Source organism: Pseudomonas sp. IT-P2, from assembly GCF_949767575.1.
Lineage (GTDB): Bacteria > Pseudomonadota > Gammaproteobacteria > Pseudomonadales > Pseudomonadaceae > Aquipseudomonas > Aquipseudomonas pharyngis.
In genome coordinates this window covers 1-110,354 of the sequence record NZ_CATKQA010000008.1, presented here as the reverse complement: position 1 = coordinate 110,354, position 110,354 = coordinate 1, and the positions used below count along the sequence as shown (strand labels likewise).

General features: G+C 61.0%; 98 protein-coding genes and 2 pseudogenes. 40 read left to right on the top strand and 60 right to left on the bottom strand.

Annotation, left to right across the window (positions count from 1 at the left end; all coding sequences use genetic code 11):
• Nucleotides 1–9 precede the first annotated feature (9 nt).
• The 4 genes from ACM6JM_RS05930 to ACM6JM_RS05915 form a co-directional block, all read right to left on the bottom strand.
• Nucleotides 10–1,023: an alpha/beta hydrolase gene (locus ACM6JM_RS05930; RefSeq protein ID WP_085647565.1), complete on the bottom strand. Its 1,014-nt coding sequence runs from the start codon at nt 1,021–1,023 to the stop codon at nt 10–12.
• Between the two features lie 33 nt (nt 1,024–1,056).
• Entirely contained in the window at nt 1,057–1,476 is a 420-nt protein-coding gene (locus ACM6JM_RS05925; RefSeq protein ID WP_034155242.1) for an organic hydroperoxide resistance protein, read from the bottom strand.
• A gap of 271 nt (nt 1,477–1,747) precedes the next feature.
• On the bottom strand, nt 1,748–2,212 hold the full coding sequence (locus ACM6JM_RS05920; protein WP_074687986.1) for a MarR family winged helix-turn-helix transcriptional regulator: 465 nt from the start codon (nt 2,210–2,212) through the stop codon (nt 1,748–1,750).
• An 83-nt stretch (nt 2,213–2,295) separates the two neighbouring features.
• Nucleotides 2,296–3,252, bottom strand: coding sequence for a LysR family transcriptional regulator (locus ACM6JM_RS05915; protein WP_039770458.1), 957 nt, complete (start codon nt 3,250–3,252; stop codon nt 2,296–2,298).
• A gap of 112 nt (nt 3,253–3,364) precedes the next feature.
• Here ACM6JM_RS05915 and ACM6JM_RS05910 point away from each other — a divergent pair, with 112 nt between their 5' ends.
• Nucleotides 3,365–4,114 (top strand): sulfite exporter TauE/SafE family protein, encoded by a 750-nt coding sequence (locus ACM6JM_RS05910; RefSeq protein WP_414881451.1) that lies wholly within the window; start codon nt 3,365–3,367, stop codon nt 4,112–4,114.
• Here the strand turns inward: ACM6JM_RS05910 and ACM6JM_RS05905 are convergent.
• Entirely contained in the window at nt 4,104–4,958 is an 855-nt protein-coding gene (locus ACM6JM_RS05905) for a LysR substrate-binding domain-containing protein (RefSeq protein WP_170844876.1), read from the bottom strand. The genes ACM6JM_RS05910 and ACM6JM_RS05905 overlap by 11 nt on opposite strands.
• Before the next feature lie 97 nt (nt 4,959–5,055).
• On the opposite strand from ACM6JM_RS05905, the gene ACM6JM_RS05900 reads away from it, so the two are divergent.
• Together ACM6JM_RS05900 and ACM6JM_RS05895 are read left to right on the top strand one after the other, a co-directional pair.
• Entirely contained in the window at nt 5,056–5,271 is a 216-nt protein-coding gene (locus ACM6JM_RS05900) for a DUF1127 domain-containing protein (RefSeq protein ID WP_414881450.1), read from the top strand.
• Between the two features lie 64 nt (nt 5,272–5,335).
• On the top strand, nt 5,336–6,556 hold the full coding sequence (locus tag ACM6JM_RS05895) for a winged helix-turn-helix domain-containing protein (protein WP_103386348.1): 1,221 nt from the start codon (nt 5,336–5,338) through the stop codon (nt 6,554–6,556).
• Between the two features lie 17 nt (nt 6,557–6,573).
• Here the strand turns inward: ACM6JM_RS05895 and ACM6JM_RS05890 are convergent, their stop codons facing one another.
• Nucleotides 6,574–7,920 carry a class II 3-deoxy-7-phosphoheptulonate synthase gene (locus tag ACM6JM_RS05890; RefSeq protein WP_414881449.1) on the bottom strand — a complete coding sequence of 449 codons (1,347 nt, stop codon included), beginning with the start codon at nt 7,918–7,920 and terminating at the stop codon, nt 6,574–6,576.
• A 150-nt stretch (nt 7,921–8,070) separates the two neighbouring features.
• Between ACM6JM_RS05890 and ACM6JM_RS05885 the strand changes: the two genes are divergently transcribed.
• Nucleotides 8,071–8,826, top strand: coding sequence for a spermidine synthase (locus ACM6JM_RS05885; RefSeq protein WP_039770449.1), 756 nt, complete (start codon nt 8,071–8,073; stop codon nt 8,824–8,826).
• Between the two features lie 3 nt (nt 8,827–8,829).
• On the opposite strand, the gene ACM6JM_RS05880 is transcribed toward ACM6JM_RS05885, so the two are convergent.
• Complete coding sequence (locus ACM6JM_RS05880; RefSeq protein WP_074687978.1) at nt 8,830–9,621, bottom strand: crotonase/enoyl-CoA hydratase family protein; 792 nt, start codon at nt 9,619–9,621, stop codon at nt 8,830–8,832.
• A gap of 422 nt (nt 9,622–10,043) precedes the next feature.
• Between ACM6JM_RS05880 and ACM6JM_RS05875 the strand changes: the two genes are divergently transcribed.
• A complete protein-coding gene (locus ACM6JM_RS05875; protein ID WP_007955707.1) occupies nt 10,044–11,717 on the top strand; it encodes a DEAD/DEAH box helicase in 1,674 nt (557 codons plus the stop codon).
• A gap of 77 nt (nt 11,718–11,794) precedes the next feature.
• On the opposite strand, the gene ACM6JM_RS05870 is transcribed toward ACM6JM_RS05875, so the two are convergent.
• Nucleotides 11,795–12,562 (bottom strand): DODA-type extradiol aromatic ring-opening family dioxygenase, encoded by a 768-nt coding sequence (locus ACM6JM_RS05870; RefSeq protein WP_074687976.1) that lies wholly within the window; start codon nt 12,560–12,562, stop codon nt 11,795–11,797.
• Nucleotides 12,563–12,664: 102 nt separating this feature from the next.
• Between ACM6JM_RS05870 and ACM6JM_RS05865 the strand changes: the two genes are divergently transcribed.
• Nucleotides 12,665–13,321, top strand: a complete 657-nt coding sequence (locus tag ACM6JM_RS05865; RefSeq protein WP_103386346.1) for a thiopurine S-methyltransferase — start codon at nt 12,665–12,667, stop codon at nt 13,319–13,321.
• 56 nt (nt 13,322–13,377) lie between these two features.
• Here the strand turns inward: ACM6JM_RS05865 and htpX are convergent, their stop codons facing one another.
• Both htpX and ACM6JM_RS05855 read right to left on the bottom strand, forming a co-directional pair.
• Nucleotides 13,378–14,265: a protease HtpX gene (htpX, locus tag ACM6JM_RS05860; protein ID WP_074687972.1), complete on the bottom strand. Its 888-nt coding sequence runs from the start codon at nt 14,263–14,265 to the stop codon at nt 13,378–13,380.
• 303 nt (nt 14,266–14,568) lie between these two features.
• Nucleotides 14,569–15,780, bottom strand: coding sequence for a pyridoxal phosphate-dependent aminotransferase (locus ACM6JM_RS05855; RefSeq protein ID WP_007955711.1), 1,212 nt, complete (start codon nt 15,778–15,780; stop codon nt 14,569–14,571).
• A 225-nt stretch (nt 15,781–16,005) separates the two neighbouring features.
• On the opposite strand from ACM6JM_RS05855, the gene msrB reads away from it, so the two are divergent.
• The 3 genes from msrB to ACM6JM_RS05840 all read left to right on the top strand — a co-directional run bounded on the left by msrB (nt 16,006) and on the right by ACM6JM_RS05840 (nt 17,447).
• A complete protein-coding gene (msrB, locus tag ACM6JM_RS05850) occupies nt 16,006–16,401 on the top strand; it encodes a peptide-methionine (R)-S-oxide reductase MsrB (protein ID WP_039770441.1) in 396 nt (131 codons plus the stop codon).
• Between the two features lie 102 nt (nt 16,402–16,503).
• Nucleotides 16,504–16,989 carry a glutathione peroxidase gene (locus ACM6JM_RS05845; RefSeq protein ID WP_414881448.1) on the top strand — a complete coding sequence of 162 codons (486 nt, stop codon included), beginning with the start codon at nt 16,504–16,506 and terminating at the stop codon, nt 16,987–16,989.
• Nucleotides 16,986–17,447: a MarR family winged helix-turn-helix transcriptional regulator gene (locus ACM6JM_RS05840; protein WP_039770440.1), complete on the top strand. Its 462-nt coding sequence runs from the start codon at nt 16,986–16,988 to the stop codon at nt 17,445–17,447. Before ACM6JM_RS05845 ends, ACM6JM_RS05840 begins: the two co-directional genes overlap by 4 nt.
• Here the strand turns inward: ACM6JM_RS05840 and ACM6JM_RS05835 are convergent.
• Complete coding sequence (locus ACM6JM_RS05835) at nt 17,431–19,752, bottom strand: response regulator (RefSeq protein ID WP_163976055.1); 2,322 nt, start codon at nt 19,750–19,752, stop codon at nt 17,431–17,433. The genes ACM6JM_RS05840 and ACM6JM_RS05835 overlap by 17 nt on opposite strands.
• Nucleotides 19,753–19,918: 166 nt before the next feature.
• Here ACM6JM_RS05835 and ACM6JM_RS05830 point away from each other — a divergent pair, with 166 nt between their 5' ends.
• Nucleotides 19,919–20,809: an ATP-binding protein gene (locus tag ACM6JM_RS05830; RefSeq protein WP_414881447.1), complete on the top strand. Its 891-nt coding sequence runs from the start codon at nt 19,919–19,921 to the stop codon at nt 20,807–20,809.
• Nucleotides 20,806–21,288 carry a GAF domain-containing protein gene (locus ACM6JM_RS05825; RefSeq protein ID WP_039770434.1) on the top strand — a complete coding sequence of 161 codons (483 nt, stop codon included), beginning with the start codon at nt 20,806–20,808 and terminating at the stop codon, nt 21,286–21,288. The genes ACM6JM_RS05830 and ACM6JM_RS05825 overlap by 4 nt, the downstream gene beginning before the upstream one ends.
• Here ACM6JM_RS05825 and ACM6JM_RS05820 read toward each other — a convergent pair whose 3' ends face one another.
• From ACM6JM_RS05820 to ACM6JM_RS05785, 8 genes are all read right to left on the bottom strand, one after another.
• Nucleotides 21,289–24,231: an HD domain-containing phosphohydrolase gene (locus tag ACM6JM_RS05820; RefSeq protein ID WP_414881446.1), complete on the bottom strand. Its 2,943-nt coding sequence runs from the start codon at nt 24,229–24,231 to the stop codon at nt 21,289–21,291.
• A 49-nt stretch (nt 24,232–24,280) separates the two neighbouring features.
• A complete protein-coding gene (locus ACM6JM_RS05815; protein WP_414881445.1) occupies nt 24,281–27,925 on the bottom strand; it encodes a transporter substrate-binding domain-containing protein in 3,645 nt (1,214 codons plus the stop codon).
• Between the two features lie 8 nt (nt 27,926–27,933).
• A complete protein-coding gene (locus ACM6JM_RS05810; RefSeq protein ID WP_039770429.1) occupies nt 27,934–28,560 on the bottom strand; it encodes a response regulator transcription factor in 627 nt (208 codons plus the stop codon).
• Between the two features lie 359 nt (nt 28,561–28,919).
• Nucleotides 28,920–30,248 carry a deoxyguanosinetriphosphate triphosphohydrolase gene (locus ACM6JM_RS05805; RefSeq protein WP_039770427.1) on the bottom strand — a complete coding sequence of 443 codons (1,329 nt, stop codon included), beginning with the start codon at nt 30,246–30,248 and terminating at the stop codon, nt 28,920–28,922.
• A gap of 68 nt (nt 30,249–30,316) precedes the next feature.
• A complete protein-coding gene (locus ACM6JM_RS05800) occupies nt 30,317–31,480 on the bottom strand; it encodes an EAL domain-containing protein (protein WP_039770425.1) in 1,164 nt (387 codons plus the stop codon).
• Nucleotides 31,481–31,603: 123 nt separating this feature from the next.
• Nucleotides 31,604–31,942, bottom strand: a complete 339-nt coding sequence (locus ACM6JM_RS05795) for a hypothetical protein (RefSeq protein ID WP_039770424.1) — start codon at nt 31,940–31,942, stop codon at nt 31,604–31,606.
• Nucleotides 31,939–32,325 carry a phage holin family protein gene (locus ACM6JM_RS05790; RefSeq protein ID WP_011335280.1) on the bottom strand — a complete coding sequence of 129 codons (387 nt, stop codon included), beginning with the start codon at nt 32,323–32,325 and terminating at the stop codon, nt 31,939–31,941. Before ACM6JM_RS05790 ends, ACM6JM_RS05795 begins: the two co-directional genes overlap by 4 nt.
• 2 nt (nt 32,326–32,327) lie before the next feature.
• Nucleotides 32,328–32,642, bottom strand: coding sequence for a DUF883 family protein (locus tag ACM6JM_RS05785; protein WP_007955729.1), 315 nt, complete (start codon nt 32,640–32,642; stop codon nt 32,328–32,330).
• 318 nt (nt 32,643–32,960) lie between these two features.
• Between ACM6JM_RS05785 and ACM6JM_RS05780 the strand changes: the two genes are divergently transcribed.
• The gene (locus tag ACM6JM_RS05780; protein WP_103386342.1) at nt 32,961–34,169 is read left to right on the top strand and encodes an ammonium transporter; all 1,209 of its coding nucleotides are present in this window, start codon (nt 32,961–32,963) and stop codon (nt 34,167–34,169) included.
• On the opposite strand, the gene ACM6JM_RS05775 is transcribed toward ACM6JM_RS05780, so the two are convergent.
• Nucleotides 34,166–35,878 (bottom strand): cation:proton antiporter, encoded by a 1,713-nt coding sequence (locus ACM6JM_RS05775; protein ID WP_039770422.1) that lies wholly within the window; start codon nt 35,876–35,878, stop codon nt 34,166–34,168. The genes ACM6JM_RS05780 and ACM6JM_RS05775 overlap by 4 nt on opposite strands.
• A gap of 190 nt (nt 35,879–36,068) precedes the next feature.
• Here ACM6JM_RS05775 and ACM6JM_RS05770 point away from each other — a divergent pair, with 190 nt between their 5' ends.
• From ACM6JM_RS05770 to ACM6JM_RS05760, 3 genes are all read left to right on the top strand, one after another.
• Complete coding sequence (locus ACM6JM_RS05770; protein WP_007955734.1) at nt 36,069–36,305, top strand: glutaredoxin family protein; 237 nt, start codon at nt 36,069–36,071, stop codon at nt 36,303–36,305.
• A 164-nt stretch (nt 36,306–36,469) separates the two neighbouring features.
• On the top strand, nt 36,470–36,787 hold the full coding sequence (locus ACM6JM_RS05765; RefSeq protein WP_039770421.1) for a transcriptional regulator: 318 nt from the start codon (nt 36,470–36,472) through the stop codon (nt 36,785–36,787).
• 69 nt (nt 36,788–36,856) lie between these two features.
• The gene (locus tag ACM6JM_RS05760; RefSeq protein WP_074687961.1) at nt 36,857–37,750 is read left to right on the top strand and encodes a pseudouridine synthase; all 894 of its coding nucleotides are present in this window, start codon (nt 36,857–36,859) and stop codon (nt 37,748–37,750) included.
• A gap of 81 nt (nt 37,751–37,831) precedes the next feature.
• On the opposite strand, the gene ACM6JM_RS05755 is transcribed toward ACM6JM_RS05760, so the two are convergent.
• Together ACM6JM_RS05755 and mobA are read right to left on the bottom strand one after the other, a co-directional pair.
• Nucleotides 37,832–38,053, bottom strand: a complete 222-nt coding sequence (locus ACM6JM_RS05755; RefSeq protein WP_039770418.1) for a YgdI/YgdR family lipoprotein — start codon at nt 38,051–38,053, stop codon at nt 37,832–37,834.
• Between the two features lie 78 nt (nt 38,054–38,131).
• Entirely contained in the window at nt 38,132–38,734 is a 603-nt protein-coding gene (gene mobA, locus ACM6JM_RS05750; RefSeq protein ID WP_414881444.1) for a molybdenum cofactor guanylyltransferase MobA, read from the bottom strand.
• An 81-nt stretch (nt 38,735–38,815) separates the two neighbouring features.
• On the opposite strand from mobA, the gene moaB reads away from it, so the two are divergent.
• Both moaB and glp read left to right on the top strand, forming a co-directional pair.
• A complete protein-coding gene (moaB, locus tag ACM6JM_RS05745; protein WP_064598275.1) occupies nt 38,816–39,355 on the top strand; it encodes a molybdenum cofactor biosynthesis protein B in 540 nt (179 codons plus the stop codon).
• Entirely contained in the window at nt 39,339–40,565 is a 1,227-nt protein-coding gene (gene glp / locus ACM6JM_RS05740; protein WP_414881443.1) for a gephyrin-like molybdotransferase Glp, read from the top strand. The genes moaB and glp overlap by 17 nt, the downstream gene beginning before the upstream one ends.
• Nucleotides 40,566–40,621: 56 nt before the next feature.
• Here the strand turns inward: glp and ACM6JM_RS05735 are convergent, their stop codons facing one another.
• Nucleotides 40,622–40,930, bottom strand: a complete 309-nt coding sequence (locus tag ACM6JM_RS05735) for a hypothetical protein (protein WP_170844867.1) — start codon at nt 40,928–40,930, stop codon at nt 40,622–40,624.
• Between the two features lie 314 nt (nt 40,931–41,244).
• On the opposite strand from ACM6JM_RS05735, the gene yegS reads away from it, so the two are divergent.
• A complete protein-coding gene (gene yegS / locus ACM6JM_RS05730) occupies nt 41,245–42,162 on the top strand; it encodes a lipid kinase YegS (RefSeq protein ID WP_414881442.1) in 918 nt (305 codons plus the stop codon).
• On the opposite strand, the gene ACM6JM_RS05725 is transcribed toward yegS, so the two are convergent.
• The 3 genes from ACM6JM_RS05725 to ACM6JM_RS05715 all read right to left on the bottom strand — a co-directional run bounded on the left by ACM6JM_RS05725 (nt 42,146) and on the right by ACM6JM_RS05715 (nt 44,647).
• On the bottom strand, nt 42,146–42,805 hold the full coding sequence (locus ACM6JM_RS05725; RefSeq protein ID WP_039770409.1) for a response regulator transcription factor: 660 nt from the start codon (nt 42,803–42,805) through the stop codon (nt 42,146–42,148). The two genes, yegS and ACM6JM_RS05725, sit on opposite strands and share 17 nt — an antisense overlap.
• Nucleotides 42,802–43,695, bottom strand: a complete 894-nt coding sequence (locus ACM6JM_RS05720; protein WP_039770407.1) for a sensor histidine kinase — start codon at nt 43,693–43,695, stop codon at nt 42,802–42,804. The genes ACM6JM_RS05725 and ACM6JM_RS05720 overlap by 4 nt, the downstream gene beginning before the upstream one ends.
• Before the next feature lie 481 nt (nt 43,696–44,176).
• On the bottom strand, nt 44,177–44,647 hold the full coding sequence (locus ACM6JM_RS05715) for a hypothetical protein (protein ID WP_414881441.1): 471 nt from the start codon (nt 44,645–44,647) through the stop codon (nt 44,177–44,179).
• Nucleotides 44,648–45,100: 453 nt separating this feature from the next.
• Here ACM6JM_RS05715 and ACM6JM_RS05710 point away from each other — a divergent pair, with 453 nt between their 5' ends.
• Nucleotides 45,101–46,036, top strand: a complete 936-nt coding sequence (locus tag ACM6JM_RS05710) for a chemotaxis protein CheV (RefSeq protein ID WP_003226705.1) — start codon at nt 45,101–45,103, stop codon at nt 46,034–46,036.
• Between the two features lie 90 nt (nt 46,037–46,126).
• Nucleotides 46,127–46,933, top strand: a complete 807-nt coding sequence (locus ACM6JM_RS05705; protein ID WP_074687955.1) for an MOSC domain-containing protein — start codon at nt 46,127–46,129, stop codon at nt 46,931–46,933.
• A 71-nt stretch (nt 46,934–47,004) separates the two neighbouring features.
• Here ACM6JM_RS05705 and ACM6JM_RS05700 read toward each other — a convergent pair whose 3' ends face one another.
• The 9 genes and pseudogenes from ACM6JM_RS05700 to ACM6JM_RS05660 form a co-directional block, all read right to left on the bottom strand.
• Nucleotides 47,005–47,289, bottom strand: a complete 285-nt coding sequence (locus ACM6JM_RS05700) for a pyrimidine/purine nucleoside phosphorylase (RefSeq protein ID WP_007940055.1) — start codon at nt 47,287–47,289, stop codon at nt 47,005–47,007.
• A gap of 81 nt (nt 47,290–47,370) precedes the next feature.
• Nucleotides 47,371–47,913, bottom strand: coding sequence for an exonuclease domain-containing protein (locus ACM6JM_RS05695; protein WP_039770400.1), 543 nt, complete (start codon nt 47,911–47,913; stop codon nt 47,371–47,373).
• Nucleotides 47,914–47,982: 69 nt separating this feature from the next.
• Nucleotides 47,983–48,333 (bottom strand): annotated as a pseudogene (locus ACM6JM_RS05690) (acetyl-CoA carboxylase biotin carboxyl carrier protein subunit); the annotation flags it as partial.
• A gap of 128 nt (nt 48,334–48,461) precedes the next feature.
• Nucleotides 48,462–49,944, bottom strand: a pseudogene (locus ACM6JM_RS05685) (acetyl/propionyl/methylcrotonyl-CoA carboxylase subunit alpha); the annotation flags it as partial.
• Between the two features lie 79 nt (nt 49,945–50,023).
• Nucleotides 50,024–50,821: an enoyl-CoA hydratase/isomerase family protein gene (locus tag ACM6JM_RS05680; protein ID WP_414881440.1), complete on the bottom strand. Its 798-nt coding sequence runs from the start codon at nt 50,819–50,821 to the stop codon at nt 50,024–50,026.
• Nucleotides 50,818–51,975: a citronellyl-CoA dehydrogenase gene (atuD, locus tag ACM6JM_RS05675; protein ID WP_007908685.1), complete on the bottom strand. Its 1,158-nt coding sequence runs from the start codon at nt 51,973–51,975 to the stop codon at nt 50,818–50,820. Before atuD ends, ACM6JM_RS05680 begins: the two co-directional genes overlap by 4 nt.
• 29 nt (nt 51,976–52,004) lie before the next feature.
• Nucleotides 52,005–53,621, bottom strand: a complete 1,617-nt coding sequence (gene atuC, locus ACM6JM_RS05670; protein ID WP_414881439.1) for a geranyl-CoA carboxylase subunit beta — start codon at nt 53,619–53,621, stop codon at nt 52,005–52,007.
• A 3-nt stretch (nt 53,622–53,624) separates the two neighbouring features.
• Complete coding sequence (locus ACM6JM_RS05665; protein WP_414881438.1) at nt 53,625–54,494, bottom strand: SDR family oxidoreductase; 870 nt, start codon at nt 54,492–54,494, stop codon at nt 53,625–53,627.
• Nucleotides 54,495–54,506: 12 nt separating this feature from the next.
• Nucleotides 54,507–56,297: an acyclic terpene utilization AtuA family protein gene (locus ACM6JM_RS05660; RefSeq protein ID WP_414881437.1), complete on the bottom strand. Its 1,791-nt coding sequence runs from the start codon at nt 56,295–56,297 to the stop codon at nt 54,507–54,509.
• Between the two features lie 194 nt (nt 56,298–56,491).
• Here ACM6JM_RS05660 and ACM6JM_RS05655 point away from each other — a divergent pair, with 194 nt between their 5' ends.
• From ACM6JM_RS05655 to ACM6JM_RS05645, 3 genes are all read left to right on the top strand, one after another.
• The gene (locus ACM6JM_RS05655) at nt 56,492–57,115 is read left to right on the top strand and encodes a TetR/AcrR family transcriptional regulator (protein WP_039770393.1); all 624 of its coding nucleotides are present in this window, start codon (nt 56,492–56,494) and stop codon (nt 57,113–57,115) included.
• A gap of 91 nt (nt 57,116–57,206) precedes the next feature.
• Nucleotides 57,207–58,004 (top strand): substrate-binding periplasmic protein, encoded by a 798-nt coding sequence (locus tag ACM6JM_RS05650; protein WP_085647588.1) that lies wholly within the window; start codon nt 57,207–57,209, stop codon nt 58,002–58,004.
• An 87-nt stretch (nt 58,005–58,091) separates the two neighbouring features.
• Nucleotides 58,092–59,105: a GNAT family N-acetyltransferase gene (locus tag ACM6JM_RS05645; protein ID WP_414881436.1), complete on the top strand. Its 1,014-nt coding sequence runs from the start codon at nt 58,092–58,094 to the stop codon at nt 59,103–59,105.
• Nucleotides 59,106–59,177: 72 nt separating this feature from the next.
• Here the strand turns inward: ACM6JM_RS05645 and ACM6JM_RS05640 are convergent, their stop codons facing one another.
• Complete coding sequence (locus tag ACM6JM_RS05640; RefSeq protein WP_011335256.1) at nt 59,178–59,732, bottom strand: RNA polymerase factor sigma-70; 555 nt, start codon at nt 59,730–59,732, stop codon at nt 59,178–59,180.
• Between the two features lie 379 nt (nt 59,733–60,111).
• Here ACM6JM_RS05640 and ACM6JM_RS05635 point away from each other — a divergent pair, with 379 nt between their 5' ends.
• The 3 genes from ACM6JM_RS05635 (at nt 60,112) to ACM6JM_RS05625 (ending at nt 75,154) form a co-directional block, all read left to right on the top strand.
• Nucleotides 60,112–73,113, top strand: coding sequence for a non-ribosomal peptide synthetase (locus ACM6JM_RS05635; RefSeq protein ID WP_414881435.1), 13,002 nt, complete (start codon nt 60,112–60,114; stop codon nt 73,111–73,113).
• Between the two features lie 146 nt (nt 73,114–73,259).
• On the top strand, nt 73,260–74,084 hold the full coding sequence (locus ACM6JM_RS05630) for an alpha/beta fold hydrolase (protein ID WP_414881434.1): 825 nt from the start codon (nt 73,260–73,262) through the stop codon (nt 74,082–74,084).
• Nucleotides 74,085–74,116: 32 nt separating this feature from the next.
• The gene (locus tag ACM6JM_RS05625) at nt 74,117–75,154 is read left to right on the top strand and encodes a hypothetical protein (protein ID WP_414881433.1); all 1,038 of its coding nucleotides are present in this window, start codon (nt 74,117–74,119) and stop codon (nt 75,152–75,154) included.
• 34 nt (nt 75,155–75,188) lie between these two features.
• Here the strand turns inward: ACM6JM_RS05625 and dsbG are convergent, their stop codons facing one another.
• The 3 genes from dsbG to dsbD are packed head-to-tail and all read right to left on the bottom strand — an operon-like array spanning nt 75,189 to nt 78,537.
• Nucleotides 75,189–75,959: a thiol:disulfide interchange protein DsbG gene (gene dsbG, locus ACM6JM_RS05620; protein WP_414881432.1), complete on the bottom strand. Its 771-nt coding sequence runs from the start codon at nt 75,957–75,959 to the stop codon at nt 75,189–75,191.
• Nucleotides 75,935–76,807, bottom strand: coding sequence for a TlpA disulfide reductase family protein (locus tag ACM6JM_RS05615; protein ID WP_074687932.1), 873 nt, complete (start codon nt 76,805–76,807; stop codon nt 75,935–75,937). Before ACM6JM_RS05615 ends, dsbG begins: the two co-directional genes overlap by 25 nt.
• Nucleotides 76,807–78,537 (bottom strand): protein-disulfide reductase DsbD, encoded by a 1,731-nt coding sequence (dsbD, locus tag ACM6JM_RS05610; RefSeq protein ID WP_414881431.1) that lies wholly within the window; start codon nt 78,535–78,537, stop codon nt 76,807–76,809. The genes ACM6JM_RS05615 and dsbD overlap by 1 nt, the downstream gene beginning before the upstream one ends.
• A gap of 153 nt (nt 78,538–78,690) precedes the next feature.
• Here dsbD and ACM6JM_RS05605 point away from each other — a divergent pair, with 153 nt between their 5' ends.
• The 5 genes from ACM6JM_RS05605 to ACM6JM_RS05585 all read left to right on the top strand — a co-directional run bounded on the left by ACM6JM_RS05605 (nt 78,691) and on the right by ACM6JM_RS05585 (nt 83,148).
• Nucleotides 78,691–79,371 carry a response regulator gene (locus ACM6JM_RS05605; protein WP_011335250.1) on the top strand — a complete coding sequence of 227 codons (681 nt, stop codon included), beginning with the start codon at nt 78,691–78,693 and terminating at the stop codon, nt 79,369–79,371.
• On the top strand, nt 79,371–80,693 hold the full coding sequence (locus ACM6JM_RS05600; RefSeq protein ID WP_039770380.1) for an ATP-binding protein: 1,323 nt from the start codon (nt 79,371–79,373) through the stop codon (nt 80,691–80,693). Before ACM6JM_RS05605 ends, ACM6JM_RS05600 begins: the two co-directional genes overlap by 1 nt.
• A 107-nt stretch (nt 80,694–80,800) precedes the next feature.
• Nucleotides 80,801–81,286 (top strand): GNAT family N-acetyltransferase, encoded by a 486-nt coding sequence (locus ACM6JM_RS05595; RefSeq protein WP_414881430.1) that lies wholly within the window; start codon nt 80,801–80,803, stop codon nt 81,284–81,286.
• Nucleotides 81,287–81,428: 142 nt separating this feature from the next.
• The gene (locus ACM6JM_RS05590; protein WP_414881429.1) at nt 81,429–82,841 is read left to right on the top strand and encodes an aspartate aminotransferase family protein; all 1,413 of its coding nucleotides are present in this window, start codon (nt 81,429–81,431) and stop codon (nt 82,839–82,841) included.
• 82 nt (nt 82,842–82,923) lie between these two features.
• Nucleotides 82,924–83,148, top strand: a complete 225-nt coding sequence (locus ACM6JM_RS05585; protein ID WP_007917715.1) for an MbtH family protein — start codon at nt 82,924–82,926, stop codon at nt 83,146–83,148.
• Nucleotides 83,149–83,354: 206 nt separating this feature from the next.
• On the opposite strand, the gene ACM6JM_RS05580 is transcribed toward ACM6JM_RS05585, so the two are convergent.
• The 12 genes from ACM6JM_RS05580 to ACM6JM_RS05525 form a co-directional block, all read right to left on the bottom strand.
• Nucleotides 83,355–84,254 carry a metal ABC transporter substrate-binding protein gene (locus ACM6JM_RS05580; RefSeq protein WP_163976016.1) on the bottom strand — a complete coding sequence of 300 codons (900 nt, stop codon included), beginning with the start codon at nt 84,252–84,254 and terminating at the stop codon, nt 83,355–83,357.
• Entirely contained in the window at nt 84,255–85,154 is a 900-nt protein-coding gene (locus tag ACM6JM_RS05575) for a metal ABC transporter permease (protein WP_003226663.1), read from the bottom strand.
• Nucleotides 85,154–85,897 (bottom strand): metal ABC transporter ATP-binding protein, encoded by a 744-nt coding sequence (locus tag ACM6JM_RS05570; RefSeq protein ID WP_074687922.1) that lies wholly within the window; start codon nt 85,895–85,897, stop codon nt 85,154–85,156. Before ACM6JM_RS05570 ends, ACM6JM_RS05575 begins: the two co-directional genes overlap by 1 nt.
• Nucleotides 85,894–86,823, bottom strand: coding sequence for a metal ABC transporter substrate-binding protein (locus ACM6JM_RS05565; protein WP_039770367.1), 930 nt, complete (start codon nt 86,821–86,823; stop codon nt 85,894–85,896). The genes ACM6JM_RS05570 and ACM6JM_RS05565 overlap by 4 nt, the downstream gene beginning before the upstream one ends.
• Nucleotides 86,824–86,857: 34 nt before the next feature.
• Complete coding sequence (locus ACM6JM_RS05560) at nt 86,858–87,433, bottom strand: DUF6162 family protein (protein WP_039770365.1); 576 nt, start codon at nt 87,431–87,433, stop codon at nt 86,858–86,860.
• Nucleotides 87,430–87,771, bottom strand: a complete 342-nt coding sequence (locus tag ACM6JM_RS05555; protein ID WP_039770363.1) for a hypothetical protein — start codon at nt 87,769–87,771, stop codon at nt 87,430–87,432. The genes ACM6JM_RS05560 and ACM6JM_RS05555 overlap by 4 nt, the downstream gene beginning before the upstream one ends.
• On the bottom strand, nt 87,768–88,307 hold the full coding sequence (locus tag ACM6JM_RS05550; RefSeq protein ID WP_085744923.1) for a thiamine pyrophosphate-binding protein: 540 nt from the start codon (nt 88,305–88,307) through the stop codon (nt 87,768–87,770). The genes ACM6JM_RS05555 and ACM6JM_RS05550 overlap by 4 nt, the downstream gene beginning before the upstream one ends.
• Nucleotides 88,304–89,506, bottom strand: a complete 1,203-nt coding sequence (locus tag ACM6JM_RS05545) for a PepSY-associated TM helix domain-containing protein (RefSeq protein WP_039770359.1) — start codon at nt 89,504–89,506, stop codon at nt 88,304–88,306. The genes ACM6JM_RS05550 and ACM6JM_RS05545 overlap by 4 nt, the downstream gene beginning before the upstream one ends.
• 252 nt (nt 89,507–89,758) lie before the next feature.
• Nucleotides 89,759–90,634 carry an alpha/beta fold hydrolase gene (locus ACM6JM_RS05540; RefSeq protein ID WP_414881428.1) on the bottom strand — a complete coding sequence of 292 codons (876 nt, stop codon included), beginning with the start codon at nt 90,632–90,634 and terminating at the stop codon, nt 89,759–89,761.
• 113 nt (nt 90,635–90,747) lie between these two features.
• Nucleotides 90,748–91,977, bottom strand: coding sequence for a hypothetical protein (locus ACM6JM_RS05535; RefSeq protein ID WP_414881427.1), 1,230 nt, complete (start codon nt 91,975–91,977; stop codon nt 90,748–90,750).
• Nucleotides 91,978–91,992: 15 nt separating this feature from the next.
• Nucleotides 91,993–93,510, bottom strand: coding sequence for a trypsin-like serine peptidase (locus ACM6JM_RS05530; protein WP_152618111.1), 1,518 nt, complete (start codon nt 93,508–93,510; stop codon nt 91,993–91,995).
• A gap of 187 nt (nt 93,511–93,697) precedes the next feature.
• Complete coding sequence (locus tag ACM6JM_RS05525) at nt 93,698–94,156, bottom strand: VOC family protein (protein ID WP_414881426.1); 459 nt, start codon at nt 94,154–94,156, stop codon at nt 93,698–93,700.
• 283 nt (nt 94,157–94,439) lie between these two features.
• Between ACM6JM_RS05525 and ACM6JM_RS05520 the strand changes: the two genes are divergently transcribed.
• The 3 genes from ACM6JM_RS05520 (at nt 94,440) to ACM6JM_RS05510 (ending at nt 97,166) form a co-directional block, all read left to right on the top strand.
• Nucleotides 94,440–95,654, top strand: coding sequence for an SfnB family sulfur acquisition oxidoreductase (locus tag ACM6JM_RS05520; RefSeq protein ID WP_414881425.1), 1,215 nt, complete (start codon nt 94,440–94,442; stop codon nt 95,652–95,654).
• 2 nt (nt 95,655–95,656) lie between these two features.
• On the top strand, nt 95,657–96,322 hold the full coding sequence (locus ACM6JM_RS05515) for a methionine ABC transporter permease (RefSeq protein ID WP_007955819.1): 666 nt from the start codon (nt 95,657–95,659) through the stop codon (nt 96,320–96,322).
• A 73-nt stretch (nt 96,323–96,395) separates the two neighbouring features.
• Nucleotides 96,396–97,166: a MetQ/NlpA family ABC transporter substrate-binding protein gene (locus tag ACM6JM_RS05510; protein WP_064598203.1), complete on the top strand. Its 771-nt coding sequence runs from the start codon at nt 96,396–96,398 to the stop codon at nt 97,164–97,166.
• Nucleotides 97,167–97,196: 30 nt separating this feature from the next.
• On the opposite strand, the gene soxR is transcribed toward ACM6JM_RS05510, so the two are convergent.
• Nucleotides 97,197–97,655, bottom strand: coding sequence for a redox-sensitive transcriptional activator SoxR (gene soxR, locus ACM6JM_RS05505; protein WP_039770345.1), 459 nt, complete (start codon nt 97,653–97,655; stop codon nt 97,197–97,199).
• Between the two features lie 90 nt (nt 97,656–97,745).
• Between soxR and ACM6JM_RS05500 the strand changes: the two genes are divergently transcribed.
• Complete coding sequence (locus ACM6JM_RS05500; RefSeq protein ID WP_011335234.1) at nt 97,746–98,111, top strand: antibiotic biosynthesis monooxygenase; 366 nt, start codon at nt 97,746–97,748, stop codon at nt 98,109–98,111.
• Here ACM6JM_RS05500 and ACM6JM_RS05495 read toward each other — a convergent pair.
• The 4 genes from ACM6JM_RS05495 to msuE are packed head-to-tail and all read right to left on the bottom strand — an operon-like array spanning nt 98,108 to nt 102,153.
• Nucleotides 98,108–99,211 carry a sigma-54 interaction domain-containing protein gene (locus ACM6JM_RS05495; protein WP_039770342.1) on the bottom strand — a complete coding sequence of 368 codons (1,104 nt, stop codon included), beginning with the start codon at nt 99,209–99,211 and terminating at the stop codon, nt 98,108–98,110. The two genes, ACM6JM_RS05500 and ACM6JM_RS05495, sit on opposite strands and share 4 nt — an antisense overlap.
• 24 nt (nt 99,212–99,235) lie before the next feature.
• Complete coding sequence (locus ACM6JM_RS05490) at nt 99,236–100,423, bottom strand: acyl-CoA dehydrogenase family protein (protein WP_414881424.1); 1,188 nt, start codon at nt 100,421–100,423, stop codon at nt 99,236–99,238.
• A 10-nt stretch (nt 100,424–100,433) separates the two neighbouring features.
• Complete coding sequence (gene ssuD / locus ACM6JM_RS05485) at nt 100,434–101,579, bottom strand: FMNH2-dependent alkanesulfonate monooxygenase (RefSeq protein ID WP_414881423.1); 1,146 nt, start codon at nt 101,577–101,579, stop codon at nt 100,434–100,436.
• 10 nt (nt 101,580–101,589) lie between these two features.
• Nucleotides 101,590–102,153, bottom strand: coding sequence for an FMN reductase (gene msuE, locus ACM6JM_RS05480; protein ID WP_039770717.1), 564 nt, complete (start codon nt 102,151–102,153; stop codon nt 101,590–101,592).
• 389 nt (nt 102,154–102,542) lie between these two features.
• Between msuE and ACM6JM_RS05475 the strand changes: the two genes are divergently transcribed.
• The 4 genes from ACM6JM_RS05475 (at nt 102,543) to ACM6JM_RS05460 (ending at nt 106,765) form a co-directional block, all read left to right on the top strand.
• Entirely contained in the window at nt 102,543–102,812 is a 270-nt protein-coding gene (locus ACM6JM_RS05475) for a hypothetical protein (protein ID WP_103386315.1), read from the top strand.
• Nucleotides 102,813–102,913: 101 nt separating this feature from the next.
• Nucleotides 102,914–103,528: a LysE family translocator gene (locus tag ACM6JM_RS05470; RefSeq protein ID WP_039770336.1), complete on the top strand. Its 615-nt coding sequence runs from the start codon at nt 102,914–102,916 to the stop codon at nt 103,526–103,528.
• A 206-nt stretch (nt 103,529–103,734) separates the two neighbouring features.
• Nucleotides 103,735–104,901 carry an aminotransferase class V-fold PLP-dependent enzyme gene (locus ACM6JM_RS05465; RefSeq protein ID WP_074687904.1) on the top strand — a complete coding sequence of 389 codons (1,167 nt, stop codon included), beginning with the start codon at nt 103,735–103,737 and terminating at the stop codon, nt 104,899–104,901.
• Nucleotides 104,902–104,956: 55 nt separating this feature from the next.
• Complete coding sequence (locus tag ACM6JM_RS05460) at nt 104,957–106,765, top strand: aminopeptidase P family protein (RefSeq protein WP_414881422.1); 1,809 nt, start codon at nt 104,957–104,959, stop codon at nt 106,763–106,765.
• An 89-nt stretch (nt 106,766–106,854) separates the two neighbouring features.
• Here ACM6JM_RS05460 and ACM6JM_RS05455 read toward each other — a convergent pair whose 3' ends face one another.
• Together ACM6JM_RS05455 and ACM6JM_RS05450 are read right to left on the bottom strand one after the other, a co-directional pair.
• Nucleotides 106,855–107,445, bottom strand: coding sequence for a 2-hydroxychromene-2-carboxylate isomerase (locus ACM6JM_RS05455; RefSeq protein WP_414881421.1), 591 nt, complete (start codon nt 107,443–107,445; stop codon nt 106,855–106,857).
• Between the two features lie 33 nt (nt 107,446–107,478).
• Entirely contained in the window at nt 107,479–108,207 is a 729-nt protein-coding gene (locus tag ACM6JM_RS05450; protein WP_064598189.1) for an SDR family oxidoreductase, read from the bottom strand.
• 90 nt (nt 108,208–108,297) lie between these two features.
• On the opposite strand from ACM6JM_RS05450, the gene ACM6JM_RS05445 reads away from it, so the two are divergent.
• A complete protein-coding gene (locus tag ACM6JM_RS05445) occupies nt 108,298–108,867 on the top strand; it encodes a TetR/AcrR family transcriptional regulator (RefSeq protein WP_039770327.1) in 570 nt (189 codons plus the stop codon).
• Nucleotides 108,868–108,877: 10 nt separating this feature from the next.
• On the opposite strand, the gene ACM6JM_RS05440 is transcribed toward ACM6JM_RS05445, so the two are convergent.
• Both ACM6JM_RS05440 and rhtA read right to left on the bottom strand, forming a co-directional pair.
• Nucleotides 108,878–109,159 carry a hypothetical protein gene (locus tag ACM6JM_RS05440; protein ID WP_007955851.1) on the bottom strand — a complete coding sequence of 94 codons (282 nt, stop codon included), beginning with the start codon at nt 109,157–109,159 and terminating at the stop codon, nt 108,878–108,880.
• A 168-nt stretch (nt 109,160–109,327) separates the two neighbouring features.
• On the bottom strand, nt 109,328–110,215 hold the full coding sequence (rhtA, locus tag ACM6JM_RS05435) for a threonine/homoserine exporter RhtA (protein ID WP_039770325.1): 888 nt from the start codon (nt 110,213–110,215) through the stop codon (nt 109,328–109,330).
• Between the last annotated feature and the right edge of the window lie 139 nt (nt 110,216–110,354).

Sequence of the window (110,354 nt, the reverse complement as noted above, 5' to 3'; positions counted from 1 at the left end):
TGATGAAAATTACTTCTTCAGGTGCTGCTTCAGTTCTTCCGAGGCCTGCAGCATCGCCGAGCGCACCGCCGGCACCTGGCTGACCACGTTGAGCAAACCGTAGTCGTGGATCATGCCGTTGTAGCGCACCGAGGTCACCGGCACGCCGGCTTCGTCGAGTTTGCGGGCGTAGGCTTCACCCTCGTCACGCAGCACATCGGCCCCCGCAGTCTGGACCAGCGCAGGCGGCAGACCTTTCAACTGCGCAGTGGTGGCCCGCAACGGTGAGGCGTAGATCTCGTTTCGCTGGTTGGCGTCAGTGGTGTAGTTGTCCCAGAACCACTTCATCATGTTGCGAGTGAGGAAGTGCCCCTCGGCGTACTGGTTATACGAACCGGTATCGAAATTGGCATCGGTCACCGGCCACAGCAGCACCTGGAATTTGATCGCTGGCGTGCCTTTGTCTTTGGCCATCAGGGCCACGACTGCCGCCATGTTGCCGCCGACGCTGTTGCCCGCCACCGCCAGACGCTTGCCGTCGACGTTGATTTCTTTGCCGTGTTCGGCCACCCATTTGGTAGCGGCATAAGCCTGGTTGATCGCCACCGGGTAATGCGCTTCCGGCGAAGGGGTGTAGTTGACGAACACCGCCGCCGCCCCCGAGCCGACCACCAGATCCCGCACCAGACGTTCGTGGGTCGGGAAATCTCCCAGCACCCAGCCGCCGCCGTGGAAGAACATGAACACCGGCAGCTCGCCCTTGACCCCGGCCGGCCGGACGATGGTCAGGCTCAACGGTTGGCCATCGACCTGGATGGTTTTCTCGCTGACGTCCGCTTTGGGCAGCGTCAGTTTGACCCCGGACTGCGCGCCCGTCAGCACGGCGCGGGCATCCTTGGGCGTCATTTGCTCCATCGGTTTGCCGGTGCCGGCATTCAGCACATCAAGGAACGCCTGGGTGTTGTGTTCAACCTCCCCGGCGAATGCGCTGTGGATGGACAGGGCGAGAAGAGTACCGGTCAAGACTTTGCTGAAAGTGTTCATGTTCATTTCCTGTACGGGCCTGAGTGTCAGTGATTACACGGTGACGTGCAGACGCACATCGACGTTGCCGCGAGTGGCGTTGGAGTACGGGCAGACCTGGTGAGCCGCGTCGACCAGGCTTTGTGCGTCAGCCTGTTCCAGGCCCGGCAGACTGATGTGCAGGTCGATGTCCAGACCGAAACCGCCAGGGATCTGGCCGATGCCGACGTGAGCGGTGATCGAGGCGTCGTCCGGGATTTTGCGTTTGGTCTGACTGGCGACGAATTTCAGGGCGCCGATAAAGCAGGCCGAGTAGCCGGCGGCGAACAGTTGCTCAGGGTTGGTGGCTGCGCCGCCAGCACCGCCGAGTTCTTTCGGAGTGGCGAGTTTGACGTCGAGGATGTTGTCGCTGGAAATCGCACGACCGTCACGGCCGCCAGTGGAGGTTGCGATTGCGGTGTAGAGAGTTTGCATGGTGTGAGCCTCAGTAAGTGTGGTTTGTTGCGCTAATTGTTTGCGCGCTAACTAGGTGCGAAGTAAATGTACTGCGCGAATATTTAGTGCGCAAGATAAATTTTTGAAGAAAGCACGAATTAGCGCTTGGATTGGGAAGTGACGTGATCTCAAGCTTTTGATATTTAAGGATTTTTTGAATGTAAAACGAGATGAAAAATTTTTCGGTGATAAGCGGGGAAGGGGCGATACGCCTGCAGGCGCAAGGCTGCGCCCACAGGAAAGGACGATCTTAAGCGAGGCTGTCCTGCAAATGACCACGCAAGGCCTGCAACTCGGCTTGCAGGTTTTGCAGGCGCTCCAGCGTGAAGCCACTGGCCCCCAGGATGCATTGTGGAACGGTCCGGGCCCTGTCTTTCAAGGCGCGTCCCTGGGCAGTCAGTTCAACGATCACCACACGCTCATCCTCACGACTGCGGGTCCGGCTGAGCAAACCTTCACCTTCCAGCCGCTTGAGCAGTGGGGTCAGCGAGCCCGGATCGGTCAGCAGGCGCGTGCTGATTTCTCCGACGGTCAAACCATCCTTCTCCCACAGCACCATCATCGCCAGGTATTGCGGATACGTCAGGCCAAGCGCTTGCAACAGCGGCTTGTAGACCTTGGTCATCATCAGCGAAGTGGAATGCAGGGCGAAGCAGGCCTGATTGTCGAGCAGCAGGTCTTCGCAGTGATCGGAGGTGTTGCGGTCGGTGGTCATGTCAGTGCCTTGAACGGTGATGCAGGTGAATCTAGCGCTCGAATCTTTAATGCGCCAGACAATTGTGCCCGGTGGCGAACCGATCAATGCCGGCCCAGTTCTCGTTGCAGTGCCAGATCCCACGGCGGCACGGGGCTGAACCGGGTTTTGAGGTATTCCAGCAGCAGGCGGCTGCGGGAGCTGGCCTGTTGCTCCAGTCGCAGCGCATAGATGCCGGTGCTCTCCGGTTTTGGCAGGCCGTTTTCACAGAACAGCGGCAGCAACTCGCCGCGCAACAGGTATTCGCTGGCCAGCCAGGTCGGTAAATGCGCGATCCCGAGTCCCGCCAGCGCGCCGCACACCAGCGCCTCGGCGTTGTTGGCGCTCATGCGCACCCGCGCCGGGCGGTGCAGTTGCATCTGCCCGTTCTGTTCGAAGCGCCAGGCGAAGGGCGGGGCGAGGCCGTCCCAATCGAGGCCGTCATGCTCGCTCAATTGCGCGGGTTCGCTCGGCACACCGCGGCGCTTGAGATAGTCGGGGCTCGCGCAGGCGATGCGGACCATGCTCGCCAACGGTGTGGCCACCAACCGGGTGTCAGCCATTTGCCCGGCGCGCAACACCAGATCGACCTTGCCCAGGTTTGAACCGTCCATGTCGACGAAGCTGTCGATCAGATGCAGTTGCACATCCAGCCCCGGGTACAGCACCAGAAAATCGGCAATCACCGGCGCCAGATGCCGACGCCCGAACGCTGCTGGCGCATCCACCCGAATCAGTCCCTCCGGCGCGCTGCTCAGGGACACCGCTTCAGCCCGGGCAAGTTGCAACTCCGCCACAATCCGCCGCGCCCGTTCGGCAAACGCCAGACCTGCCGGCGTGGCGCGCACCGCGTGAGTGCTGCGGATGAACAACTGGCTGCCGACCGCGCTTTCCAGACTGTCGATACGCCGGGCAACGGCGGAGGGCGTCAGCGGATGCCGGCGCGAAGCCGCAGAAAAGCTGCCGCTCTCGAGTACATCGAGAAACAGCCCCAGTTGTTCGGTCAATTGATTGGGATTCATGAATCAGCTCATTGCCTATGCGGATTTAGCACAGCCATTGTGCGTTGCTGTGCGTTTCCGTGCCAGCGCCGACTGCGTAGGATGAGTCGCCTGACGTATGAGGAATTCTGCTGTGATCGAGTTTTCGCTGTACCTGTTGTTTGGCGCCGCCCTTGGCACCTTGGGTGGGATCTTCGGTATTGGTGGCGGGCTGATCGCCATTCCCTTGCTCGGTGTCTGGTTCGGGCTCGATCAGCAGATCGCCCAAGGCACGGCGCTGGTGATGGTGGTGCCGAACGTGATGCTGGCGCTGTGGCGTTATCATCAGCGCAATCGCATTGAGCTCCGGCATGCATTGCCGTTGGCGGTGATGGGATTCTGTTTCGCGTGGATCGGCTCGATCTGGGCCGTGGGCATCGACGCGCAGACCATGCGCATCGGGTTTGTCGCGTTCCTTGTGGCTTTGTCGGCCTACAACCTGGTGCGCATGTTTGGCGCGCGCCCGGCGGCGACTTCCGAGATGCGCTATTCATGGCCGTGGCTGGGCGTGCTCGGCGCGGCGTCGGGCACCATGGGCGGCTTGTTCGGTGTCGGTGGGGCGGTGGTGGCGACGCCGGTGCTGACCAGCCTGTTCGGCACTACTCAAGTGGTCGCTCAGGGGCTTTCGCTGGCGCTGGCATTGCCGAGCACCGGCGTCACGCTGGTGACGTACGCGGTGCACCACGAAGTGGACTGGATGATCGGCCTGCCGCTGGCCATCGGCGGTCTGGCCAGCATCAGCTGGGGCGTGAAAGTGGCCCACGCGATGCCGGAAAAACTCCTGCGCGGGCTGTTCTGCGGGTTCCTGGTGCTGTGTGCGGTGATGCTCGCCTTTAAAGTTTGAAGCCTTCGACGATGTGCTCGGCCAGGCATTCGGTGATCGGCGAGGGATTGTTGAGGTTGCGGATCAGCATGATGCTGGCCTCGGGCAGCAGCGGCAGATTTTCGGCATCTCCAAGAATCCGCATGTCGGGGGTAATCAGGCTTTCCAGCTGCGCGGTGATCGCCAGACCCGCGCTCACCACTGCCATCAGCGCCGACAGGCTGGTGCTGTTGTAGGCGATCCGGTATTCGCGGCCCATCGCGTCCAGCGCATTGCAGGCCCACAGGCGGCAGAAGCAATCACTGTTGAACATCGCCAGTGGTAGCGGCGTCTGCTCGTGGGCGCTGAAATTCTGCGCCTCGGCCCACACGAAGCGCTCCTTGCGCAGCAACTGGCCGATCTCGTTGCCCGGCTCGCGGGTGACGATCGACAGATCGAGGTCCGTGCGTTGCAGCAATTGTTTGGTTGACTCGCAGTGCACTTCGATCTGGATCAGCGGATAGAACTGCGCAAAACGCGACAGAATCCCCGGCAGAAAGCGCATAACGTAATCGTCCGGCGTGCCGATCCTGACCGTGCCGACCATGTGTGGTTCGCGCAGGGTGTTGAACACTTCGCTGTGCAATTTCAGGATGCGCCGCGCATAGCCAAGCAACACCTGGCCTTCAGCGGTCAGGCGCACCTGACGCCCGTCGCGCTCGAACAACTGGCGCTGCAACACGTCCTCTTCCAGACGCTTCATCTGCATGCTCACGGCCGATTGGGTGCGGTTGACCATTTCGCCGGCGCGGGTAAAACCGCCCTGATCGGCAATCGCGACAAAGGTGCGCAGGACATCGGTATCGATACTGGGGTACGCCGACAATTGATGAATCTCCGTGATGCATGCCATCAGAAACATTCGTTGGATTGATCGTAGCTCTGGCGGGAGACTTGAGCCATCCCAAAAAGGAGGCAACACGATGAAAGGTCAAAGAGAGTACGCAGGCGAAGAAAGATTTTCCGGCCATATCGTTTCCGATCTGTTGCACAAGTTTAGCCGGTGGTACGAATTGCACCGTGAGCGCGAGCTGCTCGCCAGCCTGAGCGACGAAGCGCTCAAGGACATCGGGGTCAGCCGTGCCGATGTCGAACACGAGTCGGTGCGGCCGTTCTGGGACGATCCGATGCATAAATGATGAGGCCATCGCTACACAAACCCTCTTGCAGTGAGGTAGGTTGCGAGCAGACATGGAGGTACACATGCCCGCGACACTGTCCTTTTCCCTTAAACAGGCTCGACGTCTGGCACTGGCTGCCCAAGGGTTTCACGGGCGCCAGCCGCCGGCTGTCAAGGCCATGCACCTCAACCGGCTGATCGAACGCCTCGGTCTGTTGCAGATCGACTCCGTCAACGCCGTGGTGCGCTCGCACTACCTGCCGCTGTTTTCCCGTCTTGGTTCCTACTCTGCTGACTTGCTCGACCAGGCTGCCTGGAGTTCGGGGCGACGTCGTTCGCTGTTCGAATACTGGGGCCATGAAGCGTCGCTGCTGCCGTTGTCGATGTACCCGTTGATGGGCTGGCGCATGCAGCGGGCCAGGCGCGGTGAGGACATCTATCAGCAATTGGCGCGGTTCGGTCGCGAGCAACAGGACACCATTCGCCGGGTGCTGGCGTCGGTCGAAGAGCAGGGCGCATTGGGCGCCGGCAGTCTGTCGACCCGCGAGGAAAAGGCCGGGCCGTGGTGGGACTGGAGCGCGGAAAAGCACGCACTGGAATGGCTGTTTGCCGCTGGCGAAGTCACCGTCGCCGGACGCCGTGGTTTCGAGCGATTGTATGACTTGCCGGAACGGGTGATTCCGGCTTCCGTGCTGCAACAGCCATTGCCCGATGAGGCTGAGTCGCAGCGCGGTTTGCTGCTGCATGCAGCGCAGGCGCTCGGTGTCGGCACGGAAAAAGACCTGCGTGATTACTTCCGACTGAATCCTTCCGATGCCCGCCCGCGTCTGGCTGAACTGGTCGAGGACGGGCAGCTGCTGACTTGCGAAGTCGCCGGATGGCGGCAGATCGCTTATTGCCTGCCCGAGCCGAAAATCCCTCGAAAAGTCGAAGCCAGCGCGCTGCTGTCACCTTTCGATTCACTGATCTGGGAGCGCAGCCGGACCGAGCGGCTGTTCGATTTTCGCTATCGGCTGGAGATCTACACGCCGCAGGACAAACGTGTCTACGGCTATTACGTGCTGCCGTTCCTGCACAACGAACGGATCGCTGCGCGAGTTGACCTGCGCGCCGAACGGGCGGCGGGGCGGTTGGCTGTGCATGCGGTGCACGAGGAAGAAACGGGGCTGGACGAGGCGGGGATGCTGGCGCTGGCGCTGAACCTGCGGCGCATGGCGGACTGGTTGGGGCTCGCGCGGGTGCAGCTCAATTGTCAGCGGGAAAGTGCCGGGCGGTTGCGGATGGCGCTGGCTCAAATTGACTGAGCCAGCGCCCTCGCGATTTAGCGTTTGACCTGTTTCAGCGTTTCTGCGATCAAGAACGCCAGTTCCAGCGACTGATCGGCATTCATCCGCGGATCGCAGTGGGTGTGATAGCGATCCGACAAACCATCTTCAGTGATCGGCCGCGCGCCACCGATGCACTCGGTGACGTTCTGCCCGGTCATCTCGATGTGGATGCCGCCGGCGTAGCTGCCTTCCGCTTCATGAACCTGGAAGAACTGCTTCACCTCACCAAGAATCTGCGCGAAGTCGCGAGTCTTGTAACCGCTGCTGGCCTTGATGGTGTTGCCGTGCATCGGGTCGGAGCTCCACAGCACCTGCTTGCCTTCACGCTGCACCGCACGGATCAGCGCCGGCAGGTGATCGCCGACCTTGTTCGCGCCCATCCGCGCGATCAGGTTCAGACGGCCCGGGTCGTTGTCCGGGTTGAGCACGTCGATCAGGCGGATCAGGTCGTCGGGGTTCATGCTCGGGCCGACTTTCACTCCGATCGGATTGTTCACCCCGCGCAGGAATTCGACGTGGGCGCCGTCGAGCTGACGGGTGCGGTCGCCGATCCACAGCATATGCGCCGAGCAATCGTAGTAATCGTTGGTCAGGCTGTCGCGGCGTACGAAGGCTTCTTCGTAGTTCAGCAGCAGCGCTTCGTGGGCGGTGAAGAAACTGGTCTCGCGCAGTTGCGGCGAGCTGTCCATGCCGCAGGCGCGCATGAAGGCCAGGGTTTCATCGATGCGGTCGGCGAGGTGGCTGTACTTCTCCGCCAGCGCCGAGTTGGCGATGAAATCGAGGTTCCACTTGTGCACCTGATGCAGGTCGGCAAAACCGCCCTGGGCGAAGGCGCGCAGCAGGTTGAGGGTGGCGGTGGACTGGTGATAGGACTGCAGCAGACGCTCCGGGTCCGGTACGCGGCTGGCGGCGTCGAAACCGATGCCGTTGACGATGTCGCCCCGGTAGGCCGGCAGGGTTACGCCGTTGATGGTCTCGTCGTTGGCCGAGCGCGGCTTGGCGAACTGGCCGGCCATGCGCCCGACCTTGACCACCGGGCAACCGGCGGCGAAGGTCATGACGATTGCCATTTGCAGCAGCACTTTGAAGGTGTCGCGAATCTTCGCGGCGGAGAACTCGGCGAAGCTTTCGGCGCAGTCGCCGCCCTGCAGCAGGAACGCCCGGCCCTGGGTGACTTCGGCAAACTGACGGCGCAGCTCGCGCGCCTCGCCGGCAAACACCAGTGGCGGGTAGCTGGCCAGCGTCTGCTCGACCTGGCGCAGATGCGCGGCGTCGGGGTATTGGGGTTGTTGCTGGATCGGCAGGGCGCGCCAGCTGTCAGGGCTCCAGGGTTGGCTCATCACGGTCTCTAAGGTTCTACGCACGGACGGCCATGTTAGCAGCAATTAGTGCGTGACCTGCTCCCGCCGCTTCGCCGACAATCGCCGCTTTGCCACGGCACCGCAGCGGTGCCATCGCGTCACCGCGCCCGGTGACCACCAGGAGACGAAATGACTGAGGAGCGCGTCGAGCTGTTGCTCGCCGAGGTACAGGATGAGTTCGGCGTGATTCGCGTGCTGGAAGTGGCCGACTACCGCTTTCTGGAGTTCGGCGATGCGATCGAGCAAAGCTGTGTGTTTACCGCCGACCCGAGCTGGCTGGAGTACGACTACACCCGGGCGATGCTGATCGGCGCGTTGTGCCATGAGCAGCCGGAGAGCGCGCTGTTCCTCGGCCTGGGCGCGGGCACGCTGACCCAGGCCTGCCTCAAGTTCCTGCCGCTGGAAGACGTCGAAGCCATCGAGCTGCGCCCGGACGTGCCGCGTCTGGCCATCGAATACCTCGGGCTGGATGACGATCCACGGCTGTACATCCGCGTCGGCGATGCCCTCGAACTGCTGCCGACCGCTGAACCGGCGGATCTGATCTTCGTCGACCTGTACACCGATGTCGGCCCCGGCGCCGGGCACCTTGCGTGGAATTTCCTCGGGGACTGTCAGAAACGTCTGAATCCCGGTGGCTGGCTGGTGATCAACCAATGGGCCACCGACGACGGCAAACCGTTGGGCGCGGCGCTGTTGCGCGGGCTCTATCACCGGCATTACTGGGAGCTGCCGGTGAAGGAGGGCAATGTGATTCTGATCGTGCCGGCAGATCTCGATCAGGCGCTGGACATGCAGGCGCTGACGGCACGAGCTGAAGCGCTGGCGCCGAAGCTGGGCTACTCGTTGCAGTCGTTGATCAACTGCATCCGTCCGGCAACCTGATCTTCAAAGGCCTTTGAAAATCCCCGGTCTGCGCTCCACCAGCGAGCGCACACCTTCCTTGGCATCTTCGGTGGCCAGCAACTTCTTTACCAGCGGCGGCAAGCTCTTAGCCGCCGCAGTTTCGCCTTCATAGCGTGCCTGACGCGCCGACATCAGCGTCGCCTGCACGCCCAGCGGCGCCTGCCGGGCAATCCGTTCGGCCAGTTCGATGGCGCGCGGCAGCAGATCCTCGCTGGCCATGACCTCTTGCACCAGACCCAGGCGCAACGCATCGTGGGCATCGAATTCGTCGCCGGTCAGCAGCCAGCGCATCGCGTTGCCCCAACCGGCGATCTGATGAAAGCGTAACGTCGCGCCGCCGAACGGAAAGATCCCGCGCTGCACTTCCATCTGCGCGAAGCGGGTGTTGCTCGCGCACAGGTTGATGTCGGCGGCGAGCATCAGCTCGATGCCGATGGTCAGGCAATAACCCTGCGCGGCAACAATCACCGGTTTGCTGACCCGTGGCCCGACGAACACGCCCCATGGATCGCAGCCGCCGGGCGGCACTTGCCAGCCTTGAGCGAGAGCGGAACTGGCATTCACCAGATCGAGCCCGGCGGTGAAATGCTCGCCATGCCCGAACACCACCGCCACCCGTGCGTCGCTGTCGGCCTCGAATTCGCCGTAGGCCAGGGCCAGGTCGTTGAGCAGGTCGAGGTCGAAGGCATTGCGCTTGGCGACGCGGTCCAGACCGATCAAATGCACGTGGCCGTGACGCGCACGGCTCACGCGGCCGGGGCAGGGCTGATTCATGGGTGTTTCCTCGCAGGGGAAGAAAGGGTGCAGCGACCAGATGCCGCACATCGGTGAATCGTTTAAGCGCCATCGCCCGCAGGGCCGGGGTGTTTGAAAAATAGACCTTTGCCCGATTATCCGCAAAACCCCATTACACAGCGGTGACAACTGTATTTCTCCGATAAAAAAAGCTCCCTTTTTGGGCAAATTCCGGTATAGTGCGCGCCGGCCTTTAACCGGGCCGCGTTTAGGTAGCGCAATTCCCCGAAGTCAGCTTCGGCTGCACGTCCGCACTGCGGGCTCTTCCTTGACGATTCTTTTTCATTCATTCGTTTTCGCAAATCCCCGCCGACAAAGCTGCCAGGGCGACTCTTGAGTCTCAACACGGCATGTGCAGCTTTGGAGCATGGGTCTTTGCGGATGCACTTAGAGGCAGACCCATGACCCAGGAAATCGGCGGCTTCGCCGCTCTTGAACTTCATCCCAATATTGTCGCTGCAGTAGTCGCTACCGGCTATGAAGAGCCTTCGGCCATTCAGCAGCAGTCGATCCCGATCATCCTCGCCGGTCACGATATGATTGGTCAGGCGCAAACCGGTACCGGTAAAACCGCTGCCTTTGCCCTGCCTATCCTGCACCGCATCGATCCGTCCAAGCGCGAGCCGCAAGCTCTGATCCTGGCCCCAACTCGTGAGTTGGCGCTACAAGTTGCAACCGCTTTCGAAACCTACGCCAAGCAAATGCCGGGCGTAACTGTTGTGGCTGTCTACGGCGGCGCGCCGATGGGCCCACAATTGAAAGCAATCCGTAATGGCGCACAGATCGTTGTCGCCACTCCGGGCCGTCTGTGCGACCACCTGCGTCGCGACGAAAAAGTACTGCAGACCGTGAACCACCTGGTTCTCGACGAAGCAGACGAAATGCTCAAACTGGGCTTCATGGACGACCTCGAAGTCATCTTCAAGGCCATGCCGGAAACCCGTCAGACCGTATTGTTCTCGGCGACCCTGCCGCAATCGATCCGTGCCATCGCCGAGCGTCACCTGCGCGATCCAAAGCACGTGAAGATCCAGAGCAAGACCCAGACCGTTACCGCGATCGAACAGGCTCACCTGTTGGTTCACGCTGACCAGAAGACCTCTGCCGTTCTCAGCTTGCTGGAAGTGGAAGATTTCGACGCTCTGATCATGTTCGTGCGCACCAAGCAAGCGACCCTGGATCTGGCCAGCGCCCTCGACGCCAAAGGCTACAAAGCCGCCGCGTTGAACGGCGACATCGCCCAGAACCAGCGTGAGCGCGTGATCGACTCGCTGAAAGATGGCCGTCTGGACATCGTTGTAGCGACCGACGTTGCCGCCCGTGGTCTGGACGTTCCGCGCATCACCCACGTGTTCAACGTGGACATGCCGTACGATCCGGAATCCTACGTGCACCGTATCGGCCGTACCGGCCGCGCCGGTCGCGAAGGCCGCGCGCTGCTGCTGGTGACGCCACGTGAGCGCCGCATGCTGCAGGTAATCGAGCGTGTAACCGGTCAGAAAGTTGCCGAAGTGCGTCTGCCGGACGCCCAGGCCGTTCTTGATGCCCGCATCAAGAAGCTGACCAACAGCCTGTCGCCGCTGGTGGCTGACGCCGAATCGACTCACGGTGATCTGCTGGATCGCCTGACCGCCGACATCGGTTGCACCCCACGCGCCCTGGCTGCCGCTCTGCTGCGCAAGGCCACCAATGGTCAGGCGCTGAACCTGGCAGCGATCGAGAAGGAACGTCCACTGGTGCCGAACAGCGCACCGCGTGGCGACCGTCCTGAGCGTTCCGGTGATCGTCCGGACCGTGGTGATCGTGAGCGTCGTGCTCCGATGCCATTGGGCGAAGGCCGTGCCCGTTGCCGTACCGCGCTGGGCGCGCGTGACGGTATCGCGGCGAAAAACCTGCTGGGCGCCATCCTCAACGAAGGTGGTCTGGCACGTGAAGCCATCGGTCGCATTCAGGTGCGTGACAGCTTCAGCCTCGTCGAGCTGCCGGAAGATGGTCTGGACAAACTCCTGACCAAGCTGAAGGACACTCGCGTTGCCGGTAAGCAGTTGAAGCTGCGTCGCTACCGCGAAGATTGATCCGCCTCTGGGCTGATTGATCGAACATAAAAAATCCCCGACTGGTTCGGGGATTTTTTATGCCTGCGATTTGGGCATCAGCCGAAGCGGTAGATGTCCATGCCCAGTGCGCCCATGGTGAAACCTTGATGGGCAATGCTGAAATCACCGCCGGCACCTCGGGCGAAGTACAGCGGCAACAGGTGCTCGTCGCTTGGATGGTTGCGTACTGCGTTCGGTGCCTGCTGACGGTAATCGTGCAGGGCGGCTTCGTCGTTGGCGGCCAGCTTGTCGACTATCCAGTCACGGAAGTCCCGCGCCCACGGTTCGACGCTCTCCGGGCCGGCGTGCCAGTCCAGTTCTCGCAGGTTGTGGGTGATGCTGCCGGAGCCGATCAACAGAATGCCCTGTTCGCGCAGCCTGGCCAGCGCCTGGCCGACGCGGTTCTGTAGCGCCGGACCGCCACGACTCGGTAGGGAAACCTGCACCACCGGGATGTCAGCCTGCGGGTACATCAGCGACAGCGGCACCCACACACCGTGATCGAACGGTCGTTGTGGATCGAGGCGTGCCGGCAGGTCGTTGGCGGTCAGCAGATCGGCAACCCTACGGGCGAGTTGCGGATCGCCCGGGGCCGGATACTGCACTTCAAACAGCGCGCGGGGGAAACCGCCGAAGTCGTGCCAGGTTTCCGGTTGCGGATGGCCGCTGACCAGCAGCTCATGGCTTTCCCAGTGGGCGGATACGATGACGATGGCTTTCGGGCGTGGCAGTTCGGCCGCCAACCGCGCCAGGGCCGGGCCGCTGGCGCCGGGCTCAAGTGCCAGCATGGGCGAGCCATGGGAGATAAACAGGCTGGGAAACATGGAAAGGTTCCTGAGCGTTAAGATGGTTCATCTTCAGTCAGTTCATTGATCTAATTCCAATATAAGTTTTAACGCCTTTTGATCGAATTCTTTGGAGGATGCATGCAGTCGGAGTTTTGGCACAAAAAGTGGGAATCGAACCAGATCGGCTTTCACCAGCCGGAGGTGAACCCGTATTTGCAGCGGCACTGGCCCGATCTGGCCATCCCGGCGCAGGCGCGTGTGCTGGTGCCGTTGTGTGGGAAAAGCCTGGATCTGCTGTGGCTTGCCGGGCGTGGGCATCGGGTGCTCGGCGTCGAGCTGTCGGAGAAGGCCGTGGAAGACTTCTTCCGTGAGCAGCAATTGCAGCCGCAGATCAGTGAAGAGGGCAGCTTCAAGGTTTATCGGGCCGGCGCGATCGAGTTGTGGTGCGGGGATTTCTTCGCCTTGTCTGCGAACGATGTGGCCGATTGTACGGCGTTGTATGACCGTGCGGCGCTGATCGCCTTGCCGGCGCCAATGCGTGAGCGCTATGCGGCGCATTTGTTGAGCATCCTGCCGACGGGGCTGCGTGGTTTGCTGATCACGCTGGATTACGATCAGGCTCGGATGTCCGGGCCGCCGTTTGCGGTGACAGATGCCGAGGTGCAGCAGCTGCTCGGTGGCGACTGGGCGGTGCAGGCGCTGGAAGAACAGGACGTACTGAGCGAAAGCGGGAAGTTCCTGCAGGCGGGTGTGACACGGCTGGAAGAGCGGGTGTACCGCCTGACTCCTCAGTAACAGAACAACAAAAAAGGCCCGCATCGCTGCGGGCCTTTCTGTTGGAGCGGGGCTGATCAGCCGCGACGACGCAGGGCGTCGATACGATCTTCCAGCGGCGGGTGGCTCATGAACATGCGAGCAAACCCCTGTTTGATACCGCCGTTGATGCCGAAGGCATTCAGGGTGTCAGGCATGTGCACCGGCAGGCCCTGTTCGGCGCGCAAGCGTTGCAAGGCGTTGATCATCGCCCCCGTACCGGCCAGGCGGGCGCCGGCATCATCGGCACGGAACTCGCGTTTGCGCGAGAACCACATCACGATTGCGCTGGCCAGAATGCCCAATACCAGTTCGGCGAAAATGGTCGCGATGTAATAGGCCATGCCCTGGCCTTCTTCGTTCTTGAAAATCACCTTGTCGACGAAGTTGCCGATGATCCGCGCGAAGAACATCACGAAGGTGTTCACCACGCCCTGTATCAGCGCCAGGGTGACCATGTCGCCGTTGGCCACGTGGCCGATCTCGTGGGCCAGCACGGCCCGCACTTCATCTTCCTTGAAACGCTCGAGCAAGCCCTGGCTGACCGCGACCAGTGCGTCGTTCTTGTTCCAGCCGGTGGCGAAGGCGTTCGCTTCATAGGCCGGGAAAATACCGACTTCGGGCATCTTGATCCCGGCTTCCCGGGACAGTTGCTCGACGGTTTGCAGCAGCCACTGCTCGTGACGAGTACGTGGCTGGGTGATGATCTGGGTGCTGGTGCTCATTTTCGCCATCCACTTGGAGATGAACAGCGAGAACAGGGAACCGGCAAAACCAAAGACTGCACAGAAAACCAGCAGCTGACTGAGGTTGAGATCAACCCCGTTGGCCGCCATGAACCCGTTGAAGCCGAAAAGGCTCAGGGTGATGCTGGCTATCAGCACGACCGCCAGGTTAGTGGCCAAAAACAGCAGGATGCGCATCATGGTTGTAGAAGTCTCCTCAAGCTAAAGATGTAGCGTACTGCGGGGTATATAAGGTGCGGCACCTGGCGATTCAACCGAGTGACTATTTCAAACTGTGTCCTACACCGGATTCGTCGGACATGGGATATTTCCCACTGCCGAATCCGCTATGGATGACAGGCACGCGGCACCCGGTCTCATTGCGTCAGGCACGCATGATTCGTATGACTCGCAAGTGTAGAAGGTGCTGGAGGAGGGGAGCAGCAGAAGTGTTGCTGAATCAGACAGTGCGCAACGTTCGGGCCGTTGCGCACTGAGCGCCGGTTACTGGCGGTACGACTTGAGGAAGTTGCCAATGCGACCGATGGCCATGTCCAGGTCATCGACCCGCGGCAGCGTGACCACGCGGAAGTGGTCAGGCCACGGCCAGTTGAACGCCGTGCCTTGCACCACCAGCAGCTTCTCGGAGAGCAGCAGGTCGAGCACGAATTTCTCGTCGTTGTGGATCGGACAGACTTTCGGGTCGATCTTCGGGAACGCGTACAGCGCACCCATCGGCTTCACGCAGCTCACGCCGGGAATGTCGTTGAGCAGTTCCCAGGTACGGTTGCGTTGTTCCAGCAACCGGCCTTGCGGCAGAACCAGATCGTTGATGCTCTGATAGCCGCCCAGGGCGGTCTGGATCGCGTGCTGACTCGGCACGTTGGCACACAGGCGCATGTTGGCCAGCATGTCGATGCCTTCGATGTAGCTGTGGGCGTTGTGTTTCGGCCCGGAAATGGCGATCCAGCCGGAACGGAAACCCGCCACGCGATACGACTTGGACAGACCGTTGAAAGTCAGGCACAGCAGATCCGGGGCCAGGGATGCGGTGCAGATGTGCACGGCGTCGTCGTAGAGGATCTTGTCGTAGATCTCGTCGGAGAACACCACCAGATTGTGCTGACGGGCCAGTTCCAGCATGCCCAGCAGTACTTCCTTCGAATACACCGCGCCGGTCGGGTTGTTCGGGTTGATGATCACCATCGCCTTGGTGTTCGGGGTGATCTTGGCCTTGATGTCGGCCAGGTCCGGGAACCAGTCGGCACCCTCGTCGCACAGGTAATGCACCGCGTTACCGCCGGCCAGGCTCACGGCAGCGGTCCACAGCGGGTAGTCCGGCGCCGGCACCAGCACTTCGTCGCCGTTGTTGAGCAGCGCCTGCAGCGACATCACGATCAGCTCGGACACGCCGTTGCCCAGGTAGATGTCTTCGATGCCGACACCTTCGACCTGCTTCTGCTGGTAGTACTGCATCACCGCCTTGCGCGCGCTGAACAGGCCTTTGGAATCGCTGTAGCCCTGGGCGGTCGGCAGGTTGCGGATCACATCCTGGAGAATTTCGTCCGGCGCTTCGAAACCAAAGGGCGCCGGGTTGCCGATGTTCAGCTTGAGGATGCGATGGCCTTCCTCTTCCAGTCGTTTGGCGTGCTTGAGCACCGGGCCGCGAATGTCGTAGCAGACGTTGGCGAGCTTGTTCGATTTGCTGAACTGCATGGCGATGTGATCCCGAAAATGAACGATCCAGGCGGCGGGTGGACAACCGTGCTGGGAATCCTGCGTCTTCACACAGGCAAGTGTCTCGAGCGGCGGTTTCCAACAATCCGTTTGAATGCGCAGGAACCCGCTGCCAGACTGGCGTGTGACGAGGCGCAATCATACGTGCCGCCCGATCCGTGGAAAAGGTACAGATCGGGCTTTTTCAGCCGCTGAGGTGTGATGATGGAAAAGATTGAAAAGACCCTGGAAGAATGGCGGGCGATGCTCGACCCCGAGCAATACAACGTGTGTCGTCTCAGTGCCACCGAGCGACCGTTCTCCGGTAAATACAACGCCACCAAGACTGACGGTGTCTATCACTGCGTCTGCTGCAACGAGCCGTTGTTTGATTCCAGGACCAAATTCGATTCCGGTTGCGGCTGGCCAAGCTTCTACGCGCCGATCGGCGACAGCGCCATGACCGAAATCCGTGACACCAGCCACGGCATGATCCGCACCGAAGTGAAATGCGCCAAATGCGATGCGCACCTGGGCCACGTCTTCCCTGACGGCCCGCCGCCGACCGGCTTGCGTTATTGCATCAACTCGGTGTGCCTGGACCTGGTGCCGCGCGAGTAACCGATATGGGCGATCCACGGGTCGCCTTTCGAACAATTAAATTGCACACAATTCAATTGCTCGCTATTTTTGCCGTCTATCCATTTCTCAAGAGTGCGCAACATGAGCGATAACCTGCTGAATATTCCGTGCACCACCATCAAGGGCGAGCAAAAGACCCTCGCCGATTTCGCCGGCAAGGCGGTGCTGGTGGTCAATACCGCCAGCAAATGCAGTTTCACGCCGCAGTACAAAGGCCTTGAGGAGCTGTGGCAGACCTACAAGGATCAGGGCCTGGTGGTGCTGGGCTTCCCGTGCAACCAGTTCGGCAAGCAGGAGCCGGGCAACGAGGGCGCCATCAGTGAGTTCTGCGAACTGAACTACGGCGTCAGCTTCCCGCTGTTCAAGAAGATCGAAGTCAACGGGACCGGTGCGCACCCGCTGTTTGTGCAATTGAAGAAACGCGCGCCGGGCGTGCTGGGCTCCCAGGGCATCAAGTGGAATTTCACCAAGTTCCTGATCGGCAAGGACGGCCAGTTGGTCAAGCGCTTCGCCCCGGCCACCAAGCCGCAGGATCTGAGCCGCGAGATCGAAGCGTTGCTCAAATGAACAGCCTGTCCGCCGATTCGCTGAAGCTCGACAGTCAGCTGTGCTTCAAGTTGTATGCCGCGTCGCGGGCGGTGATCCGTGGCTACAAGCCGATGCTCGATCAGCTCGGCCTGACTTACCCGCAATATCTGGCGATGCTGGTGCTGTGGGAATGGCAGCAAGTCGCACCGGAGCAACCAACGGTCAAGGCGCTGGGTGAGCGGCTGGCGCTGGACTCCGGGACGCTGACGCCGCTGCTCAAGCGTCTGGAGCAACTTGAGCTGGTCCAGCGTCAGCGCTCGGCCCGGGACGAGCGTGAGGTCCATCTGAGCCTCACGCTGCAAGGGCAGGCGCTGCGTGAACAGGTCGGGCCTTTGAAGGAGCGGCTGTTGTGCGACAGCGGGGTGGACCTTGACCGGCTCAACGAGCTGCGTGAGGGACTCGATCACCTGCTGGGCCAGATCAAAGCGTTGTCGTAGTCGGTATCCACTGATCCAGCAGCGCCGCCAGTTCTTCACGGCGAAACGGCTTGGCCAGATAATCGCTCATGCCCGCCGCCCGGCAACGCTCGCGCTCTTCGGCCATCGCGTTTGCGGTCAGGGCGACAATCGGCAAGTGCGGCCAGCGACCGCTCTGACGAATCTGGCGGCTGGCTTCATAGCCGTCCATCACCGGCATGTTGCAGTCCATCAGCACCAGATCGAACTCGTCGTGTTCCAGCTGATCCAGCGCTTCTACACCATGGGCTGCGACCACGACATCACAGCCGAGCTTGCCCAGCATGCCTTTGGCCACCAGTTGATTGACCGGGTTGTCCTCCACCAGCAGCACCCGACCGCGCCGCTGAGACGAGACGCTCTCAAGGCGAGCGCGGTCGTTGGTGGTGAGGTCCGGCAACAGCGTTCGGCGCAGATTCTGATACAGCGCGTTGCGGGCCAGCGGTCGCGCCTGCTGCTGCAGCGGGGCGAGGGCGGCGGCTTCTTCACCCGGCAGAAAGCTGCCATAAGCGGTCACCAGCAGAATCGGTGCCGTCATCGCCGGGCGCAGGCCGAACAGGCATTCGGGGCAATCGGTGATGATGACGTCGGGGGAGAGGCCGAGCAGCGGGTCGTCCAGGGTTCGCTGCTCGTAGGTCAGCCCCCAGACCGGCAGCAGGCTTTCCAGCAGTTCCGCCAGGCCGCTGACCGCGTTGGTGATCGCGAGCACTTTGCCGTGCAACGCTGGTGGAATCACCGCACGGGTGTGGCAGGGCAGCGGCAGTTCGGCGCAGAACTGACTGCCGAAACCCACTTCGGAGCTGATGGTCAGGCGCCCCTGCATGGCTTCGCACAGGTTGTAGGTCAGCGCCAGCCCGAGCCCGGTGCCGCCGTATTGGCGGGTGATGCCGGCGCCCGCCTGGGTAAACGGCTGGAAAATCTTCACCTGCGCTTCCTGAGCGATGCCGATACCGGTGTCGCAGACTTCGATGCGTACTCCTTCCTTCGAGGTGGACAATCGCACATCGACGCGGCCGAAGCGGGTGAATTTCAGCGCATTGGACAGAAGATTGCTGACGATCTGCCTGACCCGGGTAGGATCGCCGAGCACCAGCGCCGGGAAGTAAGGATCGATCAGGCAGGTCAGCTCGACACTCGGTGCGGCGTTCTGTGACAGCAGGTTGGCGGTGTCTTCGATCAGTGAGCCGAGATCGAAGGGAATGTGTTCCAGCTCAAGTTGCCCTGCATCGAATTTGGACAGGTCGAGAATGTCGTTGAGCAATTCCACCAAAACCTTGCCCGAGTCGTGGGCGATGGACAGTTGCTGCTGCTGTTCGGCGTTGAGCGGGCCATCGAGCGAGAGAGCGATCATCCCCAGCAGGCCGTTGAGCGGAGTACGGATCTCGTGGCTCATGTTGGCGAGAAATGCCGAGCGTGCTTCGGCCATGTCCAGCGCCGTGCTGCGAGCCACTTCCAGCTCCTGGTTGGACTGGCTGAGTCGTGCATTGATCGCCTTGAGCTCTGCGGTACGCGCCGACACGATGTCTTCGAGTTGCGCGAGGTAGTCAGTGAGGCGGTTTTCCGCATTGCGTCGCTGCTGGATTTCCGTGGCGATGTTCTCGAACTGCTGGTTGGCGACCTTGACCAGCACGCCGATCTCGTCATTGGCATGCCCGGCTGGACATTCCAGGGTGGTCGGCTCGGCGCTGCGCGGGTCGCGACCGCTGAGTTCGCGGATTACCCGTACCAGCGGTTTGGTCAGCATCACGTAGAACAGCGCGAGCAGAATTCCGGTGAGAATCAGGCTGCGGGCGAAGCCGTTGAGCAACGTGACCTCGGCACGGCGCAGGAAGCGGCTGCCGAACGCGTAGGTGTCGACTTCCAGTTTCAGGGTGCCGAGAGATTCGTTGGGCAAGTGATCGAGATAGAGGCGGTCTTCAAACTGACGTTTGGCGCCGAACAGGAAGTCGCTGATCATCCGGTAGCCGCTTTGCAGCTCCGGCCGTTTGACGTTGGCCAGCACCGTCTGATTGTTGTCGGTCAGTTGCGCCGAGATGATCGCTGGCGAGCGCAGCAGGCCCAGGGTCAGTTCTTGCGCCAGTTCGGCGTCGATGTTGTAGGCGATGCGCGAGGCCGGGTTATGGCTGATTTCCAGCAACGACAGGATTTCACGGTTGATGGACGCGTCTTCACTGGCATAATCGATGCCGATTTGCAGCAGGCTGAGCAGCGTGCCCAGAATGAACCCGACCAGCACGGTAAGCCGGGCCTGTTTGTACGACAGCCGGTGGGTGAATTTGATATCCATGGGGTGTTGAACCACTTCCGTTTCCCTTCGCTGCTCAAGCATAGTCGATCATGCACGGATTCCGGGGTTCCCGAAGCGCCTTGTAACAAGGCCCGGGACAGGTTTCGAACGCTGTCTGTCGTCGCTGCACCGCCATCATTACTGTGAACGAGCCCGAGGAGAAGACGTGGATTCCCGATTGAATGCTTTTCTTGAGCGCGCCGAGTCGGTTCTGGCGCGGATCGAACCACTGCTGCCGGCGCCACGCCCGATCATCGATTGGGGCACCTGCCTTGCCGCTCGCTGGCAACGTGACGGTCGCAGCGGTTATCTGCTGCCGCTGGAAGTCAGCCTCGACATGCGCCTGTCGGACCTGATCGGCGTCGACCGGCAGCTGGAGCAACTGGGCCGCAACACTCAGCAATTTCTCGACGGCATGCCGGCCAACCATGCGCTGCTGTGGGGTTCGCGCGGTACCGGTAAATCGTCGCTGGTGCGCGCGTTGCTGGCTGAACACGCCAAGGCCGGTTTGCGTCTGATCGAAATCGAGCGTGATCACCTGGCGGACCTGCCACGGGTGGTGGAGCAGATCGCCAAGCTGCCGCAACGTTTTGTGCTGTTCTGCGATGACCTGTCGTTCGAGTCCGGCGAAGGCGACTACCGCGTGCTGAAAAGTGTGCTGGACGGCTCGCTCGAACAGGCGCCGGACAACGTGTTGTTGTACGCCACCTCCAACCGCCGCCATCTGGTGCCGGAGAAGGAAAGCGACAACGAAAACTGGAAGCGCGTCGATGGCGAACTGCATCCGAGCGAAGCGGTGGAAGACAAGATCGCGCTGTCGGATCGCTTCGGCCTGTGGCTGTCGTTCTATCCGTTTACCCAGGAACATTTCCTCAACGTCGTCGAGCACTGGATCGGCCAGTTGGCCGCCAAGGCCGGCCTGAGCTGGGAACGCGACGAACAACTGGACATCCTCGCCGTGCGCTGGGCAACCGGCCGCGGCAACCGCAACGGACGTTGCGCGTACCAATTCGCCCGTTATTGGGTGGGACTGAAATTGTTGGAGCACAAGGCATGATTGATTTGCAGCAGAGCGGCCAGGGTCTCGAAGGCTATGGCATGTTGGCCGCGCAACTGGAGTCGCTGCTGGCGGACGAGCGCGATTTCATCGCCAACGCCGCGCAGTTTTCGGCGTTCCTGTTCAACCAGCTCGATGACCTGAACTGGGCCGGTTTCTACCTCAATCGCAACGAAGAGCTGGTGCTCGGCCCGTTCCAGGGCCAGATCGCCTGCGTGCGTATTCCGTTCGGTCGGGGCGTTTGCGGCGCGGCGGCTGCCAGCCTGCAGACGCAGCGGGTCGAAGACGTTCATGCGTTCCCCGGCCATATCGCCTGCGACAGCGCGTCGAACAGCGAACTGGTGGTCCCGTTGGTCAAGGACGGTCGCCTGATCGGTGTGCTCGACCTCGACAGCCCGAAGCTCGCGCGTTTTGGTACGGACGATCAGGCCGGTATCGAACAACTGGCGGCGATCTTCCTGCGTCTGACCGATTGCTGATCACGTCGTCAGGCCTGCCTTGAACAGCACGGCCGCCGGGTCCACGGCATCGATCTGCCGTGGATCGAGAAAACGCGTGGCGTATTGCAGATACACGCCATCGCGAATGAACAGCTCGAACAGCTCGGCATCGACGTGCGCGTCGCGGCACATGGTGGCCATGATCCCCAGTGCTTCGCTCAGGGACTTGGCCTTTTTGTAAGGGCGATCGGCGGCGGTCAGCGCTTCGAAGATGTCGGCAATCGCCATCATGCGCGCCGGCAGGCTCATGTCTTCGCGCTTCAGGCGCTTGGGATAACCGGTGCCGTCCATTTTTTCGTGATGCCCGCCGGCGATTTCCGCGACGCTGTTCAGATGCCCGGGGAAGGGCAGGCGACTGAGCATCAGGATCGTCTGCACCATGTGGTGGTTGATGATGTAGCGTTCTTCGCGGGTCAGCGTGCCCCGGGGGATGCAGAGGTTGTACAGCTCGCCGCGATTGTATTTGTAGGGCGGCACGTCGAGTTTGAACCCCCACGGATTATCTTCCGGGATCAGCTCGCTTTCGGCGCGCTCCAGCAGATGTTCGGGCTTGTCCGCCAGCAGCGGTTCGGTGACCGGCAGGGTCGGTGCCGGGGTGCGTGCCTGACGCCGGTTCTCCTCCCATGACAGGCCCAATCGATCATCCAGCGTGCGCGTCCAGGTGCGTTGCGCGATGTCTTGCAGACGTTGCAGGTCACCCTCGAGCATGGTTTCACTGCCCAGATTGCAGCGGGCGACGAACGCAAAATCATCATCCAGTGCCGTCAGGGTGGCCTCGCGCAGACCGGCCAGTTGCTGTTCTTCACCACCCAACGCCAGGGCTTGCCAATAGTTGATCCAGGCGTCGCGCTTGAGCACTTCGAAGCGGGTGCGGATTTCGTGAAGGCGATCGTTCAGGGTCTCCAGCTTGGTGGCTTTGTCGACCACGTATTCCGGGGTCGTGACCTTGCCGCAGTCGTGCAGCCATGCAGCGATGTGCAAGGCTTCCCATTCGTCTTCGCTCGGCTGGTAATCGCTGAAGGCCGGAGCCTGACTGGCTGCAGCGGCACGGGCGAGCATCAGGGTCAGTTCCGGCACGCGCTGGCAATGCCCGCCGGTATAAGGACTCTTGGCATCAATGGCGCCGGCCAGCAGTTGAATGAACGCATCCAGCAGTTGTTTCTGTCTGGCTTGCAGGCGTTGACTCTCGATACTCACCGCGGCCGCCCCGGACACCGCTTGCAGAAAGGCGATGCGATCTGGCCGGAGTTTTTCCAGGTCACTCGGCGTGCCGCCATCGTCGATCAGCAGCACCAGCAGGCCGACGGTTTCGTTGTGCCGGTTATGCAGACGGATTCCAACCAAATGCACCCTCGGTGAACCCATGGCCAGCAGCACTTTCTGCAGGTCGGTGGCCTGTTCGAAACCCAGGTTGCTCACGACCGTGTCGGCGTTGGCCAGTTGCCGGAACCATTCGGGGCTTTGCGAGGCATCAAGACTGCGGCTTTGCAGATCGAATGCCGCCAACGGTTGAGACGAGTCTGCGACCACCAGGCCGTAGGGCTCCATGCGATTGCCATCGTTCTCACGCAGATAAATCAGCCCCGCCTGGGCCTGGGCGATCTGCACTGTCTCGAACAGTACCCGTTCCAGCAGCGGGTCGAAGCGGGTTTCGGCGGTCAGGCTGTCAGTGATGCGAAAGAAGCTGGCCAGGGTGTCTTTCATGCGAGCCATCGACAGGCTCAACTGGTCAATCTCCAGCACCAGCGATCGGCGGGTCACCGGGAAGTTGAAGTCGAAGCTGCGAATTGCATCGGCTTCCTTGACCAAGGCATGCAAGGGCGTCACCAGAACCCGCGAGATCAGCCAGCCCAACGGCAGACATAGCAGCAAGGTAGCCAGCGTGATGAGCGCTCCTTGCCAGCGCAGGCGATAGGCGTCGACCAGCAGTTCGTCTTCGGGCACCAGTAAAGCCATCTGCAAACCTTTCGGCCCGCCTTCCTGCAGCTGGCTGCGGGCGACGATCCATTGTCGGCCATCCACTTCGAGCCGATTGCCCTGGTGCCCGGACAACAAGGTGTGCAAGGCGGGGCTCAAATCGGCGGCCTTGGCCAGGCGCGCCGTGCGGTCATCGACGATCAGCCGGCGGCTGTCGGGGTAAGCCACGGCGTTGCCGTCGGCGTCGAACAGGACGATTTCCGTGGCCGGTGTCACCACGTGTTTGATCAGGGTCGCGGAGAGTGCATCAAGGGTCAGGTCGGCGCCGATCACGGCGTCTTCACCGCTGCGTCGGGCCAGCGTCGTGCCAACGTTGTGGGTGGAGAAAAAGACGTAGGGTTCGGTGGTGATCTGTTCGGCCTGCTGCCGTGCGTTGATGTACCACGCCCGGCTGCGAGGATCATAAGGTTCGTCGGGGTGGTCCTGTCGGCCGACCGGGGACAGTGCCTGGTCGAAGAACAGTGATTGTGAATGTGTCTGACCGCTGGCGTCATGTTCGATGCTCCAGACTTGAAACGCTGCTGCGTCCGGTGCCTTTAGCAGGGTTTTCAGCGCTGGCGTGCGCAAGGGGCGGACCATGAAAAAGTCGCCGTTTTCATAACCCAGGTAGAGCGAGGCCAGATCCGGATTGTCCATCAGGGACTGACTGAACGGCTTGAGCAGCGGCATGCGCGATTCAAGGCTGGGAGATCCGGCGGCGGGGGTCTCTGCCAGCAGGCTCAGCAGGTGCCGGATCGGTGCATAAGTGGCCTGCAGGTCGAGACGTACATCCTGTTCGATCCGGCTGAACAGCTTTTCACTACTCGACAGAATGATGTGTGTGGTCTGGTGGTAGTTGAACAAACCCAGCACCACTCCGGTGAGCAACAGCAGAAAGGTGAACATGACGCTGATGTGCACATGCAGCGGAAACCGGCGTTGTTCCGGGCGCAGTGGGCTGGGCATTGCAGACTCTCCGTGTAGGTTAAGCACACTGCTCAGCCTCCAAGCATAGTTAAGCCCCGGCCATTTTGCTTTTGGCGATCCGAGCCAGTTGCTGTTCCAGTGCCTGCTCCAATTCCAGGATGGCGAGGTGGCTGGCCTGGCAATGACGCTCGATTTCTTCCCACGGCAGTACTTGCAGGCAGGCCTGCTCAAGCGCATCACAGCAGTTGATCAGGCGCGAGGCCTGGGCAATGCGTGCGGCGCCTTTGATCTTGTGTGCGATGACGGCCAGCGCGGAGGGATCCCGGGTGAGGCACAGGGCCTGCAACTCCTCCCGATCAAGGCGACTGCTGTTGAGCAGTTCTGCCAGCAATCGGTGGGTTTGAGAGGGGTTGTCACCGGTCAGCAGCGTCAGCCCCTGCAGGTTGAAAGCCGGAGCGGCGAACACCGGCTGAATGCTCTTGATCCATTGGCTCAGGCTGTTGAGGCTCAGGGGCTTGAACAGACATTCGTTCATGCCTGCCTGCTTGCAGCGCAGGATCTCTTCGGGCTGGGCATTGGCGGTGAACCCCAGCACCGTGCAAGCCGGGCGGCTGGTAAGCTTTTCGTGCTGACGAATCGCCCGGGTCAGCTCATAACCGTTCATGACGGGCATGTTGCAATCGGCGATGACCAGATCGAACTCCCCGCTTTTCCATTCATCCAGTCCGCGCAGGCCATCTTCCGCGATACAGAATCGATGGCCGAGGTATTCCAGCTGCTGGCACATCAGCAGTCGATTGGCCGGATGGTCATCGACCACCAGAACCGTTAACGGGATGAGGGATGGCTGAATCTGTGATTCATCTTCAGCTCTCGCCACTTGTGCAGGCAGAATGGTCACCGGTAGCGATACCCGAACCTGGGTTCCAATTCCGGGCAGGCTGCTCAATCGCAGTTTTCCACCCATCATTTCGCACAGGTTGCGGCTGATGACCAGCCCGAGCCCTGCGCCGCTGACGGCCCGTTGCCCATCGTTACCGGCCTGGGCAAAAGGTTCGAACAACCGCAACTGATCCTGCGTCGTGATCCCGATGCCGCTGTCCTGTACGGTCAGCTGCACCATCGAACCTTCGGGGTCATCCGTGGGAAGAACATCCAGCGTGATTCTGACCTGCCCCGCGTCGGTGAACTTGATGGCATTGCTGATCAGATTCGACAGCACCTGTTTGAAGCGCAGAGGGTCGAGTTGCACATCGACATTCAGCTCAGGGGGGGAGACGGACACAGTCAGTGAAAGCTGTTTTTGTCGGGCGAGCCCTTCGAAGATTCTGACCACCGAACCCACGGTGTCGATCAGGTTGATTCGCTCGGGTTTCAGACTCAGTCGCCCGGATTCAATGCGCGCAATGTCCAGTATGTCGCCGATCAGGCCCAGCAAGTCCCTGGCCGAATGGTAGGCTGTTTCGATGCCGGAGCGATCCGGGTGTGCCTGATCCATGCGCTTGAGTGTCAACTCGAGCATGCCGATCACTGCGTTCATCGGCGTGCGGATCTCATGACTCATCGTTGCCAGAAACGTACTCTTGGCCCGGTTGGCATCGTCTGCCCGTTCCTTGGCTGCGCGAAGTTCATCGAGCAGTTCGCGGCGCTCACTGATGTCGATCCAGCCGCCGATGATTCCCCGGACGTCGCCACTGGAGTCTCGGTAGGGCAGAATCCAGTGATAGATCGTCAGTCGTCGGTTGCCGATATGCAACGGTCGGTCAAGCACAAGCGGTTTGCCTTCGGCCACTACCCGCTGATAGTCGGCCTGATACGCCTGTGCCTCGAAAGCGTTGTTCAGCGCACCCTGCATGACATCTTTGCCGATGACGTCTTCGCGCCGGGCATTGAACGCCTGCAGATAACTGTCATTGCAGCTTTGCAGCAGGCCCTGTCGGTCACGCACGTAGATTGGGTGGGGCGTCCCGTTGACCAGTGAACTCATGAATTCCAGTTGGTCGTTCAAGGCCCGTTCCGCCGATTTACGCTGTTTGATCTGGCGGCGCATGTAGGCATTCCAGAGCAGCGACAGCAGCAACAGCAGGCAGGCGCCGCCGATCAGCTGATAAAAGAAACGCCGGTACTGATGCCAGGTGCCTTGCGAAATGTTTGAGTAGCCCCGCCAGCGACCATTGATAATGCCCAGTTCTTCGGGTGTGATGCTCATCAGCGTCTTGTTGATGATCGAGTTCAGTTCTGTGTTGTCCCGGGCTGTCGCCAGAGAAAAAGCCGCCTGACGTGTGCCGATGGTGGTGGTGATCTGCAGGGGATGTTCGAAGGTTCGTGATGCAATGAAGTAGTTTGCGATGACCAGCGAGTTCACTGCGCCTTCGACCTGACCTTCATCGAGCAGCGCCACAGCACTGTAAGTATCCGGCGTCTCGATCAGCTGAATGCGGGGAAACTCGGTGCGCAGGTACTCGATCATCGGATTGCCTTGAGCGATCGCCAGACGCTTGCGTTTCAGTTGCCCCAAGTGCGTAGGGCTGTCGGCGGCCTTTCGGGTCAGCAACACGTATGAATTTTCCAGATAGGGACGGCTGAATTGCAGGGTTTCCTCACGCTGGGCGGTCGGCAGCAAAGCTGCGATCAGGTCAGCCTGGTGGTGTTCGACCTGCTTGATCATTTCGGCATCGCTGCGGCTGCGGCGGATTTCGAAGCGCAGTCCGGTGCGCAAACGAATGAGTTCAAGCAAGTCGGCGCTGATGCCGCGAAAATTGCCGTCACTGTCAAAGAATGTCAGGGGCGCGAAAGCCTCGTTGACCAGTACGCTCACCACCGGATGATTTTTCAGCCACTGCTCTTCGCGTCTGGTCAATTGCAGCTTCTGGTCGGTCAAAAGTGTGTCGCTGCCCACGCTCCAGCGTTTGGCGATATTTTCGCGCTCGCTGCCCGGTACGGCCTTGAGCGCCGTATTGATGATAGCGAGCAGCTGTGGATTGTTGCGATGTACGGCGAAGCTGAAGCCGTGGGCCTCATGCTTGCCGAAACTGGCCATGCGAATATTGTTCAGGTAACCCTTGTTGATCATGTAATGGGTGGAAATGGTGTCGCCGAGAAACACGTCCGCCTGATCGAACGCTACGGCGTTGATTGCGTTCTGGTAGGACGGATAAGAGGTGATGAGGGCTTTGGGATACATCGCCTTGACATCATCCAGCGGGAGGTAGTGATACAGCATGCTCAGCCGCAGTCCTGCCAGGCCTTCGGTCAACGTGCGGGTTTCGCCCTCGCGTGTGACGAGGACCGGTTGATCGATGGCGTAAGGCCTGGACAGTACTATATTGGCGTTTTCTGCTTCGAATCCGTTGGCAGTACCGAGCATGTCGATGTGGCCGTCCATCAATGCCTTGATGGCGGCCTCCCGCGAGGCGAAACGTTTGACCCTGATCGGCAGACCGGTTGCCTGACCAATCAGTGAAGCGTAATCCGCCGTGAAGCCTTCGTAGTCTTGTCCGCTGGGCGTCATGTCGAACGGAGGGTAATCCGGAGCTGAAGTCCCCAGAACCAACTCATTGCGAGCGTGCAGCCACGCCACTTGCGATGGATCGAACAAGGCCTGCACCGTTGGTTCGACCGAACGACCGAGCAGGGTGAGGTCTTTCGAGGTGGGTGATGCGGCTGTTGCAGAGATGCAGAAACCCAGACATGCACTCAATGCAATCAGGAGACTCACTAAACGGCTGGACATGTTGGCTCTCACACGAGTGCGTTACGTTTGGCCATTTCGATAAGTTCTACGAGAGACTTGGCCTTCAGTTTTTGCATCAGTCGTTTCTTGTAAGTGCTGACTGTCTTGTTGCTGAGAAACATGCCTTTGGCAATTTCCTTGTTTGTACGGCCTTGGGCGAAAAGTTGCAAAACCATGAGTTCCCTATCATTGACTGATTTGAAAAGTTCCAGTTCTGCATAGCGCACGTCGTCATGACGAACAGGGTTCAAGGCCTGGCTGGGGAAGTAGTTGTAACCGGAAAGAACAGCTTTGATCGCACTGACCAGTTCACTCAGGTCTTCCTGCTTGCACACGTAACCCGATGCACCTGACTGCATACAGCGAATACCGAACAGAGTCGGGCATTGCGCAGTCAGTACCAGCGTCTTGAATGGCGAGCTCATGGCATTGAAGCGGGCCAGGACTTCCAGGCCATCGAGCTTGGGAATGCTGATGTCGAGAATGATCAGGTCGGGCATGCATTCGCGAATCATCTGCATGGCATCGACACCGTTATCGGTTTCTCCGACGACTTTATAACCTTCATGCTCGAGCAGCATTCGAACGGCGAGGCGGATGACCGGGTGATCGTCGACAATAAAAACGGAGTTCATAATCAAATCCCATACGAGCGCAAATAAAGGGCGAACCTTAGCTCAATCGAATGAACAGCCGCATGAACCCTCAGGGCGTTAGCGGCAATCTAGGATAAGTCCTACAAATAAAGAGGAATCAGACTACGGGTTAACTAGGTTTGGCGTAGGTAAGCGCGTGAGATGTTCAATGGCGGGAATTTATAAAGTTTATGGCGGCCAGAGAAAGTTTACCGGCTAAAGGCTTTCAATGAGTGTCATTAGTTGACTTCTGGTTATCTTTGTCCCTTGCAACTGAATACACCTGCAGAGGGAAAATGATCGGCATATGCGTCTGCGTTGCCCGACCGCCCTATTGCGGATCGGCCGGGCAGCAGGCGTCAATGGCTGGAGCGTCCGGTCATTTCCAACGCCATGTCACTGGCGTAGCTGTCGGTCATGCCGGCGATGAAGTCGATCATGCGCAGGAACGACGCGTGCAAGGGGCCGTGCGGATCCGGTGCGTTGTTGCCCAGCAGATCGAGAATCCGGCGGCTCTTGAACGACGGCGTGCGGCCGTTGTGCTGTTCCAGGGCCGCACCACAGAAGGCGTTGAGCAGAATCTCCAGGGTCGTGTAGGCGCCGATCTCGTGCAGGGTCTTGCGCTTGTCCTGGAAGATTTTCTTGCGGGCGATGTCCTTGGCGTTCAACACGCAACGCTTGGCCGGGCCGTGCATGTGTTCCACCAGATCCCCCGACAGCGTACCGGCCAGCAGTGCGTCCTGTTGTTCGACGAAGGCCCGGGCGGCGGCGTTGGTCAGGTGTTCGATGGCCTTGCCGCGCAGGATCGCCAGTTTGCGCCGGCGCGAATCCTGCGGGCCGAGCTGGCGATAGGTTTCCGGCAGGTCATCACCGACCAGACCGAGCAGCAGCGACTCGACTTCGGCGTAATCGAGCAGCTCCATTTCCAGGCCATCCTCCAGATCGATCAAGGCGTAGCAGATGTCGTCCGCCGCCTCCATCAGATACACCAGAGGATGGCGCGCCCAACGTTGCTCTTCCAGTTGCGGCAGACCCAGCTTGTGGGCGATCTGCTCCAGCAACGGCAGCTCGCTCTGGTAGCAGCCGAACTTATGCTTCTTGTAACCGAGGGAGTCGGCGTGACGGGCTGTCCAAGGGTATTTCAGATAGGTCCCGAGTGTGGCGTAGGTCAGCCGGGTACCGCCGTCGAACTGGTGATACTCCAGTTGCGTGAGTACCCGGAAGCCTTGGGCGTTGCCTTCGAAATTCAGGAAGTCGCCGCGTTCGGCATCGCTCATCGCATCCAGCCAGCCGCGGCCCGCAGCCTGCTGAAACCAGTGACGGATCGCATCTTCGCCGGAGTGGCCGAACGGCGGGTTGCCGATGTCGTGTGCCAGACAGGCCGATTGAACCACCATGCCCAGATCGCTCGGATCGCACCATTCAGGCAAGGCGCGACGCAGGGTTTCGCCGACGCGCATGCCCAGCGAGCGGCCGACGCAACTGACTTCCAGCGAGTGGGTCAGGCGCGTGTGAATGTGGTCGTTGCTCGACACCGGATGCACCTGGGTCTTGCGCCCCAGACGGCGGAAGGCGCCGGAGAAGATGATGCGGTCATGGTCTTTATGGAACGGGCTGCGGCCAAGTTCCTGCGAGCTGTGCAACGGTTTGCCGAGACGTTCGCGGTTGAGCAGGGTATGCCAATCCAAGGCTGATTCTCTCCGTCTGGTGACTGATTCCCTAGCTTCCCGGTTCAGGCTGGCATCTGCAAGCGCAACTACAGCCCCGCCGCATCGATGTCGATCAGCAGCAGGCGCTCGCCGTTATCAAAAAACTGTCCGGCGGTCAGGCAATACTGGTTGCTGGTAGCGTCGCGATAGGTGTTGGAAAGGGTCAGGCGCCGTTCCTCCCAGCCTTCGGCCAGCAGGTGATAGAAGTAGGGGCGCCACGACCAGTTGTGACCCAGATAGCGATTGTCGGCGACCCAGCCGCTGGGGCGCCACTCCAGGTTTGGCGTCAGTTGGGTGCCGTGGCGGTCACATTGATAAAAACGCAGCAGCCAGGGAAAGGCGTCGAGCTGTGGCAGTGCACTGAGTGGGGCGCGGGCCTGGGCCCAGGTTTGGAGGATGGTCATGAGTTCACTGAGCTGCTGGCGCATGAACATCAGCTTGCTGCGCTCGGCCAGCTTCTGACGCACGTAAGACTGGCGCAGCTCGGCAAAGCGCTCCACGAAGTCATTCGTACCAAAAAGCGCCTCCTGCGCCCGGGCAAACAAAAAGCCCTGCACGTAACGCGATCCGCACTCCAGCGCGAAATTCAGTTGCGCCGCAGTTTCCACGCCTTCGGCAATGATCCAGCAGCCGGTTTTTTCGGCCATTTGCGCGAGGGCCTTGACCACGTCACTGCTCGGCCCGCCCAGTGCGGCGGCCTGGAACAGACGCATGTCGAGTTTGAGAATGTCCGGTTGCAGCGCCAGCACGCGATCGAGTTGCGAATAACCGGCGCCGAAATCGTCGATGGCGATCCGGGCGCCGGCATCGCGGTAGCGCGCCACGACTTCGGTCAGGCGCTGGCTGTTACCGCCCAGTTCAGTGATCTCGAAAACAATCCGTTGCGGGTCGATACCGTGCCGCGCGAGTTGCTTCAGGCTGGGCAGTGCTTGGTCGGCACGCAAGCGGCTGATCCAGCGCGGTGACATGTTCAGGCTGAGAAACCAGTCCGGCGGCGCCTCGTGCAGTCGACTCAGCGCGTTGTCGCGGATCTGCCGGTCCATGCGGCGCAGCGCGATGGCCGGGGTGCGCGGGTCGGCGAACAGCGGTCCGACCGACGCCAGTTGGCCATCGGCCTGGCGCAGACGGCCCAGTGCCTCGACCCCGGCAATGCGTCCGGTGGCGGTATCGATGAAAGGTTGAAAGCAGGCGAGCGGTTGCCCGTCGATCACGGGGCCTCCTTGTCGTTCTTGTTCTGGTCGAATTCTGCCGGCCGGACAGGCAAGCGGGATTGAACCTCCGGATAAGAGATTCAATCCCGCCGGTATTGCAAGAATGCAGCCAGATGCGAAGGTTCAGCGCTTGCTCGAGCTCTGCATGACCAGCTTGATCAGCGGAGCGAGGCTGGTGCCCAGGCGGATCAGTCGGGTCAAACCGCCTACGCCACCGCTCTTTGCCCCTTTACCGGTGATGAAGCCCAGCAGTGTCACGGCCGCCACGCCCCACAACGGCGCGTGCTTGATGCCGAAACCACCCTGAAGGTTTTGCGTCATGCCACGCATGCGTTGCAGTGGTTGCAGGACCTGGCCGGTTTCATGGCGGATTTCCTGACGGTGCATTTCCATGCGCAGGCGGATCAGTGCCTTGCGCATTTCCCTGCGTGAGCTGTTGTGCGGAAGTTCAGGCAGGTTCATGGCAACAGGCGCTCCCGATCATTGGCCAGTTCTTCCAGCGTGCCGTGGAAAGGCGAGGATTCATCGAAGATCGCGGCTTTGAGACGCAGCGCGCAAAAGATTGCCGCCAAGGTGTAGAACACGCACAGACCAATAATTGCGGCCAAGCGATACGTGTCCCAGAACACGATCAGGACAAGCGTCGACAGGCCGACCAGCAACAGCAGCGCAAACACCAGTGCCAGGCCGGCGAACAGCAACAGGCTGACGGTGCGTGCTTTCTGTTCCTGCAGTTCGATGCCGAACAATTCGACGTGGCTGTGCAGCAGACCGAGAACAGCAGCACCCAGACGACGCGTGGAGGAGGCGGTGCCCGAGTTCGGGCCGGATTCACCGATCGACATGATCAGCGCCGCGTGGCCAGCAGGCCAATCAGAAAGCCGACGCCGGCGGCGATGCCCACCGATTGCCACGGGTTGGCCGATACATATTCCTCGGTGGCGGTGACCGCCGCCTGACCGCGCTCGCGCAGGGTGTCTTCGGTCAGCTTCAGGGTTTCCCGCGCGCGCAGCAGGCTTTCGTGGATCTGTTCGCGCAACTCATCGGCCTGATCACCGGCCAGCGTGGCGGTGTGCTCCAGCAAGCGTTCAGTGTCGCTGACCAGGGTCTGGAAGTCGTTCATCAGGATTTCTTGAGCAGTCTTTGCCTTGATGCTGGCCATGGGGGATCTCCGTAAGTGGCGTTCTGAAGCGGTGTTCTGAAGCGTTCGAGTATGAGCCAAGTGTGAAGGTTCAGTACAAATGACTGGTACAAACTTTGCTGTGTCGTGGTGCGTCGATCGGTGGCAGTGCGCTGTTGCCGGGCGTAAAACCGGGCAAACCTTGGCCCGGATGATGAAGGTTCATGTCAGCCCATCGACCTTGTGCGCCAAAGCGGTTCACCGACCTGCCGGATCAGTGACTGCATGGTCGCAACTTGGTGCATGAAATGTGCGCGTGAACCGCTTTGGTGCCTTTTTCAGCCTCGGGTCTGCCTCCTCATGGAAAATCTGCAAAGCGCTGTGGACACGCTGGTTCACAGTTCCAACACGTTGTTCATTCTGATCGGTGCGGTCATGGTGCTGGCCATGCACGCCGGTTTCGCGTTTCTGGAGGTCGGAACGGTTCGCCAGAAAAACCAGGTGAATGCACTGTCGAAGATTCTCAGCGACTTCGCGGTGTCGACCCTGGCCTATTTCTTTATAGGCTACTGGCTTTCGTACGGAGTGACCTTCCTGCAACCGGCGGCGGTACTCAGTGCCGATCATGGTTATGGACTGGTGAAGTTTTTCTTCCTGCTGACCTTTGCGGCGGCGATCCCGGCGATCATTTCCGGCGGCATCGCCGAGCGAGCGCGGTTTGTGCCGCAACTGTGCGCCACGGCGCTGATCGTTGCGTTCATCTACCCGTTTTTCGAAGGCATGATCTGGAACGGCAACTACGGTGTGCAAGCCTGGCTGACCGCACAGTTCGGCGCTGGTTTCCATGATTTTGCGGGTTCGGTGGTGGTGCATGCCATGGGCGGCTGGCTGGCGTTGGCGGCAGTGCTGCTGCTCGGGCCGCGCAACGGACGCTATCGCGATGGCAAGCTTGTGGCGTTCGCGCCGTCGAGCATTCCGTTTCTGGCATTGGGGTCGTGGATTCTGATCGTCGGCTGGTTTGGCTTCAACGTGATGAGCGCGCAAACCCTGCAGGGGGTCAGCGGGCTGGTGGCGGTCAACTCGCTGATGGCCATGGTGGGCGGAACGGTGGCGGCGCTGATCGTCGGTCGCAACGACCCGGGCTTTCTGCACAACGGTCCGCTGGCCGGTCTGGTGGCGGTGTGCGCCGGTTCCGATCTGATGCACCCGGTTGGCGCGCTGGTGACCGGCGCGATTGCCGGCGCCCTGTTTGTCTGGTGCTTCACGGCGGCGCAGGTCAAATGGCGCATCGATGACGTGCTGGGTGTCTGGCCGTTGCACGGTCTGTGTGGCGTGTGGGGCGGCATTGCCTGCGGGATCTTCGGCTCGACCGCGTTGGGCGGGCTCGGTGGCGTCAGCCTGATCAGCCAGTTGATCGGCACCGCCCTCGGTGTGGCGGTGGCGTTGACCGGCGGTTTCGCCGTCTATGGCTCGATCAAGGCGCTGCATGGTCTGCGCCTGAGCCAGGAACAGGAGTACTACGGCGCCGACCTGTCGTTGCACAAGATCGGCGCGGTAAGCCAGGACTAGGTCTCCTCATCGTCGGCTCCGGGGTAAAAGCCGTGAAGCAGGCGATAACGATCGATGCGCACCTGATCGACTTTCTCCTGCACCCGGTGTGCAGGAAATCCGAGCAGGATCAAGGCATGGGAACCGAGCATCAGGCTCGACTCCAGCAGTTCCGGCACCACTTCGCTGGCGCCGGCCGCCTTCAGCTCGGCCGACTGGCTGTCGTCCCGGGTGCGCACCAGAATCGGCACTGTCGGGTTGAGGCGTCTTGCCTCCTTGAGAACCCGCAGAGCCACGTCGGCTTGATCCACAGCAATCACCAGCAACCTGGCGCGCAGCAAACCGACGGCGGTCAACAGATCGCCGCGGGTTGAATCGCCGTAGTGGACGTCGCGCTCGGCGGTGGCGGCTTCCTGGATCCGCACCGGATCGTTGTCCAGCGCGACGTAGGTTTGCCCGGCATTGCGCATGAAACGCCCGATCGACTGACCGACACGGCCGTAGCCACAAATCACCACATGCCCGTTGAACCCCGCATTGAGGGCGCTGATTTCCTCGATCTGCGCTTCCTGGTTGGGTTTGCGGTGCAGGGCGGCGGCGATGCGCGGTGCGGCGCGTAACAGCAGGGGCGTCAGCAGCATCGAGCAGAAGGTGGCGGCGAGCAGCAGCGCACCGAGTTCGGCGGGGAGCAACCGGGTTTGCTGCATCTGTGCCATCAGGGCGAAGCAGAATTCACCGCCCTGGGCGAGGGCGAGGCCGCTGCGCCAGGCCGTTTCACTGTCGCTGCCGCGCCATTTCACCAGCAGCGCCACCACCAGGCCTTTGATCACCAGTAAACCCAGGGTCATCCCGATAATCAGCAGGCTGTGGCTGGCGAACAGTTGCAGGTCGATCAGCATGCCGATGCTGACGAAAAACAATCCCAGCAGAATGTCGCGAAACGGCCGGATATCGGCCTCGATCTGATGTCGATAATGGCTCTCGCCCAGCAGCATGCCCGCGAGGAACGCGCCGAGGGCTGGAGACAGGCCCAGCAGGTGGGTCAGCCAGGCCGTCAGCAACACGATCACCAGTGCCAGCAGCACGAACAATTCTGCCGATCGGGAAGCCGCGACTTCCTGAAACAGGCGGGGCAGCAGCCAGCGGCTGGCCAGCAACAAACCGAAAAACAGCAACACTGTCTTCAGCAAAGTCAGGGGCAGCGCCCAGTACCAGGCCTGATCACTGCTGCCGGCGAACACCGGCACCAGCGTCAGCAGCAATACGGCCACCACGTCCTGGAACAACAGGACTCCTACCGCGTTCTGGCCATGGCTGCTGAAGATTTCGCCGAGGCTGCTCAGTTCCTTGGTCACAATCGCCGTGGATGACAACGACAGGCCAGCGCCCAGCAGCAAGGCCGGTGTGGCGGGCATGCCCAGGAGCATCAGCACGCTTCCCAGCAGCAGTGTGGTGATCAGCACCTGCTGGCTGCCCAGGCGGAAAACCACCTTGCGCAGGGCAATCATTTTCGACAGGGAGAATTCCAGCCCCAGGGAAAACAGCAGAAACACCACCCCCAGTTCGGCAAGGTCAGGCAAGTGTTCGCTTTCATTGATCCAGTCGAACGCCTTCGGCCCGACCATCAATCCCACGCACAGGTAACCCAGCACAGGTGGCAGGCGCAGGCGACGGAACAGGGCAATCATCACCAGGGACGACGCCAGAATGATCAGCAGATTGGCAAACACACGACACTCCGGAACAGGTCAGGCTCTTCAAGCGTAGAGGTAAAAAACACCGGAGCATCGCGTAAACGGCAATTTTGTGGGCTGATTTACATCAGGGTTTTGCGAAGAGCGGATTTGAGCCCGGTGGGCAGGTCGACGGGCCTTGCGGGCAGGCCTAGAATGATCACTCGATTTTTGGGGTTGAGCGCACATGCTTCCTGAATGCCAGTTGTTCGGCACCCTGGGGTGCCATTTGTGTGAAGTCGCCGAGGCTGAACTGATGCCTTTTGTCGAGCATGGTCTGCTGGTGGAGCTGGTGGATATTGCTGACGATGAGTCGTGGTTCGAGGCCTACAGCCTGCGAATCCCGGTCTTGCGCAGGGTCGATACCGGCGCGGAACTGGGATGGCCGTTCAGCGCCGATCAGGTGGTGGCATTCCTGCGTTAATGACTTTTTCTCGTTTGCGTTGATGGCGTTCGTCACCTTCGCTAATCACGGCTTGGCACTTTTCGGGTTATTCGGTTACTGTATGCGCATACAGTAATTGAGTTGGCCTGCCATGCCGTTTTCGGGCATTCGCCAGGGCAAGCCGGATGTCAGAGGGAGTCACCGTGGTCAATGTCGAACAGTTGAAAAGCAGCGTGAACGGGATGTCGGTTGACGTGGTGCGCGAGGCCGTCCACGAATTGCGCCTGGACGGTCTGGTCACGGGAGGCAAGACTCCCTTCAACAAGCTGCATTTCAATACGTGCTTTGCCGAGATCGAGGCCTTGTTTCAGCGCGCCGGTTATCACAAGCAACTGGATGTGGTCGGTTATCAGGGATTGTTGTACGCCTTGTACGACCCAGGCCGCTGGGAGGCCGTCGATGTTCTGCGCTGGCTCAAGGAATTCACCGAGGCGGCGGCGCTCAAATCGATCCCCGCCTGATTCCGCGCTAGGTCTGCTGCGCCGGGTGTTGGATAATGCCGCTCTGCTTTGAAGGTTCGAGTTTTCCGTATGTCCAGCACACCCACATTTTCCGCCGCACAGAATCAGGCCAGCACGCTGTATCTACCCCCCGGTAGCTGGCGGACAGTGTTCGACTGCCTGTGTGAGCATTTCAGTGCCATTGGGCGCGATCAATGGCTCGACCGAATCGCCCGGGGCCGGGTGCTCGATGGCGAGGGTCAGCCGATTGCGCTGGACTTGCCCTACAAGGAAGGGCTGCGCATTCACTACTTTCGTGAAGTACCGGATGAAAAGCCGATCCCGGTGGTCGAGTCGATCCTGTATGCGGACGACCATCTGGTGGTGGCGGACAAGCCGCATTTCCTTCCGGTGACCCCGGCAGGCGAGTACGTCGAGCAGACGTTGCTTCGCCGATTGATCCGGCGCCTGAACAATCCCCATCTGGTGCCGCTGCATCGGATTGACCGGCACACGGCCGGGCTTGTGATTTTCTCGGCCAACCCACAGACGCGGTCGGCGTATCAGTCGCTGTTCCCGACGCGGCAGATTGAAAAACGCTATGAAGCCATTGCGGCTGCGTTACCTGGGCTGGACTTTCCGTTGGTACATAAAAGTCGTCTCGTCGATGGCGAACCTTTCTTCCGCATGAAGGAGGGGGCGGGTGCAAGTAACACCGAAACGGCGGTGGAGGTGCGTGAAAGGAATGGTGATCTCTGGCGCTACGGCCTGTATCCGGTGACCGGCAAGAAGCATCAACTGCGGGTACACATGACGGCGCTGGGGGCGAGCATCTGCAATGATCCGTTTTATCCCGACGTGCTCAAAGACGTTGAGGATGACTACGCCAATCCGCTGAAACTTCTGGCGCAAGGCCTGCGATTCATCGATCCGGTTACGGGGCAGCCCCGCGAGTTCGAGAGCCGCATCACGCTGGACTGGTGATCCCGCTATCGATTGTTTTCGGTCAGACACGAAAAAGCCCGCATATTGCGGGCTTTCTGTATCGGGTGCCGAACTGAAGAATTAAAGCTCTTTGACAGTACGAACCTGATCCTTGTTGATGCGGGTGTGCTTGCCGTCCAGTTGTTCGAACTCGTAGAAGCCCGAATCTTCATCATACTTGGGGGCGTCGACAGCCTGGATTTCGCGACCGTCATTCAAGGTGATCACTGTTGGCGAAGCGCAACCGGCGAGGGTGGCGAGGCCCAGTGCGAGCATGAAAGTGGCGAGGGTCCGTTGAGTCATGAGTGTGTCTCCGAAGGGAAATTCTTTTGGTTACTGAGCTTGAGACGTATACAAGGCGTGCAAGTTCCTTGAATGCTGTCAGTCTGACACAGTGTTGTGCGAACTCAACAGTTCAGGGGTGTTGAGATTGGCCAGGCGTGGGTCGTTGTCAGGGCAAACCAGGGCTTGGGCATCAAGCGTGCGCATTAGCCGGCCAGGGCTGCGTTCTCCGGCGCTCCAGGCGTTTTCGAAGGCGGGCAGGAGTGCCACGGGGATTACACAAAGCAGCGGTTCCCAGTGATCGTCATGTCGCAACATTAAAGGTTTTTCAGAATTCAGACTGGCCGCCTCGCGCATGCTCTGCAGCAACGCAAGATCGATGCGCGGGACATCGCAGGGCAGTACCAGCAGGTGGGTGTGGCGCGCGGCTTTCAAGCCGGCGCGAATGCCGGCCAACGGACCGGGGAAATCTCCCTCGTCATCGCATACCAACTGGTCGGCAAATGGCGCATAGCGTTCACGATTGCGGTTGCAGGAGATGATCAGATCATCGGTCAACGACCGAACTTTACGATGAAGATGCGCGATCAACGGTTCACCGTGCCATTCCACGAGCCCCTTGTCCTTGCCGCCCATGCGCTGGCCGCGCCCACCTGCCAGTAACAGAATGGAGCAAGGTGGTAATGGCGTGTTCGAGGTCATGGCAACTCTCCGCAGGGGCGGCGAAAAAAGGGGGCGCTGTGATATAACACCGGGCTGTTTCTCCTACAACTGGACGAGCCTATGAAAGCCAAGGCTGATGTACCTTTCGCACCGCTCAATATCGCAGTGCTGACGGTCAGCGACACCCGAACCCTGGAAACCGATACCTCCGGCCAGGTCTTCGTCGACCGTCTGACGGCCGCCGGCCACCATCTGGCGCAGCGCGTGCTGCTCAAAGATGACCTGTACAAGATCCGTGCGCAAGTTGCCCACTGGATTGCCGAAGACGTCGTGCAAGTGGTGCTGATTACCGGCGGCACCGGTTTTACCGGCCGTGACAGCACCCCGGAAGCGGTTGCTTGCCTGCTGGACAAGCAGGTCGATGGTTTTGGTGAGCTTTTTCGTCAGATATCGGTTGCCGACATCGGCACTTCCACCGTGCAATCTCGGGCTTTGGCGGGACTGGCCAACGGCACGCTGGTCTGCTGCCTGCCTGGTTCGACCAATGCTGTGCGCACCGGTTGGGATGGCATCCTCGCCGAGCAACTGGACTCACGTCACCGCCCATGCAATTTCGTTACTCATTTGAAAAAGGCAGCGCCTTGTGAATCCCGTGGGTAAGCCGGGCAAGACCGGCAGCCTCATGCCTGTTGAAGAGGCATTGACGCGATTGCTGGAAATGGCCGAGAGCTCGCGGATTGTCGAGTACGAGTTTTTGCCACTGGCGCAGGTTCAGGGGCGAGTGCTGGCGAAGGATCTGATTTCGACGCTGGATCTGCCACCTTGGCCGAACAGCGCCATGGACGGTTATGCCTTGAGTCTGGCCGACTGGACCGGTGAGCCGTTGCCAGTCAGTCAGAAGATCTTCGCTGGACAGGCACCGGAACCTTTGAAACCAGGCACCTGTGCCCGGATCTTTACCGGCGCGCCGGTGCCTGCGGGGGCCGACTGTGTCGAAATGCAGGAAAACGTCGAGATTCATGCCGATGAGCGCGTGAGTTTCATCGAGACGATGGTGGCCGGGCAGAACATTCGCCCGCAAGGCCAGGAAACGACCGTCGGTGAACTGGTCTTGTCTGCAGGAACTCGGCTCGGTCCGATCGAGCTGGGGCTGGCTGCCTCGCTGGGTTGTGCAGGGCTTGAGGTCGTTCGCCAGGTTCGTGTGGCGGTTTTGTCCACCGGAGACGAGTTGGTCGAGCCGGGCACGACGTTGGGGCCGGGACAGATCTACAACAGCAACCGGGTGCTTTTGTGCAGCTGGTTGCAGCGCCTGGGATATGAAGTGGTTGATGCCGGCATTCTGCCTGATGATCTGGCCACTACCCGCGCGCGACTTGGGGAACTGCAGGATGTAGACCTGATTCTGTCGACCGGTGGCGTATCGGTCGGAGAGGCGGATTTCCTCGGAATCGCATTGAGGGAGGAGGGCGAACTGACACTCTGGAAGCTGGCAATCAAACCCGGCAAGCCATTGACGGTCGGGCATTTTCGCGGTGTTCCGGTGATTGGGTTGCCGGGTAATCCTGCCTCGACACTGGTGACTTTCGCCTTGTTGGCCCGACCTTATCTGTTACGTCGCCAGGGCGTGCAGGATGTCGAGCCGCTGAAAGTTTCGGTGCCCGCAGGATTTGTCTGGCCTCATGCCGGAAACCGCCGTGAATTTCTGCGAGGGCGCCTGGAGCAGGGGCAAGCGATTATCTACCGTAACCAGAGTTCGGGCGTTCTGCGCAGCGCTGCCTGGGCCGAGGGGCTGGTGGAGGTACGGGAGGGCCGAGTCCTGGCCGTAGGAGACCAGGTGCCATTCATTCCACTCAGCGAGCTTCTCGGTTGATCGCAGGTATTTGAAAGGCAGGCACAGTGGTTACACGATGCCTGCCTTTCTGCCAGTCAACGACTGATCAGTGCAACGAGCTGGTCGAACCGGCTATTGGCGATCCAGCCCACCAGTCCGAGCACCATCGCTGTCGCACCTGCCGAGTAGGCAAGGCGGTGCTTGATGGCTTTGACGTCTCCTCTGACTTCGTCCATGTCGCGTCGAATGTACTTGAGGTGAGTTTCCAGCTCGGTGACACGAGGTTCCATATTGTTTTCTCCGGTATTTCTGGCGCTGCATTTGAATTCGTCTTTGAGGCTGGCGCGACTTTCGGAGAGAGAGGCAACCGGACTCACGGCTAGTCCTGCTTCACGGCTTTGCATGGAAACGTCCACCTGCTGCCGTGGGGCTCTCTTGGCAAATGCCGAAATGCAAAATATCGAAAGTCCTGAAACTGTTTCCACTCATTACATGCACATCCTTGTGTAATTGAATTGAAGATCGCTAACGCCGACACACGTTGTACCAATGGCCGGGCTGGGTCAATTGAGCCGATTCCTTACGTTCTGTACGAAAAAGTACCGGTATGTAGGACAAGGAGGGCGAGCTTCAGGAATTAATCAGAAAGAGTGCGACTTTTTTATCCCTCTTGAGGGTCAAGATGTTCCGTACCGATTTAATTCCGGGAGTAACCGCAATGAGTGAACGCAAGGCATTGTTGATTCTGCATGGCAAGCAGGCGCTCAACGAGGCGGTTCGTGCCGCTGTCGAGAACAAGCGAGAGCAAGGCTGGGAGCTGGCTGTACGTCTGACCTGGGAGGCCGGCGATGCGCAGCGGTTGGTGGAGGAGGCGCTGGCGGCGGGATACCGCCAGATCATCGCCGGCGGTGGGGATGGCACCCTGCGTGATATCGCCGAAGCGCTGGCGGCGCATCCGGGCAAAGCCAGTCTGGTGCTTTTACCGCTGGGAACTGCCAACGACTTTTCCCACGCGGCGAGTATCCCGTTGGAGCCGACCGAGGCGCTTGAGTTGCTTGAAGCGCCCGCCCACGACATCGATCTGGGTGAAGTCGGTGGGCAGATCTTCCTGAACATGGCGACCGGAGGATTCGGCAGCCAGGTAACGGCCAACACGTCGGAAGATCTGAAAAAGGTATTGGGTGGCGCAGCTTATTTGTTCACCGGTTTGACGCGGTTCAGTGAACTGCATGCCGCGTACGGTGAGTTGCAGGGGCCGGATTTCCATTGGCAAGGCGAGTTGCTGGCCCTCGGGATCGGCAATGGCCGTCAGGCCGGCGGCGGACACGTGTTGTGCCCCGAAGCGCTGGTGGACGATGGTCTTTTGGATATCAGCATCCTGCCGGCGCCGCAGGAGTTGGTTGGCACACTGAAAAATCTGCTCAGCGACGGCTTCGGCATTGACAACATGTTTGTGCGCGCCCGTTTGCCATGGGTTGAAATCAAGGTCGCCGAAGGGCTTTACATCAATCTCGACGGCGAGCCCCTGGAGGGCGAAAGTTTACGGTTTGCGGCGCGCCCCGGGGCGTTGCGTGTGCATCTGCCGAAGGACTCACCGCTGCTGAGCGTCACTCCCAGGCTCAATCGTCCAGACTAATGATCTGTTCTCGCACGGCAAACAGCACCAGGCCCGCCACATCGTAGATCTGCAGGCGTTTCATGATCTGCGAGCGGTGGGTTTCGACCGTCTTGATGCTCAAGCCCAGGCCGTTGGCGATTTCTCGCGTGGATTTGCCACGCACGATCAGGCGCAGGATTTCCAGCTGGCGTGCGGTCAGGTTGTGCGACTCGGCGACTTCCGGCTGTTGTTTCAGGTTGCGGGTCAGTGCCTGATTGATCACGGTATGGGCGATGGCAGGGCTCAAGTAGCGCTCGTTGTTGCGCAGGGCTTCGAGTGCATGTTCGAGCTCGGTGGCCGTGGTGTCCTTGAGCAGGTAACCGTGAGCACCGGACTCCAGTGCCTGCATGATCAGCGCGGGGTCGGTGTGCATCGACAGAATCAGCACTTTGCTCTGTGGGCGTACTCTTCTGAGTCGCTGCAGGGCTTCCAGCCCGCCGGTTTCTTTCATGGAAATGTCCAGCAATACGATATCGGGGGACAGCAGCTCGACCATCTCGAGCAGCTGCGAGCCATCATTGGCCTCGCCGATGACTGCATAGCCGGGAATATCCAGCACCAGGGCACGCACGCCGGCCCTGATCAGCGAGTGGTCATCCACCAGAAGTAAGTTACAAGTCAACGCATAACCTTATTCGTACTGGCCCGCTCGAGTGCCCGGGGCGCCCAGGGGAATAGTGCTTCGATTTGAGTACCTTTGCCGGGCTCGCTGGTCACACTGAGTGTACCGCCCAGTTGCTCGATGCGTTCTGCCATCCCGGCCATGCCGCGCTGTCCTTCGCGACCAGGGTTCGCCGCCGGGGAAAAACCCAGGCCATCATCGCTGATCAGCAGGGTCAGGCCCTGTGGCAGACGTTGCACGCGGATCAACAGGTTTTTGGCCTGCGCATGGCGAAGAATGTTGGTCACCGCTTCCTGAGTGATGCGAAACGCTGCGACGGCCATCTCTTCGGGGATTCCATTCAGGCGCTGCTGGCAGTCCAGGCTCCAGTGCACCGAAGTATTGGCCAATACCTTGAGCAGGTGTGCACGCAGGCTCGCTTCCAGACCAAGGCTGGTCAATTGCCGCGGGTTGAGAATGGCCGAAACGTCGCGCACCTTGTTGAGGGTTTCTTCCAGCGTCTCGCAAAGTACCGAACAGTGTTCCTGCATATCCGCGGGCAAGCGGCGCTTGAGCCATTCGCTTTGCAGTTTGGCGGCGGTCAACAACTGGCCGATATCGTCATGCAGTTCGCGACTCAGGCGATGGCGTTCGTTTTCCTGGACTTCCAGCAAACGGTCGGCCAGTTCCTGAGGCTGGAACTTGATGGATTTGCGCGACAGGCGATGTTGTGTCCAGACGCAGCCTGCAGCCGCCACGTTGATCAACAACAGGCCGAGCGACAGCTGCGCGGACAATCCATAGGTCAACACACTGCCCAGAGCCGAGCCTGTACACAGCAGGAGGGTAATCCTGCGGGCATTTTCTCGGGAGGGAGGCCATGTGGTGATTGACTTGAGACTGGCGTACATAGCGGATGGAGCCAATGGATGTTCGCTGCGGGCAGACCGGTCAGAAGGACTGGCGGTCTCTGTCTGGAAAACGTTCATTCAGGTTGTTGATTTCAAAATGGTTCAGTGATCAATAATTGAGCGCCAACTTCGGTGGAGACCGATCATTGAAGTCACAATGCCATTAATTGAAACAACTAACGGCCGGCATAATACCACTTAACATACCGTTGGTCGCGTTTGCCCTATATGTCCAAAGAGTCAGGAAACAGGCCATGTTGGACGAAGGTTCCATAATGGAAAGTTGAAATACCTGACCCGATAATTATCGATGCGGTCGCAAGTTTTCTTTTACACAGGAAAACCCTGATATCAGCAGAGGGTAGTCTGCATTCAGCGAGTGTAATTATTTATCGGGAGGGTCGCAGGCAGGCATGAACTATTCATTTGCGACATTCGACTGCGAAAGCTGACCGGCTCAAGCGGCCCAAGGTGTGCCCGATTACGCTTGCCGTTCCGACCAGGCTACGAGGGTCAGGGACTTGCCGTTGTGCGGCAATTGAAAGTGTGTCTGGCCGACCTGGCACGCAAAGGCTTCTATGAGCGACACCTGCTCGCTTTCATCCAGACCCAATTGCCCGGTACTTGGATCAACCAGCTCCAGTTGCCAGGCCATCAGGGTGAAGCAATCCTTCAGTGCTTCCAGGGCCTGTGCATGCAAATCCACGTGACCCTGCACCTGGGTGAGCAAGCCATGCAGGTGCAGGGAGAATTCGGATACCGCCTCCAGCCCCAGGGCATCGGTCTTGTTCGCCAGCTTGAGGAGGGTGCTGAGCATGCAGTCGATGGCGTCCTTGTCATTGCTGATCAGCTGCAGATGGCTGAGGCATTCTTCAGACTTGGCCAGGAGCGTTTCAGCCTCGACAAGGAATTCGGGGAACCGCTGCGCCCAGTCACTACGGTCGTTCGGCATGCTTATCTCCACCACGTCATGTCTGATGAGGGAATGCCGTGTGTGTCGACGATCATGAACCGTCGCGAGACCGCGCCCCGGTGTGCATTGGCACAAAACTGGGGATTCAAGAGGATGTGTTTCCACTGAACTGCGATCGCACACAATAGCCTGACTCCGTTCATGCAATGAGAATGGCGTCACATTAATGGCTATTGGATATCGCGAATATCAGGTTAGGCCTGATTGTTCCTAGGGGATTCCCTTAGGCACGGGAACCTGTGGCGCAAATCAGGGTCGCGCCGAAGAGAATGTAGCAGATGATTTCTGCGGAGCCAGTAAAGCATGATGTTAATGTGACATCAATGCCTGTTCATGGCATTTTGTTGGCGATTTTTGACGGGATCAAGATCCGCCAGATTCAGCCGATAACCCCCAATAGTGAATTCATCAGAACAAGCCCAGGAGTCATTGATGGCCGGCATTCTCGACACGGTAGACCAACGCACGCAACTGGTGGGTGAGAATCGCCTGGAAATTCTCATGTTTCGACTGGCGGGACGCCAATTGTTCGCGATCAACGTGTTCAAGGTTCAGGAAGTCCTGCAGTTGCCGAAACTGACCCTGATGCCCCAGCGTCACCCGTTTGTCTGCGGTGTGGTCAATCTGCGCGGCCAGACGCTGCCGGTGATCGACCTGTCCCAGGCGATCGGCATGCGCCCGCTGGTGCCAGGCCCGAACAGCACGATCATCGTCACCGAGTACAACCGTTCGGTGCAGGCGTTCCTCGTCGGTGGCGTGGACCGCATCGTCAACATGAACTGGGAAGCCATCCTGCCGCCGCCGACCAGCGCCGGTCGCCAGCATTACCTGACGGCCATCAGCAAGGTCGACGATCAACTGGTGGAGATCATCGACGTCGAGAAAGTCCTCGCCGAAATCGTGCCGTACAACGCCAAGGTTTCGCGCGACAAACTGGACGATCCGGTGCTGGAACGCGCCCGTGGCCGCGAAGTATTGCTGGTGGACGACTCCAACGTGGCGCTCTCGCAATTGCGCGACACCCTCGGCCAGTTGGGCGTGAAGATGCACATCGCCAGCGACGGCCTGAAAGCCCTGAACATGCTCAAGGCCTGGGCGGACACCGGGGTGAACATGACCGACAAACTGCTGATGGTGTTCACCGACGCGGAAATGCCGGAAATGGACGGCTATCGCCTGACCACCGAAATCCGTAACGACCCGCGCCTGCGTGGCCTTTATGTGGTGTTGCACACTTCGCTGTCCGGCAGTTTCAACGACTCGATGGTGAAGAAGGTCGGGTGCGACAACTTCCTCTCCAAGTTCCAGCCGGACAAGCTGGTCGATGTGGTGCGCCAGCGTCTGATGCTCGACGAAGTGCCGGCCTGATCAACCTGTCGAGGCTGACCCTGCGTCAGCCTTTGATTCGCTGACAAAGCTCGTATAGGGTGGCGTTTTTGACCCACCAGGGAGCTGGCCATGCTGCGTCTGAGCGCGCTTTATCGTTACCCGTTGAAATCCGCCAAGGGCGAGGTCCTGCAAGGGATCGGCCTGGACAAACTGGGGCTTGAGGGTGACCGACGCTGGATGCTGGTGGACGAGGCCAGCGGGCGGTTCTTGACCCAGCGTGCCGAAGCGAAAATGAGCCAGCTCTCGGCGCTGTGGAACGCCAGCGGTGGCCTGACGCTCAGCGCGCCGGGGCATTCGGCAATCGATGTTGCCTTGCCCGGCAGCGACGACAACCTGCGTGGCGTGACCATTTGGCGTGACACCCTGCGTGTGCCGGATGCCGGTGAAGAGGCGGCCCGTTGGGTCAGCGATTTCATTGGCAAACCGACGCGCCTGGTGCAAGTGCCGCTGGATCGCGCCCGGACGACTCAGGCCGGGTACGGCAATGACGACGATCAAGTGGCATTCGCCGACGGCTTTCCACTGCTGCTCATTGGTGAGGCATCGCTGCAACACCTGTCGCAGGCGGTCGGGCGTCCGCTGGAAATGCTGCGGTTCCGGCCGAATCTGGTGATCGAAGGCAGTGATGCTTACGCCGAGGATGGCTGGAAGCGGATTCGAATCGGCGATGTCGAGTTCCGCGTGGTCAAGTCCTGCTCACGCTGCATTCTCACCACGATCGATCCGCAGACCGGTGAGCGCAGCGCTGACCGCGAACCACTGGCGACCCTGCAGAAGACCCGTGCCCAGGCCGACGGCGCGATGTTCGGCCAGAACCTGGTCAACGACAGCAACGGTCGACTCGAAGTTGGCATGCCGGTGGAAATCCTCGAATAACCCGCCCTGAAACGAAAAATGCCCGTGTCCTTGGACACGGGCATTTTTCATGACCGCAGGAAACCGGGGTTTCAGCCGCGGTATTCGCACAGGTAAGCGGTGTCGACGGCCACTTTCAGCTGGAACTTGCTGTTGGCTGGCACATTGAACTGGCTGCCCGCGGCGAAAGTTTCCCAGTCGCTGCTGTCCGGCAGTTTGACGGTCAAGGCGCCCGAAACCACGTGCATGATTTCACGCTGGCTGGTGCCGAATTCGTATTCGCCCGGGGCCATGACGCCGATGGTCGCAGGGCCTTCAGCGGTGCCAAAAGCGATCGACTTGACGGTGCCGTCGAAGTACTCGTTGACTTTAAACATGGGCGATTCCTCTCGAAAAGGGCTTAAAAGGGTCAAAAAGGGGCGGCCAGTATGCACAAGGCTCCGGGCGTCGTCATCTGTCTAGAGTGGCAATACCAGTGGCAACAGGCGTGCGGTATTGCGCGCATCCTCCAGTGCCCGGTGTTGTTGACCGCTGAATTGCATCCCCGCCAGTTGCAACGCGCCATTGAGGCCCAGAGGCCGTTCGAGGCGCCGGGCCTTGGCAAAGCGCTGTTTGAGGTTCATGTGCGGCACCCGGCTCAGGGCGCTGTCGAGTTGCAGGCGCTGCCATTCCTGAAGCAACTGCTTGCGGTCGTAATCGCCCCAGCTGGCCCAGCCTTCAAGGCGCGTCTGGTGCTGACCGAGCCAGCGCTCGAACGCAGGCCACACTTCGCTCAACGGCTGCGCCGCGTCGATGTTGGCCTGGGTGATGTGCGTGAGTTCGCGGCAAAAGGGCGTCAACAAGGGGCGCCGCGTCGGTTTGACGAAGCGCTGAAAGTGATCCTGCTCGCGACCCGCGCGATCCACCAGGGTCGCGCCGATCTCGATGATCTCCATTTCCGTAACCGGCCAGCCACCCTCATCGGTGGTGGCTTCCAGATCTATGACCAGCCAATGGGGCATCGCAGGGTTCCTGATTTCCGCGTCCTGATTATTCAGAGCGTAGTCAAACCTTGCGGATGCGCGCGGCGACTACTCGACCTGCAACAGAACCTGACGATTTTTTACCTGATCGCCGACCTTGACCTGCACCCGCTTGAGCACGCCGTCGATGCCGGCCTTGAGCGGGTGCTCCATTTTCATCGCTTCCAGCACCACCAGCAGTTGGCCCTTGCTGACCGGGCTGCCTTCGCTGACGAGCACATCGATGATGGCGCCATCCATCGGCGCTTTCAATGTGCCGGAACTGACGCTGGTCTGACTGTCGATCACCGCTTGAGTTCGGTCCACCAGATGCAGGCTGCCGGGGTGGGTGAACAGCCAGAGCTGGTCGTCGCGCAGGCGACAGGCATGGCGCTGACGCAGGCCATCGATTTCCAGTGTCACGGCCACGGCGGTGTGCTCGACCAGCGTGAGTTTGATGACACGTTCGGCGACCTGCACTTCAAACGTGTTGTCCGGTCTGGCGCGCAGTTGCACGTTCCATTCGCGGGCGTCGAGGCCGATGCGATAGAGCAACGGCGCGCCGGCGTTGTTGCGCCATCCGGACAACGGGGCGCGATGTTGTTGCGCGGCGGATTGGTAAAAAATCACCGCCGCGATGGCCAGCTCTTCGGCACTGGGCGAATAGGCGTGCAGGCAATCGTGATCGGCGAAATGCTGAGGGATGAAGCCAGTGCCAAACTCACCGCTGATGAACTGCGGATGCTGCAACAGGCTGGCGAGCAAGCGCTGATTGCTCTGCACGCCAAGCAACACGCTGTCCTGCACCGCACACAACAGTTTGCGCCGTGCCTCTTCACGGGTCGCGCCGTGGGCGATCAGTTTGCCGAGCATCGGGTCGTAGAACGGTGAAATCGACTGTCCTTCGATCAGGCCGTGATCGACCCGCGCGCCGCGATCCAGTGCCGGCGCCCAGGCTTCGACACGCCCGGTCTGCGGCAGAAAACCCTGGGCCGGGTCTTCGGCGTAGAGGCGCACTTCCATCGCGTGGCCATCGAGTTTCACCTGCGCCTGGGTCAGTGGCAAAGGCTGCCCCTCGGCGACTGCCAGTTGCCACGCGACCAGATCCAGCCCGGTAATCAACTCCGTCACCGGGTGCTCGACCTGCAACCGGGTATTCATCTCCAGAAAATAGAACTGGCCGCTGGCGTCGAGGAGAAATTCCACGGTGCCGGCACCCACGTAGTTCACCGCACGCCCTGCCTTGAGTGCCGCTTCGCCCATCGCCTGGCGCAGGTCTTTGGTCATCACCGGGCACGGCGCTTCTTCGATGACTTTCTGGTGGCGACGCTGTATCGAACAGTCGCGCTCGCCGAGGTAGATCAGGTTGCCGTGATGGTCGCCGAGCAGCTGCACCTCGACATGTCGCGGCTCGATCAACGCCTGTTCGAGGATCAGTTCATCACTGCCGAAACCGTTCAATGCTTCGGAGCGCGCCGTGCGCAATTGCGCCGGCAATTCCTCGACGCTGTGCACCAGACGCATGCCGCGCCCGCCACCGCCGGCGCTGGCCTTGATCATCAACGGGTAACCGATGCGTTCGGCTTCGCGGGTCAGCGTCACGTCGTCCTGCTCGGCGCCTTGATAGCCGGCGATACATGGCACACCGGCGGCGAGCATGGCGATTTTCGACTGTCGTTTGCTGCCCATCAGTTCGATGGCTTCGACGCTGGGGCCGATGAAGGTCAGGCCGGCCTGTTCGCAGGCGCGGGCGAATTCGGCATTTTCCGAGAGAAAACCGTAGCCCGGATGGATGGCGTCGGCGCCGCTGCGCCGGGCGGCGTCGAGAATGGCCGGGATGTTCAGGTAGGACTGTTGCACGGGGGCCGGACCGATGTTCACGGCCTCGTCCGCCATTTGGACATGCAGTGCGTCAGCGTCGGCATCGCTGAAAACGGCGACCGTGCGATAACCGAGGGCCTGGGCGGTGCGCTGGATGCGGCAGGCGATTTCACCGCGGTTGGCGATCAGGATTTTGTGGAGGGCTGGCATGATAATTTTCCTGAGTTTTTGGCGGTGAATGGAAGGGCCTCATCGCGGGCTTGCTCCGGGCGGCGTTCCGACGAAGCTTTCAGGAGGCCCACCTCGGTTTGCGTTTTTGCACAAACGCCATCGTGCCTTCTATGCCTTCGGCGCCGGTCACCGCTGCGCTGAACCACTGCGCCGCTTCGTCCAGCAACTCACTCGACGGCTGGCCGGCGCTGGCCAGCAGCAGCTTTTTCGTCATGGCGTTCGCTTCGGGGGCGCAACACAAAACGTGGTCGAGCACTTCATCCAGTCGCTCGGCGAGCGCCTGTGGATCCTGTTCGACAAAATGCACCAGCCCCAGACGCCGGGCCTGATGGCCGTCGAAGCGGGCGGCGGTCAGGGCCAGGCGTCGGGTCTCGGTCAGGCCGATGCGCTGCACCACAAACGGTGCGATCTGCGCCGGCAGCAGGCCGAGGCTGGTTTCCGGCAAACCGAATTGCGCTTGATGATCGGCGATGGCGATATCGCTGACACAGGCCAGGCCGAAGCCGCCCCCGAGCACCGCGCCTTGTAGCACCGTGATCAGCACTTGCGGTGCGTGCTGTGCTTCTTCCAGCAACGATCCGAAGACTCGGTTCAATTCGCGATAGGCATCACTGCCCTGAGCGCGGGCGTTGGCCATGTCCTTGATGTCACCGCCGGCGCAGAAATGCCCGCCGGCGCCGCTGAGCACCAGCGCGCGAATACTGCGGTCATCGCGCACGTTGGCCAGCACCGCGCGTAACTCGGCGACCATTTGCAGGCTCATGGCGTTGCGGCTGTCCGGGCGATTGAGGGTGATGTGCAACACGCCGTTGTGCCGCTCCAGCAGCAGCGTCTGGCAATCGGGCAGGGCGCTCATTTCTTTTTCCCCGGCAGGATGCCCATCAGTTTGCAGATGATCCCCAGCATGATTTCATCGGCGCCGCCGCCAATCGACACCAGCCGCACGTCGCGGTAGGCGCGGGCTACCGGGTTGTCCCACATGAAGCCCATGCCGCCCCAGTATTGCAGGCAACTGTCGCTGACTTCACGGCCGAGGCGCCCGGCCTTGAGCTTGGCCATCGAGGCCAGTCGGGTGACGTCCTGGCCTTTGACGTATTGCTCGGTGGCCTGATAGACCAGCGCCCGCAGGCATTCGATTTCGGTCTGCAATTCGGCGAGGCGGAAGTGGATCACCTGGTTGTCGATCAGCGCGTTGCCGAAGGTTTTGCGTTCCTTGCAGTACTCGATGGTGCTGTCGACGCAGTATTCCAGGCCCTTGATCATGTTGGCCGCGCCGAACAGACGTTCCTCCTGGAACTGCAGCATCTGCATCATGAACCCGGCGCCTTCATGGCCGATGCGATTGCGCTGGGGCACGCGCACGTTGTCGAAAAACACCTGAGCGGTTTCCGAGCTGCGCATGCCGAGCTTGTCCAGATGCGAACTGAGGCTGATGCCCGGCGTGTTCATCGGCACCATGATCAGCGATTTGTTGATATGCGGCTTGTCGTCCGATGTGTTGGCCAGCAGGCAGATGAAGTCGGCGCTCGGCGAGTTGGTGATCCACATTTTGCTGCCGTTGATCACATAGTCGTCGCCATCCTTGCGCGCGGTGGTCTTGAGCCCGGCGACATCGGAGCCGGCGCCGACTTCCGAGACGCCGATGCAACCGACCTGCTCGCCGGTGATCGCCGGACGCAGGAATTCTTCGCGCAGTTCATCGGAGCCGAAACGGGCGAGGGCGGGGGTGCACATGTCGGTCTGCACGCCGATCGACATCGGAATGCCGCCGCAGTGGATGGTGCCGAACTCTTCGGCGGCGACGATCGAATAGCTGTAATCCAGGCCCATGCCGCCGAATTTTTCCGGCTTGGAAATCCCCAGCAGACCGAGGTCGCCGGCCTTGCGGAAAATCTCGTGGATCGGAAAGCGCCCGGCCTTTTCCCATTCATCGACATGGGGGTTGATCTCGTGCTCGACGAACTGGCGGACGGTGCGGCGCAGAGCTTCGTGTTCCGGGGTGAAGATCATTTTTATTGTTCTCCTTTAATCCGTGGCGGTCAGAACCGGCTGACGCCGAAGCTGTTGGGTTGCAGCGTGCGCACGTCGGCTTCGTGGCAGATGTCCAGCAGGTAACCGAGCAGGGTGCGGGTGTCGCGTGGATCGATCAGCCCGTCGTCCCACAGGTTGGCGCTGCCGTAGAGGGCGGTGGACTGGCTGTCGAGTTTCTGCGCGGTGACCTGCTCCAGCATGTCGAGCATTTTCGGGTCGGGCACCAGGCCGTCCTTGAGCTGTTTGGCTTCGGTGACGATGCGCAGCACCTTGCCGGCCTGGGCGCCGCCCATCACCGCCGTGCGGCTGTTGGGCCAGGCGAAGATGAAGCGCGGATCGAGCCCGCGTCCACACATCGCGTAGTTGCCCGCGCCGTAAGAACCTCCGACCACGATCGTCAGTTTCGGCACCCGCGCATTGGCCACGGCCTGGATCAGTTTCGAGCCGTGCTTGATCACGCCGTGCTGTTCCGATTCGGTGCCGACCATGAACCCGGTGGTGTTATGGAAAAACAGCAGCGGCGTCTGGCTCTGGTCACACAGTTGAATGAACTGCGCCGCCTTGCTCGCACCATTGGGCGTGATCGGGCCGTTGTTGCCGATGAAGCCGCAGGCGCGACCCTGAATCTTCAGGTGGCCACAGACGGTCTGCTGATCGAACTCGCCCTTGAACTCCAGGAAGCGCGACTCATCGGCGATCCGCGCAATGATTTCGCGCACGTCGTAGGGTTTTTTCGGGTCGTCCGGGATCAGCCCGAGCAGTTCGTCGATGGGGTACAGCGGCTCCTTGAATGGCGGCTCGGGCAGCCACGGCAGTTGCTCGTTCCAGTTCAGCAGGCTGACGATTTCCCGCACCTGACGCACGCCGTCGGCGTCGTTTTCGGCCAGGTATTCGGCGGTGCCGGCGACTTGCGCGTGCATCTCGGCGCCGCCCAGTTCTTCGTCGGTGGCGACTTCACCGGTCGCCGCTTTAAGCAATGGGGGACCGGCGAGAAACAGCTTGGCCTTGCCGCGCACCACCACCACGTAATCCGACAACCCCGGCTGATACGCGCCGCCAGCGGTAGCCGAACCGTGCACCACGGTGATCTGCGGCAAACCCATGGCCGACATCCGCGCCTGATTGGCAAAACTGCGTGCGCCTTCGACGAAAATTTCCGCCGCGTAGTTGAGGTTGGCGCCGCCGCTTTCGGCGAGGGTTATGACCGGCAGTTTGTTTTCCTGGGCGATCTGTTGCAGGCGCAGGGATTTTTTCAGACCCGACGGGGAAATCGTCCCGCCCTTGATTGCGCTGTTATTCGCCACGATCAAGGCGCGCACACCGGACACGTAACCGATGCCGGCGATCAAGCCGCCACCGGCGGAGCTGCCGTCCTTGTCGTCGTGCAGTTTGTAGCCGGCCAGGCTCGCCAGTTCGAGGAACGGCGCGCCGGGGTCGAGCAACAGATTCAGACGTTCACGGGGCAGCAGTTGCCCGCGCTTGTCGAATTTCGATTTGGCCTCGGCCGCCTTGTTCAGCAGGTTCTGTTCGAGCTGCTGGACTTGCTCGATGGCGGCGAGCATCGCTGCGCGGTTGCGGGCGAAGGCTTCGCTGTGTGGGTCGAGCTGAGATTGAATGACCGGCATGGCTTACTCCTGATCCTTCAAGACGTCCGGCATATAGGCCCGGTGAAAACCGTTGAAGGATTCGCTGTGGGTCGCCTTGTGCAACGGCCACGCACGACTGCCCAGACTGGCCGCGCCGTCGATGCGCAAGGTGCTGCCGCTGATGAACGCGGCAGCCGGGCTGAGCAGAAACACGATCGCCGCGCTGACTTCCGATTCGGTGCCGATGCGCTTGAGCGGCACGTGTTCGCGCAAGGTCGGGATCACCGCTTTGAACGCGCCTTCGTAAGTGTCCATGCCGCTGGAAGCGATCCACCCCGGGGCTACCGCATTCACTCGAACGCCGGCATAACCCCATTCGAACGCCGCTGTTTTGGTGAAGTTGTCCATGCCCGAACGCGCGGCGCCGGAGTGGCCCATGCCGGGCATGCCGCCCCACATGTCGGCGAGCATGTTGACGATGTTGCCGCCGTGTTTGCTCATCGACTGGTTGAACACTTCCCGGGCCATCAGGAAACCGCCGACCAGATTGGTGCGCAGTACGGTTTCGAAGCCTTTCTGATTGATCGAGGCCAGGGGCGACGGGTACTGGCCGCCGGCATTGTTGACCAGCCCGTGGATCGGGCCGTGTTCGCGGATCAGTTCGCTGACCAGTGTCTTCACCGCTTCTTCGTCACGAATATCGCAGGCCTTCCAGTGGGCGCGACCGCCATCCTCGGCAATTTCGGCGGCGACGGTCTGCAGCTTTTCCGGCTTGCGTCCGACCAGCACCACGTTGGCCCCGAGCGCCGCGAGTTCATGGGCGGTGCAACGCCCGATGCCACTGCCGCCGCCGGTGACGATGACGGTCTGACCGCTGAACAGATCAGCCCTGAAAATCGATTCGAACGCCATGGTGCCAATCCTCTAGTCGAGCTGTTCGGCGATGCTCTGCGGCACCGGGATCTGGATTTCCAGTAGTTGTTGGGCGAAGGCCTTGCCTTGCGGGTCGATACGCAGGCTCGCCACGCCACCACCACCAAGGGCGTTTTCCAGCAGGAAGTTGAGGCTGTGGGTGCCCGGCAGATACCAGCGTTCGACCCGGCCGTGAATCGGGTCGAGGACATGGCTCATCCAGTCCACGACCACCGCCGGGGTCAGCGCTTCGGCGATCCACGGAAGGTATTCGGGACGGCGCGGCATGACGCCAATATTGCTGTGATTGCCCTTGTCGCCGGAGCGCGCCACGGCCAGTTTCACCAATGGCACACTCGCGTCGGCGCGGCCCTGGGGTTTGGGCGTTTCGTGGGGCAGGGGCAGATCCTGACTGTCGAGGGCGGCGGGGACGGGCAGGGCGAGCGGGTGAGATTCGCCGGCGATGTCGATCTGCAAGGTGCAGGCGCTTTTGTCGATCAGGAACGAGAACAGCCGGATCAGCGGATACACCGTCGGCCGCCCGCCGACGATGCCGGTCAGGCCCGGAGCCATGCCGGTGGCGGCCTGGGCGATTTCCCGGGAAAACAGGATCAAAGCCTGTTTGTTCGGGTGGCGCACGGCGAGTTTGATCACCACTTCGCGGCTGTCCCGACGCTGGCCGTGAGGACCGTAGGTGGCTTCGCTGCCGAGCAGTTCGACATCGGTTTCGGTGTACGGTCCCAGGCCTTTCTGTTCGAGCATTTCCGAGGTCTTGTCGAGGATCGCCTGGCTGACGCGCCGGGCTTTCTCCACGGCATCGATGCCGGCGATCAGGCAACTGGCGGTGCAACGGAATCCGTCCGGGTACGTTGCGCTGACCTTATATTGGTCGCTGGGTGGCAAGCCTTTGGCGCCGTGGACCCGGACGGCGTTCTTGCCTTGTTGCTGGAGTTTTACCTGGCTGAAATCGCAGACCACATCGGGTAGCAGATAAGCTTGCGGATCACCGATTTCGTAGAGCATCTGCTCGCCGACGGTCAGCGGCGTGACCAGCCCGCCGGAGCCTTCGGGTTTGCTGACGATGAACTGACCGTCGGCGCTGACCTCGACGATCGGGAAACCGATGTGTTTGTAATCCGGGACGTCGCGCCAGTCGGTGAAATTACCGCCGGTGCACTGCGCGCCACATTCGATGATGTGCCCGGCCAGGGCGGCTTGCGCGAGTTTGTCGTAGTCGTGCCACGACCAGTCGAATTCATGCACCAGCGCGGCGCTGACCACTGCGCTGTCGACCACCCGGCCGGTGATGACGATGTCGGCGCCCAGGCGCAGTGCTTCGACAATGCCCGGCGCGCCGAGGTAAGCGTTGGTCGACACGCACATCGGCGGCAGCGGGGCGCCGCTGAACATTTCCGTAATGCCTTGGGAGGCGAGGTGTTTGAAGTGGGGTTGCAGGTCATCGCCCGACAGCACGGCGATTTTCAACGATACGCCGGCCTTGTCGCAGGCCGCTTGCAGCGCGGCGGCACAGGCCTTTGGATTGACCCCGCCGGCATTGCTGATAACGCGAATGTTCTGTTCGGCCAGTTGCGGCAGCAGGGGCGCGAGGACTTCGATGAAATCGCCGGCGAACCCGGCCTGCGGATCCTTCATGCGGGCGCCGGCCATGATCGACATGGTGATTTCGGCGAGGTAGTCGAAGACCAGATAATCCAGCTGTCCTGCGGCCACGAGCTGCGCGGCGGCGGTCGAGGTGTCTCCCCAGAATGCGCTGGCGCATCCGATGCGAACCGTGGTGGGCATTTTGATCTCCGACTCAGCAACCTGTGACAGAAGTGCATCGAGGCTACCAAGCAAGCGCTTGGTTTGTAAACAGCTGAAATTATCTTCTGCCCAAGCGCTTGCTTGGTCACCGCCGGCGGCTTAAATTGCCCGCGCAACCCCGCCGTTTCTGCGGCGTGCGGCGCATTTGACTGATCGACTGTAGGAGAGAACGGGTGGACGAGCAAAAAGCCCTGAGGGTCATGCGTGAACTGGTCGATGCCGGGCAGCTGACCGATCCGGACAGCGCTCGCGGCAAACTGCTGCAAGTGGCGGCCCACCTGTTCCGCAACAAAGGCTACGAGCGCACCACCGTGCGCGATCTGGCCGGTGCCGTGGGGATTCAGTCCGGCAGCATCTTTCATCACTTCAAGAGCAAGGATGAAATCCTGCGGGCGGTGATGGAAGAAACCATCCGCTACAACACCGCGCTGATGCGTGCGGCCCTGGCTGACGCGGCCGATGTGCGCGAGCGGGTGCTGGCGCTGATCCGCTGCGAATTGCAGTCGATCATGGGCGGCAGCGGCGAGGCGATGGCGGTGCTGGTGTATGAGTGGCGCTCGCTGTCCGAAGACGGTCAGACCAAAGTGCTGGCGCTGCGCGACATCTACGAAGACCTCTGGCTGCAAGTGCTGGGCGAAGCCAAAGAGGCGGGGTTCATCCGTGGCGACGTGTTCATTACCCGACGTTTTCTCACGGGCGCATTGTCCTGGACCACCACATGGTTCCGTGCCGGCGGCAGTCTGAGTCTGGATCAACTGGCCGAAGAGGCGCTGATTCTGGTGCTCGAAGAGCGCTAGGCGCTTTCTATCGGGTCGGGAAACTGGCTAACTTGGCGAAACCGCCTAGCTTGAATGCAATGATCGGTACTTTTTCGGGGAGTGGGGTGTTTTGAAGTCTTCGCCAATTCGGACGGCCGCCGGGCTGATGCTCGCAGCGCTGGCTGCATTATGGGTATTGCCTGCTCCGGCGGCGCAAGTGGTTCGGGTGGGCGCGGCGCATTTTCCGCCCTACACCATTCGCCCGGAAAATGGCGCCGACACCGGCCTGCTGCCCGAGTTGGTCGCGGCTTTGAACAGCGCTCAGAGCGACTATCGCTTCGAACTGGTGCCCACCTCGATTCCTCGCCGGTTCGGCGATTTCAAGGACAGCCGCACTGACATGGCGATCTTCGAAAACCCTGAGTGGGGCTGGAAAGACATTCCCCACATCACCGTCGACATGGGGCTTGAGGACGCAGAGATTTTCGTCGCCCAGAACAAGCCCGGTCGCCAGCAGAATTACTTCGCTGATCTCAAGGGCAAACGGCTGGCGCTGTACAGCGGCTATCACTACGAATTCGCCAACTTCAACGCCGATCCCAAGTACCTCGCTGAAACCTACAGCGCCACACTGACCTATTCCCACGACAGCAACCTGCTGATGGTCTTGCGCGGGCGTGCGGACATTGCGTTGGTCACGCGCTCGTACCTGTTCGATTACCTGCTGCGCAACGAAAAGGTGCGCGACGAGTTGCTGGTGTCCCAGCGCATCGACCAGATCTACCACCACTACGCGATTCTCAGGCCAGAGGCACCGATTACCGGCGAAGCGTTCGGCAAGCTGCTGCAAGGCCTGCGCGACAACGGGCAGATGCTGAAGATCTTCGATCCGTACAAGATTGCGGTGGTGCCGGTGCCGCATCAATGAGCTGCGGTTTTTCGCGTCCGGCCTAAATTTCCCGCCCCGGCTCACGTCCCATCGTTGAACTGTCGACGATTATCGTGAGCCCGACCCATGTCCAATCTGAATGACCTGACTGCCCTGGCCTTGCCTTCGGGCAGTCAACTGATAGCCGATGCCACTGAAAGCCGTCTGAGCCTGAGCCTGGACGGGCAACCGCTGATTCGCCTGCGCCTCGATCGTGAAGGCCGGGGGCCGATCCAGATCGATGAACGCTTTGCATTGCCACCAGGCCAGGCGCTGTGGGCCGCCTGCTATTGGCTGTTTGCCCGGGATCCGGCGCGCCAGCAATTGATCTGGCAACTGGATCAGCCGCCGACCGAAGCCTTGCTCAGCGGTTTGCTGGTGAGTACTGAAGTGGCGGGTGAATATCGCTGCGAGCGCACGCTGTTCTGGCAACTGCCGCAACCCTGGCTTGGGGCTTCGCTGACTGGCAGCTACCCGCAGCAGATGGTCATCAGCAACGGCAAACGCCATCCGCTGCGACCGGTGAAACCGAGGGGTGAGGTTTATCGGCGTTTCGATGCGCGTCTCGGTGCGTGGATTTCCCTGCGTACGGTTGAGATCGAGCAGGATCTGGCGCGTTTCAATCGCTGGCAGAACAGTCCGCGCGTCGCCAGTTTCTGGCAGGAGGAGGGCAGCCTCGAACAGCATCGCGAATACCTGAGCAAACTCGACGCCGATCCGCATACGCTGACCCTGATCGGTTGTTTCGATGATCAGCCGTTTGCCTATTTCGAAGCCTACTGGGCCAAGGAAGATCGCATCGCGCCGTTCTACGATGCCGACAATTACGATCGCGGCATTCACATGCTGGTCGGGGAAGAAGATCATCGCGGCCCGCACAAAGTGGCGAGTTGGCTGTCGGCGCTGGTGCACTACCTGTTCCTGGATGATCCGCGCACGCAGCGGGTGGTCGCCGAACCCCGTGCCGACAACGCGAGGATGATCGGCCACATGCACAACCAGTGCTTCCACTGCGAGAAGGAATTCGACTTCCCGCACAAGCGCGCGGCGCTGATGATTCTCGGTCGCGAGCGGTTCTTCGACCGGTGCACGCTGGTGTGACATTGCGCTGAAAACAAAAAAGATCGCAGCTCTTCGACGAAGGCTGCGATCTTTTTTTGCGACCGGTTTTTATCAGCGACGGTTTGCGGTCACTGCATCAGCGCGACTGCTCGAGACCTTGCGGCAGTGCACCAGCGCATCACGAATCATGAAGTTGACCAGGGTCGGCGAAACACCGAGTTCCTTGGCGATGTCCTTCTGCGGCACGCCGTGCAGACGGTACATCTCGAAGGCATAGCGGGTGCGGACCGGCAGCTCGGTCAGCGCGTCGGCGATGTGTTCCAGGGTCGAGAAATTGATGTGCGAGGTTTCCGGCGAAGCGCCCTGAATGACCACGTTCAACCCTTCCTCCTCGGGGCCGGCGTACTTCTGCTCCAGCGCCTGTTTGCGGTAGTGATCGATCGCCAGGTTGCGCACGATCTGGAACAGATAACTCAGCTGGGCCTTGATCGACGACGTGATCGGCGGTGCCGACTGCAGTCGGAAGAACGCATCCTGCACCACATCTTCGGCGCGTGACCGGCAGCCGGTAATGCGGGCTGCAATCTTGACCAGAATCAGTCGATTGTCGACGAATGCCTGAAGTAGCGGTGAATCGCACCTGCTTGTGGATACTTGTTCCGTCATGGAAATCACCTTGCTGCCAATAGGTTAGTGGGACGCCTGGGGGCGGGGCCGTCCTACATATCGAGCGACAAATTATGTTGAATGATAATGATTGTCAATTGAGAAAGAGAACTAATGATCCATAACAGTGCGATCTGAGAACTGCGACACGCCGCCGCACTCGCACAAGCGCCCAGCCCCGTTGGCGATCCAGCCTGCCGACTAATTATTTCAAGACGTCATCCGTTCTCATTGGTGAATGGCTCCGGGTGCGCAGCTCCGGACCTACCGCATTCCAATGCCTTGCACGGTCGGCGAAGACCGTGTCCCGCATGCCTTGCACGGGCATGCCGCAGTCAACCCGATTCCACCAGCAAGCCGAATTCAGGCAGGAAACCTCATGACCGACGCGTTCGAACTCCCCAGCACCCTGGTCCAAGCCCTCCAGCGCCGCGCGGCCCTGACGCCGGATCGGCTGGCCTTGCGTTTTCTCGCCGAAACCGAGGAACAGGCTGTGGTGCTCAGTTATCGCGAACTCGATCAGCGCGCGCGCACCATTGCCGCAGCGTTGCAGGCCGAGGCCGGATTCGGTGATCGCGCGGTGTTGCTGTTTCCGAGTGGCCCGGATTACGTCGCGGCATTCTTCGGTTGCCTGTACGCGGGCGTGATCGCGGTGCCGGCTTACCCGCCGGAGTCCGCCAAGCGTCACCATCAGGAACGCCTGCTGTCGATCATCGCCGACGCCGAGCCGCGCCTGCTGCTGACCAGCGCCGACCTGCGCGACGCCCTGCAGCAAATCGAAGGCGCGCCGCCGCTGTTGTGCGTCGATACCCTCGACGCTTCGCTGGCCGAGCGTTGGGTCGAGCCGGCCCTTCCGACAGACCATATTGCTTTCCTGCAATACACCTCCGGCTCCACCGCGCTGCCCAAAGGCGTGCAGGTCAGCCACGGCAATCTGGTGGCCAACGAACTGCTGATCCGCCACGGTTTCGGTATCGACGTAAACCCCGACGACGTGATCGTCAGCTGGCTGCCGCTGTACCACGACATGGGCCTGATCGGCGGTCTGCTGCAACCGATCTTCAGTGGCGTGCCGTGCATCCTGATGTCGCCGGCGTACTTTCTCGGCCGGCCGTTGCGCTGGCTTGAAGCGATCAGCCAATACGGCGGCACCATCAGCGGCGGGCCGGACTTTGCCTATCGTCTGTGCAGCGAGCGGGTCAGTGAATCGGCGCTGGAGCGTCTCGACCTGAGCCGCTGGCGCGTCGCTTATTCCGGCTCCGAGCCGATCCGTCTCGACACTCTTGAGCGCTTCGCCGAGAAATTCACCGCATGCGGTTTCAGCGAAAGCAGCTTCATGGCCTCCTACGGTCTGGCCGAAGCGACCCTGTTCGTCGCCGGCACACCGCGGGGCAAAGGGATTCCTGCACTGCGCGTCGACGATCAAGCCCTCGCACAGAACCGCGCCGAAGCGGGCGAGGGCAGCCCGATAATGAGCTGCGGCATCAGCCAGCCGGAACATGCGGTGCTGATTGTCGAGCCGAACACCCTTGAAGAACTGGCCGACAACGCCGTGGGTGAAGTCTGGGCTGCCGGCCCGAGCATCGCCCTCGGCTACTGGCGCAACCCCGAGGCCAGCGCCAAGACTTTCGTCCAGCACGCCGGCCAGACCTGGCTGCGCACCGGTGACCTGGGCTTTATTCGCGACGGTGAACTGTTCATCACCGGTCGCCTGAAAGACATGCTGATCGTGCGCGGTCACAACCTCTATCCGCAGGACCTCGAGAAGACTGTCGAGAACGAAGTGGAAGTGGTGCGCAAGGGCCGCGTTGCGGCGTTTGCGGTCAATCAGAATGGCGAGGAGGGCATCGGCATCGCGGCGGAAATCAGCCGCAGCGTGCAGAAAATCCTCCCGCCCGAAGCATTGATCAAAGCCATTCGCCAGGCCGTGGCCGAGGCGTATCAGGAAGCACCGAGCGTGGTTGTGCTGCTCAATCCGGGCGCATTGCCGAAGACTTCCAGCGGCAAGCTGCAACGTTCGGCCTGCCGCAATCGTCTGGCCGACGGCAGCCTCGACAGCTACGCGGTGTTCCCGTCGGCCACTGCGGAAATTGCTCTGGACTCGACGGCATCCGCCTCCGAACTGGAAGCGTTGATCGGCAAAGTCTGGGCCGAGCAACTCAACGTCAACCAGGTCAACGCCGACGATCATTTCTTCCTGCTCGGCGGCAACTCGATCGCCGCCGCCCAGGTGATCGCCAAGGTCCGCGAAGAACTGAGCCTGGAGCTGAACCTGCGCCTGCTGTTCGAAGCACCGACCCTGTCCGCGTTCGCCGCAGCCGTGGCACAGCAGCAACAGGACGGCGGCAGCGCCCAAGGCGAAATCACCGCACTGTCGCGCAACGAAGCCTTGCCGCAATCCCTGGCGCAAAACCGACTATGGATCACCTGGCAGCTCGATCCACAAAGCAGCGCCTACAACATTCCCGGTGCCTTGCGTCTGCGTGGTGAACTGGACGAAGACGCATTGCGCGCCAGTTTCCAGCAACTGATCGAACGCCACGAATCCCTGCGCACGCGCTTCTTCGAACGCGACGGAGTAGCGCTGCAACAGGTCGAGGCAGCGGGGGAGTTCAACCTGCAACTGATCGACATCAGCGACCTGCCGGCTAGTGAGCGTGAAGCCCGCGCACAACAGATCCGCGAAGACGAAGCCCGCACGCAGTTCGACTTGGAGAAAGGCCCGCTGCTGTGGGTGACGCTGGTGCGCCTCGAAGACGAAGATCACCAGTTGCTGGTGACCCTGCACCACATCATCGCCGACGGCTGGTCGCTGAACGTGCTGATCGACGAGTTCTCGCGCCTGTACGCCGCCGCGTCCCAAGGCCAGCGCGCGGAACTGACGCCGCTGCCAACCCAATACGCCGACTACGGTAGCTGGCAGCGCCAATTGTTGGCGCAGGGCGAGGGCGAGCGACAACTGGCGTACTGGAAAGCACAGTTGGGCGATGAGCATCCGACTCTGGAACTGGCGACCGACCATCCGCGTTCTGCCAAACAAATTCACAGCGCCGCACGCCACAGCGTTCGTCTGGGAATGAGCCTCAGCGACGCGATCCGCCAGACGGCCCAGGCTTATCAGTCCACCCCGTTCATGCTGCTGCTCTCGGCGTTCCAGAGCCTGTTGCATCGCTACAGCGGCCAGCGCGACATCCGCATCGGAGTGCCGAACGCCAACCGTCCGCGTCTGGAAGCCCAAGGCCTGATCGGCTTCTTCATCAACACTCAGGTGCTGCGTGCCGACGTCGATTCGCGTCTGCCGTTCACCGAACTGCTGGCGCAAACCCGTCAGGCGGCACTCGGTGCTCAGGCGAATCAGGATCTGCCATTCGAACAACTGCTGGAAGCCTTCCCGCAGGCCCGCGAACAAGGTCTGTTCCAGGTCATGTTCAACCACCAGCAACGCGACCTGAGTGCGCTCAAACGTCTGCCGGGCCTGCTCGCCGAAGAACTGCCGTGGCACAGCCGCGAGGCCAAGTTCGATCTGCAACTGCAGAGTGAAGAAGACCGTAACGGTCGGCTGACGCTGTCCTTCGACTATGCCGATGAGCTGTTCGACGCCGCAACCATCGAGCGCCTCGCCGAGCATTTCAGCAACCTGCTGCGTGCTGTCTGCGAAGGTCCGGACCAAGCCATCGGCGACCTGCCACTGCTGACCGCCACTGAACACACTCAGCAAAACGCGTGGAGCATTGCCCCGTGCACCCCGGCGCAACAATGGCTGCCGGAACTGCTGAATGAACAGGCCCGTCAGACCCCGGATCGCACCGCGCTGGCGTGGGACGGCGGCAGCCTGGACTTCGCCGAACTGCACGCCCAGGCCAACCGTCTCGCCCATTACCTGCGCGACAAGGGCGTCGGCCCGGACGTGTGCGTGGCCATCGCCGCCGAGCGTTCGCCGCAACTGCTGATCGGCCTGCTGGCGATCATCAAGGCCGGTGGCGCCTACGTGCCGCTGGACCCGGATTACCCGGCCGATCGTCTGGCCTACATGCTCAGCGACAGCGGCGTCGAACTGCTGCTGACCCAGACGGCATTGCTCGACCGCTTGCCGGCCAGCGAAGGCGTCAGCGTGATCGCCATGGACACCCTGCACCTGGAGAACTGGCCGAGCCAGGCACCGGGTCTGCATCTGCACGGCGACAATCTCGTCTACGTGATTTACACCTCCGGCTCCACCGGGCAGCCGAAAGGTGTGGGCAACACGCATGCGGCGCTGGCCGAACGTCTGCAATGGATGCAGAACACTTATCGCCTGAACGACACCGACGTGCTGATGCAAAAGGCGCCGATCAGTTTCGACGTGTCGGTGTGGGAATGCTTTTGGCCGCTGATCACTGGCGCGCGTCTGCTGATCGCCGGCCCGGGCGAGCACCGCGATCCGCATCGCATTGCGCAATTGGTTCAGCAGTACGGCGTGACCACGCTGCACTTCGTGCCGCCGCTGCTTTCGCTGTTCATCGACGAACCGTTGAGTGCCGAATGCACCAGCCTGCGCCGCGTGTTCTCCGGCGGTGAAGCGCTGCCGGCGGAACTGCGCAACCGCGTGCTGGCGCAACTGCCGGCGGTGCAGCTGCACAATCGTTACGGCCCGACCGAAACCGCGATCAACGTTACTCACTGGCATTGCAGCGTGGCGGATGGCGAGCGTTCGCCGATTGGCCGTCCGCTGGGCAACGTCGTTTGCCGGGTGCTCGACAGCGATCTCAATCCAGTGCCGGCCGGTGTGCCGGGTGAACTGTGCATCAGCGGCATCGGTCTGGCTCGTGGTTACCTCGGCCGTCCGGCGCTGACGGCCGAGCGTTTCGTGGTCGATCCGCTGGGCGAGCAGGGCGCGCGTCTGTACCGCACCGGTGACCGCGCACTCTGGACGAACGATGGCGTGATCGAATACCTCGGCCGTCTCGATCAGCAGATCAAACTGCGTGGCTTCCGCGTCGAGCCGGAAGAAATCGAAGCCCGTTTGCTCACTCAGGATGGCGTCGCCCAGGCCGCCGTGCTGGTGCGCGAAACCGTCGCCGGCCCGCAACTGATCGGCTACTTCACCGCCACTGATGCCAGTGAAGATCAGGACGGGCAAATCGCTCGCCTGAAAACCGCACTGTCCGCCGAGCTGCCGGAATACATGGTCCCGGCGCAACTGATGCGCCTGGACGCCATGCCCCTGAGCCCGAGCGGTAAACTCGACCGCCGCGCCTTGCCCGAGCCGCAATGGCAGGTGCGCGAACACGTCGAGCCGGTTACCGAGCTGGAACAACAAATCGCCGCGATCTGGCGTGAAGTGCTGGGCTTGAAACAGGTCGGCCTGCGCGACGACTTCTTCGCCCTCGGCGGTCACTCGCTGCTGGCCACGCAAATCATCTCCCGCACCCGTCAGGCCTGTGACGTCGAGCTGCCGTTGCGTGCCTTGTTCGAACACAGCGAGCTCGGTGATTTTGCCGAGCAGATCCGCCAGATCCAGGCCAGCGGTCGCACCAACAAACAGCCGCCGATCAACAAGGTTGATCGCAGCCAACCGGTGCCGCTGTCCTACTCGCAACAGCGCATGTGGTTCCTCTGGCAGATGGAGCCGGACAGCCCGGCGTACAACGTCGGCGGCATGGCGCGCCTGCGGGGCGTGCTGGATGTCGGGCGTTTCGAGGCGGCGCTGCAAGCGTTGATCTTGCGTCACGAAACCCTGCGTACCACGTTCCCGAGCATCGACGGCGTGGCCCGTCAGCAGGTGCATGGCGAGACCGGCGTGCGCATGGACTGGAAGGATTTCTCGAAACTCGCCGCCGACGTGCGCGAGCAGAAAGTCCAGCAACTGGCCGACGACGAAGCGCACTTGCCGTTCGATCTGGAAACCGGTCCGCTGCTGCGCGCCTGTCTGGTCAAGACCGCCGAGCAGGAGCATTACTTCGTCCTGACCCTGCACCACATCGTCACTGAAGGCTGGGCGATGGACATCTTCGCCCGTGAACTCAGCGCACTGTACGAAGCGTTCGTCGATGACCGCGAATCGCCGCTGGAACCGCTGCCTGTGCAGTACCTCGACTACAGCGTGTGGCAGCGCAACTGGCTGGAGTCCGGCGAGCGTCAGCGTCAGCTTGACTACTGGACCGCGCAACTGGGCCGCGAACATCCGCTGCTGGAACTGCCGGGCAACCGTCCGCGTCCGCCGGTGCAAAGTCACCAGGGCGAGCTGTTCCGTTTCGACCTCAGCGACGATCTCGCCGCGCGGGTGCGGGCCTTCAACGCGCAGAACGGTCTGACCCTGTTCATGACCATGACTGCTGCACTCGCGACCTTGCTTTACCGCTACAGCGGCCAGACCGATCTGCGCATCGGCGCACCGGTGGCCAACCGTATCCGCCCGGAAAGCGAAGGCTTGATCGGTGCGTTCCTCAACACGCAGGTGCTGCGTTGCCAGCTCGACGGCCAGATGTCGGTCGGCGAATTGTTCGAGCAGGTGCGCCACACCGTGATCGAAGGTCAGTCCCATCAGGACCTGCCGTTCGACCATCTGGTTGAAGCGTTGCAGCCACCGCGCAGTGCCGCGTACAACCCGTTGTTCCAGGTGATGTGCAACGTGCAGCGCTGGGAGTTCCAGCAGAGCCGCATGCTCGCCGGCATGACCGTCGAGTACCTTGCCAACGATGCGCGGGCGACCAAGTTTGACCTCAACCTGGAAGTCACCGACCTCGACCATCGCCTTGGTTGCTGCCTGACCTACAGCACTGACTTGTTCGACGAGCCGACGATTGCGCGCATGGCCAAGCACTGGCGCAACCTGCTGGAAGCGCTGATCGCCGACCCGCAGCAACGCCTCAGCGAATTGCCACTGCTCGATGCGCCTGAGCAACAGCAATTGCTCGACAGCCTTGGCGTCGAGCCGGGCGAGCGTCGTCTCGACCAGTGCATTCATCACCTGTTCGCCGAGCAGGCGCTGGCGCGCAAAGATGCGCCGGCCCTGACCTTTGCCGGGCAGACCCTGAGCTACTCCGAACTCGACGCCCGCGCCAACCGTCTGGCCTGGGCCCTGCGTGAGCGCGGTGTCGGCCCGCAAGTGCGGGTCGGTCTGGCGCTGGAGCGTTCGCTGGAAATGGTCGTCGGTCTGTTGGCGATCCTCAAGGCTGGCGGCGCCTACGTGCCGCTGGACCCGGAATACCCGCTCGACCGTCTGCACTACATGATTGAAGACAGCCGCGTCGGCCTGCTGCTCAGTGACCGGGCGATGTTCAAAGCCCTCGGCAAACTGCCGTCGAACGTGGCGCGCTGGTGCCTGGAGGATGACAGCGCCGCGCTGGCCGATTACCCGGCCACCGAGCTGGCCTTTATCAGCCTGCCGCAGCATCAGGCTTATCTGATTTATACCTCGGGTTCCACCGGCAAGCCGAAAGGCGTGGTGGTGTCCCACGGTGAAATCGCCATGCACTGCCAGGCGGTGATCGAACGCTTCGGCATGCGTCCGGACGACTGCGAACTGCACTTCTATTCGATCAACTTCGACGCCGCCACCGAGCGTCTGCTGGTGCCGCTGCTCAGCGGTGCGCAGTTGGTGCTGCGTGCGCAAGGTCAGTGGGACGCGGAAGAAATCTGCGGCCTGATCCGTGAACACCGGATCAATATTCTCGGTTTCACCCCGAGCTACGGCAGCCAGTTGGCACAATTCCTCGCGACGCAAAACGAGGTTTTGCCGGTGCGGATGATCATCACCGGCGGCGAAGCACTGACTGGCGAACACCTGCAACGGATTCGCGCAGCGTTCAAGCCGAGTCTGTTCTTCAACGCTTACGGCCCCACCGAAACCGTGGTCATGCCGCTGGCCAGCCTTGCGCCGGAAGTGCTGGAAGAGGGCGCCGGCAGTGTGCCGATCGGTAGCGTGATCGGTGAACGCGTGGCCTACATTCTCGACGCCGATCTGGCCCTGGTGCCGCAAGGCGCGACCGGTGAATTGTTCGTCGGCGGAGCCGGTCTGGCGGTGGGGTATCACGAGCGTGCAGGCATCACTGCCGAACGTTTCGTCGCCGACCCGTTTGCCGCCGCTGGCGGGCGCATGTACCGCACCGGCGACCTGGTGCGCCAGCGCGCCGACGGTCTGGTGGAATACCTGGGGCGGATCGACCATCAGGTGAAGATCCGTGGTTTTCGCATCGAGCTGGGCGAGATCGAAACTCGCCTGCTCGATCACGACTCGATCCGCGAAGCCGTCGTGCTGGCGCTGGATGCCCCGAGCGGCAAGCAACTGGTCGGCTATCTCGTGACCGAGGTCGCTTCGCGAAGCGAAGCCGAGCAGGCCGAACTGCGCGACGCGCTGAAGGCGCACCTGAAGACGCAATTGCCGGATTACATGGTGCCGACGCATCTGATTCTGCTGGCGAGCATGCCGCTGACCGCCAACGGCAAGCTCGATCGCCGCGCCTTGCCGGCGCCGGATCCGGAGCTCAATCGTCAGGATTACGTGGCGCCGAGCAACGAGCTGGAGCAGACCCTGGCGCAGATCTGGTGCGAGGTGCTCAACGTCGAGCAGGTCGGTCTCAACGACAACTTCTTCGAGCTGGGCGGCGACTCGATCCTGTCGATTCAAGTGGTCAGCCGGGCGCGCCAGCAGGGCATTCACTTCAGCCCCCGCGATCTGTTCCAGCATCAGACCGTGCAGACCCTGGCCGCTGTTGCCAGCCGCAGTGAAGCCGTGACCGCCGAGCAAGGTCTGGTGACGGGCGAATCGCGTCTGACCCCGATCCAGCACTGGTTCTTCGACACCGAGATTCCCGAGCGTCAGCACTGGAACCAGGCGTTGCTGCTGGAGCCGACGGTGGCGCTGGAACCGCACCGTCTGGAACAGGCGTTGCTGGCCGTGATCGAGCAGCACGATGCCCTGCGTCTGCGCTTCAGCGAGGTCAACGGCGCATGGCAGGCGACCCATCAACCGGTGACCGATGCCGCCGTGCTGTGGCAGGTTCGCGTGCCGTCGATGGACAAGTGCGCGGCGCTGTTCGCCGATGCCCAGCGCAGCCTCGACCTTGCCCAGGGCCCGCTGCTGCGCGCAGTTTTGGTCGATGGGCCGGACGCTCAGCAACGGCTGTTCATCGCGATCCATCACCTGGTGGTCGACGGTGTGTCGTGGCGCGTTCTGCTCGACGATCTGCAAACCGTGTATCGCCAGCTCGACGCCGATCAGTCGGTGAAACTGCCGGCGAAAACCAGCGCCTTCAAAGACTGGGCGGCGCGCTTGCAGGCTTACGCCGGCAGCGAATCCCTGCGTGAAGAACTGAGCTGGTGGCAAGCGCAGCTGGCCGGTCCGACTGCCGATTTGCCGTGCGAACGTCCTGAGGGCGGACGCGAGAATCGCCATGCCCAAACCGTCAGCGTGCGTCTGGATGCCGAGCGCACCAAGCAACTGCTGCAACAGGCACCGAGCGCCTATCGCACGCAGGTCAACGACCTGTTGCTGACTGCGCTGGCCCGCGTGCTGTGCCGCTGGAGCGGTCAGCCGTCGGCACTGATTCAACTGGAAGGCCACGGCCGCGAAACCCTGTTCGACGAGATCGACCTGACCCGCACCGTCGGCTGGTTCACCAGCGCTTATCCGCTGCGCCTGACCCCGCACAATATCGAAGAGGCTGCGGGGCAGGGCGCTTCGATCAAGGCGATCAAGGAGCAACTGCGCGCCGTGCCGCACAAAGGTCTCGGTTATGGCGTGCTGCGTTATCTGGCCGATGACGCCAGCCGTCAGAGCATGGCGGCGTTGCCGAATGCGCCGATTACCTTCAACTACCTCGGCCAGTTCGACCAGAGTTTCGGCAGCAACGCGCTGTTCCGGCCACTGGATGAGTCGGTCGGCGCCGCCCACGATCCGCACGCACCGTTGCCGAACGAGTTGAGTGTCGACAGTCAGGTGTATGGCGGGGAACTGCTGCTGCGCTGGACCTTCAGCGCCGAACGCTACGACGCGCAGACCATCAACGAGCTGGCCGATGCCTACGTCGGCGAGTTGCAGAGCCTGATCGAACATTGCCTGCAGGACGAGGCCGGTGGCCTGACGCCGTCGGACTTCCCGCTGGCGAAACTGACCCAGGCGCAACTTGACGCACTGCCGGTGCCGGCGGCGCATATTGAAGACGTGTACCCGCTGACGCCGATGCAAGAAGGCATGCTGTTGCACACCTTGCTCGAGCCGGGCACCGGTCTGTACTACATGCAGGATCGCTACCGGATCAACAGCGAACTCGATCCCGAGCGTTTCGCCCAGGCGTGGCAAGCGGTGGTCGCCCGTCACGAAGCGCTCCGTGCCTCGTTCTGCTGGAACGTCGGCGAAGACATGCTGCAAGTGATTCATACGCCGGGGCGCACGCCGATCGAGTACCTGGACTGGAGCGCCATCGCTGACGCCGAGCAAGAGCCGAAACTGCAAGCGCTGCTCAAGGCCGAGCGCGAGGCCGGGTTCGATCTGCTCAATCAGGCACCGTTCCACCTGCGTCTGATCAAGGTCGGCGCGGCGCGTTACTGGTTCATGATGAGCAACCACCACATCCTCATCGATGCCTGGTGCCGCTCGCTGCTGATGAACGATTTCTTCGAGATCTACACGGCCCTCGGCGAAGGTCGCGAAGCACAATTGGCGGTGCCGCCGCGTTATCGCGATTACATCGGCTGGCTGCAACGCCAGAGCCTGGCCGAAGCGCGTCAGTGGTGGCAGCAGAACCTGCAAGGGTTCGAGCGCACCACGCCGATCCCGAGCGACCGTCCGTTCCTGCGTGAACACGCCGGCGAAAGCGGCGGCATGATCGTCGGTGACCGCTACACCCGACTGAATGTCGAGGACGGCGCCCGTCTGCGTGAGCTGGCCCAGGCCCATCAACTGACCATCAACACCTTCGCCCAGGCGGCGTGGGCACTGGTGCTGCGCCGCATGAGCGGTGATCGCGACGTGCTGTTCGGCGTGACCGTGGCCGGACGCCCGGTGGAGATGCCGGAGATGCAACGCACCGTCGGCCTGTTCATCAACAGCATCGCGCTGCGGGTGCAGATCCCGGCGGACGATCAGCGTGTCAGCGTGCGCCAGTGGTTGAGCGGTCTGCTCGACAGCAACATGCAACTGCGCGAGTACGAATACCTGCCGCTGGTGAACATTCAGGAGCAGAGCGAACTGCCGAAAGGCCAGCCGCTGTTCGACAGCCTGTTCGTGTTCGAAAACGCCCCGGTGGAAGTCTCGGTGCTGGACCGTGCGCAGAGCCTCAATGCGACCTCGGACTCGGGCCGTACCCACACCAACTTCCCGCTGACCGCCGTGTGCTATCCGGGTGATGACCTCGGTCTGCATCTGTCCTACGACCAGCGTTACTTCGACGAGTCGACCATCGAGCGCATGCTCGGCGAGTTCAAGCGTCTGCTGCTGGCGCTGGTCGATGGCTTCCATGGCGACATGGCCGACCTGCCGCTGCTGGGCTTTGATGAGCAGGAATTCCTGCTCCACGGTTGCAACCAGAGTGAGCACGACTATCCGCTGGAACAGAGCTACGTCGAGCTGTTCGAAGCGCAGGTCGCACAACATCCGCAACGCATTGCCGCCAGTTGCCTCGATCAGCAACTGAGCTATGCCGAGCTGAACCAGAACGCCAACCGTCTCGGCCATGCATTGGTCGCGGCCGGGGTGCAGATGGATCAACCGGTGGCGTTGCTGGGCGAACGTAATCTGGATCTGCTGGGCATGATCATCGGCAGCTTCAAGGCCGGTGCCGGTTACCTGCCACTGGATCCGGGTCTGCCGAGCCAGCGTCTGCAACGCATTATCGAGCTCAGTCGCACTCCTGTTTTGGTGTGCACCGAGGCTTGCCGTGAACAGGCGACGACCTTGCTCGATGAGTTCAGCTGCGCCAACCGTCCACGCCTGCTGGTGTGGGAAGAGGTTCAGGCCGGTGCGGTATCATCGGCGAATCCGGGCATCTTCAGTGGCCCGGATAATCTGGCCTACGTGATCTACACCTCGGGCTCCACCGGGTTGCCGAAAGGCGTGATGGTCGAGCAGCGAGGCATGCTCAACAACCAGTTGAGCAAGGTGCCGTACCTGAACCTGAGCGACACCGATGTGATCGCCCAGACCGCTTCGCAAAGTTTCGACATTTCGGTCTGGCAATTCCTCGCCGCGCCGCTGTTCGGGGCGCGGGTGGACATCGTGCCGAACATCATCGCCCACGATCCGCAAGGCTTGCTGGTGCATGTGCAACAGCAGGGCATCACCGTGCTGGAAAGCGTACCGTCGCTGATCCAGGGCATGCTCGCTTCGGATCGTCTGAGCCTCGACGGTCTCCGCTGGATGTTGCCGACCGGTGAAGCAATGCCGCCGGAACTGGCGCACCAATGGCTGCTGCGTTATCCGCAGATAGGTCTGGTCAACGCCTATGGCCCGGCGGAGTGCTCGGACGACGTGGCGTTCTTCCGCGTCGACCTGGCCTCGACTCGCGGCAGTTACCTGCCGATCGGTACGCCGACCGACAACAACTTGCTGTACCTGCTCGATGGCGCGCTGGATCTGGTGCCGTTGGGTGCGGTGGGCGAGTTGTGCGTGGCGGGCACCGGGGTCGGTCGTGGTTATGTCAGCGATCCGATGCGCACCGCGCCGGTGTTTGTGCCGAGTCCGTTCGGTGCGCCGGGCGAGCGGCTGTATCGCACCGGTGACCTGGCGCGCCGCCGCAGTGACGGGGTGCTGGAGTACGTCGGTCGGGTCGACCATCAAGTGAAGATCCGCGGTTACCGGATCGAACTGGGTGAAATCGAGGCGCGTCTGCACGAGCAACCGGAAGTCCGAGACGGGGCAGTCGGCGTGCAGGAAGGCGTCAACGGCAAGCATCTGGTCGGCTATCTGGTGGCCGCAGATTCTGCACTGAACCAAAGCGAACGCCTGGAGCGGATCAAGCAGCGCCTGCGCGCCGAACTGCCGGAATACATGGTGCCCCTGCACTGGTTGTGGCTCGACCGCTTGCCGCTCAACGCCAACGGCAAACTCGATCGCAAGGCCTTGCCGGCGCTGGAGATCGGCCAGTTGCAGAGCCAGGATTACCTGGCGCCGCGCAGCGAACTGGAACACACCCTGGCCGATATCTGGGCCGAGGTGCTGAAGGTCGAGAAGGTCGGGGTACGCGACAACTTCTTCGAACTCGGTGGCCACTCGTTGCTGGCCACGCAGATTGCCTCGCGGGTGCAGAAAGCCTTGCAGCGGGATGTGCCGCTGCGAGCGATGTTCGAGTGCAGCACCGTGGAGGAACTGGCCGGGTACATCGAAGGACTGGCGGCCAGCGACATTACCGAGGAGAAGGTTGATCGCCTGAATGATCTGATGGCGGAGCTGGAAGGGCTGTAAAGCACAGCCCGCGGCAATGGCTACCGAAACGAGTTTCGCTGTGGCCGTTGTCGCAAATCGGGCTTTGTAATCCTTTCATATCATTGACGGCCGAGGCGCGCCCGCTCAGTCTTCGTGCTCCAGTTTCTTTGCCACGGGGGTTATCCATGCCTTTTTTCACGGTTGACGGACAGGCGCTTCACTACATTGATCAAGGCACGGGCCCGGCGGTGCTGTTGGCCGGCAGTTACCTGTGGGACCAGACCATGTGGGCCCCGCAAATCGCAGCGTTGTCGGCGCACTACCGGGTGATTGCGCTGGATCTGTGGGGCCATGGCGAATCCGGTCGTTTGCCTGAAGGCACCGCTTCGCTGGACGACATCGCCCGTCAGGCACTGGCCTTGCTCGATCATCTGGACATCGACCGGGTCACGCTGGTCGGGTTGTCGGTCGGCGGCATGTGGGGCGTGCGTCTGGCGTTGTCGGCGCCGCAGCGGCTCAACGGTCTGGTGCTGATGGACACTTACGTCGGCGTCGAGCCGGAGCCGACCCGTCAGTACTATTTCTCGCTGTTCAAACAGATCGAGGAAAGCGGCGGGATCTCCGAGCAACTGCTGGATATCGTGGTGCCGATCTTCTTCCGCCCGGGCATCGATCGGGAGTCGGCGCTGTATCAGGATTTCCGCGCAAAACTCGCCGGCTATTCCGCCGAACGCCTGCGCGACAGCATCGTGCCGATGGGGCGCATCACCTTTGGCCGTGATGACCTGTTGCCGCGTCTGGGCGAGCTGAATGCGGCGACCACGCTGGTGGTCTGTGGCGATCAGGACAAACCACGCCCGCCGTCGGAAGCACGGGAAATGGCCGAGTTGATTGGCTGCCCGTGTGTGCTGGTGCCGGAGGCGGGGCATATCTCCAATCTGGAGAATCCCGGATTCGTGACGGAGGTGTTGTTCAGTTTTTTGAGTGAGCGCAATCGAAATACGCTGTAATTGCGTATGGAATTTCATTTTAAGGGACTGGCGTGAAGCAATTCTTCTGGCGCGATCTTGAAGATCTGCAAGGACAATGGGGTGGGCTGAGCATTGAGATCAGTGGCCCTCCTCAGGGCAAACCACAACTGTATCTGTGCACAGGTAACAATGCTCGCCTGAAACTGATGTTCAACGAGACCCCTTTGTTTTGGGGGACGATGGCGACTTCGTATTACGGTGCCTGGCTGGTGCGCAATCCGTTGCCGATGCAATGGGAGTCGCCACCCGTTCCTGCCATTGACTCTGCGCAGGTCGAACACCACCGCCATTTGCCCGTCGAGCAGCGAATGAAAGCCTGGAGCCGGTACTTCATCAACCAATTGATGGAGCATCAGACGGACTTTCTTTATCCCGGACACTGGGTGGCACGGCCCATGATGCCTGTGGACGTACGAAGACACCGTGGCGACGGTGTGAACAATTGGTATTTCTCGACAGAGCAAGAGATGACCAGCCATTTACCGGTATGGTCAGCTCGTGGTGACGGCATTCTCGACAACCTTCAGCCGCGACCAGTGGAGTGGCTCGACTGGGATCTGGGCAATCTGATCGGTCTGCACACGGTCGATCCGTATGCCGGGCGTATGAAGTGGTGGCGCAAGAAGGCGAGAGAGGACAGCCTGCCCCCTGTCTTGCTGTGGTATGTCGGCGCCTTGTGTTCTTACGTGATTATCGACGGTCACTATCGATTGCAGGCCGCGCTGGCTGAAAACGTCAAACCGACGTTTATCGTTTTGAGTTCAACTAAAACCTACCCCCTCACACCCAATCCCGACACTCAACAGCGGGTGTTCAATTCCCTGATGCTGCAAAGCGAAAGGAATCCGGGTTTTGATGTACGAACCTTGAACCAGGCGTTGATCAACAACTTCGATGATCGGCCCTGCCATTCGGCAAAAACCCATGCCTGGGCCGGCATCGTATCGGACACGGAGTGGTCGAAAGAGGTGACGCAGTTTTTGCTTGAACACGGAGCGACAGGCGAACTGGATGACATCCTTGAGCGATGTGAGCCGAGTGAGTGGTGATGGCTCCAGCTGTATTTACCGGAGCCGCAAATCGTTATTTCGGGCCGAGAATCTTCGCCAGTTTGTCCGGCGTCGGCGCGCCTTGCTGTTGTTGCAGTTCGCCCTTGTCGTCCATGTAGAAGATCGCCGGGGTGGCCTGCAAGTCCAGGTCTTCCATCAACTGCATGTTCGCCGCGAGTCTGGTCTGCACGGCGACCGGAATGTCCTTCAAGGCCTTGAGGGTGCTGGCCTTGCCGGCCTTCTCGTGATCTTCCAGGGCTTTGCTCGGGTCCTTGGCGGCGAGCAGAGCGGCGGCTTTGGCCGGGCTGTCTTCGCGGATGATGCCGACCATGATGTGTCGCAGCTGCACCTTGCCGGCCTTGACCCATGGGCGGGCCTGTTCCCAGAACATGTTGCAGTACGGGCAGTTCGGGTCGCTGAACAGGTACACGGTGCGCGGGGCATCCTTGTCGCCGTCCTGAATCCAGTTGCTGGCTTCGAACTTGGCCCAGACTTCCTTGGCCATCGGCGCGTAGACCAGTTTTTGCAGTGGCTCGCTGCTCAAGTCCTTGCCGTCGGCGTCGTACAGGTTGCCCAGCAGCACGTGCTTGCCGTCCGGCGTCAGGTACAGCGCCATACCGCGGTTCTGGTATTGCGCGGCGTAACCGCGCAAGCCGTCCGGCGCGTCGAACTGGCCGACGATCCTGGCGCCCTTGGCTTCGATCTTCTTGATCGCTTCAGGCGGTTCTTCAGCAGCCTGGACCGACGGCAAGTGCAGCAGGGCGGCGCCCAGGGTCAGCGTCAGCAGGTGGCGGAGGCGGGGCATGGCAGTTTCCTTGAAGAAGAGGTGGCCGGATTCAGGCTGGATGCCGGGGTGTCGAAGCTTTCCAGAGCACGGGCCAGGCTGGCGTTGGACAATTCGCCCAAATGGCTGCCCAGCAGGCGACCGTCCGGGCTATAGAACAGGGTAGTCGGCAGGGCCATGGAGCCCACGGCCTGGCCGAGGCGTCCGCTGCGGTCGAACAGCACGTTGTTCAGGCTCAAACCCTGGGTTTCGAGAAAGGTGGCGACGCTTTGCATGCTTTCGGCCTGGTTGACGAACAGGAACGTCAGGTCCGGGCGTTGTTGCTGGGCGTTTTCCAGCACCGGCATTTCCCGGCGGCACGGCGGACACCAGGTGGCCCACAGGTTGATCACCAGCGGCCCGCCCTGATAGTCGGTGAGTTTCACGGTTTCCCCGGCGGCGTTGCGCAGAGTGATGTCCGGCAGGCGCGTGCCTTGCTCGTAGATATTCAGCGACAGGGTCGCCAGCACCCAGAACGCCACACCGCTGACCACGCCGAAACCCAGCGGTCGACGCAAGCCCGGCCGGCGCCAGCCGCGATACAGCGCCGCCAGCAACAGCACGATCACCCCCGGCCAGGCGAGAAAACCGCCGTCGCGCAGGTCGATGATCTGCCACAGATCGTTGCGATAGTGGCCCCAGTACACAGCGACAAACGCAATGCGCGCCGCCAGCATGCCGAGCAGAAACAGGCTGAACAGCGCCGACTCGGGGTTGTCACCGCCGCGCTTGGCCACCCGCCAGCCGACGAAAGTCGCCAGCGCCAGCGCGCTGATCAGCAGCAGGTGGTTGAGTGCGATGGCAAAGGTGCCGAGGGTGAAGGTCAGCATTAACGGGCGTCTCGGGTGGTGGTCCAGCGTTGCAGGAAAGTATCGGCATCGACCTCGCCGGTGATGCGCTGGCTGCGGCGCTCTTCACCGTCGGCGCCGATCCACACGAAACTCGGTGGCCCCGGCACTTTATAACGGCCGAGCAGTTCGCGGCTGGCGGCATTGTCGGCGGTGACGTCGAGCCGTAGCAAGCGCACATCGCTCAGGGCCTGCATCACCCGTGCCTGGCCGAACACCTGTTTCTCCATGACTTTGCACGACGTGCACCAGTCGGCGTAGTAATCGAGCAATACCCACTGGCCTTGCGCTTTGGCGGCGTCGAGCTCGCGTTGCAGGGCAGCGGGATCCTTGATCGTCGTGAAGGCTTCGTGGCCGCTGGGCACCGCAGATCCGACGCGGCCGGCGCTGTACACCTGCAACGGCTGATACGGATCGTCACTGCCGCCCGCCGCCCCGACCACCAGCAGACTGCCCCACAGGCCCAGCAACAGCGAACCGGCACCGAACAGTTGCGCCACGCGACCAAAGCCATCGGACTGTTTCCAGGCGCTGTAAGCGGCGATCAACAGCAGCGCGCCGCACAGGCCCAACCACAGCGACGGATCCAGCACCGGGCGCAGCATCAGCAGCGCGGTGGCAAGGAACAGAAAACCGAATATGCCCTTGAGCAGATTCATCCACGCGCCGGGCTTGGGCAGGAAGCGATTGCCGACCGTTACCAGCAACAGCAGCGGAACGCCGATGCCGATGCCCAAAGCAAACAGGATCAGGCCGCCGTGCAGCGCGTTGCCGCTTTGCGCGATGTAGAGCAGAGCGCCGGCCAGCGGCGCGGTCATGCACGGGCCGACCAGCAGACCGGACAGCGCGCCCAATACGCCGGCGCCGATCAGGCTGCCGCCGCGCTGGCTGCGCGAGGCGTGTTCCAGTCGATCTCGCAGGGCCACCGGCAACTGCAGTTCGAAGAAGCCGAACATCGGCAGCGCCAGAACCACAAACACTGCCGCGAACGTCCCGAGCAGCCACGGGTTCTGCAACCCCGCCTGCAGGTTGGCACCCAGCAGCGCGGCAATGACGCCCATCGCCGCATACACCAAAGCCATGCAAACCACATAACTGCCGGCCAGCGCGAAACCGCGACGCGGCGTGGCGCCGCTGCCCACGACCATGCCCGCCAGAATCGGCAGCATCGGCAACGAGCACGGCGCAAACGCCAGCAGCAGACCGAGACCGAAGAACACCAGCAGACTCCAGCCCAGCGAATGCTGTTGCAGACCGCTGGCCAGTGCCTGATCCGGCGCCTCATCTGTCGTTGCTGCGGCTTTGCCGCCGAGGTCGATCACTCTGGTTTGTGGTGGATAGCAAAGACCCGCGTCGGCGCAGCCCTGATAACTGACCTTTATCTGGCCCGTGGCGGCTGCGGGAATCTTCAGTTCCAGACCCTGACGATAAACCGGTTGCTCGCCGAAATACTCGTCGCTGTGGGACTCGCCTTCGGGCAGGGCCGGGACGCTTTCCGTCGCCAGCCCGTCGAATTTCAGACGCTTCTGATACAGGTAATAGCCATCGGCGATTTGCCAGAACAGCTGGGTCTCGCCGGAATCCAGACGCTCCGAGGTCAGCACGAACGCCTTGTCGACCGGCAAAAACTCCGGTTTTGACGCAAAAGGATCATTCCCTGCCTGGGCCAGACTCGAAATCAACAGTGCAAAAAACAGCAAAAAATGACGCATGGAGGAGCCTTGTCCCTGTGCAATTGAGGGGCACAATGGGCGGCGGCGATTAACCGATGATTAACCGCGACGCCCTTGTCGCGGTGGCGTTCGGGGCATAATGTCGGCTTAATCGGCCAGCGGCCTAATCAGCACTTTTCCACGGGACTCACCATGCACGTACTGGTTTGCGAAGACGATGAGTTGATCGCCAGCGGGATCGTCGCCGGGCTGACGGCGCAGGGCCTGACCGTCGAGCACGTCAACACCGCCTCCAAGGCACGGGCGATCCTCAAGGTTGCCGAATTCGACGTGATGGTGCTCGATCTCGGCCTGCCGGACGAAGATGGCCTCAAGTTGCTGCAACAACTGCGTCAGCAAGGCCTGGAGATTCCGGTCCTGATTCTGACTGCGCGGGATTCGGTTACCGATCGTGTCGACGGTCTGCAGTCCGGTGCCGACGACTACCTGCTCAAGCCATTCGACCTGCGCGAGTTGTTCGCCCGCCTGCAAACCCTGCTGCGCCGGGTGGCCGGACGCAGCGTCAATCTGATCGAACACGGCGCGCTGACTTACGATCCGAGCAGTCGCGAAACCACCCTGGCGGGGCGTCCGGTGGATCTGTCGCGGCGCGAGCAGTCGTTGTTGCAAGCCTTGCTGCACAACCGTGGCCGGGTGCTGTCCACCGAGCAGTTGAAGGACAGCGTCTACGGTTTCAACGATGAACTGGAAAGCAATGCGCTCAATGTGCACATCCATCACCTGCGCAGCAAACTCGGCAAAGGCATCGTCGAAACCGTGCGCGGTCTGGGTTATCGCCTGGGCCCGGCCGATGGCGGAGAACCCGACAAGTGATGAGCCTGCGCCTGCGCCTGAGCCTGACCCTCGGCGCCGCATTCGCGCTGATCTGGGCATTGGCGGCCGCCTGGATGCTCAGCGACCTGCGCAACCAGATGATGTTTTCCCTCGACCAGCGCCTGGTGGCGTCGGCGCGGATGGTCGCCGGGTTGCTGGAACAATTGCCGGCTGTCCCGAGCAAAGGCGAGGGCACTCATTTCAGCGCCGAGCAGTTGAACATTCCCGGCGGCATGGCCTGTCAGGTCAGCTCGCTGCGCGGGGAAATCCTCGCACGCAGCCACAACAACCCGGAACAGGCGCTGGAAGCCCAGAAAATGGGCTTCCACGATCAAATGATCGACGGTGCGCCATGGCGCAGCTTCACCCTGGCTCGGGGCGATGTGCGGATCACCACCGCCGACCGGGTGATCGAGCGTGAAGCCCTGAACATGTCGATTCTGCTGGCGGCCTCGGTGCCGGTCGGCGTGGCGTTGCTTGGCTGCCTGTGCCTGTTGTGGCTGGGGATCGGTCAGGGTCTGGCACCGTTGAATCGCTTGCGCGAAGCCTTGATGCGCCGCAATGCCGACTCGCTGGAGCCGTTGCAGTTGCAGTCATTCCCCAGCGAACTGAAACCGCTGCTGGAAACCCAGAATCAGCTGTTCCAGCGCATCGGCAAGACCATCGAGCGCGAGCGTCGCCTGACCGGCGATGCCGCCCACGAACTGCGCAGCCCGCTGACGGCGATCAAGACCCACCTGCAAGTGGCGCGCATGACCGATGGCAGCGCCCGCGATCAGTCTCTGGCCCGGGCCGAGGAGGGTGCCGACCGCCTGCATCGGACCCTTGAGCAGTTACTGTTGCTGGCGCGGGTCGAAGGCAGTCTGTCGTTCGACGACGGTGTGCAGTGCAGCGCCGAGCAGGTAGCGAAACTGGCGATCCAGGACTCGGCCGGCGACCAGCGCCAGCGGATAAGACTGCACCTGCCCGAGCGCTTGTCCGAAGCTCCACTGCAAATGCCGGCCGTGCTGTCGATCGCGGCCCTGCGCAATCTGCTGGACAATGCCCTGCGTCATACGCCGACGGACGGCGCGGTGGATCTGAGCCTGGAAACTACCGCCAATCGCGTGCGTTTCGTGGTGCGCGACCATGGTCCGGGGATTGCCCCGGACGATCTGCAACACCTGACCCAGCGCTTCTGGCGCAACGGCCAGAGCACCGGCTGCGGACTGGGGCTGGCGATTGTCCAGGCGATCGTTCAGCGCTGCGCCTGCACCCTGCATTTCGACAGCCGTCCGGATGGTTTGCGGGTCGAGCTGACCATGCCGCTGCAACCGGTCTGACAGTTTGCCGGGCACATCAAATGTAACCTCTCTCCATTAGTCATCCGCCGGCCGCGACGGTATTGTCGCCCCAGCCTTTGACTCAATGGATTGAGGGAAACAGCGCCATGGAAGCACCCATCCACATCTGTCCCGCCACTCTTGCCGACGCCGGCGTCATCAGCCGGATTCTCGAACGCTCGATCCGCGTCGGTTGCGCGCTTGACCATCGCAACGATCCACAACTGGTCGATCGCTGGGTCCGCCGACAATCGGCGGAGCACATCAGCGCGTGGCTCGCCGATCCCCGTCATTATCTGAATATTGCGCTGTTGCAGGACAAACCGGTCGGCGTCGGCATGGCCGCGGCCAATGGCGAGATCACGTTTTGTCATGTGCAGCCGGAGTGGTTTCGTCGCGGTGCGGGTCGCGCATTGATGGGCGATCTCGAAGGCTGGTTGAGAATTCGTGGCCAGCCTCGCGTCAGGCTCGCCAGCACGCGAACCAGCGAGGCGTTCTATCGGCGTCTGGGTTATCGTGAAGCGGCGTCTCCCTTTGCACATCACGGCATTTTGGCCCTGCCGATGCACAAGGCGCTGGCATTGTCGGCCTGACATTTGATCAAGGGTGTAAATCCTCGACACGCTGGTGCGTTTCCAGAACAGGAAAACCTGCATGTGCGCCCCGCGACCGGAACGCGCACCTGCCCGGTGTGCAGTTTTGGTCACTATCCATAGCGTATTGAGGGGTCGAGAGATGTCAGTCGCCACCAGCCTTATCGAAGAGCCGTCGGCCCGGATCGCCTCCGCGTCGGCTGAAACGCTGTATCAGTTCAATGAGTCGCCGTTGCTGGCCCGTCAGAGCCAGCAGGAATCCAATGCTCGCAGCTACCCGCGCCGGATTCCCCTGGCGCTCAAGCGCGCCAAGGGCCTGTACGTCGAGGACGTCGAAGGCCGCAGCTTCATCGATTGCCTGGCCGGCGCCGGCACCCTCGCGTTGGGGCATAACCATCCGGTAGTGATCGAGGCCATTCAGCAGGTACTGGCCGATGAGTTGCCACTGCACACCCTGGACCTGACCACGCCGGTAAAGGATCAATTTGTTCAGGACCTGTTCGGCCTGCTGCCTCCGGCATTGGCCAAGGAAGCGAAAATCCAGTTCTGCGGCCCGACCGGCACCGACGCCGTGGAAGCCGCGCTGAAACTGGTGCGCACCGCCACCGGGCGCAGCACCGTGCTGTCGTTCTCCGGCGGTTACCACGGCATGAGCCAGGGCGCCTTGAGCCTGATGGGCAGCCTGGGGCCGAAAAAACCACTGGGCGCGTTGCTCAGCAACGGCGTGCAATTCATGCCGTTCCCTTACGACTACCGTTGCCCGTTCGGCCTCGGTGGCGCGGCAGGTGTGAAGGCCAATCTGAGCTATCTGGAAAACCTGCTCAATGATCCCGAGGCCGGCGTGCAATTGCCGGCAGCGGTGATCGTCGAAGCGGTGCAGGGCGAGGGCGGCGTGATCCCGGCGGACATCGAGTGGCTGCGCGGTCTGCGCCGCATCACCGAAAAGGCCGGTGTTGCACTGATCGTCGACGAAATCCAGAGCGGTTTCGCCCGCACCGGCAAGATGTTTGCCTTCGAACACGCCGGCATCACCCCGGATGTGGTGGTGCTGTCCAAGGCCATTGGCGGCAGCCTGCCGCTGGCCGTGGTGGTTTATCGCGACTGGCTCGACACCTGGCAACCGGGCGCTCACGCCGGTACGTTCCGTGGCAACCAGATGGCGATGGCCGCCGGCTCTGCGGTGATGCGTTACCTGGTCGAGCACAAGGTCTGCGAACACGCTGCCGCCATGGGCGAACGCCTGAGCGAACACCTGCGCATTTTGCAGCGCGATTTCCCGCAACTGGGCGACATTCGTGGTCGTGGCCTGATGCTCGGTGTCGAACTGGTCGATCCGAACGGCGCTCCGGATGCGCTGGGGCATCCACCGGCCTTCGCACGTCTGGCGCCGCTGATTCAGCGCGAATGCCTCAAGCGCGGGCTGATTCTGGAGCTGGGCGGGCGCCATGGTGCGGTGGTGCGCTTCCTGCCGCCGCTGGTGATCACCGCCGCGGAAATCGACCGCGTCGCCGAGATCTTCGGCCGTGCGTTGAGCGCTGCGACCGCCGGCCTGTAAATTTTTCGCCGCGTCGAACGTTCTTTCTACATACCCGGCTGCACCGTCGTGCAGCCCACCCTTACAGCGATGGAGACACAGCATGACGTCAGTATTCGACCGCGAGGACATCCTCTTTCAAGTCGTGGTCAACCACGAAGAGCAGTACTCGATCTGGCCGGACTACAAGGCCGTGCCGGAAGGCTGGCGCACCGTTGGCAAGAGCGGCCTGAAGAAGGAATGTCTGGCCTACATCGAAGAAGTCTGGACCGACATGCGTCCGCTGAGCCTGCGCCAGAAGATGGAAGCGCAAGCAGCTGCCCAGTAAGTCTTCAGCCAAAAAGAAACCCGCTGAACCGGGAACGGTCAGCGGGTTTTTTCATGTCTGGAAGATCGGCCTTGATGATCGTTCCCACGCTCTGCGTGGGAATGCCTCATTGGACGCTCCGCGTCCGCTTCGCAAGGGACGCGGAGCGTCCCGGGCTGCATTCCCACGCGGAGCGTGGGAACGATCAACGGGGGGGGCAACTGGCCTTAGGCGCCGCTCAAGCCCTTGAGCAGCACATCCACATTGCCTTCCAGCTCTGCCACCGGATCCGCTGCATCGGTGCTGAGCACCAGCAGTTGACTGCCCGATTCGGCAATCGCCGCTTTCACCGCATCCGAAGGCTGGCGGTGGTGCAGCACCACTGCTACGTCGTTGTCTTTCAAAGTCGCGGTCAGTTTTTTCAGCTCCTCCGGCGTCCATTCGGCATCCGGTCGAGCGTCCTGTCCGATCAACTCCAGATTGAGGCTGCCGATCAGGTAACCGAAGTGATCGCTCAGGCTCATCACGCTCAGGTTGTCGGCACGGGCCAGACGCGCTTCGCTGTCGGCACTGAGTTTCAGCAGACGCTGTTTCAGCGCCGCCAGATTGGCCTCGATCTTCGGTTTGTCCTTCGGTGCCAGGCGCACCAGATCCGCCGCCATCACGTCAGCCATACGCCCCATGTTGTTGCTCGCCAGCCACGGCTGACTGTTCAGGCCGTCGACCTTGAGCCCCGGTTGCACGGCAATGCCGGGCAGGGCGCCGTCCACCGGGCGGGCTGCGTCGACTTCGACGATGCGGATGTTGCTGCGGCGGGCGATCGGGTACAGCGGGTCATCGGCCCACAGCGAGCGCACGCCGATCACTGCATCGGCGCCCGTGGCCAGTTTGCTCAGCGCCGGGGCGCCGCGACCGGTGAAGTAGGCGGTCTGGCGGCTGCCTGGCAGGTTGGCCGGTGCTGCGCGTTCGAGGCTGATGTCGGTGCCTTTGATCAGGACTTCGCCCAGACCATAAGTGATCGGCAGCGAGGCCAGCACCCGCAATGGTTTCTCGGCAGCCAGCAGAGGGCTCGAAACCACGCCGCTTAGGGCAATGGCCAGAGCAAGTTGTCGTAATGAAAAAGCCATTTATCCAAGGTTCCCTTTCAGACTGGGGACGACGCCCCGGGCAATTGCGGCGAGGGCGAAGGCGATACCGGCGACCAGAATGATCGCGGCGCCGGACGGAATCGGCAGGTCGAACACGATCGGCGCAAGAATCCCGCACAGCGTGCTGACCGTGGCGATCAGCACCGAACACCAGAAAAAGCCCTTGAGCGACTGGCTGAGCAAACGAGCCGCCGCCGCCGGAATCACCAGCAGCGCACCGACCAGAATCGCGCCGATGACTTTCACCGCGGCAACCGTAATCAGTGTCACCAGAATCACGAACAGATAATCCAGGGTCTTCACCGCGACGCCGCGCACCGCCGCCAGTTGCGGGTTGAAGCTGGCGAGCATGATCCGGTTGTACAGCGGCAGGGCCAGCGCCATGACCAGTGAGCCGACAATCGCCAGCACCAGCAGGTCGTTACCGTTGACCGTCAGCACCGAGCCGAACAGCACGTTTTCCAGAATGTGCACGTTGATCTTGCCTGCCAGAATCAGCAGCAGGCTGGCACCCAGAGCGAGAGACACCGACAGGAATACGCCAATCAATGTGTCCGGGGCCAGCCCGGTACGGTTGCGCAGGTAATTGAGCAAAATCCCGAACAACAGGCAGTAGCCGAACAGGCTGCCGTAAGGCCCGGTGTAGGGTTCGCCGAGCAGAATGCCGATGGCCACCCCGGTCAGTGCCGCGTGGCCGACCGCCTCGGAGAAAAACGCGAAGCGCTTGACCACCACCAGCGTGCCGAGGCCACCCAGTACCGGGCCGATCAGCAGACCGGCGAGCAAGGCATTGACCACAAATCCATAGGCCAGGGCTTCCGGCAGGTAACCGGATGAGGCCCAGCCTTGCACCATCAAACGAAAGGCTTCGTAACTCATCAGGCAGCGCTCCGTGGATGGGTCGAGAACAGGGTCAGCAGGCGCTCCGGAGTCAGGGCCTGTTGCGGCGTGGCGTCGAACAGCACCCGGCGGTTGAGGCCGGTGACGCGATTGGCCAGACGCCCGACCGCTTCCAGATCGTGCTCGATCCACAGCACGGTGATGCCCGCCGCACGCCAGTCACCGAGCAAACGTTCGAACACCTGGATCCCGGCTTCGTCGAGGGCCGACATCGGTTCATCCAGCACCAGCAATTGCGGCGCTGGAATCAGGCCTTGGGCAAGCAGTACCCGCTGGCGTTCGCCACCGGACAGCGCACCCATCCGGCGCTTGCGCTTGTCCTGCATGCCGACCCGCTCCAGCGCATCACCGATGGCGCCGGCGTAGCGTTTGCTCAGGCCGAGAAAGGCCGGGCGCCGCTGACACATGGCAGCCATGAAGTCGTCGACGGTCATCGGCAGGCCGCGGTCGAATTCCAGCGCCTGCGGCACGTAACCGATGGTGCCGGGCTCGCCGGGCCATTGCAGACTGAGCCGGCCCTGATGGGGCATCTGCCCGAGCAGGGTCTTGATCAGCGAACTCTTGCCGCCGCCGTTGGGGCCGACCAGCGCATGCACGCTGCCGGGCTGCACCTGGAAGGAGACCTTGTCCAGAATCGTCGTGCGCCCAAGAGTCAGGCTGACGTCGGCGAAATCCAGGGTCGGGCCGTTAAGGGTGATTGAGAGGTTTTCCTGAGCCGTCATGCGCCGGACTCCTGAATCGCCCGCACTACGGTGTTGAGGTTGCCGGTCATTTCCTTTTCGTACTTGTCGGCGGTGTATTCGCCATAGGAAATGTGCGACAGCGGGTACAGCTTCACACCGGATTCACGCTGGATGGTTTCGACGTAGGTGGACGGGAAATCCATCTCGGAGAAGATCACTTTCACGTCCAGCTCGCGCAGTTGGTCGATGGTTTTCTTCAACTGGCTCGGGCTTGGCTCAATGCCGTGGGCCGGCTCGACCACCGCGGTGACTTCCAGGCCGAATTCACGCAGCAGGTAGTCATAAGCGGCGTGCACCGTGGCCACTCGCAGTTCGGCGTTCGGCGCCTGGGTCAGCTTGGCCAGGGCGTCGGCGCGCATCTGCCGCAGGCGTTTGCCGTAGGCGCGGGCGTTCTGGGTGTAAGCCTTGGCATTGTCCGGGTCGAGCTTGCCCAGCTCACGGGCGATGTTGTTGACCTGGGCAATCGAGGCGCTGATCGAAAGGAAGGTGTGCGGGTTCACCACTTTGCCAGCACCGCGCGCGGCAACCCCGGTGGCGGCCAGCAACGGCACGTTTTCGTTGGCTTCGATGGTCTTGATGTTCGGCGTTTCGCTGGCGGCGATCATGCGATCGGCGAAGTCGTCATGGCCAACGCCGTTGAGCACGATCACATCCAGCCCGCTGATGCGCTTGATGTCTTCGGCGCGCGGCTCGTAGGCGTGCGGGTTGAAGCCGGCGGGAATCAGCGGCACGACCTCGGCCTTGTCGCCGACGATGTTCGCCACATAGCTGTAATACGGATGCAGGGTGATGCCGATGCGCAGGCGCTTGGCCTGATCGGCGCTGGCCAGCGGGCTCAGCAGGCAGGCGCACAGACCGATCAGCAGCAGGCGCAGGAAAGGACGGCGTTGAGATGAACTAGGCATGGGCAAGCGGTCTTCTCTCGGTAAAGGCGAGGGTTCAATGGCGATGTTCGCGGGTCACCCCGGCATCGAATTGCGCGACGATCTGTTTCCATCCGGCAGCGGTCAGCGCTGCGTCTGACAGGTCTTTCGGCGCTTGCAGGTCGGTGGCGCGGTTGAGCCAGATGTCCGGCGCAGCGTCGTCGGCTGCGTTGAGGCGCATCAGAAACGAACCGGCCACGGCTGGTGCCTGGCTGTGGCCGAAGTAGGCGCGGTCGGCCAGCAACTGCCAGGCATGGCCACCACGACTGACCGAGCTGGCGTCCTGGGCGAACGGTGCAAAACCTTCATCGGCCAGGTTCTGCGGGCTTGGCAGCGTTTGCTGTTCTTCACGCAGCAGGCGGATCTCGTCGAGGGTCACGCGCAGATCCGCATAGATGCCCTGCTCGCTGGCGCCAAGGTCGCGACGGGCGTCCAGTTGATGGCTTGAAACCGGCTCCGGTTCGCGGGAAACGCCGCGCCATGTCACTACCGAGCCGGCAACCGCGATAATCAGCAGGCACATCAGCAGCACATTGAGGGTTTCGTGCCCGGCACCGGCCGGGCGGACAACCTGGGTGGTCGGCGTGGTCATGGGGCTTCGATATCCGCTTGGTCGATTTCGACCACGTGGCCAGGGCCGGCGTCGAACAGCACGTAGAACTCGGCGCCGGGTTTCTTGAAGGTCAGGGTCGAGTCGGCGCCGAGCTTGCCCGGCACCAGGATGGTTTCGTCGTAGCCGATCACATCGAGGGTCACCCCCGGCGCGCCGCTGCCGTCGGAGAAACCGCCGGTGCACTTGATCTGCTCGGCATCGATGGCCTTGCACTCGCACATCGGATTATGGGCCAGGACGCCGGCGCTGAAACCGGCAGTCAGCACCAGCAAGGTATTGCTCAGGAGCAAGCGGAAGGGGCGTTGGGCATGACTCATGGTTTGGCTCCTTGTTTGTTCAGCCAGGCGAGGGTGGCAGGCGAGGCCTGGCTCAGCGGAATCGAGGCTTGGTGCATGCTGCCGTCCCAGCCTTCCATGGTGATCCACAGTTCGGCGTCGGCAGCGGTTTTTTCCGGCACCGGCAACTGGGTACCCATGCGGTACGGCGTGCCGAAGAAAATCACCCCGGCCGCGCGCAGGCTGCGAGGTTTGCCGATGCGCAGGTACGTCGCCTTGACGTGGTCGACACAGGCGTCGCAGAGGGCGGCGCTGAAATCTTTCATGTAGCCGGCGGGGCCGGTCAGGATCGGGGCCTGATTGCGCAGTTCGGCCAGTCGCAGGCTCCAGGGACCGACCTGGATTTCGCCGATCTCCCGTTCACCCAGTCCGCTGTCACCACGAAACAGCGAAGCATCGGCGAAGTATTTGGGCATGAAACCGAGCGGGATCAGCAGCAACAGGACGTTGAGGTGGAAACGCCATTTGTGCCAGAACCGGTTCAGGCGCGACGGTGGTGTTATTCCAATGTGGCTCACGGACGCACCTCCGAAGGTTCATGTCGGGACGTCGATCGTGACGCGACCTTGCGGTTTCTCTTGTCTTCGCGCTTGAGTGCGTTGAGCGTGGCCAGGGCGGTGCGCTTGGTCCAGATCAGCAGGCCGCTGAGAACCATCATGCTCAGCAGCAGGCCGAAGAAGAACCAGATCAGCTTGATCCAGATTCCGCCGAAATCGCCGGTGTGCAGCGGACGCATCGATTCGGTGACGAACTCCAGGGCGGAGCGGTCGGACAGCAGGCGCGAGGCGGCAATGTCACCGTTGTAAGGATTGAGCGTGGCGGTCTGGAACATCAGCGGATACCAGCCACGACCACCGACACTCATGTGGCTGTAGGCGTTGCCGGGCAGGCTGACGAAACTGGCTTCCAGCCCCGGGATCTTTTGTTGAGCGATCTCGATGGCCGAGTCGAGACTGATCCGCGGTGGAGGTGTGCCGTCGGCGGAGATCGGCACACTTTCCCGGGACATCGCCGGGATGACCGGCTCGCTGGAAATGGAAATCTGGAAATCGAACAGCAGGGCGCGGATCAGGAACCACACGCCGGTAATGGAAATCACCGCGATGAACCAGATCGACCAGATGCCGCTGAGGCGGTGAAAGTCGCCCCAGAAAATCCGCGCACCGTGACGAATGCGCAGGGTCGGGCGGAAAAAGCCTTTCCAGAAGCGCTTGTACACCACCAGCCCGGTCACCAGCGAAGCGAGCATCGGCAGGCCGAGGAACGACACCAGGTACCAGCCCCAACTGAAGCCGTTGGTGAACGGCACCAGCCACCAGCCATGCAGTGCGCGGGTGAACGCCTTGAAGTTGAAGGTTGGCGCGGGGCCCTGGATGACGCCGGTGTACGGGTTGACGTAGACCGTCAGTGAACGCCCGTCGGGGTAGCTGACCTCGACGTCGAGGGCAAAGTGCGATTCGTCCGGACGACTGATGCTTTGCACCACTGTCTGCGGTTCGGCCTTCTTGATCGCGGCCAGGACCTGATCATAGCTGAGCAATGGTGCGTCGTCCGAAGGGGCGCTGGCGCGCATCTGCGGGTTGGCCAGCCAGACGATTTCCTGGCTGACCACCGCCAGGGTGCCGGTGACGCAGACGATCAGAACGAAAAACCAGATCGGCAACGCCAGCCAGCTGTGTACCAGGAACCACAGTTTCGAGCGGGATTTCTTCGACATGATGACGGGTCTTGATTCAGTGAGAGGGAGCGGTACTACGGGCTTCGCAGCACGGGAGTCCCCTGAAAGGCCGGTCGTGGCTTTTGCCTACGCGACCGGCCCGCATCTCTATAAGACGGATGACCGAAGCAAATCCCGATGAACGATATGAAAGTAAATGTTTCGCGATTGCAGTTCGCTGTCGCGTGGGCGGATTTCTGCGGGGGAGGCGAAGCAGTCCGACGGCGCGTGCCGCCGGATTGAAGGAAAGGATCAGCGTAGAAAGTCGAGCGCTTCGGTCAGTAACAGCTCAGGGACTTCTTCGGCAAGGTAATGCCCGGCCGGCAAAGCCTTGCCCCGTACATCAGTGGCAACTTGTTGCCATTCCCTCAGCGGATCGAAGCAGCGACCGACGGTGCCCTCGGCGCCCCACAGCACCAGCAACGGCAGGTTCAGGTGGCGACCAGTCGTGATGTCGGCGCGATCATGTTCCAGGTCGATGCCGGCACTGGCACGGTAATCCTCGCAGATCCCACGAGCACTGCCGGGACGTTCCAGGCAACGCCGGTATTCGCTGAATGCCTCGTCGGTGAAGGGTGCGAGCCCGGCGCTACGGCTGCCCATGACACTGCGCAGGTAACCTTCAGGATCGGCTTCGATCAGGGTTTCCGGCAACGGTGCCGGGCGGATCAGGAAGAACCAGTGCCAGTAGGCCCGGGCGAAGGCTTCATTGGTCTGGCTGTACATCGCCAGCGTTGGCGCGATGTCGAGCAGGACCATGCGCTGCACAACCGCGGGATGATCGAGCGCCAGGCGATGGGCAACCCGCGCGCCACGGTCGTGGGCAAGGATCGAGAACTGCTCGAAACCCAACGCCTTCATCAATTCCACGCCGTCGCGGGCCATCTCGCGTTTCGAGTAATTGAGGTGAGCCTCATCGGCCGGCGGGCGACTGCTGTCGCCATAACCGCGCAGGTCGGCGGCGATCACCGTGAAGCGCTCCGCCAATTGCTCGGCGATCTTGTGCCAGATGACGTGGGTCTGCGGGTGCCCGTGCAACAACAGCAGGCCCGGGCCGCTGCCTTTGATGCGGTAGCTGATGTCCACACCGTTGACGTGGCGCTGGTCTTTGACGAATCCGGCAAACATCGGAGGCTGACCCTCTATTCAGATTGTTGTCTGCATAGTGGAATCAGCTGTCCTCCGGGGCAAGGCACAAACCGTGAATTGTCTGTCCATGAAATGTGTTGCCAACAGTGCGTCTATTGAAGAGGCGTCAGTGCCGGCAGGGGCTCAAATGAGCCAATTCCTGCATTGTTATAGGCGGCCTGCAGAGTGGTTTCGCTGTTGTCCAGTTTTTCATAAGCGATTCTGGCCCTCACGAGTGCTTTGGTTTTTTCAATGCCGGTGGCATTTTTATAAGTGGTGTAGCTTGCACTTGCGTTGTCGTAGGCGGTCGAGTAGTCGTTATATTTTTTTTCGATATCCCCCACGGCCGACTGTCTGGCAGTGATTCGCGCCTGTTGGGAAAACGCCTGCGTTACGCTTTCCTCGGCTGCGCCGCTCAATGTCGCTTTTTGGTTTTTCAGAGCATCGCCTGTGTATTTGAGCAATACATAAGGCTTGGCTGTTTCTGTGAAGATGGCTTTGACGTTGACGGGGTAAATCGGTTTCTGGATTTCAGAAGTCACTTTGGACGCAGCTAGCGTCAACCCTTCAGGTAAGGGGGACCACGGCAGCTTCCTGCCCACGACGGACTGGCTACTTATGCCTCCGCTTTTAACTGCGCTCCACTGCAACTCCAACAGTCCGAAAGGAGAAGCAGCTCCCGGGGTGCTCAACTCCGCGCGAAGCAATACATCGCGTTCGGAACCGAAGCGCCAGCTGTCGGGGGTGACGAATCGGGGGTAATACCAGTAAACCGGAACGAAGGTAAAAGCTGTGGGAGTATTGCCTTTTCCGCCACTGAACTTGAATCTCGCTTCAAGGTACAACGCCAGCGGGCCATTGACCCCTGTGGCACGATTGATTGCAGGACTCGCAGTCTGCAAAGTGGGATCGGTGAAGTAAGAGGAGAATGTATTATTCGCCGGAGTACCGAAGTCCTTGGCGATTACGATGATCATGCACCCCTCTTCATCGTTGGAGCTAAGTTCTCCACCCTTGCTCGATTTTGCAAAGCCATTCATGCGACTACTGTCTTTATAACTGATCGCTTGATCTTTACTGAGGTAGTCTCCAAGCGCATCGACGGCATTTCCAACCAGTTTGCCAGCAACTTCAGCGGCTATTGCAACTCCAACGGCGGCAATTGCAGCCGACTCCTTGTCGTTTCCTCGAGTCACCGGGCAGTTGTCCGCGGATGAAAAACCGACCCGCATCTGATAACTGGAGTCTACTTGTTTGTCAGGTGTGGACTTCATTTCTGAATGACTGCTGCAGCCAGCGAGGATTAACACAAGACCGCCAGCTAAAATTTTTTTTACAGACATGGTCGTTCCCTCGGCTTATTGGCTTTCGATAAATCTCACGGTTTTTGGAAAGGGTTCTAGTAACTTTTTGTTTATGTAGGTAGCTACGTTCAACCCAAAGCCTTCTTCGCAGACTTTTGCTGTGGGGTCGTTTTCTGACTGTCCGATATGAGTTCCGGCAAGTGTCAGTTTTGATTCGTCGTTTACAAACAGGGCGGAGCCACTTCCTCCCGACTCCGCACTGCAAAGATGGCTGAAACATCCAGTGTCTTTAACTTTTGCTGCGCACAACTCGGCTTTTCCTTGCACGAAACCTGACGGGAAAGTCTTTGGAAAAAGCAGGTTGGCCAGCGGCATGTAGGAGATTTGGGTCAATAGGGTCGGGGAGTTACTAACACCTGCTTTCTGATCGGTCATTGAGTGCAGTGCGGATCTCAGCAGGACATTGAGTTCTCCGGGATCTTTCAGGCCAGGTGCAATACGTACAAGAACCTGATCTTGCGACAGATCGTTGAGCTTGTCCTCGGTCAAGGCATTGGATTGGCTGATTGCACAAATTTGATATCGGTCCTTGCTCATGGCTGGCCTGAACCACATGTCGGAATGATTGGACAGGTTTTCAAAGCAATGGCGAGCGGTCAGGACATAGATCGGACTGCCGACTGACAAGCCGGTGCAAGCCGCATTCTTCCCCCAGGCGATCTCACCCATTTTGGTGAGCAAGGCATGTTTTTGGGCAAAAGGGGAGTTCTCCGCAGGTATATAGCAATTCAGCACCATGGCTTTCAGGGAGCTGATATACGTTTCAATGATTTTTTGAAAGTCTGTATCGTTATATTGAGCGTAGAGCGATTTTTTATCGGTCAGATATTGCCGCGAAATCTCTTGCACGGACTTTATGCCAGTACCTTTCAATGCAGAACGTGCAACCACGTAATCAGATGTGATGCTTTGCGTACAGGTTGATAGTTCTGGCTTCGAATAGTAATCGAGGAGCGTTTTTGCTGCGCCTGCCGTGGCAGGATTTTTCATGGACTCCCTCAGTTGTGTCGTTGTATCTGGCGTGTTGATTGTATGGCTAGTGATATCTGTTCGTGGGCCGAATGCCAGCAATGCCTTGTCGAGGTTTTGGTTTTGGGGATGTAGAGGGAATGTATCCAGCAATCCTGGAGATATCTGTTGGGATAAAACTTCCTCCTGCAATGCGATAGTGCCAGGTGGAAGTTCTATTTTTTCCATATCGAGCGGGGGTAGATTTGGAAAATTTTGAATGTTGCCGCCTTTTCGAGTCAGTCCGGCGAGGCTGGGCTGATTGCCCAATGATTTCAAGAGAACACCATTTCGATATTCGATGACTTGGTAACGCCTGAGACTATTGGCATCTGCTACTTGGGCGAATTTTATCAACGGTGTTTCGCTACGTAGCGCAGCGGGAATCGAGTCTGAATCTTTAGAGGCGCTGCTACAGAGGTAGTCGGTAGCCTGTATCGAGTTTGACGCGGAGGCGGATAAAACTGCCCAAGAAATCAGAAATACCTGACGAAATGGGAGCATGGGATCCTTCCTTGGCGGACGGCCAGTATTCAATTGATTCAGTTTCGATGAATGCTGGACACCGTATCTTGAGGTATAGCACTTTGCCTTTACGTTGCAAGTCTCCTTGTTCTTCTTTGGATGCTTGGTCATCAAACAAGGCAGTTGACGCTCTACAGACAACCGCCATGCTGGTCGATCATTCACATTACCCCTGCTCAAACATCTCCTTCGCCCGCTGCTCGATCTGCTCTTGCGTCAGATCCTCCTTGCGCGTGGCCAGGAACCACAGATGCCCGTACGGATCTTTCAACGTGCCGCTGCGGTCGCCGTAGAACTGATCCTTGACCTCGGACACCGAGGTGGCGCCGGCCTCCAGCGCACGCTGAAAGGATTTGTCGACATCAGTCACGTACAGATGCAGACCGACCGACACCGCTGTGTCCGGATTGCTCAACGGCCCTTGATCGCACGGCGAGCCGAGCATGATCGCGCTGTCACCGATGCGCAGTTCGGCGTGGCCGATGCCGCCGTCGGGCATGCTCAGGCGCATGACTTCGGTGGCACCGAATGCTTTCTTATAGAAATCGATGGCTTCGGCAGCTTTGTGAATGCCGAGGTACGGGGTAATGCTGTGATACCCCTCGGGAATGGGTTTGACGCTCATGGCGGTACTCCCTGTTATTTGTTGCCTGGTTTTTATTAGAGGTTAAAGGTGTGCCTTCGCCGGGGTTGCCGGTCGCTCAACTATAGATCCGTGCCGCCGCCGTGACCGAGTAGCCGACGAGCAGGCCTCCCACTGTTCAGCCATCGACAGCGAAGCAACAGAATGCGCAAGTTTTCATCGCCAGACGCCCTGAAGTTCCGCTGCAGCCCCCGTAAAACAAGGCCTTTGCGTCAGGCACAGAAGCTGCAATGACCCGGTACAACACCGATACCGAGAGTCATCCATGTCTGAATCTGCCGTTTATCCGATCAACCCGCCGGCCGCCCACCGGATCGCCGACGACGCCGAAGCTTTGCGCGTGGCTGTGCAGGTCGCCGCCGTCTTGCAGGAACACGCCGCCGAGCGTGACCGCAGCCGTGAAGTGCCCGCCGAGATCGTCGACCTGTATTCCAACAGTGGCCTGTGGGGCATCACCGTGCCGAAGGAGTACGGTGGCGCGCAGGTGTCCCTTGCGGTGCTGGCGCAGGTGATCGCGATCATTTCCGCCGCCGATCCGTCCCTCGGGCAGATTCCGCAAAACCATTACTGCCTGCTCGAAGACATCCGCCTGCAAGGCACTCCGGCCCAACAGGCGCATTTCTTTGAGCTGGCGCTGCAAGGTCATCGCTTCGCCAATGCGCTGTCGGAAACCGGCGGCAAGAACGTGCAGGACATTCAGGCGACCCTCCGCCGTTATGGCGACGGCTACGTGATCAACGGCCGCAAGGGCTACTGCACCGGTTCGCTCTACGCCCACTGGCTGGCGGTGCTGGCGCTGGATGAAGAGCAGAAGGGCCAGTTGGCCTTCGTCGAGCGCGGTACGAAAGGGCTGGTGATCGTCGACGACTGGGACAGCATCGGTCAGCGCACTACTTCCAGCGGCACGGTGCTGGCGGAAAATCTGCAAGTGGCGCCCTTCAATCTGTTTCCGACGTACCGTTCCTACGAGAGCCCGACCCTGGCCGGGCCTTTCGCCCAGTTGACCACCGCTGCCATCGACGCCGGCATTGCCCGGGCAGCGTTGCGCGATACCGTGGAATTCGTCCGCCAGTTTGCGAGGCCATGGATCGATGCAGGTGTGGACAAGGCCAGCGAAGATCCGCTGACCATCATTCAGATCGGCGCACTGGAAATCCGTCTGGAAGCCGCCGAAGCCTTGCTTGAACGCGCCGGCTGGGCGCTCGACGCCGCACGTCCGGCGCCTGATGAAGACAACGTCGCACTGGCGTCCCTGGCCGTGGCCAAGGCCAAAGTGCTGACCACCGAAATCGCCATCGAGGCCAGCAACAAGCTGTTCGAACTCGGCGGTACCCGCTCGACCCTGAAAAAGCACAACTTCGACCGCCACTGGCGCAATGCTCGGGTCCACACCCTGCATGACCCGGTGCGCTGGAAATACCACGTGGTCGGCAACTGGCTGCTCAACGGCGTCAAACCGCCGCGTCACGACTGGTCCTGATCATGGCCGAGTGGTTCAAACACATTTACTGGGCCGACATCGCCCAGGCCTGTCTCGACACCCTGAGCATGCTCGGCGCGGCGTTGCTGTTCACGGTGTTGCTGGGCCTGCCGCTGGGGCTGCTGCTGTTTCTCACCGGCAAGCGCCAGTTGCATGAAACCGTCGGCCTGTACCGGGTGCTGTCGGTGATCGTGAACATGCTGCGTTCGCTGCCATTCATCATTTTGCTGATCGTGCTGATTCCGCTGACCACGTTGTTGGTGGGCACCTCGCTGGGCGTGCCCGGAACGATTCCGCCGCTGGTGGTCGGTTGCACACCGTTCTTTGCGCGACTGGTGGAAACCGCGTTGCGCGAAGTCGATCGCGGCGTGGTCGAGGCGACCCAGGCCATGGGCGCCAACACCTGGCAGATCATCCGCCACACCCTGTTGCCGGAAGCCCGCGGCGGGTTGCTGGCGGCGGTGACGGTCACCGCCATCGTGCTGGTGGACTACACGGCGATGGCCGGCGTGATCGGTGGCGGCGGGCTCGGCGATCTGGCGATCCGCTACGGCTATCAGCGCTTTCAGACTGACGTGATGGTGGTCACCGTGGTGTTGCTGCTGATTCTGGTGCAGGCCCTGCAAATGACCGGCGACCGTCTGGTGGCGCACTACAGCCGACGCTGAAAAAACAAGTTCAACCCATAAAGGCCCCACGTTCACCCCACGACGGCCACTCAAGTCTGCCTTGGAGCACAGCATGAAAAAGACCCTGGCCGTACTGGCTGCCGTTCTGTCGTTCGGCGCCCATGCCAACGAAAAACTGATCGTCGGCGCCACCCCGGTGCCGCATGCGGAAATCCTCGAGTTCGTCAAACCGACCCTGGCCAAGGAAGGCGTGGATCTGGACATCAAGGTCTTCACCGACTTCATCCAGCCCAACCAGCAACTGGCGCTGAAAAACCTCGACGCCAACTATTACCAGTACCGGCCGTTTCTCGATGATTTCAACAAGACCCGCCACACCGATCTGGTGCCGGTGGTCGGCGTGCACATCGAACCGTTCGGCGCCTACTCGACCAGGATCAAGAACATTTCGGAGCTGAAGGACGGCGCCAGTGTGTCGATCCCCAATGACCCGGTGAACACCGGTCGCGCCCTGGTGCTGTTGCACGAGGCCGGGCTGATCAAACTCAAGGATCCGAGCAACACCCTGGCCACCCAGCGCGATATCGTCGAAAACCCCAAGCACCTGAAAATCCGTGAACTGGAGGGCGCATTGCTCGCTCGTTCAGTGAGTCAGGTGGATCTGGCATTCGTGTTCGCCAACTACGCGCTGGAAGCCGGGATCGACACCAACAGCGCACTGATCGTCGAGAAGGGCAAGAGCCTGTACATCGAGTTTCTGGTCGCACGGCCTGACAACATCAACGACCCGGGCCTGCAGAAACTGGCCAAGGCGTTGAATTCCGATGAAGTGCGTCAGTTCATTCTGACTCGCTACAAAGGGCAGATTGCGCCGGGTTTCTGATCGATCAATCCGAGGGTTCCTCTGGAACCCTCACTTGGGAACATCTAGGAAATGTGCTCCCGGCCCTTGCTCGCCCAACACATCGCCCTGATTGCGCAGCGGGCAGGCCTCCATCGACAGGCATCCGCAACCGATGCAACCGGTCAGCCGGTCCCGCAGCAGCATCAGCTGATTGATCCGTTCGTCCAGCTCACGCCGCCACTGCTCCGACAACACTTTCCAGTCCGCCGCCGTTGGTGCGCGGTTGTCCGGTAGCTGTTTCAACGCCTCGCCGATTTCTGCCAGTGGAATGCCCAGGCGTTGCGCCACCTTGATCAGCGCCACCCGCCGCAGTACTTCCCGTGGATAACGCCGCTGGTTGCCGGCATTGCGCTGGCTCTTGATCAACCCTTTGGATTCATAAAAGTGCAGGGCGGTGACCGCCACACCGCTGCGGGCCGCAACTTCGCCGACGGTCAGTTGCTTGTGCAGATTTTTCGCAGTGATCATTTGAAAAATGCCCCTTGACCTCTAGTTAACTCGAGGTTTTACCCTGCAGGCCTTCGAATCGCAAGATTCGCCTGACCGAGTGGGGATCTCATGCAAGCACCAGCGAAAAACCGCAGCTTTACCCAATTGATCGAATTTGAAATCGAACCCGGCCAGCAACCGGCGCTGGTCTCGGCGCTGGCGCTGCAGACCGAACGTCTGGCCCAGCGTTACTCAGGCTTCGTCAGCGCGAGCGTCCAGGCCAGCGACGATGGCCGGCGAGTGTTGAGCTTTCTGCAATGGCAGTCCCGCGAGGCGGGGGAGGCGGCGTTCCAGAGTTTCGAAACCGGCGAGCAGGATTTCTGGCAACTGATCCGCACTCATCAGGCGCGAACCGTGACCTTCGGTTCATTCCAGGTGCTGAGCAGCATCGCTCGCAGTCACGACGATGGCTTGCATTGCCAACTGGTCGGCTAGATCGACAGCTGGATCAAGCGCTCGCCTTGCAGGTTTTCCGTGGGCCGCCGCTTGTTCACCGCCAGTTCGCCGATTTTGATCAGTCGCGTGCGGGTGACGTTGCGGCTCAGGCCGAGCAGGGACGCGGTGTGCACCTGGTTGTAATGGCAGAAGCGATAGGCCGCACGCAGCAATGCGTCCTCGACCTTCTCATGCAGGGCGCCGGCCTGTTGCTCGAAGAGTTTCTGGAAGGCGCGTTCCAGCAGCGCTTCCGGTGAGTCGTCGGCGGCCGCGTGTTGATCGTCGGGACGGTCGATGCGCAGGTTGGATAGACGTAGATCGTCGCGCTCAATCACGCCGTTACGGCAGATCAGCAGCGTGTGGTGGATGACGTTTTCCAGTTCGCGGATATTGCCCGGCCAACTGTAGCCGCGCAGCTTGTGCTCGGCGCCGGGGCTGATGGTGATGCGCCCGTAACCCAGGCGCTGACTGTAGGCCTCGATGAAATGCCGGGTCAGCGGCAGGATGTCGCCGGGCCGATCGCGCAATGGGCTCAGCTCCAGATTGACCACGTTCAGCCGGTAATACAGATCCTCGCGGAAATGCCCGGCGTTGATGGCTTTCTCCAGTTGCACGTTGGTCGCCGCCAGCACCCGCACATCGATGGGAATGCTCTTGCGCGAACCCAGGCGCACCACTTCACGCTCCTGCAACACCCGCAGCAATTTGACCTGGATCGCCATCGGCAGATCGCCGATTTCATCGAGGAACAGGGTGCCGCCATCCGCCTCTTCAAACCACCCGGCCTTGGCGCTGAGGGCACCGGTGAAGGCGCCTTTTTCGTGGCCGAACAGTTCGGCTTCCACCAGCGATTCGGAAAACGCCCCGCAGTTGACTGCAATGAACGGCCGGTTGCGCCGGTTGCTCAGGTTGTGGATGTGCCGCGCTACCAACTCTTTGCCGGTGCCCGTTTCGCCGATGATCAGCACGCTGGCTTCGCTCGGTGCGACCTGTTGCAGATGCGCGAGCAGGGCCTGGGATTTCGGGTCTTCGAACACCTGGGCGGTGGCGCGAATCGAAGTGGCCAGGGCGGGTGAGGGCGGCAGGGTCAGCAGTTGCATGGGGTCTCGCTCCACGAAAGAAAATCAGGAATAGAACGTTGGCACCGGCAGGGACTGGTTCAGCGCCCAGTCGCCCAGCTCGTGGAGCTTGTAATCCAGCGGGTCGTGCAGGGTTTGCGTGCGCAGGTTGCGCCAGTGTCGATCCAGACGCAGCGACGCGTGAGTCGAACGGGCGCCGGTGACTTCGAACAATCGGCTGCAGATATCCAGACCCTGACGACTGGCGGCGACCTTGGCCGTGGCAATTGCCGTGGCCAGGTGACCGCGTTCTTCGGCACTGAGGTTCGGGCCTTTGGCCCAGGCCTCGTCGAGCAACGCGGCGGCGCGTTCTACCAGCAGACGAATACCTTCGAGGGCGACCCAGAACTCGCCGTAATGGGCCAGCACATACGGATCTTCGCGCACCTCGCGCACCGAGGATTTGTGCCAGACACGGGTTTCGCTGAGGGTGTATTGCCGCGCCTCTTCAAAGGCCCCTTCGACAATGCCGAGAAACATGTGGGTGAACGTCAGTTGCGCGATCAACGGGCGCAAGCAGGCGAACGGTGTGCTCAACGGACCGGGATCCAGCAGCAGTTCCGACTCTTCGACCCGCACCCGTTCGAACGTGGCGCTGCCGCTGTCGGTCTGGCGCTGGCCGATGTTGTTCCAGTCGTTATGCAGGGTGATGCCGCTGCGGCCGCTGGGGATCGCCGCGATCAACAGTTTGCCGCCGTTGCTTTCGTCCACCGCCGAGGCGATCAGCATCTGCGAATCGCTGGCGCCGGAGCAGAAGCTCTTCTTGCCGGAAAACTCGCGCCAGCCGCCCAGATCCTTGACCACGGTGCGGGTGTCCAGCGGGTTGAGCGCGTTGCCCCAGAACCAGTTCTGCCGCGCGGTCTGTTCGAACCACGGTTGCCATTGTTCGGGGCGGGAAAACAGGCGCACGGTGGCAAGCATCAAATGATGAAAGCCGAAGACGTGGGCGATCGAGCTGTCGACCTTGGCGAATTCGCGCACGACTTCCAGGGTTTCGCTCCAGCGCGCGCCGAGGCCGCCGTAACGGGTGGGAATGCTCAGGGCCAGCAGACCGCTGTCGCGCAGGGCGTCACGTTCGGCTTTCGGTGTGCCGCCACGCTCGTCGCGCTCGACGGCGGTCAGGGCAAATTCGGCGGCCAGTTGGCGGGCGGTCTGCAACGGGGAGAGCAGGGTGCTTTGCGGTTTGGCAGTCACTCGGTCTTCCTCAGGCGTTGGCTTTGGCGGGCAGTACATCGTTGGCGATCATTTCGCCAAACGGCCCGGTGAGGTTGGTCACGCCGCGTCCGGCCAGGCTCGCGTACGGCTCGGGCAACAGCGGGAAGACCAGCTCGGCAAAGCGGTAGGCCTCTTCCAGATGCGGATAGCCGGAGAAGATGAAACTCTCGATGCCGAGGTCTGCGTACTCCTTGATTCGCGCTGCCACTTGCTGCGGATCGCCGACCAATGCGGTACCGGCACCGCCACGCACCAGTCCGACGCCGGCCCACAGGTTGGGGGCGATTTCCAGGTTGTCGCGGCGCCCGTCGTGCAGGGCAGCCATGCGTCGCTGGCCTTCGGAGTCGAAACGGGAAAAGGATTTCTGCGCGGCTTCAACGGTTTCGTCGCTGATGTGTTCGATCAGTTTGTCAGCGGCTTTCCAGGCTGCTTCGGCGGTCTCACGCACGATCACGTGCAGGCGAATGCCGAATTTCACCTTGCGCCCGTGACGGGCGGCGCGTTCACGCACGTCGGCGAGTTTCTCGGCGACGGCGGCCGGCGGTTCGCCCCAGGTCAGGTACACGTCGACCTGCTCGGCGGCCAGATCGTGGGCCGCGTCGGAGGAACCGCCGAAGTACAGCGGCGGATAGGGTTTCTGCACCGGCGGATACAGCGCCTTGGCGTTCTGTACCTTCAGGTGTTTGCCTTCGAAATCCACCGCTTCGCCTTGCAGCACCCGGCGCCAGATCTTGAGGAATTCATCGGTGACTTCGTAGCGTTCGCTGTGGCTGAGGAAACTGCCGTCGCCACGGTTTTCGTCCGGGTCACCGCCGGTCACGACATTGATCAGCAAGCGGCCGTTGGACAGTCGATCCAAGGTCGCGGCCATGCGCGCCGAGACGGTTGGCGAGATGATCCCCGGACGAATCGCCACCAGATAACGCAGGCGTTCGGTGAGCGGCACCAACGCCGAGGCGATCACCCACGAGTCTTCGCAGGAACGCCCGGTGGGAATCAGCACGCCGTGGTAACCGAGGCTGTCGGCGGCTTGCGCCACCTGTTTCAGGTAATTGAGGGTGACCGGGCGCGCGCCTTGGGTGGTGCCCAGATAGTGACCGTCGCCGTGGGTCGGCAGGAACCAGAAAACATCCATGAACAGCTCCTCAGGCGATTTTCAGCAACGGTTTGATGTGAGTGCCGAACAGCGGCGCGGCGCGTTCGGCGGCCAGACGGATACGTGCCTTGAGCGGTTCGCTGGTGATCTGGTAGTCGGCGAAATCGGCTTCGGTGGCGTACACGCCAATCGGCAGGGTCACGGCCTGGAAGAAACTGAACAGCGGGCGCAACTGGTGATCGAGGACCAGCGCATGGCGTTCGCTGCCACCGGTGGCGGCGAGCAGCACTGGTGTGTCGATCAGCGCATTCAGGTCGATCAGGTCGAACAAATGCTTGAGCAATCCAGGATAGGAACCGCGATAGACCGGCGCGGCGACGATCAGCAGGTCAGCCTGTTCGATGGCTTGCAGCTCGGCTTCGATCTCGGCCGGTAACTCCTGGCGGGACAGTGCGCCGCCAAGTGGGCGGGCGATGTCGCCGAGTTCGATCAGATGACTCTCGACCGGCAAGTGCCCGGACAATTCGGCCAGCAGGGCCTGGGTCAGCACCAGGGTGCGGGACGGACGCCAGGTTCCGCCGGACAGGGCGACGACTTTCAGTGGACGCGACATGGTCAGTTCCTTTTTCAACAGTTGCTCGGCGAGCAGTGAGTAGTCACTGGAGCAGAGCAAGCGCTGTACCAATTCCTGTAAGGCCCGTATTCCGGGGCTTTGAGCGTTGTCGGCGGCTGTGCTCGTGTGACTTTCAGGCGGGTTTGTTGAACCGCTGTTGCCTGGGAAACAGTTGCTGGAGCAACAGTGCCGAACGCGATGAAGGATTTATAAAGGCTGACTTTTATTCCGTAAAAGACTGTTAATTGATATTGATAGGTCTTTTGAGAATATGCAGAGCGAATCCTGCCCGAATTCTGATAGCCACTATTGAGAGCGTTGATTTCTGCCAAAGCGTGCCCGGGCGTAGCCTTTCTCCATCGACCCACACTGCTCGCCAGGACGCTCCCATGAATCGTTTACTGACTGTTTCGCTGATGCTCGCTGTCTCTGTTCTCGCCGGTTGCGCGAGCCATGGTTCCCCGGAACTGCGCCCTTACACGGCGGAGGAAACCCGCGAACTGGCGCTTGAATCGCTGAACCGTCGCGGTCTGTCCTTCGAGGAATACCACGCGAAAAAAGCCGAATTGCTCGGCCAGCCACAGAAGACATTCGGTTTCGATACCAAGGGTGAAATGAGCGCCGAGCGGGCCGTACAGCTGCACGGTCGTCCAAGCTGATAGCAAACTGTACTGCTCGAAGTTTTACCCAACTGTCCGTGGGTTTGCGCGGCGCCGTGGGATAGGGTCAACACCTGAATGACCCTGACGGACTGCCTGCCATGACCCTCTCGCTCGACCTGTTGCTGGGCTTTGCCCTGTTTGCCCTTGTCACCTCGATCACACCGGGGCCGAACAACACCATGTTGCTGGCATCGGGCGTGAACTTCGGTTTCAACCGCACCATCCCTCATATGCTTGGCATTACCTGCGGCTTCTTCGTGCTGGTGGTGGCGGTGGGTTTTGGCCTGGGCGCGGTATTCCAGACCTATCCGCTGCTTTATACGATCCTGCGTTATGTCGGCGCGGCGTACTTGCTGTACCTGGCATGGAAAATCGCTCACTCCGGCCCGGTCGGCGACAGCGAGCAGGGCGAGGCGAAACCGATCAGCTATCTCGGCGCGGCCGCTTTTCAGTGGGTCAACCCCAAGGCGTGGATCATGGCCATTGGTGCCATCAGCACCTACACGCCGATGCAGGGCTATTTCACCAACGTGATCGTGATTGCGGCGGTGTTCGCCATCATCAACCTGCCAAGCGTCGGCGTCTGGGCGGCGTGCGGGACCTTGCTGCGCAACGTGCTCAAGGATCGCCGCTGGTTGCGGCTGTTCAACTGGGGCATGGCAGCGCTGCTGGTGATTTCGCTGTATCCGTTACTCCTTGAAAGCTTTAGCTGACGCAGCGCTACAACCGCCGGCCCGATGCCTGTTAAAGTCGCGTTCAGGAGCGTTCCTACGCACTTTTAAATGAAGTTGTTCTTCTTTAACGGCCTCCGATCAGGTATTGATGACGCTCTCGAACCCGGACGCAGCTCACAAGGCTGCGTCGTGCCGTTTGCAGACACGAGCCTCCTGATCCCGGAACACGCTCTGCGAGTCTTTTTATGAACACACGTCCGCTGTATTTCGATTACGCCGCCACCACCCCGGTGGACGAGCGGGTCATCCAGGTGATGATCGAGTGTCTGGGTTTCAACGGTAATTTCGGCAACCCGGCTTCCAGTTCCCACGCCTTCGGCCAGCAGGCCCGGCAAACGGTCGAGAACGCTCGCCGGCAAGTCGCCGAACTGGTCGGCGCCCAGGCGCAGCAGATCGTCTGGACCTCCGGCGCCACCGAATCCAACAACCTTGCACTGAAAGGCGTGGCCCAGGCCCGTGGTGTGTCCGGCGGGCACATCATCACCAGTCAGATCGAACACAAAGCCATCCTCGACACCGCCCGGCAATTGCAGGACGCCGGTGTCGCCGTGACCTATCTGGTGCCGGACGCCGAAGGCCTGATTACCGCGCAAGCGGTCAGCGAAGCGATGCGTGAAGACACCTTTCTGGTGTCGCTGATGCTGGTCAACAACGAACTCGGTACCGTAAACGACATCCCGGCCATCGGCGAAGTGGTGCGTGGGCGCGGGGCGTTGTTCCACGTCGATGCGGCCCAGGGCGCCGGCAAGGTCGCGATCGATCTGGCGCAATGGCCGGTCGATCTGATGTCGTTTTCGGCGCACAAACTCTACGGGCCCAAAGGCATCGGTGCGCTGTACGTCGGCCCGCGTGCGCAACAGCGTTTGCAGGCGCAGATTCACGGTGGCGGGCACGAGGGCGGCTTGCGTTCCGGTACGCTGGCGACTCACCAGATTGCTGCCATGGGCTCGGCGTTTGCCCTGGCCGCCGACGCTTTCGATGACGAGAAGAAAACCATCGTTGCGTTGCGCGAACGACTGCTCGAACAACTCTTGAGCCTGCCCGGCGTGCGCCTCAATGGCAGCAGCACCCAACGTATCCCGCACACCTTGAGCCTGACCTTCAGCGAAGGCGAGTTCAACCCGGCAGCGCTGAGCCATTCGATCGCGTTTTCCGCGACCTCGGCCTGCAATTCCGCGAGCAACACACCGTCCCACGTTTTGCTGGCATTGGGGCATGACGCGCACCTGGCCGGCCGTACCATTCGCCTGAGCCTCGGCCGTTTCACCACCGCCGAAGACATCGACAAGGCTGTAGATCTGATCAAGACCGCCTGCGCCAGTGCTCCGGCATTCTGGGCGACAGGACTTTAACCAGCCGACCTGACGGCTACGAACAATAACGATGAAGTGATTGGCAGGAGACATGATGAGTACCCAGACTTTGACCGAAGGAACGGTTCCCCAGCGCCTCGCGCACACCCGTGAATTGATGCGTCGCGAAGGTATCCATGCGTTGCTGGTGCCGTCCGCCGACCCGCACCTGTCGGAATACCTGCCGGGTTACTGGCAGGGCCGGCAATGGCTGTCGGGTTTCCATGGCTCGGTCGGCACGTTGATTGTCACCAACGATTTCGCCGGGGTCTGGGCCGATAGCCGTTACTGGGAACAGGCGACCAAGGAACTCAAGGGCAGCGGCATCGAGCTGGTGAAACTGCAACCGGGTCAGCCGAGCCCGCTGGACTGGCTGGCCGAGCAGACGCCGGAAGGTGGCGTGGTTGCGGTCGACGGCGCGGTGATGGCCGTCGCGTCGGCGCGTACGCTGGGCAGCAAGCTAGAAGCACGGGGCGCCAGTCTGCGTACCGACATCGACTTGTTGAAGGAAGTCTGGAGCGATCGCCCGGCGTTGCCGAACGCGCCGATCTACCAGCACCTGCCGCCGCAGGCGACTGTCAGCCGTGGCGAGAAACTCGGCAAACTGCGCGAAACCTTGCAGGAACGCGGCGCCGATTGGCACTTCATCGCCACCCTTGACGACATCGCCTGGCTGTTCAACCTGCGCGGCGGCGATGTGTCGTTCAACCCGGTATTCGTTTCCTTCGCGCTGATCAGCCAGCAACAAGCCACGCTTTTTGTGGCACTGAGCAAGGTCGATGCTGAGCTGCGCGCAGTGCTGGAAAAAGACGGCGTGGCCCTGCGCGATTACAGCGAAGTCGCTGACGCCTTGCGGGCGATCCCGAGTGGCGCGAGCCTGCTGGTGGATCCGGCGCGGGTCACCAGCGGTCTGCTGGATAACCTCGACACTGGCGTGAAACTGGTCGAAGGCCTGAACCCGACCACACTGGCCAAGTCGCAGAAGAGCCTGGCGGACGCCGCACACATCCGTCAGGCGATGGAGCAGGACGGCGCGGCGCTGTGCGAGTTTTTCACCTGGCTGGATTCGGCCTGGGGTCGTGAGCGCATTACCGAACTGACCATCGACGAAAAACTCACCGCCGCCCGGGAGCGTCGCCCGGATTATGTGTCGCTGAGTTTCAACACCATCGCTGCGTTCAACGCCAATGGTGCGATGCCGCACTACCACGCCACTCCGGAAGAACACGCGGTGATCGAGGGTGACGGCTTGCTGCTGATTGATTCCGGTGGCCAATACCTGGGCGGTACCACCGACATTACGCGGATGGTGGCGGTCGGTACGCCGAGTGAAGAGCAGAAACGTGACTGCACTCGGGTGTTGAAGGGCGTGATCGCCTTGTCCCGCGCGCATTTCCCGAAAGGCATTCTGTCGCCGCTACTGGATGCGATTGCCCGTGCGCCGATCTGGGCCGAAAACGTGGACTACGGTCACGGCACCGGTCACGGCGTGGGCTACTTCCTCAACGTGCATGAAGGTCCGCAGGTGATCGCCTATCAGGCGGCGCCGGCGCCACAAACCGCCATGCAGCCTGGAATGATCACCTCCATCGAGCCGGGCACTTATCGTCCGGGCCGCTGGGGTGTGCGGATCGAGAACCTGGCGATGAACGTTGAAGCGGGGAGCAGTGAGTTCGGCGAATTCCTCAAGTTCGAAACCCTGACCCTGTGCCCGATCGACACTCGCTGCCTGGAGCCCTCGTTGCTGACGCAGGAAGAGAAGCAGTGGTTCAACGCCTATCACGCCGAAGTGCGCGAGCGTCTGAGCCCGTTGCTTGAGGGCGCGGCGCTGGATTGGTTGAACACCCGTACTGCCGCTATTTAACAGGTTGAAGCTCGGGCGCTGCGGCCAGCGCCTGGGTCATGAAGTCGACAAACGCGTTGACCCAGGCGGACTGGTGTGGTTGTGGAGATTTAACGCAGGGCTTCCACAACGAAGTCGAGCCGGTCCTGACCGAAGAACAACTGGTTGTCGATGAACATGCTCGGCGCACCGAAGACGCCACGCTTCACGGCGGTTTCGGTGTTGTCCTTGAGCGCAGCCTTGACCGCTTCATCGTTGGTCAACGCCAGTACTTCTTCAGGATTGAAGCCATGTTCGGTCAGCACGGCGGCAACTGTTGCCGGCTCATCGAGGGCGCGGCCTTCAACCCACAGCGCTTTGAACAGGCAATCGATGAATGCCAGGAAGCGATCCGGATAACGCAGTTGAATGCTGGTGACCGCGCGCATCAACATCAGGGTATTGATCGGGAAATGCGGGTTGAATTTCAGGGGCACGCCGTAGCGTTTGGCGTAGCGGTCCAGGTCCTGAAACATGTAACGACCCTTGGCCGGGATCATTGCCGGCGACGCGTTGCCGGTGGCTTTGAAGACGCCGCCCAGCAATATCGGAATGTAGATCAACTGGCTGCCGGTTTCAGCGCAGATTTTCGGCAGTTGGGTATACGCCAGGTAGGTGGCGGGGCTGCCGAGATCAAAATAGAACTCCACGGTTTTGCTCATGTTCGCTGCACTCTGTTTTTGTTCTTGGTGGGATTACCAGCGTTCATTCCACGGACGCAGATCCAGTTCGAACGTCCAGGCGTCCCGTGGCTGGCTATGCAGATACCAGTAGTTCTCGGCAATGTGTTCGGGGTCGAGGATACCGTCCTGATCTTTGGTGGCATATTTGTCAGGGAAGTTGTCGCGGATGAAATCGGTATCGATGGCACCGTCGACCACAACGTGGGCGACATGAATGTTCATCGGGCCGAGCTCTCTGGCCATGCTTTGTGCCAGAGCCCGGATACCGTGCTTGGCTCCCGCGAATGCGGCAAAACCCGAGGCGCCCCGCAGACCAGCGGTGGCACCCGTAAACAGGATCGTGCCGCGACGGCGGGTCACCATCCGTTTGGCGACTTCCCGGGCATTGAGAAACCCGGAGAAACAGGCCATCTCCCAGATTTTGAAATACTTGCGGGCGGTTTCTTCAAGAATGCTGCAGGGCACGTTAGCGCCGATGTTGAAAACGAACGCTTCAATCGGTCCGAGGCGGGTTTCGATATCTTCAATCAGTGCAATTACGTCTTCTTCCTTGCGCGCATCGCACGCAAAACCGTGGGCTTCGCCGCCGTCCATCTGAATGGCTTCCACCAAGGGCTGCAATTTGTCGGCGCTGCGCCGCGTGACGCAAGCGATGAAACCTTCTTTGGCAAACCGCCTGGCAATGGCGCCGCCCGTGGCATCACCTGCACCGACAACCAATACGACCTTCTTGTTATTCATGGGTGGATCCCTTTAGTAAACGATCGTTAAGTGAACGAACGTTATGCTAGGATTTGCTCAGCGTCAAGGCACTCAATGTGAGGACAAAACATGCGGTATTCCGCCGGTCACAAGCTGGAAACCAAAGAAAAGCTCCTGCAAAGCAGCTCGTTGTCTGCGAAAAAAAATGGGTTTTCATCAATGGGCGTCGATGGTCTGATGAAGGCGATCGGCTTGAGCGGGGCGGCGTTCTACAGTCATTTCTCGTCCAAGGACGCCTTGTTCGCGGCGATCGTCGAACGCGAGTTGGGCCAGAGTCTGGAGCGCTTGGGCGGGCAGGGTACGCAGGATCGCGAACGGTTGGAGCGATGCTTGAAACTGTATCTGAACATGGCCCATGTCGAGCAGCCTGATCTGGGCTGCGCATTGCCTGCGTTGGGCGCCGAGATCGCGCGGTCCGATATTGTTGTGCGGGAGCAGGCCGAGCTGTGGATTTGCAAACTTCAGGAGAATTGGGCGCAAATTCTGGAAAGTGACAGCCTGGCCTGGGCAATTCTGTCGCAATGCGTCGGAGCACTGGTGGTGGCGCGTATGCTGGCGTCGCCCAGGATTCAGCAGCGGGTGCTGGATTCATGCCGTGAAGAGATCGGGATCCAGCTCGCCGCTTCGCGAACGCAGTAGGGGCGATGATTTATTTGCAGATGACGATCATGCTACGGCTGGTATAGCCGGCGGGGTTGAGGCCAAAGGGATAATCACCTGGCTCTTCCACGGTGTCGCCAGATTTTGCAATGACTTTGTAGCCCTTCGGCGCGCAAGAGTTCGCGGCACTGGCGTAGCACTTGTCCCAAGAGGAGGACAACCCCGAACAGTTGATGTGCAGCCCTTTTTTGCCGTGTTTGACCTGGGTCTTCGACGTCGCCGCGCAGCCCGCAACGGCGAGTATGGCGATCAGTATCAAAATTCGTTTCATTACCGTCCTTATGGCCGCCTCGAGTCTGACGCTCGGGTCTGCCTGTATGCGCTCTCGCTTGAAGCGTTCCGATATCCCTATCCGAAAAAATCCATGTCTGGCACTGGGTTGCGAGGCTAAACATGGCCTAAATGAACGCCAATTGCCAGACCTTCGTAAAATCCTCTTTCAATCTGCCGCGATGGCGGGTTTAGAGGTGCTGCCCATCGTCATGGTTGCTCCTACGGAGGCCAGAATAATGCACAGGATCGCCATCCATTGTGACAAAGAGAGGTATTCCTGAAGGAAAAACAGACCCGAGAGTGCGCCGAAGGCCGGTTCGATGCTCATCAGCGTGCCGAAGGTGCGGGCGGGCATGCGGGTAAGGGCGACCATTTCCAGTGTGTAGGGGAGAGCTGTGGACAGGATCGCGACCCCGATAGCGATCGGGATCAATGCGGGTGTCAGCAGTGCGCTGCCGGCGTGGACGATGCCTATGGGGGCGACGAACAGGGCTGCGATCATCACGCCAAGCGCCGCGGTGGTCACGCCATTATCTGCTCCAGCCTTCTGGCCAAACAGGATATACAAGGCCCAGCACGCACCGGCTCCCAGCGCATAACCTGCACCGATCAGATCGATACCCGTTGTCGTGGCGCCGGTCGGTATCAACAGCAACAAGCCGATGGCAGCCAGGGCAATCCAGAGAAAGTCGATCGCGCGACGCGAGGCATAGATAGCGACTGCCAGCGGACCCGTGAACTCCAGCGCGACTGCGATGCCGAGCGGAACGGTGCGCAACGACATATAGAAAAGGAAGTTCATGCCGCCTAGCGCCATCCCGTAGATAATCACTGTGCGCAGTGATTTGGCTGTCAGCTTCGCTCTCCAGGGTTTAAGCAATAACAGCATGATCACGCTGGCGAAGATCAGGCGAAGGGTAGTAGTACCTTGGGCTCCAACGATAGGGAACATGCTTTTGGCCAGCGAAGCGCCTGACTGGATTGATGCCATGGCTATTAATAGCAGGCCAACCGGGAACAGAGTTGAGGCAAGGCTGCGAGGTTGATCGTTCATTGCGTGGCATCATCCGAAGAGTAGCTGTTGTATTGGGCAATATAGTGCGCACTCGCCAAGTCCCCGTCTATATAGAAGCGGTCTTTTTCCTTCTCTTGATAGAAAACTCAAATTAAGGGTTGACGGCAGATTCTGAGTC

What these genes read in the sequence shown, in the direction of transcription:
- ACM6JM_RS05930 (WP_085647565.1), bottom strand. Translation starts at nt 1,023, where the DNA reads ATGAACACTTTCAGCAAAGTCTTGACCGGTACTCTTCTCGCCCTGTCC.
- ACM6JM_RS05925 (WP_034155242.1), bottom strand. Translation starts at nt 1,476, where the DNA reads ATGCAAACTCTCTACACCGCAATCGCAACCTCCACTGGCGGCCGTGAC.
- ACM6JM_RS05920 (WP_074687986.1), bottom strand. Translation starts at nt 2,212, where the DNA reads ATGACCACCGACCGCAACACCTCCGATCACTGCGAAGACCTGCTGCTC.
- ACM6JM_RS05915 (WP_039770458.1), bottom strand. Translation starts at nt 3,252, where the DNA reads ATGAATCCCAATCAATTGACCGAACAACTGGGGCTGTTTCTCGATGTA.
- ACM6JM_RS05900 (WP_414881450.1), top strand. Translation starts at nt 5,056, where the DNA reads ATGAAAGGTCAAAGAGAGTACGCAGGCGAAGAAAGATTTTCCGGCCAT.
- ACM6JM_RS05895 (WP_103386348.1), top strand. Translation starts at nt 5,336, where the DNA reads ATGCCCGCGACACTGTCCTTTTCCCTTAAACAGGCTCGACGTCTGGCA.
- ACM6JM_RS05890 (WP_414881449.1), bottom strand. Translation starts at nt 7,920, where the DNA reads ATGAGCCAACCCTGGAGCCCTGACAGCTGGCGCGCCCTGCCGATCCAG.
- ACM6JM_RS05885 (WP_039770449.1), top strand. Translation starts at nt 8,071, where the DNA reads ATGACTGAGGAGCGCGTCGAGCTGTTGCTCGCCGAGGTACAGGATGAG.
- ACM6JM_RS05880 (WP_074687978.1), bottom strand. Translation starts at nt 9,621, where the DNA reads ATGAATCAGCCCTGCCCCGGCCGCGTGAGCCGTGCGCGTCACGGCCAC.
- ACM6JM_RS05875 (WP_007955707.1), top strand. Translation starts at nt 10,044, where the DNA reads ATGACCCAGGAAATCGGCGGCTTCGCCGCTCTTGAACTTCATCCCAAT.
- ACM6JM_RS05870 (WP_074687976.1), bottom strand. Translation starts at nt 12,562, where the DNA reads ATGTTTCCCAGCCTGTTTATCTCCCATGGCTCGCCCATGCTGGCACTT.
- ACM6JM_RS05865 (WP_103386346.1), top strand. Translation starts at nt 12,665, where the DNA reads ATGCAGTCGGAGTTTTGGCACAAAAAGTGGGAATCGAACCAGATCGGC.
- htpX (WP_074687972.1), bottom strand. Translation starts at nt 14,265, where the DNA reads ATGATGCGCATCCTGCTGTTTTTGGCCACTAACCTGGCGGTCGTGCTG.
- ACM6JM_RS05855 (WP_007955711.1), bottom strand. Translation starts at nt 15,780, where the DNA reads ATGCAGTTCAGCAAATCGAACAAGCTCGCCAACGTCTGCTACGACATT.
- msrB (WP_039770441.1), top strand. Translation starts at nt 16,006, where the DNA reads ATGGAAAAGATTGAAAAGACCCTGGAAGAATGGCGGGCGATGCTCGAC.
- ACM6JM_RS05845 (WP_414881448.1), top strand. Translation starts at nt 16,504, where the DNA reads ATGAGCGATAACCTGCTGAATATTCCGTGCACCACCATCAAGGGCGAG.
- ACM6JM_RS05840 (WP_039770440.1), top strand. Translation starts at nt 16,986, where the DNA reads ATGAACAGCCTGTCCGCCGATTCGCTGAAGCTCGACAGTCAGCTGTGC.
- ACM6JM_RS05835 (WP_163976055.1), bottom strand. Translation starts at nt 19,752, where the DNA reads ATGGATATCAAATTCACCCACCGGCTGTCGTACAAACAGGCCCGGCTT.
- ACM6JM_RS05825 (WP_039770434.1), top strand. Translation starts at nt 20,806, where the DNA reads ATGATTGATTTGCAGCAGAGCGGCCAGGGTCTCGAAGGCTATGGCATG.
- ACM6JM_RS05820 (WP_414881446.1), bottom strand. Translation starts at nt 24,231, where the DNA reads ATGCCCAGCCCACTGCGCCCGGAACAACGCCGGTTTCCGCTGCATGTG.
- ACM6JM_RS05815 (WP_414881445.1), bottom strand. Translation starts at nt 27,925, where the DNA reads ATGTCCAGCCGTTTAGTGAGTCTCCTGATTGCATTGAGTGCATGTCTG.
- ACM6JM_RS05810 (WP_039770429.1), bottom strand. Translation starts at nt 28,560, where the DNA reads ATGAACTCCGTTTTTATTGTCGACGATCACCCGGTCATCCGCCTCGCC.
- ACM6JM_RS05795 (WP_039770424.1), bottom strand. Translation starts at nt 31,942, where the DNA reads ATGAACCTGCCTGAACTTCCGCACAACAGCTCACGCAGGGAAATGCGC.
- ACM6JM_RS05790 (WP_011335280.1), bottom strand. Translation starts at nt 32,325, where the DNA reads ATGTCGATCGGTGAATCCGGCCCGAACTCGGGCACCGCCTCCTCCACG.
- ACM6JM_RS05785 (WP_007955729.1), bottom strand. Translation starts at nt 32,642, where the DNA reads ATGGCCAGCATCAAGGCAAAGACTGCTCAAGAAATCCTGATGAACGAC.
- ACM6JM_RS05780 (WP_103386342.1), top strand. Translation starts at nt 32,961, where the DNA reads ATGGAAAATCTGCAAAGCGCTGTGGACACGCTGGTTCACAGTTCCAAC.
- ACM6JM_RS05770 (WP_007955734.1), top strand. Translation starts at nt 36,069, where the DNA reads ATGCTTCCTGAATGCCAGTTGTTCGGCACCCTGGGGTGCCATTTGTGT.
- ACM6JM_RS05760 (WP_074687961.1), top strand. Translation starts at nt 36,857, where the DNA reads ATGTCCAGCACACCCACATTTTCCGCCGCACAGAATCAGGCCAGCACG.
- ACM6JM_RS05755 (WP_039770418.1), bottom strand. Translation starts at nt 38,053, where the DNA reads ATGACTCAACGGACCCTCGCCACTTTCATGCTCGCACTGGGCCTCGCC.
- mobA (WP_414881444.1), bottom strand. Translation starts at nt 38,734, where the DNA reads ATGACCTCGAACACGCCATTACCACCTTGCTCCATTCTGTTACTGGCA.
- moaB (WP_064598275.1), top strand. Translation starts at nt 38,816, where the DNA reads ATGAAAGCCAAGGCTGATGTACCTTTCGCACCGCTCAATATCGCAGTG.
- ACM6JM_RS05735 (WP_170844867.1), bottom strand. Translation starts at nt 40,930, where the DNA reads ATGCAAAGCCGTGAAGCAGGACTAGCCGTGAGTCCGGTTGCCTCTCTC.
- yegS (WP_414881442.1), top strand. Translation starts at nt 41,245, where the DNA reads ATGAGTGAACGCAAGGCATTGTTGATTCTGCATGGCAAGCAGGCGCTC.
- ACM6JM_RS05720 (WP_039770407.1), bottom strand. Translation starts at nt 43,695, where the DNA reads ATGTACGCCAGTCTCAAGTCAATCACCACATGGCCTCCCTCCCGAGAA.
- ACM6JM_RS05715 (WP_414881441.1), bottom strand. Translation starts at nt 44,647, where the DNA reads ATGCCGAACGACCGTAGTGACTGGGCGCAGCGGTTCCCCGAATTCCTT.
- ACM6JM_RS05710 (WP_003226705.1), top strand. Translation starts at nt 45,101, where the DNA reads ATGGCCGGCATTCTCGACACGGTAGACCAACGCACGCAACTGGTGGGT.
- ACM6JM_RS05705 (WP_074687955.1), top strand. Translation starts at nt 46,127, where the DNA reads ATGCTGCGTCTGAGCGCGCTTTATCGTTACCCGTTGAAATCCGCCAAG.
- ACM6JM_RS05700 (WP_007940055.1), bottom strand. Translation starts at nt 47,289, where the DNA reads ATGTTTAAAGTCAACGAGTACTTCGACGGCACCGTCAAGTCGATCGCT.
- ACM6JM_RS05695 (WP_039770400.1), bottom strand. Translation starts at nt 47,913, where the DNA reads ATGCCCCATTGGCTGGTCATAGATCTGGAAGCCACCACCGATGAGGGT.
- ACM6JM_RS05680 (WP_414881440.1), bottom strand. Translation starts at nt 50,821, where the DNA reads ATGAGCGCCCTGCCCGATTGCCAGACGCTGCTGCTGGAGCGGCACAAC.
- atuD (WP_007908685.1), bottom strand. Translation starts at nt 51,975, where the DNA reads ATGATCTTCACCCCGGAACACGAAGCTCTGCGCCGCACCGTCCGCCAG.
- atuC (WP_414881439.1), bottom strand. Translation starts at nt 53,621, where the DNA reads ATGCCGGTCATTCAATCTCAGCTCGACCCACACAGCGAAGCCTTCGCC.
- ACM6JM_RS05665 (WP_414881438.1), bottom strand. Translation starts at nt 54,494, where the DNA reads ATGGCGTTCGAATCGATTTTCAGGGCTGATCTGTTCAGCGGTCAGACC.
- ACM6JM_RS05660 (WP_414881437.1), bottom strand. Translation starts at nt 56,297, where the DNA reads ATGCCCACCACGGTTCGCATCGGATGCGCCAGCGCATTCTGGGGAGAC.
- ACM6JM_RS05645 (WP_414881436.1), top strand. Translation starts at nt 58,092, where the DNA reads ATGTCCAATCTGAATGACCTGACTGCCCTGGCCTTGCCTTCGGGCAGT.
- ACM6JM_RS05640 (WP_011335256.1), bottom strand. Translation starts at nt 59,732, where the DNA reads ATGACGGAACAAGTATCCACAAGCAGGTGCGATTCACCGCTACTTCAG.
- ACM6JM_RS05635 (WP_414881435.1), top strand. Translation starts at nt 60,112, where the DNA reads ATGACCGACGCGTTCGAACTCCCCAGCACCCTGGTCCAAGCCCTCCAG.
- ACM6JM_RS05630 (WP_414881434.1), top strand. Translation starts at nt 73,260, where the DNA reads ATGCCTTTTTTCACGGTTGACGGACAGGCGCTTCACTACATTGATCAA.
- dsbG (WP_414881432.1), bottom strand. Translation starts at nt 75,959, where the DNA reads ATGCCCCGCCTCCGCCACCTGCTGACGCTGACCCTGGGCGCCGCCCTG.
- ACM6JM_RS05615 (WP_074687932.1), bottom strand. Translation starts at nt 76,807, where the DNA reads ATGCTGACCTTCACCCTCGGCACCTTTGCCATCGCACTCAACCACCTG.
- dsbD (WP_414881431.1), bottom strand. Translation starts at nt 78,537, where the DNA reads ATGCGTCATTTTTTGCTGTTTTTTGCACTGTTGATTTCGAGTCTGGCC.
- ACM6JM_RS05605 (WP_011335250.1), top strand. Translation starts at nt 78,691, where the DNA reads ATGCACGTACTGGTTTGCGAAGACGATGAGTTGATCGCCAGCGGGATC.
- ACM6JM_RS05600 (WP_039770380.1), top strand. Translation starts at nt 79,371, where the DNA reads ATGAGCCTGCGCCTGCGCCTGAGCCTGACCCTCGGCGCCGCATTCGCG.
- ACM6JM_RS05595 (WP_414881430.1), top strand. Translation starts at nt 80,801, where the DNA reads ATGGAAGCACCCATCCACATCTGTCCCGCCACTCTTGCCGACGCCGGC.
- ACM6JM_RS05590 (WP_414881429.1), top strand. Translation starts at nt 81,429, where the DNA reads ATGTCAGTCGCCACCAGCCTTATCGAAGAGCCGTCGGCCCGGATCGCC.
- ACM6JM_RS05585 (WP_007917715.1), top strand. Translation starts at nt 82,924, where the DNA reads ATGACGTCAGTATTCGACCGCGAGGACATCCTCTTTCAAGTCGTGGTC.
- ACM6JM_RS05580 (WP_163976016.1), bottom strand. Translation starts at nt 84,254, where the DNA reads ATGGCTTTTTCATTACGACAACTTGCTCTGGCCATTGCCCTAAGCGGC.
- ACM6JM_RS05575 (WP_003226663.1), bottom strand. Translation starts at nt 85,154, where the DNA reads ATGAGTTACGAAGCCTTTCGTTTGATGGTGCAAGGCTGGGCCTCATCC.
- ACM6JM_RS05570 (WP_074687922.1), bottom strand. Translation starts at nt 85,897, where the DNA reads ATGACGGCTCAGGAAAACCTCTCAATCACCCTTAACGGCCCGACCCTG.
- ACM6JM_RS05565 (WP_039770367.1), bottom strand. Translation starts at nt 86,823, where the DNA reads ATGCCTAGTTCATCTCAACGCCGTCCTTTCCTGCGCCTGCTGCTGATC.
- ACM6JM_RS05560 (WP_039770365.1), bottom strand. Translation starts at nt 87,433, where the DNA reads ATGACCACGCCGACCACCCAGGTTGTCCGCCCGGCCGGTGCCGGGCAC.
- ACM6JM_RS05555 (WP_039770363.1), bottom strand. Translation starts at nt 87,771, where the DNA reads ATGAGTCATGCCCAACGCCCCTTCCGCTTGCTCCTGAGCAATACCTTG.
- ACM6JM_RS05545 (WP_039770359.1), bottom strand. Translation starts at nt 89,506, where the DNA reads ATGTCGAAGAAATCCCGCTCGAAACTGTGGTTCCTGGTACACAGCTGG.
- ACM6JM_RS05540 (WP_414881428.1), bottom strand. Translation starts at nt 90,634, where the DNA reads ATGTTTGCCGGATTCGTCAAAGACCAGCGCCACGTCAACGGTGTGGAC.
- ACM6JM_RS05535 (WP_414881427.1), bottom strand. Translation starts at nt 91,977, where the DNA reads ATGTCTGTAAAAAAAATTTTAGCTGGCGGTCTTGTGTTAATCCTCGCT.
- ACM6JM_RS05530 (WP_152618111.1), bottom strand. Translation starts at nt 93,510, where the DNA reads ATGCTCCCATTTCGTCAGGTATTTCTGATTTCTTGGGCAGTTTTATCC.
- ACM6JM_RS05525 (WP_414881426.1), bottom strand. Translation starts at nt 94,156, where the DNA reads ATGAGCGTCAAACCCATTCCCGAGGGGTATCACAGCATTACCCCGTAC.
- ACM6JM_RS05520 (WP_414881425.1), top strand. Translation starts at nt 94,440, where the DNA reads ATGTCTGAATCTGCCGTTTATCCGATCAACCCGCCGGCCGCCCACCGG.
- ACM6JM_RS05515 (WP_007955819.1), top strand. Translation starts at nt 95,657, where the DNA reads ATGGCCGAGTGGTTCAAACACATTTACTGGGCCGACATCGCCCAGGCC.
- ACM6JM_RS05510 (WP_064598203.1), top strand. Translation starts at nt 96,396, where the DNA reads ATGAAAAAGACCCTGGCCGTACTGGCTGCCGTTCTGTCGTTCGGCGCC.
- soxR (WP_039770345.1), bottom strand. Translation starts at nt 97,655, where the DNA reads ATGATCACTGCGAAAAATCTGCACAAGCAACTGACCGTCGGCGAAGTT.
- ACM6JM_RS05500 (WP_011335234.1), top strand. Translation starts at nt 97,746, where the DNA reads ATGCAAGCACCAGCGAAAAACCGCAGCTTTACCCAATTGATCGAATTT.
- ACM6JM_RS05495 (WP_039770342.1), bottom strand. Translation starts at nt 99,211, where the DNA reads ATGCAACTGCTGACCCTGCCGCCCTCACCCGCCCTGGCCACTTCGATT.
- ssuD (WP_414881423.1), bottom strand. Translation starts at nt 101,579, where the DNA reads ATGGATGTTTTCTGGTTCCTGCCGACCCACGGCGACGGTCACTATCTG.
- msuE (WP_039770717.1), bottom strand. Translation starts at nt 102,153, where the DNA reads ATGTCGCGTCCACTGAAAGTCGTCGCCCTGTCCGGCGGAACCTGGCGT.
- ACM6JM_RS05475 (WP_103386315.1), top strand. Translation starts at nt 102,543, where the DNA reads ATGAATCGTTTACTGACTGTTTCGCTGATGCTCGCTGTCTCTGTTCTC.
- ACM6JM_RS05470 (WP_039770336.1), top strand. Translation starts at nt 102,914, where the DNA reads ATGACCCTCTCGCTCGACCTGTTGCTGGGCTTTGCCCTGTTTGCCCTT.
- ACM6JM_RS05465 (WP_074687904.1), top strand. Translation starts at nt 103,735, where the DNA reads ATGAACACACGTCCGCTGTATTTCGATTACGCCGCCACCACCCCGGTG.
- ACM6JM_RS05460 (WP_414881422.1), top strand. Translation starts at nt 104,957, where the DNA reads ATGAGTACCCAGACTTTGACCGAAGGAACGGTTCCCCAGCGCCTCGCG.
- ACM6JM_RS05455 (WP_414881421.1), bottom strand. Translation starts at nt 107,445, where the DNA reads ATGAGCAAAACCGTGGAGTTCTATTTTGATCTCGGCAGCCCCGCCACC.
- ACM6JM_RS05450 (WP_064598189.1), bottom strand. Translation starts at nt 108,207, where the DNA reads ATGAATAACAAGAAGGTCGTATTGGTTGTCGGTGCAGGTGATGCCACG.
- ACM6JM_RS05445 (WP_039770327.1), top strand. Translation starts at nt 108,298, where the DNA reads ATGCGGTATTCCGCCGGTCACAAGCTGGAAACCAAAGAAAAGCTCCTG.
- ACM6JM_RS05440 (WP_007955851.1), bottom strand. Translation starts at nt 109,159, where the DNA reads ATGAAACGAATTTTGATACTGATCGCCATACTCGCCGTTGCGGGCTGC.
- rhtA (WP_039770325.1), bottom strand. Translation starts at nt 110,215, where the DNA reads ATGAACGATCAACCTCGCAGCCTTGCCTCAACTCTGTTCCCGGTTGGC.